General features: G+C 51.7%; 93 protein-coding genes (2 of these 93 cut by a window edge). 58 read left to right on the forward strand and 35 right to left on the reverse strand.

Features of this window, described 5'->3' with window-relative positions; genetic code table 11:
- Positions 1-731 carry the 3' portion of a DNA polymerase III subunit beta gene (gene dnaN, locus ACS5NO_RS08825; RefSeq protein ID WP_114405491.1) on the forward strand. Its footprint begins 406 nt before the window's first position, so only the last 731 of its 1,137 coding nucleotides appear in the window; its start codon lies off the left edge, out of view; its stop codon occupies positions 729-731.
- Between the two features lie 137 nt (positions 732-868).
- On the opposite strand, the gene ACS5NO_RS08830 is transcribed toward dnaN, so the two are convergent.
- Genes ACS5NO_RS08830 through ACS5NO_RS08850 form a run of 5 tightly spaced genes read right to left on the reverse strand, consistent with a single transcriptional unit; the run spans position 869 to position 8,808 of the window.
- On the reverse strand, positions 869-2,242 hold the full coding sequence (locus ACS5NO_RS08830) for an FAD-dependent oxidoreductase (protein WP_439414800.1): 1,374 nt from the start codon (positions 2,240-2,242) through the stop codon (positions 869-871).
- An 18-nt stretch (positions 2,243-2,260) separates the two neighbouring features.
- Positions 2,261-3,673: a RagB/SusD family nutrient uptake outer membrane protein gene (locus ACS5NO_RS08835; protein ID WP_439414801.1), complete on the reverse strand. Its 1,413-nt coding sequence runs from the start codon at positions 3,671-3,673 to the stop codon at positions 2,261-2,263.
- Positions 3,674-3,685: 12 nt separating this feature from the next.
- Complete coding sequence (locus ACS5NO_RS08840; protein WP_439414802.1) at positions 3,686-7,114, reverse strand: SusC/RagA family TonB-linked outer membrane protein; 3,429 nt, start codon at positions 7,112-7,114, stop codon at positions 3,686-3,688.
- Between the two features lie 5 nt (positions 7,115-7,119).
- The gene (locus ACS5NO_RS08845) at positions 7,120-8,121 is read right to left on the reverse strand and encodes a FecR family protein (protein ID WP_439414803.1); all 1,002 of its coding nucleotides are present in this window, start codon (positions 8,119-8,121) and stop codon (positions 7,120-7,122) included.
- 27 nt (positions 8,122-8,148) lie between these two features.
- Positions 8,149-8,808, reverse strand: a complete 660-nt coding sequence (locus ACS5NO_RS08850) for an RNA polymerase sigma-70 factor (protein ID WP_439414804.1) — start codon at positions 8,806-8,808, stop codon at positions 8,149-8,151.
- A gap of 405 nt (positions 8,809-9,213) precedes the next feature.
- Between ACS5NO_RS08850 and ACS5NO_RS08855 the strand changes: the two genes are divergently transcribed.
- Positions 9,214-12,219, forward strand: coding sequence for a DEAD/DEAH box helicase (locus ACS5NO_RS08855; RefSeq protein WP_439414805.1), 3,006 nt, complete (start codon positions 9,214-9,216; stop codon positions 12,217-12,219).
- Positions 12,220-12,224: 5 nt separating this feature from the next.
- Here the strand turns inward: ACS5NO_RS08855 and ACS5NO_RS08860 are convergent, their stop codons facing one another.
- Positions 12,225-12,716, reverse strand: a complete 492-nt coding sequence (locus ACS5NO_RS08860) for a GtrA family protein (protein WP_421828899.1) — start codon at positions 12,714-12,716, stop codon at positions 12,225-12,227.
- Positions 12,717-13,056: 340 nt separating this feature from the next.
- Here ACS5NO_RS08860 and ACS5NO_RS08865 point away from each other — a divergent pair, with 340 nt between their 5' ends.
- From ACS5NO_RS08865 to ACS5NO_RS08890, 6 genes are all read left to right on the forward strand, one after another.
- Positions 13,057-13,551, forward strand: a complete 495-nt coding sequence (locus tag ACS5NO_RS08865; RefSeq protein WP_439414806.1) for an Xre family toxin-antitoxin system antitoxin — start codon at positions 13,057-13,059, stop codon at positions 13,549-13,551.
- Positions 13,552-13,554: 3 nt separating this feature from the next.
- Positions 13,555-14,085: an RES family NAD+ phosphorylase gene (locus ACS5NO_RS08870; protein ID WP_439414807.1), complete on the forward strand. Its 531-nt coding sequence runs from the start codon at positions 13,555-13,557 to the stop codon at positions 14,083-14,085.
- Positions 14,086-14,161: 76 nt separating this feature from the next.
- Entirely contained in the window at positions 14,162-15,313 is a 1,152-nt protein-coding gene (locus ACS5NO_RS08875; RefSeq protein WP_439414808.1) for a 5-(carboxyamino)imidazole ribonucleotide synthase, read from the forward strand.
- A 104-nt stretch (positions 15,314-15,417) separates the two neighbouring features.
- Positions 15,418-15,900 (forward strand): 5-(carboxyamino)imidazole ribonucleotide mutase, encoded by a 483-nt coding sequence (purE, locus tag ACS5NO_RS08880; protein ID WP_439414809.1) that lies wholly within the window; start codon positions 15,418-15,420, stop codon positions 15,898-15,900.
- Positions 15,901-15,981: 81 nt separating this feature from the next.
- A complete protein-coding gene (locus ACS5NO_RS08885) occupies positions 15,982-16,764 on the forward strand; it encodes a LysM peptidoglycan-binding domain-containing protein (protein ID WP_439414810.1) in 783 nt (260 codons plus the stop codon).
- Positions 16,765-16,839: 75 nt separating this feature from the next.
- The gene (locus tag ACS5NO_RS08890; protein WP_439414811.1) at positions 16,840-17,226 is read left to right on the forward strand and encodes a Dabb family protein; all 387 of its coding nucleotides are present in this window, start codon (positions 16,840-16,842) and stop codon (positions 17,224-17,226) included.
- Positions 17,227-17,293: 67 nt separating this feature from the next.
- Here ACS5NO_RS08890 and ACS5NO_RS08895 read toward each other — a convergent pair whose 3' ends face one another.
- Positions 17,294-17,872 (reverse strand): YcxB family protein, encoded by a 579-nt coding sequence (locus tag ACS5NO_RS08895; RefSeq protein WP_439414812.1) that lies wholly within the window; start codon positions 17,870-17,872, stop codon positions 17,294-17,296.
- A 197-nt stretch (positions 17,873-18,069) separates the two neighbouring features.
- Here ACS5NO_RS08895 and ACS5NO_RS08900 point away from each other — a divergent pair, with 197 nt between their 5' ends.
- Positions 18,070-18,579, forward strand: coding sequence for a phosphoribosyltransferase family protein (locus ACS5NO_RS08900; RefSeq protein ID WP_439414813.1), 510 nt, complete (start codon positions 18,070-18,072; stop codon positions 18,577-18,579).
- 15 nt (positions 18,580-18,594) lie between these two features.
- Here ACS5NO_RS08900 and ACS5NO_RS08905 read toward each other — a convergent pair whose 3' ends face one another.
- The 3 genes from ACS5NO_RS08905 to ACS5NO_RS08915 all read right to left on the reverse strand — a co-directional run bounded on the left by ACS5NO_RS08905 (position 18,595) and on the right by ACS5NO_RS08915 (position 23,077).
- Positions 18,595-19,407, reverse strand: a complete 813-nt coding sequence (locus tag ACS5NO_RS08905) for a class I SAM-dependent methyltransferase (RefSeq protein ID WP_439414814.1) — start codon at positions 19,405-19,407, stop codon at positions 18,595-18,597.
- A 155-nt stretch (positions 19,408-19,562) separates the two neighbouring features.
- Positions 19,563-21,314, reverse strand: a complete 1,752-nt coding sequence (locus tag ACS5NO_RS08910; RefSeq protein ID WP_439414815.1) for a M14 family metallopeptidase — start codon at positions 21,312-21,314, stop codon at positions 19,563-19,565.
- 86 nt (positions 21,315-21,400) lie between these two features.
- Positions 21,401-23,077, reverse strand: a complete 1,677-nt coding sequence (locus ACS5NO_RS08915) for a M14 family metallopeptidase (protein WP_439414816.1) — start codon at positions 23,075-23,077, stop codon at positions 21,401-21,403.
- 106 nt (positions 23,078-23,183) lie between these two features.
- Here ACS5NO_RS08915 and ACS5NO_RS08920 point away from each other — a divergent pair, with 106 nt between their 5' ends.
- Positions 23,184-24,116, forward strand: a complete 933-nt coding sequence (locus ACS5NO_RS08920; protein ID WP_439414817.1) for a sugar phosphate isomerase/epimerase family protein — start codon at positions 23,184-23,186, stop codon at positions 24,114-24,116.
- Positions 24,117-24,273: 157 nt separating this feature from the next.
- Here ACS5NO_RS08920 and ACS5NO_RS08925 read toward each other — a convergent pair whose 3' ends face one another.
- Together ACS5NO_RS08925 and ACS5NO_RS08930 are read right to left on the reverse strand one after the other, a co-directional pair.
- Positions 24,274-25,506: an ABC transporter permease gene (locus tag ACS5NO_RS08925; RefSeq protein WP_439414818.1), complete on the reverse strand. Its 1,233-nt coding sequence runs from the start codon at positions 25,504-25,506 to the stop codon at positions 24,274-24,276.
- Between the two features lie 6 nt (positions 25,507-25,512).
- The gene (locus ACS5NO_RS08930; protein WP_439414819.1) at positions 25,513-26,139 is read right to left on the reverse strand and encodes an ABC transporter ATP-binding protein; all 627 of its coding nucleotides are present in this window, start codon (positions 26,137-26,139) and stop codon (positions 25,513-25,515) included.
- Between the two features lie 74 nt (positions 26,140-26,213).
- Here ACS5NO_RS08930 and purN point away from each other — a divergent pair, with 74 nt between their 5' ends.
- A complete protein-coding gene (gene purN / locus ACS5NO_RS08935) occupies positions 26,214-26,810 on the forward strand; it encodes a phosphoribosylglycinamide formyltransferase (protein WP_439414820.1) in 597 nt (198 codons plus the stop codon).
- Positions 26,807-27,241, forward strand: a complete 435-nt coding sequence (locus ACS5NO_RS08940; protein WP_439414821.1) for a hypothetical protein — start codon at positions 26,807-26,809, stop codon at positions 27,239-27,241. The genes purN and ACS5NO_RS08940 overlap by 4 nt, the downstream gene beginning before the upstream one ends.
- A 2-nt stretch (positions 27,242-27,243) precedes the next feature.
- Here ACS5NO_RS08940 and ACS5NO_RS08945 read toward each other — a convergent pair whose 3' ends face one another.
- The 5 genes from ACS5NO_RS08945 to ACS5NO_RS08965 all read right to left on the reverse strand — a co-directional run bounded on the left by ACS5NO_RS08945 (position 27,244) and on the right by ACS5NO_RS08965 (position 32,423).
- Positions 27,244-27,480 carry a DUF4834 domain-containing protein gene (locus ACS5NO_RS08945; protein WP_114405469.1) on the reverse strand — a complete coding sequence of 79 codons (237 nt, stop codon included), beginning with the start codon at positions 27,478-27,480 and terminating at the stop codon, positions 27,244-27,246.
- A 66-nt stretch (positions 27,481-27,546) separates the two neighbouring features.
- The gene (locus ACS5NO_RS08950) at positions 27,547-27,981 is read right to left on the reverse strand and encodes a putative toxin-antitoxin system toxin component, PIN family (RefSeq protein WP_439414822.1); all 435 of its coding nucleotides are present in this window, start codon (positions 27,979-27,981) and stop codon (positions 27,547-27,549) included.
- A gap of 85 nt (positions 27,982-28,066) precedes the next feature.
- On the reverse strand, positions 28,067-28,282 hold the full coding sequence (locus ACS5NO_RS08955; RefSeq protein ID WP_439414823.1) for a hypothetical protein: 216 nt from the start codon (positions 28,280-28,282) through the stop codon (positions 28,067-28,069).
- Between the two features lie 104 nt (positions 28,283-28,386).
- Complete coding sequence (gene carB, locus ACS5NO_RS08960) at positions 28,387-31,281, reverse strand: carbamoyl-phosphate synthase large subunit (RefSeq protein ID WP_439414824.1); 2,895 nt, start codon at positions 31,279-31,281, stop codon at positions 28,387-28,389.
- 308 nt (positions 31,282-31,589) lie between these two features.
- On the reverse strand, positions 31,590-32,423 hold the full coding sequence (locus ACS5NO_RS08965) for a class I SAM-dependent methyltransferase (RefSeq protein WP_439414825.1): 834 nt from the start codon (positions 32,421-32,423) through the stop codon (positions 31,590-31,592).
- Between the two features lie 140 nt (positions 32,424-32,563).
- On the opposite strand from ACS5NO_RS08965, the gene ACS5NO_RS08970 reads away from it, so the two are divergent.
- Together ACS5NO_RS08970 and blaOXA are read left to right on the forward strand one after the other, a co-directional pair.
- Positions 32,564-34,042: a hypothetical protein gene (locus ACS5NO_RS08970; protein WP_439414826.1), complete on the forward strand. Its 1,479-nt coding sequence runs from the start codon at positions 32,564-32,566 to the stop codon at positions 34,040-34,042.
- 14 nt (positions 34,043-34,056) lie between these two features.
- Positions 34,057-34,848: a class D beta-lactamase gene (gene blaOXA, locus ACS5NO_RS08975; RefSeq protein WP_439414827.1), complete on the forward strand. Its 792-nt coding sequence runs from the start codon at positions 34,057-34,059 to the stop codon at positions 34,846-34,848.
- 62 nt (positions 34,849-34,910) lie between these two features.
- Here the strand turns inward: blaOXA and ggt are convergent, their stop codons facing one another.
- Positions 34,911-36,656, reverse strand: a complete 1,746-nt coding sequence (gene ggt / locus ACS5NO_RS08980; RefSeq protein WP_439414828.1) for a gamma-glutamyltransferase — start codon at positions 36,654-36,656, stop codon at positions 34,911-34,913.
- 173 nt (positions 36,657-36,829) lie between these two features.
- Here ggt and ACS5NO_RS08985 point away from each other — a divergent pair, with 173 nt between their 5' ends.
- The gene (locus ACS5NO_RS08985; protein ID WP_439414829.1) at positions 36,830-37,135 is read left to right on the forward strand and encodes a GNAT family N-acetyltransferase; all 306 of its coding nucleotides are present in this window, start codon (positions 36,830-36,832) and stop codon (positions 37,133-37,135) included.
- Between the two features lie 114 nt (positions 37,136-37,249).
- Here the strand turns inward: ACS5NO_RS08985 and ACS5NO_RS08990 are convergent, their stop codons facing one another.
- The gene (locus ACS5NO_RS08990) at positions 37,250-38,602 is read right to left on the reverse strand and encodes a DUF418 domain-containing protein (RefSeq protein ID WP_439414830.1); all 1,353 of its coding nucleotides are present in this window, start codon (positions 38,600-38,602) and stop codon (positions 37,250-37,252) included.
- A gap of 197 nt (positions 38,603-38,799) precedes the next feature.
- On the opposite strand from ACS5NO_RS08990, the gene ACS5NO_RS08995 reads away from it, so the two are divergent.
- Together ACS5NO_RS08995 and ACS5NO_RS09000 are read left to right on the forward strand one after the other, a co-directional pair.
- On the forward strand, positions 38,800-39,471 hold the full coding sequence (locus tag ACS5NO_RS08995; protein ID WP_439414831.1) for a DUF4369 domain-containing protein: 672 nt from the start codon (positions 38,800-38,802) through the stop codon (positions 39,469-39,471).
- A 94-nt stretch (positions 39,472-39,565) separates the two neighbouring features.
- A complete protein-coding gene (locus ACS5NO_RS09000) occupies positions 39,566-40,489 on the forward strand; it encodes a phosphate/phosphite/phosphonate ABC transporter substrate-binding protein (RefSeq protein ID WP_439414832.1) in 924 nt (307 codons plus the stop codon).
- A 12-nt stretch (positions 40,490-40,501) separates the two neighbouring features.
- Here the strand turns inward: ACS5NO_RS09000 and ACS5NO_RS09005 are convergent, their stop codons facing one another.
- On the reverse strand, positions 40,502-41,434 hold the full coding sequence (locus ACS5NO_RS09005) for a sugar phosphate isomerase/epimerase family protein (protein ID WP_439414833.1): 933 nt from the start codon (positions 41,432-41,434) through the stop codon (positions 40,502-40,504).
- Positions 41,435-41,725: 291 nt separating this feature from the next.
- Between ACS5NO_RS09005 and ACS5NO_RS09010 the strand changes: the two genes are divergently transcribed.
- Complete coding sequence (locus ACS5NO_RS09010) at positions 41,726-43,753, forward strand: caspase family protein (protein ID WP_439414834.1); 2,028 nt, start codon at positions 41,726-41,728, stop codon at positions 43,751-43,753.
- A gap of 31 nt (positions 43,754-43,784) precedes the next feature.
- On the opposite strand, the gene recG is transcribed toward ACS5NO_RS09010, so the two are convergent.
- Positions 43,785-45,887 carry an ATP-dependent DNA helicase RecG gene (recG, locus tag ACS5NO_RS09015; protein WP_439414835.1) on the reverse strand — a complete coding sequence of 701 codons (2,103 nt, stop codon included), beginning with the start codon at positions 45,885-45,887 and terminating at the stop codon, positions 43,785-43,787.
- 226 nt (positions 45,888-46,113) lie between these two features.
- Between recG and ACS5NO_RS09020 the strand changes: the two genes are divergently transcribed.
- Together ACS5NO_RS09020 and ACS5NO_RS09025 are read left to right on the forward strand one after the other, a co-directional pair.
- Positions 46,114-48,522 (forward strand): T9SS type B sorting domain-containing protein, encoded by a 2,409-nt coding sequence (locus tag ACS5NO_RS09020; protein ID WP_439414836.1) that lies wholly within the window; start codon positions 46,114-46,116, stop codon positions 48,520-48,522.
- A gap of 176 nt (positions 48,523-48,698) precedes the next feature.
- Positions 48,699-49,169: a response regulator gene (locus ACS5NO_RS09025; protein WP_439414837.1), complete on the forward strand. Its 471-nt coding sequence runs from the start codon at positions 48,699-48,701 to the stop codon at positions 49,167-49,169.
- Here the strand turns inward: ACS5NO_RS09025 and ACS5NO_RS09030 are convergent.
- From ACS5NO_RS09030 to rplU, 5 genes are all read right to left on the reverse strand, one after another.
- A complete protein-coding gene (locus tag ACS5NO_RS09030; protein ID WP_439414838.1) occupies positions 49,155-50,339 on the reverse strand; it encodes an OmpA family protein in 1,185 nt (394 codons plus the stop codon). The genes ACS5NO_RS09025 and ACS5NO_RS09030 overlap by 15 nt on opposite strands.
- Positions 50,340-50,351: 12 nt before the next feature.
- On the reverse strand, positions 50,352-51,794 hold the full coding sequence (locus tag ACS5NO_RS09035; protein WP_439414839.1) for a DUF5723 family protein: 1,443 nt from the start codon (positions 51,792-51,794) through the stop codon (positions 50,352-50,354).
- Between the two features lie 110 nt (positions 51,795-51,904).
- A complete protein-coding gene (locus tag ACS5NO_RS09040; RefSeq protein WP_439414840.1) occupies positions 51,905-52,507 on the reverse strand; it encodes a NifU family protein in 603 nt (200 codons plus the stop codon).
- A 153-nt stretch (positions 52,508-52,660) separates the two neighbouring features.
- The gene (gene rpmA / locus ACS5NO_RS09045; RefSeq protein ID WP_439414841.1) at positions 52,661-52,972 is read right to left on the reverse strand and encodes a 50S ribosomal protein L27; all 312 of its coding nucleotides are present in this window, start codon (positions 52,970-52,972) and stop codon (positions 52,661-52,663) included.
- Positions 52,973-53,087: 115 nt separating this feature from the next.
- Positions 53,088-53,399, reverse strand: a complete 312-nt coding sequence (rplU, locus tag ACS5NO_RS09050; RefSeq protein ID WP_138990084.1) for a 50S ribosomal protein L21 — start codon at positions 53,397-53,399, stop codon at positions 53,088-53,090.
- A 279-nt stretch (positions 53,400-53,678) separates the two neighbouring features.
- Between rplU and ACS5NO_RS09055 the strand changes: the two genes are divergently transcribed.
- The 3 genes from ACS5NO_RS09055 to ACS5NO_RS09065 all read left to right on the forward strand — a co-directional run bounded on the left by ACS5NO_RS09055 (position 53,679) and on the right by ACS5NO_RS09065 (position 55,890).
- Positions 53,679-54,308 (forward strand): thioredoxin family protein, encoded by a 630-nt coding sequence (locus ACS5NO_RS09055; RefSeq protein ID WP_439414842.1) that lies wholly within the window; start codon positions 53,679-53,681, stop codon positions 54,306-54,308.
- Between the two features lie 145 nt (positions 54,309-54,453).
- Complete coding sequence (locus tag ACS5NO_RS09060) at positions 54,454-54,969, forward strand: sll1863 family stress response protein (protein ID WP_439414843.1); 516 nt, start codon at positions 54,454-54,456, stop codon at positions 54,967-54,969.
- Positions 54,970-55,194: 225 nt separating this feature from the next.
- A complete protein-coding gene (locus tag ACS5NO_RS09065; protein WP_439414844.1) occupies positions 55,195-55,890 on the forward strand; it encodes a DUF3291 domain-containing protein in 696 nt (231 codons plus the stop codon).
- Here ACS5NO_RS09065 and ACS5NO_RS09070 read toward each other — a convergent pair.
- Together ACS5NO_RS09070 and ACS5NO_RS09075 are read right to left on the reverse strand one after the other, a co-directional pair.
- Positions 55,885-56,577 carry a YjjG family noncanonical pyrimidine nucleotidase gene (locus ACS5NO_RS09070; protein ID WP_439414845.1) on the reverse strand — a complete coding sequence of 231 codons (693 nt, stop codon included), beginning with the start codon at positions 56,575-56,577 and terminating at the stop codon, positions 55,885-55,887. The two genes, ACS5NO_RS09065 and ACS5NO_RS09070, sit on opposite strands and share 6 nt — an antisense overlap.
- Positions 56,578-56,641: 64 nt before the next feature.
- On the reverse strand, positions 56,642-56,947 hold the full coding sequence (locus tag ACS5NO_RS09075) for a (2Fe-2S) ferredoxin domain-containing protein (RefSeq protein ID WP_138990079.1): 306 nt from the start codon (positions 56,945-56,947) through the stop codon (positions 56,642-56,644).
- A gap of 406 nt (positions 56,948-57,353) precedes the next feature.
- Here ACS5NO_RS09075 and ACS5NO_RS09080 point away from each other — a divergent pair, with 406 nt between their 5' ends.
- From ACS5NO_RS09080 to nth, 3 genes are all read left to right on the forward strand, one after another.
- Positions 57,354-57,953, forward strand: coding sequence for an RNA polymerase sigma factor (locus tag ACS5NO_RS09080; RefSeq protein WP_114405445.1), 600 nt, complete (start codon positions 57,354-57,356; stop codon positions 57,951-57,953).
- Positions 57,928-58,164 carry a hypothetical protein gene (locus ACS5NO_RS09085; RefSeq protein ID WP_150876519.1) on the forward strand — a complete coding sequence of 79 codons (237 nt, stop codon included), beginning with the start codon at positions 57,928-57,930 and terminating at the stop codon, positions 58,162-58,164. Before ACS5NO_RS09080 ends, ACS5NO_RS09085 begins: the two co-directional genes overlap by 26 nt.
- A 140-nt stretch (positions 58,165-58,304) precedes the next feature.
- Positions 58,305-58,958: an endonuclease III gene (gene nth / locus ACS5NO_RS09090; protein ID WP_439414846.1), complete on the forward strand. Its 654-nt coding sequence runs from the start codon at positions 58,305-58,307 to the stop codon at positions 58,956-58,958.
- 75 nt (positions 58,959-59,033) lie between these two features.
- Here nth and ACS5NO_RS09095 read toward each other — a convergent pair whose 3' ends face one another.
- Complete coding sequence (locus ACS5NO_RS09095; protein ID WP_114405442.1) at positions 59,034-59,453, reverse strand: nucleoside-diphosphate kinase; 420 nt, start codon at positions 59,451-59,453, stop codon at positions 59,034-59,036.
- Positions 59,454-59,562: 109 nt separating this feature from the next.
- Between ACS5NO_RS09095 and ACS5NO_RS09100 the strand changes: the two genes are divergently transcribed.
- The 4 genes from ACS5NO_RS09100 (at position 59,563) to rdgB (ending at position 63,339) form a co-directional block, all read left to right on the forward strand.
- Positions 59,563-60,579 carry a DHH family phosphoesterase gene (locus ACS5NO_RS09100; RefSeq protein ID WP_439414847.1) on the forward strand — a complete coding sequence of 339 codons (1,017 nt, stop codon included), beginning with the start codon at positions 59,563-59,565 and terminating at the stop codon, positions 60,577-60,579.
- 192 nt (positions 60,580-60,771) lie between these two features.
- Positions 60,772-61,686, forward strand: coding sequence for an FKBP-type peptidyl-prolyl cis-trans isomerase (locus tag ACS5NO_RS09105; RefSeq protein ID WP_439414848.1), 915 nt, complete (start codon positions 60,772-60,774; stop codon positions 61,684-61,686).
- Positions 61,687-61,797: 111 nt separating this feature from the next.
- Positions 61,798-62,688: an FKBP-type peptidyl-prolyl cis-trans isomerase gene (locus ACS5NO_RS09110; protein WP_439414849.1), complete on the forward strand. Its 891-nt coding sequence runs from the start codon at positions 61,798-61,800 to the stop codon at positions 62,686-62,688.
- A gap of 63 nt (positions 62,689-62,751) precedes the next feature.
- Positions 62,752-63,339: an RdgB/HAM1 family non-canonical purine NTP pyrophosphatase gene (rdgB, locus tag ACS5NO_RS09115; RefSeq protein ID WP_439414850.1), complete on the forward strand. Its 588-nt coding sequence runs from the start codon at positions 62,752-62,754 to the stop codon at positions 63,337-63,339.
- 157 nt (positions 63,340-63,496) lie between these two features.
- Here rdgB and ACS5NO_RS09120 read toward each other — a convergent pair whose 3' ends face one another.
- From ACS5NO_RS09120 to ACS5NO_RS09130, 3 genes are all read right to left on the reverse strand, one after another.
- Entirely contained in the window at positions 63,497-65,605 is a 2,109-nt protein-coding gene (locus tag ACS5NO_RS09120) for a peptidylprolyl isomerase (RefSeq protein WP_439414851.1), read from the reverse strand.
- An 850-nt stretch (positions 65,606-66,455) separates the two neighbouring features.
- Positions 66,456-67,322: an alpha/beta hydrolase gene (locus ACS5NO_RS09125; RefSeq protein WP_439414852.1), complete on the reverse strand. Its 867-nt coding sequence runs from the start codon at positions 67,320-67,322 to the stop codon at positions 66,456-66,458.
- A gap of 169 nt (positions 67,323-67,491) precedes the next feature.
- Entirely contained in the window at positions 67,492-68,043 is a 552-nt protein-coding gene (locus ACS5NO_RS09130) for a DUF4142 domain-containing protein (RefSeq protein ID WP_138990069.1), read from the reverse strand.
- Between the two features lie 556 nt (positions 68,044-68,599).
- Between ACS5NO_RS09130 and ACS5NO_RS09135 the strand changes: the two genes are divergently transcribed.
- From ACS5NO_RS09135 to ACS5NO_RS09150, 4 genes are all read left to right on the forward strand, one after another.
- Complete coding sequence (locus ACS5NO_RS09135) at positions 68,600-69,052, forward strand: hypothetical protein (RefSeq protein ID WP_138990068.1); 453 nt, start codon at positions 68,600-68,602, stop codon at positions 69,050-69,052.
- 79 nt (positions 69,053-69,131) lie between these two features.
- Positions 69,132-69,653, forward strand: a complete 522-nt coding sequence (locus tag ACS5NO_RS09140) for a DUF1684 domain-containing protein (RefSeq protein ID WP_439414853.1) — start codon at positions 69,132-69,134, stop codon at positions 69,651-69,653.
- Positions 69,654-69,839: 186 nt separating this feature from the next.
- A complete protein-coding gene (locus tag ACS5NO_RS09145; protein ID WP_439414854.1) occupies positions 69,840-71,690 on the forward strand; it encodes a DUF3857 domain-containing protein in 1,851 nt (616 codons plus the stop codon).
- A gap of 37 nt (positions 71,691-71,727) precedes the next feature.
- Positions 71,728-73,584, forward strand: a complete 1,857-nt coding sequence (locus ACS5NO_RS09150) for a DUF3857 domain-containing transglutaminase family protein (protein ID WP_439414855.1) — start codon at positions 71,728-71,730, stop codon at positions 73,582-73,584.
- Positions 73,585-73,665: 81 nt separating this feature from the next.
- Here ACS5NO_RS09150 and ACS5NO_RS09155 read toward each other — a convergent pair whose 3' ends face one another.
- On the reverse strand, positions 73,666-75,138 hold the full coding sequence (locus tag ACS5NO_RS09155; RefSeq protein ID WP_439414856.1) for a mandelate racemase/muconate lactonizing enzyme family protein: 1,473 nt from the start codon (positions 75,136-75,138) through the stop codon (positions 73,666-73,668).
- A gap of 276 nt (positions 75,139-75,414) precedes the next feature.
- On the opposite strand from ACS5NO_RS09155, the gene ACS5NO_RS09160 reads away from it, so the two are divergent.
- The 6 genes from ACS5NO_RS09160 (at position 75,415) to ACS5NO_RS09185 (ending at position 80,489) form a co-directional block, all read left to right on the forward strand.
- Positions 75,415-76,347, forward strand: coding sequence for an RraA family protein (locus ACS5NO_RS09160; RefSeq protein ID WP_439414857.1), 933 nt, complete (start codon positions 75,415-75,417; stop codon positions 76,345-76,347).
- A 266-nt stretch (positions 76,348-76,613) separates the two neighbouring features.
- Entirely contained in the window at positions 76,614-77,546 is a 933-nt protein-coding gene (locus ACS5NO_RS09165; protein ID WP_439414858.1) for an RraA family protein, read from the forward strand.
- Positions 77,547-77,735: 189 nt separating this feature from the next.
- Entirely contained in the window at positions 77,736-78,581 is an 846-nt protein-coding gene (locus tag ACS5NO_RS09170) for a DUF6597 domain-containing transcriptional factor (protein WP_439414859.1), read from the forward strand.
- 128 nt (positions 78,582-78,709) lie between these two features.
- Complete coding sequence (locus ACS5NO_RS09175; RefSeq protein ID WP_439414860.1) at positions 78,710-79,303, forward strand: c-type cytochrome; 594 nt, start codon at positions 78,710-78,712, stop codon at positions 79,301-79,303.
- 55 nt (positions 79,304-79,358) lie between these two features.
- Positions 79,359-79,979, forward strand: coding sequence for a YceI family protein (locus tag ACS5NO_RS09180; protein ID WP_439414861.1), 621 nt, complete (start codon positions 79,359-79,361; stop codon positions 79,977-79,979).
- A 48-nt stretch (positions 79,980-80,027) separates the two neighbouring features.
- Positions 80,028-80,489, forward strand: a complete 462-nt coding sequence (locus ACS5NO_RS09185) for a regulatory protein RecX (RefSeq protein WP_439414862.1) — start codon at positions 80,028-80,030, stop codon at positions 80,487-80,489.
- A gap of 191 nt (positions 80,490-80,680) precedes the next feature.
- Here ACS5NO_RS09185 and ACS5NO_RS09190 read toward each other — a convergent pair whose 3' ends face one another.
- A complete protein-coding gene (locus tag ACS5NO_RS09190) occupies positions 80,681-81,670 on the reverse strand; it encodes a ribonucleotide-diphosphate reductase subunit beta (protein ID WP_439414863.1) in 990 nt (329 codons plus the stop codon).
- Between the two features lie 300 nt (positions 81,671-81,970).
- Between ACS5NO_RS09190 and ACS5NO_RS09195 the strand changes: the two genes are divergently transcribed.
- From ACS5NO_RS09195 to ACS5NO_RS09265, 15 genes are all read left to right on the forward strand, one after another.
- Positions 81,971-82,735, forward strand: coding sequence for a glycosyltransferase family 2 protein (locus ACS5NO_RS09195; protein WP_439414864.1), 765 nt, complete (start codon positions 81,971-81,973; stop codon positions 82,733-82,735).
- Positions 82,736-83,244: 509 nt separating this feature from the next.
- The gene (locus tag ACS5NO_RS09200) at positions 83,245-90,459 is read left to right on the forward strand and encodes an RHS repeat domain-containing protein (protein ID WP_439414865.1); all 7,215 of its coding nucleotides are present in this window, start codon (positions 83,245-83,247) and stop codon (positions 90,457-90,459) included.
- The gene (locus tag ACS5NO_RS09205; protein WP_439414866.1) at positions 90,449-90,868 is read left to right on the forward strand and encodes a DUF6960 family protein; all 420 of its coding nucleotides are present in this window, start codon (positions 90,449-90,451) and stop codon (positions 90,866-90,868) included. Before ACS5NO_RS09200 ends, ACS5NO_RS09205 begins: the two co-directional genes overlap by 11 nt.
- Before the next feature lie 436 nt (positions 90,869-91,304).
- The gene (locus ACS5NO_RS09210) at positions 91,305-91,550 is read left to right on the forward strand and encodes a hypothetical protein (RefSeq protein ID WP_439414867.1); all 246 of its coding nucleotides are present in this window, start codon (positions 91,305-91,307) and stop codon (positions 91,548-91,550) included.
- Entirely contained in the window at positions 91,547-93,934 is a 2,388-nt protein-coding gene (locus tag ACS5NO_RS09215) for a hypothetical protein (protein ID WP_439414868.1), read from the forward strand. The genes ACS5NO_RS09210 and ACS5NO_RS09215 overlap by 4 nt, the downstream gene beginning before the upstream one ends.
- The gene (locus ACS5NO_RS09220) at positions 93,931-94,614 is read left to right on the forward strand and encodes a hypothetical protein (RefSeq protein WP_439414869.1); all 684 of its coding nucleotides are present in this window, start codon (positions 93,931-93,933) and stop codon (positions 94,612-94,614) included. Before ACS5NO_RS09215 ends, ACS5NO_RS09220 begins: the two co-directional genes overlap by 4 nt.
- Positions 94,615-94,811: 197 nt before the next feature.
- Positions 94,812-96,629, forward strand: a complete 1,818-nt coding sequence (locus tag ACS5NO_RS09225; protein ID WP_439414870.1) for a hypothetical protein — start codon at positions 94,812-94,814, stop codon at positions 96,627-96,629.
- Positions 96,626-97,318 (forward strand): hypothetical protein, encoded by a 693-nt coding sequence (locus ACS5NO_RS09230; protein ID WP_439414871.1) that lies wholly within the window; start codon positions 96,626-96,628, stop codon positions 97,316-97,318. Before ACS5NO_RS09225 ends, ACS5NO_RS09230 begins: the two co-directional genes overlap by 4 nt.
- 89 nt (positions 97,319-97,407) lie before the next feature.
- On the forward strand, positions 97,408-97,869 hold the full coding sequence (locus tag ACS5NO_RS09235; RefSeq protein WP_439414872.1) for a hypothetical protein: 462 nt from the start codon (positions 97,408-97,410) through the stop codon (positions 97,867-97,869).
- Between the two features lie 37 nt (positions 97,870-97,906).
- The gene (locus ACS5NO_RS09240; protein ID WP_439414873.1) at positions 97,907-98,356 is read left to right on the forward strand and encodes a hypothetical protein; all 450 of its coding nucleotides are present in this window, start codon (positions 97,907-97,909) and stop codon (positions 98,354-98,356) included.
- Between the two features lie 52 nt (positions 98,357-98,408).
- Positions 98,409-101,696 carry a hypothetical protein gene (locus tag ACS5NO_RS09245; RefSeq protein WP_439414874.1) on the forward strand — a complete coding sequence of 1,096 codons (3,288 nt, stop codon included), beginning with the start codon at positions 98,409-98,411 and terminating at the stop codon, positions 101,694-101,696.
- An 18-nt stretch (positions 101,697-101,714) separates the two neighbouring features.
- Entirely contained in the window at positions 101,715-106,622 is a 4,908-nt protein-coding gene (locus ACS5NO_RS09250; protein WP_439414875.1) for a putative Ig domain-containing protein, read from the forward strand.
- 233 nt (positions 106,623-106,855) lie between these two features.
- Positions 106,856-109,498: an XrtN-dependent VIT domain-containing protein gene (locus ACS5NO_RS09255; protein ID WP_439414876.1), complete on the forward strand. Its 2,643-nt coding sequence runs from the start codon at positions 106,856-106,858 to the stop codon at positions 109,496-109,498.
- The gene (xrtN, locus tag ACS5NO_RS09260; RefSeq protein ID WP_439414877.1) at positions 109,485-110,546 is read left to right on the forward strand and encodes an exosortase N; all 1,062 of its coding nucleotides are present in this window, start codon (positions 109,485-109,487) and stop codon (positions 110,544-110,546) included. The genes ACS5NO_RS09255 and xrtN overlap by 14 nt, the downstream gene beginning before the upstream one ends.
- 278 nt (positions 110,547-110,824) lie before the next feature.
- The gene (locus ACS5NO_RS09265) at positions 110,825-111,880 is read left to right on the forward strand and encodes a zinc-binding metallopeptidase family protein (RefSeq protein WP_439414878.1); all 1,056 of its coding nucleotides are present in this window, start codon (positions 110,825-110,827) and stop codon (positions 111,878-111,880) included.
- 88 nt (positions 111,881-111,968) lie between these two features.
- Here the strand turns inward: ACS5NO_RS09265 and ACS5NO_RS09270 are convergent, their stop codons facing one another.
- Entirely contained in the window at positions 111,969-113,795 is a 1,827-nt protein-coding gene (locus ACS5NO_RS09270) for an ABC transporter ATP-binding protein (RefSeq protein WP_439414879.1), read from the reverse strand.
- Positions 113,796-113,922: 127 nt separating this feature from the next.
- Between ACS5NO_RS09270 and ACS5NO_RS09275 the strand changes: the two genes are divergently transcribed.
- The 3 genes in view from ACS5NO_RS09275 to ACS5NO_RS09285 are tightly spaced (at most 2 nt apart) and all read left to right on the forward strand, a layout consistent with a single transcriptional unit that may run on beyond the window.
- On the forward strand, positions 113,923-114,261 hold the full coding sequence (locus tag ACS5NO_RS09275; RefSeq protein ID WP_114405403.1) for a PadR family transcriptional regulator: 339 nt from the start codon (positions 113,923-113,925) through the stop codon (positions 114,259-114,261).
- A 1-nt stretch (position 114,262) separates the two neighbouring features.
- Positions 114,263-114,904: a hypothetical protein gene (locus ACS5NO_RS09280; RefSeq protein ID WP_439414880.1), complete on the forward strand. Its 642-nt coding sequence runs from the start codon at positions 114,263-114,265 to the stop codon at positions 114,902-114,904.
- A 2-nt stretch (positions 114,905-114,906) separates the two neighbouring features.
- Positions 114,907-115,343, forward strand: the 5' portion of a protein-coding gene (locus tag ACS5NO_RS09285) for a hypothetical protein (protein ID WP_439414881.1). It continues 229 nt past the right edge of the window; only the first 437 of its 666 coding nucleotides appear in the window; it begins with the start codon at positions 114,907-114,909; the stop codon falls past the right edge of the window.

Here is a 115,343-nt window from a genome sequence, read left to right on the forward strand (position 1 = left end):
TAAGCGCCATCAACAATACGGTTTTTGCCACCAGCACCGACGACCTGCGCCCGGCCATGACGGGGGTGTATCTGCAACTGACCGCTGAGAGCGCGACGTTTGTGGCTACCGACGGACACCGGCTGATTCGCTACCGCCGGACGGACATCAGTTCGCCCAGCGATTCGTCGATGATCATTCCGCGCAAAGCCCTGACGCTGTTGAAGGCCTCTTTGCCCGAAGCCGCGCCGGTGAAAGCCGAGTTCAGCCAGTCGAACGCGTCGTTTACTTTTGCCGGATCGCCCGCCGGATCGACGCAGATGATCTGCCGGTTGATCGACGAGCGGTTTCCGGACTTCGAAAACGCCATTCCGACCAACAACCCGAACATCATGACCATTGGCCGGACGGACATTCTGAATTCGCTGAAACGGATCATGATTTACGCCAACCGCACGACGCACCAGATTCGACTTTCGCTCAAAACCAACTCCCTCACGATCTCCGCCGAAGATCTGGATTACAGCAACGAAGCCAACGAAAAGCTGCTCTGCGACTACGACGGCGATCCGCTGGAAATCGGCTTCAACGCCAAATTCCTGACCGAAATGCTCAATAACCTGAGCGCCAAAATGCTCTCGTTCGAGATGTCGGCCCCCAACCGCGCCGGTCTGATCATTCCGGCCGACAAGGAAGAAGACGAAGATATTCTGATGCTGGTGATGCCGGTGATGCTGAATACATACGCGTAATTGGTGATCCGACAGACAGGCTTAAGGGTTTTAATTATAAATGTAAAATGGTAAATATCAAATGTAAAAGTGCTGGCACTGAGCGACTTTTACATTTGATATTTACCATTTTACATTTATAATTATTTTATTATTTTCTACTCCACGCTCCACTTCACATCCGCCCATTTGACGTCCTGCGGTAGCCGGTTGGACTGAACGGCCAGCGCGGCCACGCGACCGGCGGCTTGCCCCATAATGGCCGCATTGCCGGTAACGCGGTAGCTGGAGTGGGCGATAAAATCACCACTGATGCACCGTCCGGCCATCATCAATCCCTGTACATCTTTGGCAATCAGCGCCCGAACCGGGATGTCATACGGTTTGCTGGGCGTTCCCCGCTTGTAATTGGTGGTCGCTTCGTCGTCTTTTTTGACGGAGTGGACATCCACGCCAAACGTAACGCGGCAAACCGCATCCGGGTGGCGGATTCCGGTCATCAGATCCTGGCGGGAAACCGTGTACAGCCCGTGAATCCGGCGGCTTTCCCGAACGCCAATCTGCTCGCCCGTGGCCACCAGCCGCAGGTTGCTCCAGACGCCCTTGAGCGACTGCAGACTCCCGATGATTTTGTGTACTTCGGCCCGGCCTTTCAACGTAGCCTGCGAAACCTGATTGGCGTCGGTGCCTTTAAAACCGTATTCGTGATTAGCCATCAGCATGTGCAAATCCTCGCGGATGGGGTGGATGCTGGGGTGCGTATACGAGGGCGAATGACCCCCGCGACGGATGGCTTCTTCCAGTCGTTTTTTGGAAGGCGAACCACCTTTGCTGTCGGCTGCGTCGCGAACATATTCTTTGATGTCCGCGTAGTTGACGCCGGTTATCAGACAGAGTAAGCTCATCGGCTGGCCCTGCCCGGAACTGTCGCCGTAGTCGAAACCGCAACCGGCCTGAGCCGCCAGATCGCCGTCGCCCGAGCAGTCGATGAATATTTTTCCCGACCAGGCTTCCCGCCCCGATTTCGATTCGGTGACCACGTGTGTGAGTCGTCCGGCTTTCTGGGCCGTCGCCACCACCCGCGTGAACAACCGCACGGTGACGTTCGCTTTCAGGCAATATTCTTCCAGCAACAGTTTCATGCCTTCGGCGTCGAAAGAAAACGTACCACCCGTCGGAACGGTCGCGCTGTCTCCGCGTTTTTGCAGTTCGGTTTTGATTTCCTGGACCAAACCGGCTTTGTTGGTGTTGTCGAGAATCCACGTCAGGCAGCCCGACGTCCAGACGCCCCCCAGACAACCGTGGACTTCAAGCAGGAGCGTTTTGGCCCCGCTACGCCCGGCTTCGATGGCGGCTGCGACCCCGGCGGGGCCGGAACCGCAGACAATGACGTCGTAGTCGCCGACCACCGGCACGTCGCGGGCGGCTTCAGCCAGGGTGTTGGCATCGGGGCGAATGGTGGAGTAGGCCGTGGCCGACTGGGAGACGGCGGCTCCTACTAAGGCGGTGGTTAAAAAATCTCGGCGTTGCATGGGTTGATTGTCAGGGGGTTAATAACCGGTATTTTGTTGAAGCTCCCGGTTGGTGTCTAGTTCGCGTTGCGGAATCGGGTACAGATTGTGCTTGGGTACGGTGGTCGTAATCGCTACTTTTTGCATCGCTTCCCGAAGTTTATTCATTCGAATCAGGTCGTATCGGCGGTGGCCTTCGAAGCACAATTCCCAGCCGCGTTCCTGCAAAACCGCATCCCGAAACTGCTCTTTGGTCAGTCCGGTGGGCAGGGCTTTGAGTTTGGAGCGGCTGCGAACCTGATTGATCGGCGCATAGGCATCAGGTGTGGGGCCAGCCACTTCGTTCCGGGCTTCGGCCAGAATCAGCAGCAGGTCGGCATACCGGATGACGGGCCAGTTGGTGTCCGTATTGCTGGGTGTGGTGCCGTTGGGATTGAAGTATTTCCAGACGTGGGGCTGAAACGTGGCTTTGCTGCCGTCCGAAAACGTGTAGGAATCCTTGATGCTGACGTCTTTGCGAAGGTCGCCCGTTTCGAAACTGCTGATGAAACTCTTCTTGACAAAAGCGCCACTACCGCCCGTAATGGGTGTTTTTCCGCCCCGAACGCCAAACGTTTCGTTAAAACCGCTGCCGACGACCCCGGCTTTGTATTGGACCGAGAAAATATGCTCCGGTCCGTTTTCTTTCTCGGCTGGCCACAGATCGGCGTAGTTGGGAACCAGACTGTACGTATTGGACTGAACCACTTCCTGCGCTTTTTGGGCCGCAGCCGCGAAATCCCGGTTGAACAGGTACACTTTAGCGAGTATAGACTGGGCTGCTCCTTTCGTGACCCGGCCCTGATCGGCAGCCGCGTAGCTAACCGGCAAACCTTTCTCGGCTTCCTGCAAATCCTGAATAATCTGGGTGTAAATTTCGGCGGCTGGCCGGCGAACCACCGACAACGCATTCAGGCTCGTGGTTTCTTCCACAACCAGCGGCACATCGCCGAACGCTTTCACCAGATCGAAGTAAAACAACGCCCGCAAAAACCGCACTTCAGCCACCAGCCGCGCTTTCCGGGTGGCATCCATCGTCGTTCCCGGTACACGCCCAATGGCCGCATTGGCCTGATTGACCGCCACATACAATCGCTGCCAGAAATCAGCGAGAACGGCGTTCGTCGAGGCAACCGTGTACGTATTCAATTCCAGCGTTTCGGTGCGCGACACCGCGCCGTCATCCAGCAGGTCGGACGCCAGATCGCCCATCCGCCAGGCTCCCCCGCCGTAATACGCCCCCGTCGACAGGTGGCTGTAAACCGCATTGACGGCGGCTATGGCATCGGCTTCGGTTTTGTAAAAATTGGCCGGTGCCAGAAAATCCTGCGGGTTTTCGTCCAGAAACTGGCAACTGCTGCCGAGCCATACGCTCAGGAAAAGGATAGGTAGGGTAGATAGTTTCTTTTTCATGGAAGTCGGGTGTTAAAGGCCCAGGTTGACACCGATCATAACCGTTTTGGCGCGGGGATACGCTCCGTAATCAATGCCCTGATTGATCGGGTTTTGCCCGTGCGAATTGACCTCCGGATCGTAGCCGGTGTACTTGGTCCAGGTCAGGATGTTCTGGCCGCTCACGTAAATTTTGGCGGAACGCGCCCATTTGACCAGCTTGCCCGGCAAGTTATAGGACAGCACCACATTCCGCACCCGCAGGTAGGAACCGTCTTCCAGCGCCCGGGTGCTGATGAATTGCTCCTGTCCGCGGTAATCGGCTTTGGGCATGTAGGCATTCGGATTCTGGGGTGTCCAGCGGTTCAGCGCCCGGATGTGGTTGTTGTGGGTGCCGCGCATGGATTCGAGTTCGTAGACCCGCAGCAGGTTCAGGATGTTGTTGCCGTAAACGCCCTGCATCAAAACCGTCAGGTCGAAGTTGCCATAGGTGAAGGTGTTGTTCAGGCCGTAAATGAACTTGGGTTGGGCGTTGCCGATGATGGTTCGGTCGGCGGGGGAGAGCGTACCGTTGCCATCCACGTCCTTAAACCGCAGGTCGCCCGGTTCCATGTAGCGGTGAACCGGGCCGCTGGCGACCTCTTCCTGCGTGCGGAACAAACCGTCGCCGATATACCCAAAGAAGGAGTTGACCGGCTGGCCTTTCCGGATGATCATGGCCGGGCCGGGAGAATAGAAACTGGAACCCGATTCGGGGCCAAAAAACTCGTTTACACCGCCCAGACTCAGCACTTTGTTGCGGTTTTGGGAGTAATTGGCGTCAATGTTCCACTTGAATTTGCCGTTGATCGGCGTGGCACTGACCGAAAACTCAAACCCTTTGTTCTCGGTGCTGCCTACGTTCTGGAGCGACGTATTGTAGCCCGACGTCCAGGGAACACTCACTTCCAGCAGCAGGTCTTTGGTGCGTTTGTAGTAATAATCAGCCGTGAACCGCACCCGGTTATTCAGAACGCCGAAATCAATGCCGACGTCAAATTGCGCCGTTCGTTCCCATTTCAGGTTCGGGTTGGCAACCCGCGACGGCGCAATCCCGATGGCTAGGTTGTTGCCAAGAATGGAGGACGTATTGCTCAGTGAACTCTGGGAGCGATAGAGTGGTATTTCCTGAAAACCAGTGACGCCGTAGCTGGTACGAAATTTCAAATCGGAAACGACCCGCTGGGCCTGCATGAACGGTTCTTCCGATACCCGCCAGGCCAGCGCCCCGGAAGGAAAATAGCCCCATTTGTTGCTGGCCCCAAACCGCGACGACCCATCGGCCCGCAGCGAAACCGTCAGCAGATACCGTTCCCGAAACCCGTAATTGATCCGGCCCAGGTACGACATCAGCGACCATTGATTGGCCCCCGAAGCGGCTGGCTGCACGAGCCCGGCGGCCTCCAGGTTGTTGTACGTCAGAATGTCGTTGACAAAATTCTGCCCTTTTGCTTCTACTTCTTCACTGATTTCCCGCTGGACCGTAAAACCGCCTAATACATTGATGTGGTGAACGCCTACGGTTTTGTCGTAGGTCAAAGTGTTTTCATTCAGCCAGTTATACGATTGTTGGTCACTGATGTTGGCAATGCCGTTCTGAAAATAGGCGCGGTAGGTGGTTCGGGGAATGTAGAGGTTGTTTTTCGAAAACGTGGCGTCGGCCCCCAAACTGACGCGGGCGGTCAGCCCTTTCACGACTTCGTATTGCAGAAACATGTTGCCCAGAATGCGGGCTGTGCGCGTCAGGTTGGTGGTTTCATTGGCCAGCGAAACCGCGTTGTCCCGCCGGACGGAAGGCCCGATTTGCTGCCAGTCGACAAAATAATTGCCGTCCTGATCGTAGATCGGCAAGTTCGGGCCGCTCGTCAAAGCCGTGTGAACCACGCCATTGCTGCCGGTGCCACCGCTGTTGACCAGAACCGCATGGTTGTTGACGTAGCTCAGTTGCAGGTTGTTGCCAAACTTCAGTTTCGCGTTGATTTTGGTTTCCATGTTGAACCGCAGCGACAACCGTTTGAAATTGGAGTTGCTGATAATCCCGTCCTGATCGAAATAATTGCCACTGACCATAAACCGGGTTTTTTCCAGTCCCTGCGAAAACGTAAGCTGGTAGTTTCGGATGGGTGCGGTTCGGTAAATGGCGTCCTGCCAGTCGGTGCCTTCGCCCAGCGCCTTCGGATCGGCAAACGGCAATGCCCGGTTTCGGAAGGCAGCGGCTTCGTTGGCGAGTTCGGCAAACTGCGTTCCGTTCAGCAGCGGAATTTTGTAGATCAGCTTCTGAAAACCGGTGTAATATTCGGCGTCGAAGCGCGACTGACCCGCCTTGGCCTGTTTGGTCGTAATCAGCACGACGCCGTTGGAACCCCGCGAACCGTAGATGGCCGTTGCCGAGGCATCTTTCAGAATTTCAATCGATTCGATGTCCGACGGATTCAGGCTTTTGAGGGCCGTCACCGGAAAACCGTCCACGACGTACAAAGGCTCGTTGTTGTTGGTGATCGAATTGCCGCCCCGAATCCGGATGGAAACCGTGCCGCCGGGAGCCGCGTCGGTTTGGGTCACCTGCACCCCGGCAGCCCGGCCCTGCAATCCCTGATCGAGCGTTGCCATCGGCAATTTGTGAAATTCACTGCCCGAAACCGACGAAACGGAACCCGTCAAATCGCTCTTTTTAACGGTTCCATACCCCACGACCACCACTTCTTCCAGCGAACGCTCACTCGGTTTCAGGATCACGCTCAGCGTTTGCCGCCTGCCCACCGTCACTTCCTGGGCTTCGTAGCCGATGGACGAAAACACGAGCACCGCCTGTTCGTCGCGCACCCGGAGCGTAAACGAGCCATTGGCGTCGGTGGTGGTACCGGTGGTCGTTCCTTTCACCTGCACATTCACGCCCGGAAGCCCTTCGTCCGACCCGCTGGCGGTCACGCGCCCCTGAACGGCCACGTCGGTGGGCTGCGTTGCGGTTTCAGTCGGCCCGGTTCGGGTGGCAGCGTTGTCGTTGGCCCCGGAATGTTCGGGCTGCGTCATCGAGGTGGGTGCTTCGGACCGGTTGGGCGATGCGGTTCGCGCCGGTCGCATCCGGGCCGCGTTCGACACGATCAGGTAGGTTCCGTTGGACAGTCGTTTCACCTGAAAATCCGTGGTCCGCAGCAAGCCTTCCAGGTTTTTCTCCAGCGACCATTTGGGGTGGAACCAGCCGGTGGGAACGCTGACGCCCTGAAGCTGCTGTTCTTCAAAGGCCAGATCGACCTTGTAGCGACTGCGAAGTTCCAGCAGGGCGTCGCGCAGTTGAACCATCGAACCGGGCGACGACTGGATGACCGACCGGGTCGGCTGGACCGACGCCAGGGTTTGCGCCTGAACGGCCACCGAGAGCAGACAACCCGCCGTCGGCAGCAGGATTCTTAGAAATGGCACCATACGTTTTAAGGGTTTAGGGGGGAAAGAGGAATCATCACGTTGCCCGAATCGGTTTCGACAACCTGCGTGCGGGTCAGGGTGGTCAGCAAATCGAGCAGAACCGGGGCGGTTTCGGCCCGAAACGTACCGGTAATCTGCCGGTGAACCAGTTCGGAGTCAGCCAGTTGTACGGTTTCGCCAAAATGTTCTTCCAGCGTCGCCAGCACCTGCGATAAGGGCGTCCGGTCGAACAAAAACCGGTGTTCTTTCCAGACCCGATAGCGTTCGACCGACTGGTGGGATTGCATCTGAACCTGACCGCCCGGCTTAACGGTGGCCACGTCACCCGGTTTCATCACCACCGGCGCGGGCGACGAACCTTGCAACGACCGGAAAGCCACTTTCCCGCTGTTCAGCACAATGCGCGAACCTTGTCGGCGGCTCGAAACGACGAATTCCGTACCCAATACGACCACTTCCAGCTCATCGGGCGTCCGGACAATAAACCGCTGGTGGGTGGGCAGATGCCGCACCGAAAACTCGGCTTCGCCGGTGAGCCAGACCTCCCGGCTGTTGCGGCCAAATGTCCAGCGCGACAACCGCAGGCTGGAATGGGCATTCAGCGTCACCCGGCTGCCGTCGGGCAAACCAACGGTTTTCAGTTCGCCGTACTGCGTTGAATAGGTGCGGTAGAGCCAGCGGTCGCGCTGCCAGACGGCCAGCAGGGTGAGCAGGGCGATTGAAGCGGCAATGAGCCACGCCCGGCGGACGGAAGGTGTTGCTAGCGGCAAAACCGGTGTTTCGGGGATTGATTCGAGTTGCTGAATCCGTTCCCTGAACTGGTGGAAGGCGGTTTCCGGGTCGGCTTCGTATTGCAGCCGCTGATTTTCCCATTCTTCCAGACAGGCGAAAAACCGCTCCCGGTTTTCGGGTTTCTGTCGCCATCGCTGAATCCGCTGGGTCTGGATCGGCGTGGTAGTCCCTTCAAAATAGGCAAAGAGCAGTGCCTTGGATAGTTCCGATTGCATGTTGTCGTCGAAAATGAGGAGAGATACTTACCAGGTCAGCAGCAGGAGTAACACCAGCCAATAGTCGTGGAGGGCCTGTCGTAACCGGCTCAGGGCTTTGGTGAGGTGACCTTCTACGGTTTTGACCGAAATGTGCAGATCAGCCCCGATTTCGCTGTTTTTCCGACCTTCAAACCGGCTCAGCACAAACACGTTGCGGCACTGGGGCGGCAAGGCGTCCAGCGCCCGGTGGATGCGGGTTGTGAGTTCTTCAAAAGCCAGATCCGCGTCGGATTCGGTGCTGTCTGCCGGGTCTGTCAACTCGTTGTCTTCGGTGGGTTCGGTCCGGTTAAATTCCCGGCGGAGGTAGTTGATGGCGCGGTTGCGGGCGGCCGAAAACAGGTAGGCCCGGAACGAGCCGGTGATCTGGGTGTATTGATTCGTTTGCCACAGGTGAAAAAACAGATCGCCGACCAGGTCTTCGCCAATTTCGCGGGAATACACCAGCCGGGTAACGTGGCTGCACAAGGGGCGGTAATACCGCTGGTAGAGCAACTCGAACCCTTTTACCGGGTCCGATTGCAGCATTCGCCGGATCATCCACTCCGGGTCAGCAGCGCGGTTTGGGTCCATCGATACCACCAGGCTTATTCGTGCGTCCGGGCGTCGTTCGTCCGAAAAATCCGGTTGCAGGGTCGATTCATTCATACAGTTCAGGGTCTACTACAAAGACAAGAAAAATAGGCACAACCCTCGCTCGGTTTCTGAATGAATTGCAATTTTTTCTCACTTAGGTACTAAGTGGTTTTGTTTTCGGGGTCGTTTTATCGCTCCGGCCGGGCAAACCGGCTTTTAAAATTTACCGCGTAAAAATGCCGCTGATCCCATTCTCAGGCCGTAAAATCAGTTCGCGCGGGCTTCCGTATTTTTCGATTTGCCTTTGTTGTAGCTCTTCGTATATTTGAGTTTGTTGCGTATTCTAACCGGACGGCAAATCAGCCTTTTTGCTTGCTTTTTTAAAGCTCATCCATTCCGTCCGGAAGCGCGATTTTTTTTACGACCAACCCGGTATTTCCGGGCCTGGTGCAGTCAGGCAGTAATCATTACGGTGTTATGAAAGTCTCTCCCGCGGAACCGTTTCAACTGGTCTATTCACTCCTGGAACACGAGTTCCTGGGGTATCTGTTTGAAGCCTTCGTCGTGCAACTCAATGCGCGCGGTGAGCTGACGCTACAGAACCAGACGCTGTCGGCCAAAAACGCCGGGGAGTTTGCCAGTGAACTGGACGATGCTGATTTTGAGCTGATTCGGATCATCGACGAAATCCAGCAGGACGTCATTCTGAAAAAATTCAATCCCAAAAAATTACCGGCGGTCGATTTCTTTCTGAAAATTTACGACGCCCAGAAGGGTGATAAAGAACTGCGGGAACGGATTTGCGAATACCTTGAAACCCGCCGGGCGATGATTCTGGAGCGGCTGGCCGAAAAACCGTTGTATGTCATGGGCAACGACGGCAACCCGGCCTGGATGTCCGTTGAGCGGATGCCGGACAAGGCCCGCGTCTTTTTCAATTTTGTGCGGACCGAAACCGCCACGGAATACTTTCCCATTATTAAATACGCCGGTGAGCGGGTCGAATTTCAGTTTAAGGATGCGCTGTTGATTTGTGACGATCCGGCCTGGATGATGGTGGGGAAGCGGTTGTTTCATTTCGACAAAAATGTCGATGGCAAAAAACTGCGCCCGTTTCTGCAAAAAAGAAATATCGTTATTCCGAAAAACATTGAGGATCAGTACTATCACCGCTTCGTGGCACCCTTGATTGCGTCCTACGACGTATACGCCAGAGGGTTTGAGATCCGGAACGAAGTGCTGCCCCCCGCGCCCGTGCTGACGGTTTCGGAACATGCAGTAGCGCACCGGACCACGCCCGCGCTCTTCGATCAGGCGGTTTCGAACGGCCACCGGAATGGAAACGGCGCGTCGGAACGGATGAACAACGTGCTGACTGAAATGGCCCATGCCGCGCCCGTCGACGACTCGCAGGTGGTTTTCGACCTGCTGTTTCAATACGGCCAGTTCACGTTTCGCTACGACGGTTTCACGGATTCGTCCAACGTCAGCATCGAAAAGAAGGGTGACGACTACGTTTTTCACAAGATTCGGCGGGATGTTCGGAAGGAGAAATCGACGCTTTTCTGGCTCAAGGAAAACGGCCTGGAACTGAAAGACAACGGGCATTCCAAACTCGGAAAAGCGACCGCTTTCGAGTGGCTCCAGCAAAACCACAACCGGCTGGTGGAAGCCGGTTTTCAGATTTCACAACACGCTGATGATACGAAACGCTACTTTTTAGGCTATTCGTCCATCGTGGTTTCGATCAACGAAACCCGCGACTGGTTCGACATATATGCCAAGGTGCAATTCGGCGAATTCGAGATTCCGTTTATCAAGCTCCGTTCGCTGATTTTAAACAAGAAGCGGGAGTTTACGCTGCCCAATGGCGAGGTGGCCGTCATTCCCGAAACTTGGTTTACGAAATATTCGGAACTCTTCGCGTTCATGGAACACGAGGTGGACAGCGACCGGCTGGTGCTGCACAAACATCACATTGCGCTGGTGCAGGAATTGCAGGAGGAGAGCCTGGCGTCGGCGGTAATCAGCCGGAAGCTGGAAAAACTGCGGAGTTTTGAAGAAATCAATGCGCATCCGCTGCCCGCCGGTTTCAAGGGCGAACTGCGGCCTTACCAGAAAGCCGGGTACGACTGGCTGCAATTCCTGAACCAATACCGGTTTGGCGGTTGCCTGGCTGATGATATGGGGTTGGGCAAAACCGTCATGACGCTGGCGATGTTGCAGTCGCAGAAGGAAGCCGGTTTTACGGAACCGACGCTGCTCGTGATGCCCACTTCGCTGCTGTATAACTGGGAGCTGGAAGCCAAACGGTTTACGCCCGGCCTGCGCGTCATGGCGTATACCGGCACCTACCGCGACAAAAATACCGCCCAGTTCGATGGGTATGACGTCATTCTGACCTCGTACGGCATTGTCCGGATCGACATCGATTTGCTGAAGATGTACCGGTTTCATTACATCATTCTGGACGAATCGCAGGCCATTAAAAATCCGTCGTCGCACATCACGCGGGCAGTCATGCAACTGGACTCCGCCCACCGGCTTATTCTGACCGGTACGCCGTTGGAAAACAGTACGATGGATCTGTGGACCCAGATGACGTTTATCAACCCCGGTTTGTTGGGGAGTCAGACGTTTTTTCGTAACGAGTTTCAGATTCCAATCGAGAAAAAGAACGACGAGCAGAAAACGCAGCGGCTTTACGGCATCATCAAACCGTTTATGCTTCGCCGGCACAAGTCGCAGGTGGCGCGTGACCTGCCCGAAAAAGTGGAGAATATTCACTACAGCGACATGTCGCCGGAACAGGAGAAGCAGTACGAAGAAGCCAAGTCGTATTACCGGAACCTGATTCTGGAACGCATTGAAGAAGACGGCATGGCCAAATCGCAGATGGTGGTCTTACAGGGATTGACCAAACTCCGCCAGATTGCGAACCACCCGCGCATGATCGACGAAACCTACGAAGGCAATTCCGGCAAACTGGACGACATGGTAATGCGGCTGGAAGGTGCGATGGCTGACAATCACAAGATTCTGGTATTCAGTCAGTTCATCAAACACCTGGACGTTGTTCAGCAGTATTTGCAGGAACGCGGAATTCAATATGCCTACCTGGACGGTTCGACGCAGGACCGGCGGGGGCAGGTGGATCTGTTTCAGAACAACGACTCGATCAAGCTGTTTCTGATTTCGCTGAAAGCGGGCGGGCTGGGTCACAACCTGACGGCAGCGGATTACGTGTTCATTCTCGATCCGTGGTGGAACCCGGCCATCGAGGCCCAGGCCATCGACCGCGCCCACCGGATTGGGCAGAAACGGACGGTTTTTACCTACAAATTCATTTCCCGAAACACGGTGGAGGAGAAGATTCTGGCCCTGCAACGTTCCAAGCAAAAGCTCGCCAGCGATCTGATTACAACCGAGGAAAACTTCATGAAATCGCTGACGAAAGAAGACATTCTGGCGTTGCTGGATTGACCGGATCAGTTCAGATTCAGCAGTGATTTCAGCCGTTCATAGAAACCGGTATTTTTGAACGTGAAGGTTTTGTGCAGAATGTAATTGGAGATAAAGCTCAGGCCCATCCCGAACGTGTGAGAAAACAACTTGTTGACGTTCACGGTCTTGACCGATCCTGGCAGCGTAAACACGTAAATCCCGTTCTGACTGACCGAGAAGTTGTACAGGGCCGACGCGCCGTAGACCGTGATCAGGCAGGAAATCACCGAAACCATCGCAAATTTAACCATCTCCCGGCGGGTTTTAGTCGAGTTTTTGGCGTTGAATGCCAGCAGTTTGGTGAGAAAAAAGCCGATGAAAAACGAGCTGATGTAACCCAGCAAGACGCCATTTTCGTAGGAAACCTTAAACCACTCCTGAAGCAACGAACTCACAACAATTTGCAGGGAGGCACCAATGGCCGCAACAATGAAATACGCAATTAGGTCTTTTTGATTGAATAGTTTGTCCTTCATAGGTTAAATAGAGATGAAAGAGGTTAGACGTGAGAAATGAGACAGATGGCTGATAGTCAAATGGTTGATTTGTCTCTTGTCTTTCATCTCTTGTCTTGTACGCTACTTTTGGTACTTCCCGCTTCAGGTATGAACGTGCAAATTAACAGGAAGAGTTGGAATTGTTGAGAACCAGGCGGGTGTGGGAAAACGGATTATTTATTTAATGAACAAAAAAAGGCTAAAACGCGCGAAAATTGGCTATTCAAAGCGGTTTACCAGCAAGGCAAACCTTTTTTATGGACTCCGCGTTACGAATACGTAAAATGTCAGTACTATTACTGACAAATTGTAGATAGCCATGAAAGGAGCAGCGAACAAAACCGTCGAAACCGGAGGGAATAGGAGGAACAAGGAATCAAAAAAGGCTCAGGGGAAACTTCTTCTGTCCGCTCCCTCAACCGTTCGCGTGTTGCCGGAGCGGACCAGTCCTTTTGAACTGATTGCGCAGTCCCGCTCGGGTATAATCCATACCGAAGTCCGGAAAGCGGCTGATTTGCTGGAGTTAACCATTCGGGAATTGGCAACGCTTTTATCAACGAACGAACGGACGATGGCCCGACGGCTGGTTGCCGGTTCTCTAAATAAAGTTGAATCCGAACGGCTCCTTTTGCTGAGCGCACTGGCAGCGCATGGTTTACGGGTTTTTGAAGACCAGGGAAAGTTCAATCGATGGTTGCGCCGGCCGCTGGAGATTTTAGAAAACCAGTCGCCCCTGCAAATGCTGGACACCGCGACGGGTTTTCAAGTGGTGGATCAGGTTTTAGGGCGTATCGAATATGGTGTCTATAGTTAACGTATGGCTTTAGTCTACCGTATTCAGAAAAGACAATTTGTCGATTCAGTATTGACCGGAGAAGGTGCTCGTCTCAATGGCGGACGCTGGAATCCCTTGGGCACTCCGCTGGTTTATGTGTCGACAACGCCGGAACTCGCCTTCCTGGAAACCCTGGTTCACTTGGATGGTACGCCGGTTCGTGATCTTCCTCCGTTCGTTCGGTTAACGATTGAGCTGCCTGATTCCATCGAAGAATTAGACCCTGAAACGCTGCCTACCGGCTGGGATCAAATCAAGTTTCCTGAGAATCTTCCTTTCTTTTTGTTGCCGAAACTTAGGCCAACGTATCCTATTTTAGCTTTTTCAGTCCCTTCCGTCATTCTCAAAAGCTCGCCCTCCCGCAACCTGCTGATCAATCCACTTCATCCGTTAATGAGTCAGGTGAAGATTTTGGAAGTGATTCCCCATGAGTTTGATGAACGGCTGCGTAAACCGGTTCAGCCGCCGGATGCTGCTTCTGTTAAAGGAAGAAAGAAGTCAACAGGACGCTAAGTAGATCGAATATAGTGTCTTAAAAAGTACGATAAAGTCCGAATTGGGGCTACTTTTGCGGAGGATTGTTACAAGTATGCATACATTCAACCCCACTACCCGCATTGGAATCCTCGGAGGAGGTCAACTGGGCCTGATGCTGATTCAGGCCGGGATCGACTGGAACCTGATCGTTCATATTCTGGACCCTGATGCCGAAGCGCCCTGCCGCCACCTGGCAACGTCATTTACGCAAGGGTCACTCACCGACTTCGATACGGTTTATCAGTTTGGCCAGCAGGTTGATGTGCTGACGATTGAAATCGAGCGCGTCAATGTCGATGCCCTGGAAGCTCTGGAGCGCGAAGGAAAGCGGGTTTTTCCGCAGCCGTCGGTGATCCGGATTATTCAGGACAAGCGGGCGCAGAAACAATTTTACCGCGATCACAACCTGCCAACCGCCGATTTCATTTTGACCGAAAACCGGGACGACGTGGCGCAGGCTTTAACCGCTAGTCCGGAGTTCCTGCCCGCTTTCCATAAACTGGGGCGCGATGGCTACGACGGTCGCGGGGTTCAGCGCGTTGCTTCGGTCGACGATGGGGAGAAGGCGTTCGATGCGCCGGGCGTATTGGAAAAAGCCGTCGATTTTGAAAAGGAACTGGCGGTGATTGTCGCCCGCAATGAGCAGGGCCAAACGGCGACCTTCCCGACGGTCGAAATGGTCTTTCACCCCGAACAGAATCTGGTGGAATACCTGTTTGCCCCCGCAGCGATTTCTGAAACCGTCGATCAACAGGCGCAGGAAATTGCCCGAAAAACCGCCGAAGCCTTCGGGATTGTCGGTTTGCTGGCGGTGGAGTTGTTTCTGACGAAAGACCAGCAAATCATCGTCAACGAAGTGGCGCCACGTCCGCACAACAGCGGTCACCACACGATTCGGGCGAATGTTACGTCGCAGTTTGAACAACACTGGCGGGCCATCCTGAACCTGCCTTTGGGTGACACAGCCATCCTTTCGCCAGCCGCGATGATCAACTTGCTGGGCGAACCCGGCCACAGTGGACCCGCGCGGTATGAAGGCATGGAAGCCCTGCTGGCAATGCCGGGCGTGTTTCCTTTTCTATACGGTAAAAAAATCACCCGCCCGTTTCGAAAAATGGGACACATTACCGTTATTAGTTCAGATTTAAATACACTGAAAGCGAAAGCCGATTCGGTGAAGGAAACTATAAAAGTGAAGAGTTAAGAATGAAGAGTTAAGAGTTAAGAGTTAAGAGTTGGCTGACGCATTTGTTTTCAGCTTGCGTCAGCCAACTCTTAACTCTTAACTCTTAACTCTTAACTAAAAATATGGTTGGAATCATCATGGGCAGCAGCTCGGACCTGAAGGTCATGCAGGAAGCGGCCGATATATTGACTGAGTTGGGGGTTTCGTACGAAATCGATGTGGTTTCGGCCCACCGGACGCCGGAGAAAATGGTGGAATACGGAAAAACCGCCCGCCAGCGGGGTTTGAAAGTGGTGATTGCCGGTGCGGGTGGTGCCGCCCATTTGCCGGGGATGGTCGCTTCGCTGACGACCTTGCCGGTGATCGGGGTGCCGGTGAAATCCAGCAATTCGATTGATGGCTGGGATTCCGTTTTGTCGATTCTGCAAATGCCTTCGGGCGTGCCGGTGGCGACAGTGGCCCTCAACGGCGCCCGCAACGCCGGAATTCTGGCGGCTCAGATTGTGGGGACGTTCGACGAAACCGTGGCCCAACGGTTGCAGGACTACAAGGAAGACATGAAAGTGAAAGTGGAGAAAATGAGTCAGGAGGTAAGAAAAAATTAATTGGTTTAAGGTTTAATGTCCAACGTTTGAAGGGAAGCCGCACAACGTTAAACGTTAAACCTCAGACGTTAAACCCCAATTATGGAAACCGAAAATGCGAAGCGTAACCCCCGGCAGACGGAGGGTTCAAGTTTGCCCACCATTACGCTGGCCGTCCTGATTCTGACGATTCTGGCCCTGTTGTACGTGGGCTACGAGTATGTGGCCGATGACACGAAAGGGTCGGAAGAGCTAACCAGCGTTGCGTTGGATACGACGGTGCAAAAACCGGTGGAACTACCGCTGGAACCGGAACTGGTGGCACCCATCGAAATCGATACGTCCAGCCGGAATGCGCCCATCGACTTGTCGCAGACGGCCCCAACGCCCATCGATGAGGAAAAGGAGGTTCCTAAAAAACCGGCTTTGGATTCCGAAGAACGCCCGGCAGTGGGCAAACCGGCGGAAAAACCGGTAGCCGAAGTCAAAGAAGAAAAACCGGTAGAGGAAAAGCCGAAAGAAGAAAAGCCCAAAGAAGAGAAAAAAGAAACGCCCAAAGTGAACGTTCCGGCGGGTGGGGTGTCGATTACGCATACTGTAAAGCCGGGTGAAACGATCTACAGTGTGGCCACCAAGTATAATCTGAGTATCAGTACGTTAAAGGCACTTAATCCGGATTTGAAAGACAACGCGGTGAAGGCCGACGTGACAAAACTGAAGGTGAAAGCGCGGGCGTATCATACCGTTGGCGCCGGCGATATTCTCCGCGTCGTGGCTGAAAAATACGGGGTTACGGTCGATGCGCTGATGAAAGCCAATGGGAAAACCAAGAATTATGCCGCCCGGGGTGAGAAACTGGTCATTCCGTATGCCGAGAAGCAGTAGGCAGTAGTTTCTGGAGTAGATTGACTTATTTGAAACATTCTGCAGTCGCAGCGTTAAAACTTACGAACCAATTTCATGAAAACCGTTTTTGCCACCCTTCTTTTTTTTGGTCTCGCCCTGACCGGCGCTTCCGCTCAAAACAAAATGACTCAATCCGATCTCACCCACGTCGTCCTGTTCAAATTCAAACCTGAAGCCACGCCCGCGAAGGTGAAAGAAATTGTAGCCGCTTTTGAAGCGTTACCCTCAAAAATTAAAGAGATCAAAGGCTTTAAGTGGGGAACGAACAACAGCCCGGAGAAACTCGACAAGGGCCTGACGCACGCCTTTGTACTGACGTTTGCGAGCGAAAAAGACCGGGATACTTATCTGCCGCACCCGGCTCACAAAGAATTTGGTAAACTCGTTGGCGGCTGGCTGGCCGACGTAACGGTGGTCGATTTCACCAACCAGGCGAAATAATCAAAAAAAAGGCAACGGGAAGAAACGGCTAAAACCGGTACTTCCCGTTGGCTTTTTTTCTGGTTTGCTACGCTTTTATCTTTTCGGGTTCCGCCAAAAAGCCCTTCCGTTTCAGGAGCGTATCCATAAACTTCAGTTCGTTTTCGGTGGTGAAGATCGAATACGGCAGGTAGAGGAACTGAGCATTTTTCATGCCTTTGGCCACGATTTTGGCCAGCCAGTTTACTTTCATGCCGTTCATCGCCTGGTCGTTGGAAACCACCATGACATAAGCGGTTTTGTCTTTGGTCACGCTCCGGATCTGATCCCATTTCAGGATACCGCCTTCGCGGGCGTTCAGTTTCAGCATAATCTGGCGGCTGTCAATCTCATAGACATACTTCTGAAACAGCGATTTGGTCTGTTCCATTTGCGTGATGCCCGTAAATTGGACGGCCCAGAACAGCACATACAGGATGGTGAGGAGCACAATGACGAGGTAAATCCACCAGTTTGGGTAGACGCCCGTCACGTTCAGGATGGCATTGGCAAAAATGAGACCCAGTGGGACGAAACCCCAGTACCAGTTGCTTTTTACCCAGCTACGCATCGCCAGACTGATGTAGGTTTTCTGGTCGAGGGCGTATTTTTTGGTTTTGATAATCATTGAAATAAATAAACATTTAGACAATAGAGATTAGACAAGAGAGGTGAGAAAGGTCTTTTATCTCTTGTCTCAACGGTCCGCCGTCGCGGCTCTTTTCTCTAACAAAGGTACAAAACTACGAAAAGGCTTCGTTTATTTTGAGCATTCGGCGTTTTCGGGTAATTTTCATTTTTTACCATCGACTTCCCTGATCGGTTATGACTTCCGAGACCACCCAGATTCTGACACGCGTACAAGTAGAGCAAAAAATACGCCGGATTGCCTTTGAGATTTACGAGAACAACTTTGAAGAATCCGAAGTGATTCTGGCCGGCGTATCGGGCGAAGGGCACGTGCTGGCGGAACGACTGGCGGAGGTCTTGCGGCAGATTTCTCCCCTGGAAGTCATGGTGATGAAAATTACGCTTGACAAAACCACGCTTGAACAACCGCCGGTTCATCTGGATGGCGAGAAGTCGGTTTTTACCGGCAAATCAGTCATTGTGATCGACGATGTCCTGAACTCGGGCCGAACCCTGGCGTTTGCCCTGCAACCGTTTCTGAATGTGCCCGTGACCAAGCTGAAGGTGGCCGTGGTGGTCGATCGTGACCACAAACGCTACCCCGTTGCTGCCGATTACATTGGCTACAAACTCTCCACCACCCTGACCGAACACGTGCTGGTGGTGCTGAGTGACGAAGACCGGATTGGCGTCTACATGCAGTAGAAATTGTACTACCGTTTACCGAATAACCGTAACGCGCAGGAACGTGGCATCTACCGAGGTGAGATTCGGATCGGTGCTTTTGTTCTGACTGGTAAACAGGTCTTCTAATTCGCGCAGTAGCTCCAACGCTTTCCCATTTTTTTCGGCGGCTTCAAACGCATTCATGGTCGGGCCGTAATAGTTTTTGAACGCCTTAACGAATTCGGAAGGGGAATACGGGGCATTGAAGGTAAAAGTATCTTTCAGAAAGGTTATGTTGTCTTTGGACACACCGGCTTTCTCAAAGCGCTCGGTAACGTGGCTTTCTACTCCCCACAACATGGGGCTGATGAACCCTTCCGGCGGTGGGGGCGTATAGGCCGAGCTGATTTTTAGTATTTGGGCAACCAGCGTAGGATCGCCCGGTATCCAGTTTCCCATGACGATCCGGCCCCCGGGACGGGTCACTCGAACCATTTCTTTGGCGACATCAAAGGGCTTCGGCGCAAACATGGCACCAAAGATGCTGACGACGAGATCAAAATGCTCATCTTCCAGTTCCTGCAAATCCGTCGCATCCCCTTCCTGAAAGGTGCAGTTGGTCAGCCCTTCCGCTTTGGCCCGACGGTTGCCGGCTTCAACCAGATTCCGGGCGATGTCAACGCCTAAAACCGTAGCCCCCCGTTTGGCTTCCGGGATGGCCGTGGTACCGTCGCCACAACCCAGGTCGAGAATGTGCAGGTCTCTGGTGATGTTCAGGTCGGCAACCAGTTGCTCACCGCTTTCCCGCATGGTGGCGGCAATTTGGGTGAAGTCCCCTTTTTCCCATAACGCTTTGTTTGGATTCATGTTTCTACCGTTAAAAGTGACGTGTCGTTGACCAGTTTTTCCACCCGATCTCCGATAAGCAGCAGGTTGAAAACTAACTGGTTAGATCGCCTGAAAGGTAGGAAAACTTGGTGAGTAGAATGGGATAGTATTGAGTTAACGGAACGCCAACACCATTACAGCGTCTTCTCCACTACACCTCCTTTCCGGCTGTCGACCGAAACCGTGTATTTGCCCCCACTGCCTTTCACGATCCAGCGAACTTTCACGTACCCCATGCCCGGAATGTTCGGCACCTCGATCGTTGTGGGATTGGTTTTCTGCTCTTTTGTGATATTCAGATCGGCATTTTCGACAATCATGGCCGCCAGTGGCGTGGCTCCTTTCAGTGTGATGTAATCGGGCCGTTCAATTTTAAACCGGATGTCGTGCGAGGAGTGCGTAGGAATCACGCGCTGGTTCACGACGGTGGCCGTCACTTCCGTCAGACCGTTGCCGAGCGGTTTCGTCGTGATGGCCTGAACGTCCAGCTTCGGCGTCTGGTGGGCGTGGAAAAGCGTGAACGACATGTTCCGGTGGGCGTCTTCTTCCAGCATAAAACCGGGGTGATTCCGGATATAATTCTTCTTGGGGCCGCCAATTTCGATGTCGCCATACTGCGGGTGTTTGAACGGTTTCCAGGCCACATACGCGTCATCGAACAGTAGATATTTCCCAAACTGATTGAACTCATCGTTCTGGAACCGGTTGCTTTCCCCCGGTTTTTGCCGGAACAGCAGATACGACGACATCAGCTCGTTGGAGAAGGTAAAAACGCCCCGGCCCAACGCCAGCCAGTCGATTTCGCCACCGTAAACCGTATACAAATCCTTGTAAATCACGTAGTAATTGTAGCCGGGAATGATTTTCTCGCCCGTACGCCCGATGACGTCATACACCGCAATGTCGCTCGGATTGTAATATTGCTGATCTTCTTCGGCACCCGGCCCGCGCAGCATCATCCCGCCGTAGTTGTGATAGCTCTGTGCCCCGGCGATGTTCGGATGGCCGATGATGTATTTCTTGATGGCCTGCGTCTCGGGTAACGTACCGGGATAAAACAGCGCCCCACCCTGAATGTAATCGGGTTGCCAGCCCCAGCCCCAGTCGCGGTTGGGATCATAGCGTCCGGCCACGTCTTCGTTTACCTGTCCGTCGCCGTCGTTGTCGATGCCTTCGTAGCCCAACAGTTCGTATTCACCCGGTTCGTCAGCTTTGGCCGGAATCATGCGCGTCGGATCGTTCGGGTCCTGTTTCATACGGCCCAGCGGGGTTTTCCGGCGCATTAGCACGATGTTGCCGTCGCCGTCGAGGTCATCGTATTTGTCTTCATCAATTTCGCCGTCCCCATCGTCGTCGAACGGCATCAGGCCCGAGCGGGGCGAATTGGGGTTGTTGGGATTTTTAATGAAATCTTCCCGCGCGTCGAGGTTGATGCTGGGCGCGATGTAAAATACTTTGTCTTTCAATAACTGGGTCGTAAACTCGATGGTGCCAAAATTTTCCGCCAGATACCAGGCCGTATACATCGCGATTTCCGAACCCTGCAACTCGTTGGAGTGGATGTTGCCGTCGATGTAAAAACCGGGTTTGCGATCGGCATTACCGGTTTTGAAATCACTCACCACCAGCACCCACAAATCGCGGCCCTGAAACGTTTTGCCCATCGATTCGAGCTTCACCAGATTCGGGTGAGCCTTCACCATATCCTGGCAAAACTTCGTAATCCCGGCGTAGTCGTTGTAATGATTCCAGCGCATCGGCACTTTCGGATTGGCCGGTGAACCCACGGCCCGCAACCCGGTCAGATCGTCGTTCTGAGCTGGTTTTTGCTGCGCGGAAAGAGCGAGAGGAATTCCTGTTAGTAAAAGAAAGAATATCTTTTTCATAAAAGTTTTCTCTGATTCCCTCTGATGTTCTCTGGTCAACTCTGTGAAACAACTATTAATCAGAGTTGATCAGAGAACATCAGGGTTTATTTGAGGGTGATGTCGATTGATTTAAGGCCGGTCATGGCGTTCCCGGCTTCGAGGGTGGCGCGGCCCGTGCCGGAGACGAGGAACGTGACTTCCATCGACTCGCCAGCCGCCATCGGACTGCGCAGAATCCGCTTCCGGCCCGATACCACGGTTTGGCCGTTGCCGGTTCGCAGCTCAACTTTCATTTTCGGGACAAACCGCACCCGGTCGCCGATTTCGGAACCCGTCGGCAGCAAGCCCCGGTTGATGACCTGCGCCGTGACCCGCGTCAGTCCGCCCGAAAGCGATTCCGTCCGCAGGTTCACGACCTCGATCACCGGCATTTGACGGACAAAAGCCGTCATAAATTTTAGGTGTTTGTCGGCAATCTCGTTCAGAAACGAAACCGGCGGATTCAGTTTGGCAAATGGAGCGATACCGCCCACTTCCGCTTTACGGCCCGGAAAATCGGGGTGTTCGATGGGTTGCCAGTTGACGAACACCTCGCGCACATTGTTGGCATCGGCCCATTTCAGAAACTTCACGTCGTCATTGTCCGACGGTTTCGCAGCGGCTTTTCCTTTCGTGGTGTCTGCCGAAGCGGTGGCTTTGGGCGTCCACCAGCCCGGTGTCGAGAAACTGAACCGACCGTAGTGGTAATAGGCGGTTTGGGCAAAATTACCTTTGGTGGGTGGCATCGGTGGCGCATCTTTCAGCGCCGTCTGGCTGTTGTAGAGTTTTGAAACCTGATCGCCCACGGGGGCGTCTTTTTCCAGAATACCGGTAACAATCCGCCGGGCGGTTTTGGTCCGGTCGAATTTCGGCGCTTCCGAGAGGTTGTTGTACGGCCCGAAGGTGAAAACCGCGTAGACGTTGGGGGCTTTGTACAGGAAGTCGAGCAAGGCCCGGTTTTCGGGTTCCGACACCGGCATTTCGCCCGAACCCGGCGTGAAGAACGGATAATCGAAAGTGAAATTCTTGTCCAGTGCCACCCCACCCGCGCCGTCTTCGTTGAAAGCACCGTCTTTATCGTTGTCTGTTCCTTCCGAAATCACCAAATAACGCCCGGTTTCAGACTTTGCCGGATCGGCTTTAACCAGCACGCGCGGGTCGTCTTTGCTGGCGATGAAGGTGCCGGTCGGATCTTCTACGCGGATTTGCGTGATCAAACCGTCTTTGTTCAGGTCTTCAAAAGGGTCTTCGTTTAACCGGCCATCGCGGTCGTCGTCGGTATCGGCACCGTTGCCCGTCCGTTCGTAGCGTGGTTTGGCCACAAATTGTTCCTGCGCATCGGGGTTGACGCTGGGGAAAATATAAAACGTCTTGGTGTCGAGCAACCGGGCCACGCTATCCTGACCGGAAGCCGCCAGCAGTTTTTCGGCGAGTTGAACGGCCAGTTCCGTTCCGGCCAGATGAGCACCGTGCACACCGGCCACAATCGCAATGGCTGGTTTTTGGGCTGCCGTTCCGCGACCCACCGTCAGCAGCCACACGTCTTTTCCTTCGCGTGATTTGCCGATGGACTGAAGGTTGGTCAATGCGCCGTAGCGGCTGGTCAGGGTTTTTAATCGGGTTGAAAGTAGAGCAGAAGAGGAGTATTGTCCGGCGGGTGGCGTTTGCGCAACGGCCTGGAAGAAGACCGCAAAGCAACTCAGAACGCCAGCCAGCCCGGCTGGTAAGAAACGGTGTTTCATGAAAAACGGGTAAGCAACGTTTGAAAGATGGAGCGAAGCGTTAAATTTAGATAATTTGCGGTAAAGTTTTTACCCTGGCGCTGGCCGGGTTTTAGATCCTAAACTCATGAATACCGATCGTCGTACTTTTTTACAGTCTATCGCCGGTTTGGCCGCGCTGCTTCCAGTGACCAAAACCGCTTTGGCCGAAGCAAAAACCGTTGCCGCAGGGCGACCGCAAATTGCCTGCAACCAATATACCTGGCACACCTTTTATCAACGGCAGGGTCGCAACTGGTCGGCGGATTTGGATGCGTCGCTGGCCGATTTTGCGAAGTCGGGTATTGTCGGGTATGAGCCATCGATCACGTCGGCGGATGAAATCCGGAAACTGGCACCGCTGCTGAAAAAACACAAGCTGGAGATGCATTCGCTGTATGTCAACAGCACCTTGCACAAGGCCGATGAAGCCGACAAAACGCTGGCGACGGTGACGGCCATTGCGGATGCGGCCCGTCCGCTGGGGGCGCGGCTGGTGGTGACCAATCCCAGCCCGATCAAGTGGGGGAGTGGGGAGGACAAAACCGATGTGGACTTAGCCACCCAAGCCGCCAACCTGGACCGGCTCGGAGCCGAACTCCGGAAGCGGGGCATGACGCTGTCGTACCATACGCACGACGTCGAAATGCGCAACGCTGCCCGCGAATTTCACCACATGATGCTGGGAACCGATCCCAAAAATGTGTCGCTTTGTCTGGATGTACACTGGATTTACCGGGGTTCGGGCAATTCGCAGATCGCTTTATTCGACATCGTGAAACTCTACGGAAAACGCATCACGGAACTGCACCTCCGCCAGTCGAAAAACGGCGTTTGGGCGGAAACCTTCGGCGAAGGTGATATTGATTATCCGCGATTGGCCAAAGAACTAAAAACCCTCGGAATTCGCCCGCATCTGGTGCTGGAGCAATGCATCGAAAAGCAATCGCCCAACACCATGGACGCCCTGACGGCCCACCGGCAAGATTTAAAAGAGGTGAAGGCGATTTTTGGAAATTAAAAGTTAAGAATTAAAAGTTAAGAGTTAAAAAACCAATATAAGATGCTGAAATACAGTATATTGTGGCTTGGCCTGAGTTTCAACTCATAACTCATAACTCATAACTCATAACTCATAACTCATAACTCATAACTCATAACTCATAACTCATAACTCATCATTCCTCCGCCAGCGTTTGCGAAATATTCATGCGGTAGACACCCAGCGCCGGGAGTGCCGCAGCGACGATGCCGATCAGGACGGCGACGCCCAGCACCAGCCATTCTTCAGGCAGGATGCTCATATTATTTAGGCTGTAATGAAAATTGCGTTCGGCGCGCATCGAGAACAGCAGCAAACCGATTCGGCTGAGAACCAGTCCTAATAGGAAACCGATCAGAGAAAGCGTCAGCCCTTCCAGGAGCAACATGCCGAAGAGTTGTGTTCGTCCGGCACCCATCGACAGCATCAGGGCCATTTCGTACTTGCGTTCTTTCAGCGAATTGTAGAGCGAGACAAATACGCTGATCCCGGCGATGAGCATGATGGCTACCGCCAGTCCGCGCAACGTATCGACGCCAATGCCGAGCAAATCAAACAGGCGGTTGATTTCGATGGCGGGCAGAGCCGCCAGCAGTTTAGAGTTGTCGTTGATGCCACGGGCCACCATCATGCCCATTGGATTCCGGAACTTCACCAACATGCTGGTAATTTCGCGGGGCGCTTCGGCTTCGTGGTCATGGTCTTCGTCGGCGTGTGCTTCACCCTCGTGTTCCTCCCCTTCGTGTTCTTCGTGGTGTTCGTGAATCGCCCAGACGCTCGATAAAGGCGTCAGAATCAACTGGTCGATGACGCTGCTGCTCGGATTGAAAATGCCGACCACCTTGTATTTTGTCTCGCCATGTTCTTCGCCATTGCCATCTAAACCGTGCGAACCGGCGAAGGTATCACCCAGTTTCAGACCAGTCGTTTCGGCCACGCGGGCACCAATGGTCACTTCCAGGTCTTTACTGAATAAAGCACCCTGGCCGACAGTGGCTTCAAAGTGATCGACGTATTTTTTGTTCGTACCGACGATCCGGAAGGTTTTGTAACTATCGCCCATCGACAGCGGAATGGCGGTTTTGATCATCGGGTTGCGGGTCAGCCGTTCGGCATCTTCCAGCGGAATGTTGCCCGTCGGCGAATCGATCTGGTAAATGCTCGACAGAATCAGTTGCAGCGGGCTGCCTTTCGCGCCCAACACCATATCGATGCCTTTGACGTTGCGGGAAAACTGCTCGTCCAACTGCTTGTTCAACAGCAGCAACAGCGAAATGATCGTGATGCCCAGCGTCATTAACAAGCCACTCAGGAAACTGCTGAGCGGTTTATCTTTCAGATTGGCCCAGCTTATTTTAAAAAGATTCATACGTTTCTAGAGAATCACCTGATTCGAAAATTCGTCTTTCAACCGCTGGTCGTGCGTCACCACGATCAGACTGGCCCCGATTTGCTCGGATTGTTCGCGCAGCAACGCCACCACCCGGGCGCAGTTGACATCGTCGAGACTGGAGGTGGGTTCGTCGGCCAAAATGACACCCGGTTTGTTCATGACGGCCCGCGCAATGCTTACCCGCTGCTGTTCGCCCTGACTCATCTGGTGGGTTTTCTTGTGCAGGTGATCGGCAAAGCCCAGATGCGCGGCCAGTTCACGAGCGCGGTTTTTATCCTGCGGATTTTTGGCCAGGTAGTTGGCCAGCAGGAGGTTGTCCATGACTGAAAGCGCACTGACAAAATGCGGTTTCTGGTAAATGATACCCACATGAGCGGCCCGGAAGGTAGCGGTTTTGGCTGGTGGCAATTGGGTCAGATCGGTCTGATCGATGGTCACCGAGCCATTCTCCGGCCGAAGGAGTAACGCCAGCAGATGCAGCAGCGTGGTTTTGCCCGTACCGGATTTTCCCAGAATCAAAACCGCTTCGCGGTCGTTGCAGCGGATGTCCGGGAAGGCGAATCGTTTGGTCGGTGCGTACGAAAAGGTAAGTTGATGCGATTGAAGCATACGGCTAATATCATCAATTTTTTTCGAAAGATACGTAGGTTTGTAGCGTTATTGCGTTCCATTTTGATCAATCCATGAAGCGAATTGCCATTTTTGCCTCCGGCTCCGGGACCAATGCGGAGAAAATTGCCGGGTATTTGACGGATCATCCCGACATTGAGGTCACGTTGATCCTGTCCAACAACCCGAAAGCCGGGATCATCGAGCGCGCGCGCCGGGGGTTCGGTCCCGACCAGAAACTCCATGTTCCGGTTTTGGTGTTCGACCGGAAGACGTTTTACGAAACCAATCGTATCGTGGAACTCCTTCAGAAACAGGAGGTTGATCTGATTGTGCTGGCGGGTTTCATGTGGCTTATACCGGAAACCCTGGTTCAGGCGTTTCCTCAACGGATGATCAACATTCACCCGGCCCTGTTGCCAAAATTCGGCGGCAAAGGCATGTACGGCCATTTCGTACACGAAGCGGTGGTCGAAGCGGGAGAACTCAAATCGGGCATCACGATTCATTACGTCAATGAGCATTATGACGAAGGAAACATCATTTTTCAGGCTTCCTGTGCGCTCGAACCGTTTGATACGCCGGAGGATGTGGCCCGCAAAGTGCAGGTTTTAGAACACCGGTATTATCCGGAAGTGGTGGAAAAGGTGTTAATGAATAGCGAATTATGAATACTGAATATCGAATACTGAAGTTTAGACCGGGCGGTTTTTTTGGGTGGATTTTCCTGATGGTCAGTCTGGCGGGGTGCTTTCGGCCGGCGATTCCGATTTCGATGTCGCCCAATTATCCGGTGGATGTGTTCTACGAAAACCAGCAGCCTGACCGGCCGTTTACAGAAATGGAATGGCTGGAATACAAGGAAGAAGTGCCGCTGACCCAACAACAGCAAGAGCCGATTAAGGGGCGCATGGTGAAACGGGGCAATAACATCGAGCAGAAAGAACTGCTGCTGGCGCGCTTAACGATGCAGGCGAAAAAACTGGGAGCCGACGCGTTGATTGCCGTTCGGTACCAATACTACAGTTCGGCAACCGTCAATGGATATTCCATGCGGGGAATGGCCGTGAAGTACCAGAAGGAACGGGAAGTGGGGCAGTAAAGCTACTTTACCTCGTCGTAATCCACGTATTCACCACCTTTCAGCTTGGAGTCCGTGGCACCGGGCGTAGTCGTATAAACGCGGGTTTCGCCTTCGCGACCGCCCTGATTGAAACGCTCATTGGCTTTACGCTGTTCTTTGGCAAGTTGGCGGCCGACCAGCAGCCAAAAGAAAAACCGTCGTACCGGCGGTACAAAGGCGATAAGGAGCAGAAGAACGAATAAGAATTTAAAAATCATGCTGAACGACCGGGTGTTCGGGTTATGAGATAAAGATATAACGCAAAAGCGGATTAAACAGTTGCTCTACTGTTGAATATATCGATTATAAAACTCGCGTGGCGACAAAATCTCGGTCTTCTCAAAGGTAATCAGGTCCAGCAGATCACGATCGCCGGTGATAATAAAATCCGCACTAACAAATTTAGCTATTTGCAGGATGTGGTTATCGTCGGCATCACGGCAAACTGTAGGTAACTCGGAGTCAGGAAAAACCACTTGATGTCGTATCCGTATTATTTCATTAATGGCAGAACGGCGTTCGATAGAACAGCGGAATTTGGGAAGGCCTAATTTCTCATCTAACTCGTTGAGAATCCATTCGGAAGTGAATAGTTGAAAATTTACCGCGCAAAAATCGTGGACTTTGGCAGAGAAACCGGGAAAGGCAAAGGTAGAGATAAAGACGTTTGTATCGAATACAATAACTGTAGAAGTGGATAGGGCTGGACTCGTTTCCATAATAAGAATGAATTAAGAAATGGAAACCGACAGTCCGGTAGTCGATTGATGCAAAAACAGGCAAAATTGTTTCGCAAATGGCAAATCAAGATATTTCTCTGAAGATATCTTCTTCCGATTGAAATCCTGCTTCTTCGGCAAAACCTTTCATTTCCTGGCGAATCCTATTGATTCTTTCCAGGTATAGGTAATCCGCAATAATCTTCTGAACCAATTTTTCTGACGATAAATTGAGTTGCTTAGACTTTGCCTGCAAGTCATTGAATGCATTTTCTTCAAGAGATAAAGTCAGGACTGTCATAATTCTCTTTTTAATAAATATCCGACTTCATAACGTAAAAAACAAAAAAACAGTTGAGTCAACCCATTATGGGCTGACTCAACTGTTTTGCAATTAGTATTCGACTACCGGCTCAAATACAAATTCCGCTCGGAGTAGACTTTCTGGAAAAACTCGTCTTCCAGGTCGTCGATGAAGTAAATGCCTTCACCGGTCGATTTCATTTCCGGGCCGAGTTCCTTGTTCACATTCGGGAATTTGTTGAACGAGAAGACCGGTATTTTGATCGCATAGCCTTTTTTCACCGGTTTGAAGTCAAAATCCTTCACTTTTTTCTCGCCCAGCATCACCTTCGTCGCGTAATTGACATACGGTTCCTGGTAGGCTTTGCAGATGAAAGGCACCGTCCGTGACGCCCGGGGATTGGCTTCGATGATGTACACCATTTCGTCTTTCACCGCAAACTGAATGTTGATCAGCCCGACGGTTTTCAACGCTTTGGCAATTGTCCGGGTGTGCGCTTCAATTTGCTGGATGACGGCGTCGCTCAGGTCGAAAGTCGGCAGCACGGCGTAGGAGTCGCCCGAGTGAATACCGGCCGGTTCGATGTGTTCCATCACCCCGATGATGTAGACGTCTTCACCATCGCAGATGGCGTCGGCTTCGGCTTCAATGGCGTTTTCGAGGAAATGATCGAGCAGGATGTTATTGTCAGGAATGTCGTGCAGAATTTTGACGACATGCTGTTCGAGTTCCTTTTCGTTGAGCACAATCTTCATGCTCTGACCCCCGAGAACGTAGCTAGGCCGCACCAGAAGCGGGAAACCCAGTTCGCGTGACAGCTCGACGGCTTCGTCGGAACCGCGCACCGTTCCGAATTTCGGATACGGAATGTTGTAATCCCGCAGCAGTGCCGAGAAGCGTCCGCGATCTTCCGCCAAATCCAGTGATTCGTAATCCGTACCAATGATTTTAATGCCGTAACGCGTCAGTTTTTCGGCCATTTTCAAGGCCGTTTGTCCGCCCAACTGCACAATGACCCCCACCGGATTTTCGTGCATGATGATGGCATGAACGTGCTCCCAGAAAACCGGCTCAAAGTACAGCTTGTCGGCAATGTCGGGGTCGGTCGAGACGGTTTCGGGATTGCAGTTGATCATGATCGTCTCATAACCACACTCCTTGGCGGCCAGAACGCCGTGTACGCACGAGTAATCGAACTCGATGCCTTGCCCGATGCGGTTCGGGCCTGAACCCAGAATGACGACTTTCTTGCGATCGCTTGTGATCGACTCATTTCCGGCTAGCAAACCAACGGGTAGAGCGCCTGTTTCGGGAAACTCACCACCGGCACTGGGCAGTTGCGGGCTGTTGAACGTCGAATAATAATAGGGCGTCCGGGCTTCAAATTCAGCCGCGCAGGTGTCTACGCATTTGAAAACGCGCCGGATGTTGTGCTCCTGACGGAAATCGTAAATCTTGCTTTCCTTCACACCCAGCAAATGCGCCAACTGGCGGTCGGCATAGCCTTTCTGCTTGGCTTTCAGAATCAAAGCGGCCGGTACATCGTCCAGATCATACTTTCCGATTTCTCTTTCCAGTTCCACCAGTTCCTCAATCTGGTACAAAAACCACTTGTCGATTTTGGTCAGGTTCTGGATGGTTTTGAACGACATGCCAATTTTGAAGGCGTCGTAAATGTGGAACAGGCGGTTCCAGCTTGGGTGCGCCAGACTATGGGTGAGGGCGGCCTGGTCGGTCAGTTCACGGCCGTCGGCACCCAGGCCGTTGCGCCGGATTTCGAGCGACTGGCAGGCTTTCTGCAAGGCTTCCTGGAAATTGCGGCCAATGCCCATGGCTTCGCCTACGGATTTCATTTGCAGACCCAGCGAGCGGTCGGCACCCGGAAATTTGTCGAAATTCCAGCGCGGGACTTTCACAATCACGTAGTCGATGGCGGGTTCGAAGAATGCCGAGGTCGAGCCGGTGATCGGGTTGATCAGTTCATCCAGGTTGTAGCCAATCGCCATTTTGGCCGCGATTTTCGCAATCGGATACCCGGTTGCTTTCGACGCCAGGGCCGAAGACCGGCTCACGCGCGGGTTGATTTCAATGGCGATGATGGAATCGTCGGCCGGATTGACCGAGAATTGAACGTTACAGCCACCGGCGAATTTACCGATGCCGTCCATCATTTTAATGGCCAGATCGCGCATCTGCTGGTAGAGTGTATCGGGCAGGGTCATTGCCGGAGCCACCGTGATGCTGTCGCCGGTGTGAATCCCCATTGGGTCGAAGTTCTCGATGGAGCAGATGATGATGAAATTCCCGGCCCCGTCGCGGAGGAGTTCCAGCTCATATTCTTTCCAGCCCATCACGCTTTGTTCAACCAGTACTTCATGCACCGGCGACGCGTGTAGTCCGTTGTTGAGCGCCTGATCGAAGTCTTCCGGCAGGTCGACAAAACCGCCCCCGGTTCCGCCGAGGGTATAGGAAGGCCGGATAACGAGCGGAAAACCGATTTCCTGGGCAATTTCTTTTCCTTCGAGAAACGAACGGGCCGTGCGTCCTTTGCAAACGCCAACCCCCAGCTCGATCATTTTCAGCCGGAATTTCTCGCGGTCTTCGGTGGTCTCGATGGCTTTGATATCCACACCGATGATGCGGACGCCGTACTTTTTCCAGACACCGGCTTTATCGCATTCAATGGCCAGGTTCAGGGCCGTTTGGCCACCCATGGTCGGTAAAACCGCATCGATGGGATGACCTTCTTCCTGATGCTTTTTGAGAATTTCGACGATGGATTTTTTCTCAAGCGGTTTCAGATAGACGTAGTCGGCATTGATCGGATCGGTCATGATCGTGGCCGGATTCGAGTTAATCAGCGATACCTCGATGCCTTCTTCGCGCAGCGAACGGGCGGCCTGTGAACCGGCATAGTCGAATTCGCAGGCCTGACCGATGACAATAGGGCCGGAGCCGATAATGAGAATCGAACGGATGGAGGAGTCTTTGGGCATTACAGTGAGACGAATGAATAATGAATCTGGCGACCGTTGCCACGGCAAACCGATGAAAAATGTGTGTCAATCCTTAACACACAATCACTATTCCTGACCCCCTGAAACGTACTGGCCCGAAGCGAAAACAGGTTGGCACAGCGACCGGAACGCAGACACAGGGCGAACCGTTTAGTTGCTTCCGAAGCCAATCTGTTTCGGTATGGTCAAAAATCCCACAAAATTAGTGGATGGAGACGAATTAGGAAGAAAAACTTTTAAATGTTTTTGTCGTTGCAACCGGAAACCGCAGTGCAACGACAAAAACGCTATTTTTTAGTCACAAAGATCAAATCCTGGTAATCAACGGTATTGAGTCGACCACACCAGTTGCCAAACTTAATATCGCGAATGGTCAACCCCGCTTTTTCAAACGCTTTCCGGGCGTAGGTCTCATCGAACGCAATCATACTTTCGGGCAGATCCTGCAAATACACCATCGTGTTGTCCGTAAAAGGCGTCAGGTGTCGATCGTACTTATTTTTTCCTTCGGCATTCAACCGGCGGGATTCCTCGTTCAGTAAAAACATGGTGATGTAGCCCCGCGCGCCCTTCTTCAACGTCCGCGAGATTTCGGCCAGATACCGCTCAAAATCCGGTTCGAGCATGTGGGTGAACACCGAGTTCAGAATGACATAATCGAAGGTTGCAGAATCAAACGGAAACCGCAGCTCGTGGCCCTGCATGGTTCCGTTCGGGTTATACATCTTGTTGTAGACGTTCAGGTGGTGAAAGTTGAAGTTCGGGAAGCGTTTGTGTACTTCCTTGTTACACCAGTCTACGCCGTCTTTGACAATCTCGATGCCGTCATATCCACCGGGCGTTTTCAAGTATTCGGTCAGGGGAATGGCCAGCCGGCCAATACCGCTGCCGACGTCCAGAACGCGGTCGGTGGATTTGAGGGAACCAATTTCTTTCATCCGGTCAATCGTGAGTTTTCCTACTTTCCTGAAGTCGCCGTCACCGATAAAAATCATCCTGGACGGAGGAGTGAGTGCATCCCGTTCACCGGTGATAATTTCCAGTTGATCGATGACGGAAACCGGAATGACATTCTTTAGTGCGGTTTTTATCGAGTTGGGAATCAAGCTTTTCAGGCCCATTATTGAATTGCTTTTGGTTTAAATAGCGGCCAAGTTAAACATTAAAGCCATTATTTTGTAAACTTATCCCCAAGTTTACGTTCTGAAAGAAATAGATATTTATTGATCGGAAAATTAACGGGTTAGTCTCCTTTACAACTATGATGGTACGTCGACGTGCATGGGTCCTGATAGCGGTGGTTGGTCTGACGTTTGCAGGCTGTTACAAATACGAAGAGCGGGTCTGGCGGACGCCTTCCAACCAGGGTGGTACGCCCGGAACGCCGGGTACGCCGGGAACGCCGGGGGGAAATACGGGTGGGAGCGGCCCCGGAACTTCGCCCATTACCGGTTTGCCCAATCCACCGGCCCGGCCTTCTTACATCGATAACGGGTCGCTTCGCCTGAGCGTCGATCTGAACATGGGGGGGGCCATCACCTACCTGGCCACGTCGGCCAACGGGCAGAACCTGGTGAACAACTGGGATTCGGGTCGTCAGATTCAGGCGTCGTTTTATGCCGGGCCAACACCCTTTGCGCCGGGCGGCAAACAACCCCATCCGCAATGGCAGGAGTTGGGCTGGAACCCGATTATGTCGGGCGACGTTTTTGGCAACCGTTCGAAAGTGCTTGAGTCGCGGAATGATGGGCGGGAAATTTACGTCAAAACCGTGCCGATGATCTGGCCCAACGATAACGTGGTTGGCGAATGCACCATTGAAACCTGGATCACGCTCGATAAAAATACCGTTAAAGTGCGTCACCGGCTGAACAACAACCGAAGTGATACGAAACAATATTCGGCGAAACCGCAGGAGTTGCCGGCCGTCTTTCTGAATGCGCCGTTCCGGAATGTCGTTGCCTACACGGGTGGGCGCCCTTTTACCAATGATGTGCTCACCAAAACGAGTAGCCAGACCGTCAACGAAATTTTTGGCGGACAGCCGCTGATTTCCCCGGAAAACTGGATGGCGATGGTCAACGATGCCAATTGGGGGGTAGCAGTCTATAAACCGAACCACCACTATTTTATCGGCGGTATTTTCGGAACCTCACCCATTGGGGGCGAATACGACTTCACGACGGCTTACATTACGCCTTCGGCGTACGAAATCCTCGACTACAACATTCAGTATCAGTACGATTATACGCTGGTCGTCGGCACGCTCGACGACATCCGGAAGTATGTCTACGCGCAACCCCGCCCCAAACTGGCGCCGGATTATCGCTTTGTGGCCGACCGGCAATCGTGGTGGTATTATCAGGGAACCGATCGGGGCTGGCCCATTAAAAACGAACTGGATCTGCCGCTCGATAACGGGAGTTTCCTGATGATCGGCCCCAACGAAATGTATCAGGCCGCCGATGTGCCGAAGATGTACATCAAAGGGGCTTTCAAAACGGATGCAACGCAGGCCCGGCTTCGGTGGATGGTGCCGAAAGACCCCGAATTTGTGGCCGGGAACTTTGTCGATTTTCCAATTATTGGCGACGGTCAGTACCGGACGTATGAAATCGATATGACCAAAGTGCCCACCTGGAAAGGGTCCATTATTCAACTCGGTTTTGAGCCGGCCCTGGGTGAAAAAGGTGGAGCGGGTAAGTTTGCCAAAATTCAGTCCATCTCGTCCAAACCGTAACGGTTGCCCTTTCTATGAAGATACTGGTTGCCCTCGCTTCTCTTTTTCTGCTGAGCTACCGCCCCGCTTCCGTGACGGAACGCCCGGATTTCGAACGGTTTTTTACCGAACAGAAACTGAAAGGGTCTTTTCTGCTCTACGACCCGCAGCGTGACCATTACACGGCGTATCAGTTTGAACGCACCCGGCAGGGCTTTCTGCCCGCGTCCACGTTCAAGATTTTTAACACGCTGATCGGTCTGGAAACCGGTGTTCTGAAAGACGAGCGTTCCGTCATGAAATGGGACAGCGTCAAACGGGACATCGAAACCTGGAACCGTGATAATACACTCGAAACCGCCTTTAAAGTCTCCTGTGTGCCGTGTTACCAGGAAGTGGCCCGGAAAGTGGGCCTGAAACGGATGCGCGAGTGGGTTGCTAAAGTTGGTTACGGAAAACTGGACATCAACGCCGACAACCTGGATTCGTTCTGGCTGGAAGGCAAATCCACGATTACACAGGAGCAACAAATCGATCTGTTGCGCCGGATTCACGAGGGCAAGGTGCCGTTTGCACCCAAAAATCTGGCGGTTCTGAAAAAAATCATGCTGATCGACGAAAAACCGGGCATGAAACTTTACGGCAAAACGGGCTGGGCCGGAGGCAGTGCCAACCCCAACATCGGCTGGTTTGTAGGCTACGTCGAGAAAGGCGACAAGGTCTATTATTTTGCCACGAATATAGAAAGTCCAAAACCGGTTCCCGCTACGTTTGTCCCCGCCCGTCGCCAGATTACGGAAGCCATTTTGAAGGAGCTGGGAATTTGAGTTAAGAGTTAAGAGTTAAGAGTTATGGATGCGTCAGCCAACTCTTAACTCTTAACTCTTAATTAATACCCCACCGCTTGCCCATCCTTCCGCATTTCCGAGGCACCGTGATACACTTTTTGCGTGGTATCGGACAGGATGGCCTGATAGCCACCGAAGAAGTCCTTGGGAATCAGGTGGTGGCCCCGGCGCTCCAGCTCTTCGCGGACTTCGTTTGAAATACCGCTTTCCAGCGCCAGATGACCACCGTCCAGCATGAGGGTGCCAATGGGTTCGCTGCTGCCGGAGTGGCTGAACCGGGCCGCGTCGCCCGCTTCCTGCACGTTCATACCGAAATCCAGGAGATTACACAGAATCTGAACGTGGCCCTGCGGTTGCATGGCTCCGCCCATGACGCCAAAGCTCAGAAACGGTTTTCCGTTTTTCAGGACAAAAGCCGGGATGATGGTGTTGAAGGGACGTTTGCCCGGTTTGTATTCGTTGGCATGGCCGGTTTGCAGGCTGAAACTCGTTCCCCGGTTGTGAAAAACAAATCCCAGTCCGTCAGGCACCATTCCACTGCCAAATTCGAGCATGTTGCTTTGGATCAACGACACGATATTGCCTTCGTCGTCGGCCACGGTGAGGTAGGTCGTGTCGCCTTCCCTCAGCGGCAGCGCACCGGAATCGACGCGTTTGGCGGCTTGTTTCGGATCGATTAATTTCCGACGCCGGGCAGCATAGTCCTTCGATAACAACCAGGATAGCGGTATTTTGGCGAAGTCCGGATCTGCATAAAACCGGGCGCGGTCTTCGAAAGCCAGCTTTTTGGCTTCCGTCAATACGTGCAGATACTCCGCACTGTTATGTCCCATTTTCTTTAAATCATACGCTTCCAGCATGTTCAGCATCTGGAGCACGGCAACTCCCTGGCCGTTGGGGGGTAATTCAAAAACATCGAAACCCCGGTAGTTGACCGAAACCGGATCGACCCAGGTACTTTTGTGGCTAGCCAGATCTTCCTTGCGCAGGTATAGCCCGGTTTTTCGGGCATACCGATCGATGACTGATGCAATCGCCCCTTTGTAAAAAGCATCCCGACCGCCGTTGGCGATCTTTTCGTAGGTAGCCGCCAAATCCGCGTTTTTGAAGATTTGTCCTTCTTGGGGAGGTAACTGATTGATCAGAAAGGTTCGTCGGAAGTTATCGAACTCCTGAATCGTTGACCGGCTCGCTTCCAGCCGCCGAACGGCCTCCTGCCATGAATACGCAATGACCGATGGAACGGGAGCGCCTTCGCGGGCGTAGCGGATTCCGGGCGCCAGCAGGGTTTTCATGCCGAGTTTGCCAAACCGCCGGTGCAATTCGAACCAGCCGTCTACGGTTCCCGGCACCGAAACCGACAGGGGGCCATAGAGCGGAATCGTCTTGCTATCACCCAAAACCGCCTTTAGTTTTTCGGATGTCAGCCCCCGGGGAGAGCGACCGCTGGCGTTCAGGCCATACAGTTTCCGGTCTTTGGCCGACCAGACGATGGCGAATAAATCGCCACCGATGCCGCAGTTGTTGGGTTCCAGCACACCCAGGGCTGCGTTGGCTGCAATGGCCGCATCGACGGCGGTGCCGCCCTGTTTCAGAATGTCGAGGCCGATTTGCGACGCCAGGGGATGAGCCGTCGCTACCATGCCGTGGCTGGCCACAACCGGACTTCGGGTGGCGAAGTTCAAGCCGCTGATGCGATCTCCTCGGCCCGTTTGCGCCAGTCCCGGCGTGGAAAAGAGCAGAAACAGGGCATAGCCGGTAAAGAAAAGCGTCGTCAAACGTTCCATTTTTGATTTCATACCGTGATTGCGTAGGCTCGGCGGGTAAGTTATCAAATAATGAGAAACGGGGTGGAATTTCGCCCTAAAAAGCGGTCGCAATTCGATTTATTCCTATATTTCCGCAAACCGGCCGCCATTTTTTCAACGACCGGTGCAGCATTCGTTTACCGTACTATACGATGGCAGAAATCAAACTAGACCTGGACCAGAAAAGTCCCGGCGCTTTTTACCTCTACGAAGAGGGGACTAAAATTGGCGAAATGGTAGTTAATATCACCGGCGATAAACTGACGGTTTATCATACTGAAGTGGTGCCGGAAGCCGAAGGAAAGGGATACGCCAAACAGATGCTGGATGCGATGGTGGCGTATGCGCGGGAAAACCGCCTGAAAGTCATCCCGCTTTGTCCATACGTACACGCCCAGTTCAAGCGGCATCCGAAGGATTATGCGGATGTTTGGACGAAGGAAGAAGACGGATTGTGAAAAAAGGAATTTTAAATTTCAAATGAGAAATGATGAATGTTAAATGTAAAAGTGGTCGGATTTGAAACACTTTTACATTTAACATTCATCATTTCTCATTTGAAATTCCCTTCTTTACCCCTGCATGGGTTGCCGTTTCCAGTAGGTCAGCGATCGCCAGAGCCATTCGAAGGGGCCGAAGCGGAAGAACCGGAGCCAGAGGGCCGAGAAGATGAATTGAAACAACCACACGGCGGCTACGACGAAGTAAAGTTCATAATACGACAGCTTGCCGAAGTAGCCAAAACCGTATCCGTAGAAAAACAAGGTGCAGATGATGCTCTGCATCAGGTAGTTGGTGAACGCCATTTGTCCGACGTTGGCCAGGCCTTTCATCAGCCAGGGAACGATGCCCGTGCGGTAGATCAACAACAGCAAACTCGCATGACCGAGGGCAGAGGCTGCCCGGCGAATCTGGTAGAAAGCCTGGAACGGAAACGAATCAGCATCGATCACTTTGCCGGGGTTCGTGAACCAGGCGACGCCATCCCAAAAGGCCAACCAGCCCAGCGATAGGCCGATGCCATAACCGGCCAGCAAGGTCAGGACGTAGGTTCGGGTGGGCAATTGATTGGAAAAGAAGCCCCATTTAAACAGGGCCATTCCGAGAAACATCAGTGCCCAGGCGTCCCAGATGAAATTCTGGTAGAATTTAACCGACTCAAATTTGGTATTCAGCGGCAGATACGATTTGAAAATCGTGCCGTAATCGCCCTGCATGGTTTTGTTAATTTCGTCTTCTTTCTTCTGGTCGTATTTCGCGTTTTTTTCCACGGTGAGCCAGCCTTCTTTGGCTTTTTTAAGCTCGTCGGTCAGCGGTTTTTTCTGTTTCTCCAGTTGAATGGCTTTGAGGTAGCCTTCCCGATTCTCCTGGGTTTCCATCGCCTTGAAAAATCCTTTTACGCCCAAAACCGCCACGCAGAAAAACGCGATCAGGAGATACGTCCGGGGTTTCATGTTGCGAAACGGAAACAGAAACAAACCGCAAACGCCGTAGGTGTACAGGATGTCGCCGGGCCAGAGCAGCACAAACGCGTTGAACATGCCGAACACAATGAGCCAGAACAACCGCCGGTAGTAATAGTCCGGCATGCCGTAGCCATCGGTTTGGGTGTCTTTTTTGGCCATAAACAGCAACATCCCCGCGCCGAACAACATCGAAAACAAGGCCCGCATGGTTCCTTCAAAAATCACCGAAACCGTCAGGAAGGTCTTAAAATCCGGTGAATCGACCGGGGCCGTGAAAAACCGGGGGGTAGCCGTGTGCGACAGGCCAAAGTACGGGATGTTCATCATCAGAATGCCGAGCAGCGCAAAACCACGAATGACGTCGATGGTTTGAATGCGGTCGGCTTTGGCAACGGGCTGAACGGCGACGTAGCCGGGAGATTCGGAAGTCAACGAGACGGTGGGGGAAAGGGCATCCATGGAGCAGAAAGGTAGAGGTTGACGATACCGTTTTGATTTGAAAAGGCCAGAGGATAAGTTTACTGCCGGTTACGGACACCAAACGCAGACAGAAAGGGTATTTTTGTTGTTTATTCTCTGTAATATACCCGGTTACATGCTGGGTATCAAAACGTTTTATTTAACGGCAAATCTTAAAAGAGCCTCACCATCGTGTCATGAAAAAAAGTATTTATTGTCTCGTCCTTCTCCTCAGTCTTGGATTTTTTACGTCGGTTCAGGCCCAGAAAAACGTCAGGCTGCAGGGCAATGTCAACGGACTGGGTACGGTTATGGTTTACCTCAAAAAAACCGATAATGCCAACAGCAAGCCGTTGATCGTGGATTCGACCCGGGCGGTCGATGGCAAGTTTACGTTCAGCCGCACCATTCCTGAAATTGATTTCTACAACGTTGTGGCGGCCGGTTTGCCGGGGCAGGTGCAATTTATCTGGGACGGCGACCTGACCCTCGAAGGCACCCGCGACGCGTTTCGCGAAGCAGAGGTAAAAGGCTCACCACTGACCGACCGCTGGCTGAAATTTCAGAATGAAGTAGACCGCCCCTACCGCGAAGTGCTGATGGATTTGTACAACGACCGCCAGCGTTCGACCGGTGATACGGCCATTGCAAACCGGGTGGCGCGGGAAGAAAAGCGGCTGAAGGCCGAACAAAACCAGAAAGTGGCCGAGCAGATCAAGGCCAACCCTGATTCGCAACTGAGCCTGTATTTGCTGAACTGGTACTGGAACCAGTTTCCCAAAGCCGAAGCCCGCGCGATGTACGATAAGCTCAGCAGTTCGTTCAAGAGCCACACGCTGGCCAAACGGTTGCAGAATCAGTTGAAGTAGGAGCGGTTTTTCATTTCCGTTTGATAAATCGTTGTCAGCCCGTTTGGATTGATTGGACTACTTTCGCGGTTTCATTTCAACCCATCCACGCTGTATGAATCCTGTTTTGCTCCGAATCCGGCTGATCGTCCTGATTCAATGGTTTGTTTTTCCGGCGTTTTGCCAGACGCCGAAACTAACACTGGCCACATATACTTACGCCGACAACAACCGCCTGGGCAATATTCAGCCCCTGGCCGATATCCTGAGTCAGACACTGGGAATGCCGGTTCAGACCAGAAGTTATGAGAATGTGGCCGGGTTCATTGCCGGTATCGAGGCCGGTGAAGTCGATATTGCCCTCATCAGTACGTTTGGGTATTTGCTGCTCATTAACCGGGGGGCCAGCCCCTATACGCCGGTAGCGGCATTGCAGGTGCCGCCCGGTGTGCGCGACAACTACAAAACCGCCCTCATTGCCCACGCATCGTTGCCGATCAACCGAATGGCCGATCTGACGAAACAGGCTGCTCAGTATCGCATGACCTTTGTGAGCGAAACCTCCACCTCCGGCAACCTCATTCCGCGCGCCTATCTGTACGCCAACGGCCTACCGGAACCCGAGCGTCAGTTTAAGGCGGTCGCGTTCAGTAAAACCCACGCCAACGGATTGACGCAGGTGCTGGAGCGGAAAACCGATCTGGCGGCTTTTGGCAGTGAAGAGTACCACAAAGCCGTTCGGAAAGATTCGACATTGAAAAACCGGATTAAAATGGTCTGGGAGTCGGAGGAGATACCGCTGGGGCCAGTCTTGCTGAAAAACACGCTGGACATTTCGTTGCAGAAAAAGATCACGGACGTTCTGTTAGCGTTGCACACCGAAAACCACGCTGCGTTGGTGGCGCTGCGTTCGGGCTGGTCGGAAGCCCGGCAAGCCGAGAAATTTCGGCCCATCGACCGGGCTTTTTACCAATCGTATCAGCAACGAATCGGCGCTCCGAAGACGCTGATCGAGCAGTTTGCCAATTTAATCCGGTGACGGCTTTTTTCACTACGCCAGCGGAATCCCCGCTTCGGTCGCTTTGCGGATAACGAATTGCCGGGCTTCGTCGTATTCTTCCGGGGTGCGGAGGTGTTCGAGCATAAAGGGGACTTCCTGCGGTAAGGCGGTGACATTTCGGATGTAGGCAACGTAATCAAGCGTTCCGCGACCCGGCATGGTTTCGGCAAAATGGACATCCTTGCCGTGGACATCCTTGGCATGAACTGCCACAATCCAGCGCCCTAACGTGCGGAAAGTCTCGTTGATCAGGGCCGTGTTGTTGTAAAACCGTTCGGGCGTGTTGATGATGTTGGCGATGTCGACGTGTGCGCCAAAAGCCGGGCGGTCGATGGCTTTGATGAATCTCAGGTATGAATCCGGCCCGTCGGGCAAACTCCAGCCCATCATTTCCAGCGCAAATTTGGCGGTTTTCGGTTTTACGGCATCGATGACCTTCCGGCAGTTTTCTACCGTCGCATCGAAGTATTCTTTCGTTAGGTTGCGGGCATCCGGGCCATCCCACTGCTTCGGGTTGTAGGAACCGGCGATGTTGACGCAGGTCAGCGCCCCGATCTCTTCGGCCAACGCCAGGCGCTCGGTGACATAGGCCAGGTTTTTTCTCCGTTTTTCGGTATCCAGATCCAACATGTTAACCCAGGCTCCCACTTCGGCGATGAGAACGTTCTGCTCCGCAAAAACCTTCCGAATGGCGGCAATTTTGGCGGTTTCCGTCAGCTTGACCGCCGGAACATAGGCCGAGCTGTAGTGCAGCCGCCGGTGTTCGCGGGCCAGTTCCTCCGGGTCGTCGCTTTTCAGAAAGATGGGGCCGCCGAGCCGCAGCGGTTTTGGGGCTGTTTTCAAAACCGGTAGCGGTGGAACGAGCAGACTGCCCACCATCAGGGTGGAGGATTGTAGGAAGTGGCGACGGGAGAGGGGTTTCATTCGATTTTTTGGGGTAAATATATAAGGATTGGGGTAAATGTGATTTTGTTACCATTTATGCCTTTTTTTTCAATTCAGATGATAACTTATTGCCTGATTGGGCATTTTTAGCTGACGGTGTTTGATGGAGTTTGTTTCTGATCGGTTCTCTTTTCGCCGGTTTAGGTCTTTGTAACCATACTACCCATCTAACAGACGCCTGTTGTTTAAGTCGGAACTTTGAAGCGAAATGAAAGCATGTTGAAACTAGATAGAAAAACAATTGTCACCCTACTGTGGCTTTTTATCAGTGTGTTTGAATGCATACCACCTGCCCAGGCGCAGAAAAATGAAGCAAAAAGGTATACGGATTTGATGGAACTGGGCGTTGCCGCTTTTCAGAAAAAAGACTTCACGGCCGCTATCCGATACATGTCGGAAGCTGGTAGCCTCATGCCAAATGACACCATTGCCCCACTTTACACCGGAATTGCCGCTCAACAACTAAAAGATGAGCCAACCGCAAAAAAACAATTTGAAAAATACGTTGCGCTTGGAGGGCGGGATGCTGCAGTTTTTTACACCTTGTCATCGTTTTATAAAGCCGATCAGGACTATGAAAAGGCCCTTTCTACGCTCGACAAAGCCATTGCCATCCACCCCGCTAACCGGGATCTTGCCAACGAACGAATCAATATTTTTTTGACTTCCAATCGGATCGATGAGGCAATTGACGATTTAAAAAAGGCGGTTGAGCGAAATCCGAACGATGTACAAAGTCTCGTTAATCTTTCCATCATCTACACGAATAGGGCTACTAAAACGGACGAGGAAGTTGGCAAACTGGAAATTGAGACCAAGAAAGAAAGCGATCTGGGGAAACAACTGGCGGATACGAAAAAAACGCTGGACGTCTATCTGACTGAGCAGAAGCGACTCAATGCGCTTCTCAGGAAACAACCCCAAAATGCCGAATTGAAACGTCAACTAGGCACGGTAAAACAACGCATTACTGATAATCAAGCTACAATCGTTCAACTGGAAGCGAATGACCAATCGGCCATGCACGCTTCAGCCGCGTTGGAATCTGGCAGACGGCTGGCGGAGGTCAGGGAGAAATATGTCGGAGAAAAAAAACTGGAAAAAGCTTATCTGACCCGCGCGCTAGCCCTTGATCCTGGTAATTACGATGCCAATTTCAACATGGGCGTCTGGTATTTTAACCAGGCTGTTAAACTTAAAAAAGTAGTCGATGGTATGAATTTGGCGGAGTATGCCCAGTATGGCAAACGGATAGAAGGGCAGGTATGCGGCACATTCAAAAAGGTAGTGCCGTATTTTGAACGGGCCAGAGAGACCAAAAGTACAGAAGCTGATCTGAACGAGCATTTAACCAATCTGCAAAACATCCTGAAGCAGTTTGAGGAGAAAAAAGTGGCTTGTGTCATGCCCATCGGCGACGAACCATTTTTGACCGCAATACCCGCCGACCCCGTTGCACAGCGCCCTCCCGAGTCTAAACCAACTACCACGCCGGGCCCAAAACCGGGCCAGACCATCCCTACTACCACGACGGCTGCCCGGCAACCGGTCAATGCGAAACCCGATAGGCCGACTGAACCACCAACTAACCAAGCCGTTGTCGTAGCCTTTCCCCGACGCTTTGCGCTCGTGGTCGGCAACTCCGCTTACCAGAATGGGTCGTCGCTGGAAGGAATGCCCGTCAATGATGCCACTGATATCGCCGATCGGCTGCGCGCGCTGGGTTTTTTGGTGACGCTGGTGACGAATTCCACCAAATCCACGCTTGAAACAAGCATCGGTCAGTTCAATCAACAGCTTAAAAACGCCGATGTCGCGCTTTTTTTCTATGCCGGACACGGTATTGAATTCGATAATCACAACTACCTGATTCCGGTGGATGCAAAGCTGACGGATCCGGACGATGTGGATCTGCAGGGGGTCGATGTGCAGAAACTGATCGACCGGATGCGCCGGAATACCCATGCGGCTTTTAATGTGATTATCATGGATGCCTGCCGCGATAACCCGTTTAAATCCTTCAGCCGGGGCGGTTCCCGGGGGTTTAAACCCGTTGGTGATCTTTCCGGCGAAGGCAATATGTATCTGGCAATGGCAACCGGCTGGGGAAACGTTGCCGAAAATAGTTCCGGAAGAAATGGCGTATACACCCGTTCGCTGCTCAACCACCTTCGGTCGGGCGAAGTGCTGGATGATGTCTTATTACGCACACAGATTGAGGTGAAACGGCAAACCAAAAACCGGCAAAATCCGCAAGTTGTTACCGAAATGGCGCAGGAAATCAAGTTGAAATTCTGATAAAAACTGTGCAGATCTTGATCTGCGGACGCTAACTAATCCGGCTCCAGTTCGTTTCGTCTGCCCGCTGCATTTCTACCTGGTTTCGAATCGGGGCGTGCTGGGGTAAAATCAAATCCGGATCTTCGTCCAGAATCTGTTGCGCCGACTCCCGGGCCGCCATCAGAATGGCACCATCTTTGGCCAGGTCGGCCAGAATCAGGTCGGCAATGCCGCTTTGCTGCGTGCCGGAGAGATCGCCGGGACCACGAAGCTGGAGGTCCACGTCGGCAATTTCAAAACCGTTGTTGGTTTTCACCAGCGTCTCGATGCGGGTGCGGGTTTCCTTCGAGAGTTTATAATCCGTCATCAGAATGCAGTACGATTGCTCGGCACCCCGCCCGACGCGCCCCCGCAACTGGTGCAACTGCGCCAGTCCGAACCGCTCGGCACTTTCGACTACCATCACGCTGGCATTTGGTACATTCACCCCGACCTCGATCACGGTTGTAGCCACCATGATTTTGGTCTCGCCCTTCACAAACCGGTCCATTTCAAAATCCTTGTCGTAGCCAGTCATCCGACCGTGCAGTACGCCGATGGGATGATTCGGAAACGCCCGCGTGATGCTTTCGTGCCCATCCATGAGGTCCTTGAAGTCCAGTTTTTCCGATTCTTCGATCAATGGATACACGATGTAAATTTGCCGCCCCTGCTCAATTTGCTGCCGGATGAACCCGAACACTTCCAGCCGGTGGGTATCGTACCGATGAACAGTTTTGATCGGCTTCCGACCCGCCGGGAGTTCGTCGATCACCGACAGATCGAGGTTGCCGTAAAGTGTCATCGCCAGCGTCCGCGGAATGGGCGTGGCTGTCATGACCATCATGTGCGGGTAAATCTCCTGGTTTTTGTTCCAGAGCCGGGCGCGCTGGGCCACGCCAAAGCGGTGTTGCTCGTCGATGATGCACAACCCGAGGTTCTTGAACTGCACCACGTCTTCCAGCAGCGCGTGCGTGCCGACGATGATGTGCATCATACCGCTCTGCAACTGGTCATGGATGATCCGGCGGCCTTTGGTGCGGGTCGAGCCCGTCAGCCGCCCAATGGTCAGGCCCAGTTGGTCGGCAAACACTTTCAGTCCGTAGTAATGCTGGTCGGCCAGAATTTCGGTCGGGGCCATGATGCAGGCCTGTGCGCCGTTGTCGATGGCCATGAGCATGGCAATGAAGGCGACGATCGTTTTGCCGCTGCCGACGTCGCCCTGCAACAGCCGGTTCATCTGTTTTCCGCTGACCAGATCGCCGTGAATTTCGCGCAAAACCCGCTTCTGGGCATCGGTTAGTGAGAACGGCATGAACTCCTTATAAAACCGGTTCAGCAGCGTCATGTTCCGGAATACCTGGCCGGGGTATTCGGTTTTGTGAATCAGCTTGTTTTTGATCAGCCGCAACTGGTTGTAAAACAGTTCTTCGAACTTCAGCCGCCGTTCGGCCTGTTTGAGCCAGGCCTGGCTTTTGGGCAAATGGATGTTCTCAATCGCGTCGGCTTTCGAAATCATCCGGTATTTTTCCAGCAGCGAATTGGGCAACGTTTCGTGAATATGCGGATACGCTATTTCGAGCAACTGCTGCATCATGCGCGCAATCAGCTTGCTGTCGACCCGCATCCGGCGCAGCTTTTCGGTCAGGTTATAAATCGGATGAAACGTGCTGCCCTGCTCATTTTCAGCCGTCAAGGGATCGAGTTCCGGGTGGGTGATGCTGTATTTGCTGCCAAAAGCAATGGGTTTTCCGTAGGCGATGTATTCGGCACCGGGGCGCAGAAATTTCTCAAAATGTGAAATGCCCTGAAAAAAAACCAGATCCATCGAACCGGTATGGTCGGTAAACTCTGCCACCAGCCGTTTCTTGGGGCCTTCACCGATTATCGCCCAGTCGCGAATGCGGCCGATGACCTGAGCCGCCGGGAGGGCTTCCGAGAGTTCAATGATGGTGGTAAACCGGGTGCGGTCTTCGTGCCGGAATGGGTAATATTGAATCAGATCCCGGTACGTAAAAATGTTGAGTTCGGTATTGAGTAACGACGCCCGCTGAGGGCCTACACCCTTCAAATAGTCAATTTTTGTGTCGAAAAACGTTACGCGCTCAGTCATACCCTCAATTTGTTGAACAACTCCGCCAGGGCGGAATGGTTCGGGAGTTAGCCATGTGGTTAACCAAAACTACAAAATTTCGTAAAAGATACTGTTTTTCGGATGAGTTGATACCAATCTGTCGCTTGAAATCAGGGAATAAAGGGCTGAAAATGAAAATTTTTAGAACGATTCTTTTAACTTCTGCCATAATGGCTTACTTTTTGTAAGAATATACCGGGATAGCATGTGGTCTATGGCTCAACGGAATACGATTCTTTTATTTCTGGTGTTCATCGGCTTAAGTCGTTGGGCATCAGCTTCACACATTGTCGGCGGTAACGTCCGGCTTACTGCCGGGGCAGCCCCGAACCAATACACCCTGTCGCTGGATTTGTTCATCGACGAACAAAACAGCCGGGCGGGCGACATCAAACCAAGCCTCAAACTGGCCATTTACCGCCGACGGGACAATCTGAAAATGGGTGAGTTCGAACTCCCCCTACTCAGTGAGCAGGCGCTGGCCGTTTCCAATCAGGCCTGTGCGCAACTTCGGCCCCTGAAACTTCGCGAAATCATTTACAGCAAAGCCATTGAACTGTCTGGCGATCGTTTCGACGACCCGGACGGCTATTACGTCGTCCACGGTGTATGTTGCCGCAGCGGAGCCATCGATAACATCGTTCAGGCCGACGAGTCGGGCATGGTTTTTTACCTGGATTTTCCACCTATCAAAACCGTCCCGAATTCCTCACCGGTTTTTTCGGTCCCCACGGGCGAGTACGCCTGCAAGGGACAGCCGTTCACCTTCAGCTTCAAAGCCACTGACGCCGATGGCGATCAATTGAAATATTCGATTGTCACGCCCTACAAAGGTTTTACAAATCAAGGTGTTGCCTTTGACAACCAGCCCAGTTCGACCTATCCGACCGTCGGGTGGAAAGCCGGGTTCAGTGCGGCCAGTTCCGTACCCGGTACGCCGGGTCTTCAGGTCAACGCCGAAACCGGGGTGCTCACCGTAACGGCCAGTCAGGTTGGCCTGTTTGCTTTTGCGGTTTTGTGCGAAGAATACCGGGATGGAAAACGGATCGGTTCCGTTCGGCGGGATTTTCAACTGGCCGTTGTCGATTGCCCCAATAACACACCACCCGCACCAACGATTACGCTGGAAAAAGCCCCGGAAAATGCCGTGATCGGCAAGGCGGCAGATGGCACCATTTCGAGCATATCGGCCTGCCAGGGTCAAAGCGTAACCCTCAAAACCGACGTTTCCCCCACCTGGTCGTTTCAGTGGCAACGCGATGGTATCAATCTGCCGGGCGATACGCTGGCTACGCTGGTGGCCAGAGAATCCGGGAATTATACGGTGGTTAAACAATTCCGGAACACCTGCGGGAAGCCCAGCCCGGCGCAAACCAGCGTGAAAGTTGACCTGTCGGAAGCCGAAACCCTGAAGCTGACCGCGACGGGGCCGACAACCTTCTGCGACGGAAAATCCGTTATCCTGAAAGCGCCTGAAGGCCCGTATTCGTACGCATGGTTCAAAGATGACCGCGTGTTCCCGGGGGCCAGCGAGCCGGATTATCAGCCGCACGAAACCGGTGAATACAAGGTTCAGATCACGAGTGCCATTACCGGCTGCGTCGTCACCGACAGCGTCATGGTTCGGGTGAAGCCCAAACCGCAGGCGTCGATTGTGCCCCCGGCATTGACGACGGCCTGTTCCGGCGATACCATCCGGTTGAACGCCATCACCCGCCCGACCTATACCTACCAGTGGGCCAATACCGGAACCCTCATCGATCAGGAAGCCGGAGCGTCGCTGGCGGTCACACAAGCCGGTCATTATGTGTTAACCGTTACCGACACCAACCAGTGCCAGGCCACTTCCGAAGAGGTTCTGCTGCAATTTAAAACCGCGCCCACCGTCACAATGTCGGCTTTGCCCGCCATTTGCGAAAATGCCACCGCTCGCCTGACGCTGAGTGCCGAACCCGGTGGCGGAACGTTTGCCGGTGTAGGAAAGGCCGCTGCGGGTGTTTCGGGTCTGGAATTTGATCCGGCCAAAACCGGGCCGGGTCAGTTTGTAATTACCTACACGCTGTCGATGCCGGGCAATACTTGTCCGGGCCGGGCGCAACAGACGGTGGTCGTGCATCAGGCGCCGACCATAACCGTTGCCGACGCGACGGTTCGCCGGGGCAGCGAGGTTCAATTGAACAAAAACAGCATCGATTCGCTCCGGTATTACTGGACACCCTCTATCGGATTGAGCAGTCCGGTGGCTTCCCAGCCTTTTGCGAGCCCCGATACTACCACCACGTATCGGGTGAGAGCCACTACCCCTCAGGGCTGTGAATATACCACCCGGCTGACGGTGACGGTGGTGACGGCCCTTTTTATCCCGGATGCTTTTACGCCCAACAACGACGGAATGAATGACCATTGGGTGATCCGGGGAATCAGCGATTATCCTGATTGTCAGGTTGAAGTATACAACCGCTGGGGCAACCCGGTTTTTGTTTCCCAGGGCTATTCGCAGCCGTGGGATGGCAAGAGCGCAGGGCAGGATTTGCCCCCGGCGGTCTACCATTACGTGATTAAACCCGGTGATTCGCAGCCCCACCGGAGCGGCAGTTTGCTGATTACCCGGTAAAAGGCGAAACCATCATTGAATCGCTTCAGAACAGCCAGAATAGCCGCCTGCTGACCGGTTTCCGGGAGATTTTGTTTAGTTTTTCTTCCACATTTTTCGTTTTTTGATTGAATGGGCTTAACCATTGCCCATGATTGCCGATTTTTGGCGCTTCTTGTGAACGAAAATTGGATCGCATGGAAGCACAGTATACTAATTCTGAGAGTAGACCAACGGTTTTGTTGGTAGATGACGACGAAGAGGACCGGATGTTGATGCGAATGGCGCTTGAATCGATGGAAATGGCGACTCCGATTCGGGAGTTTGACAGTGGAGAGCGGCTGTTAAGTTTTATGGAGCAGGAAGGCGATTCGCCGGCTGCACTGCGTTCATGGATCATCATTCTGGATAAGTATATGCCGGGCCTGAGCGGATTCGACACGCTGCGGGAAATCAAGGGAAAACCGGTCTGGCAACGTATCCCGGTGGTCTTGTTTGTCAATACCCAGAACCAGGGCGAGATGGAACTGTGCGTCGACCTCGGCGCCACGGTTTGTATCAGTAAACCCCTTTATTTTGAAGAGATTAAAGAGCTGATGCGGCAGGTCTACCAGCATTGGCTGGCGTTGACGTCGGCATCATCGACCAACAATTTATCCGTCCAGTAACCGCACTTCGACCCGCCGGTTTTTCCGTTTATTCTCTTCCGTGTCGTTGGCCGCAATGGGTTTCGTCTGGCCGTATCCTTTGAAACGAAGGCGGTTTTCGGCAATACCGTTGGTCGTCAGGTAGGTTGTAATGACCCGGGCGCGGTTTTCGGAAAGCGCCAGATTCAGCCGGGGGTCGCCCACGTTGTCGGTATGGCCCGAAATCTCAATTCGCAAACCCGGCCGGCTTTTCAGCAGAGCCACCAACTGATTCAATTGGGTGTAGGATTCGGGGCGCAGCAAATAACTGCTCTGGTCGAAATAAACGTTGTTGAGCGTAACGGTTTTGCCCGTCGTCAGCGTTGCCAAATCCGTATTGACCGGGGCGGTTCCTGTCGCTGGTTTGGCTTCCGGCACCACCGGTTTGGTCTCGGCAACGACCGGGGGAGCCATTGGCTTTGTGCTGGGTGTCGACACCACCGGGGGCGAAGTCGTCGCGGGGGGCGTCACCACCGGCGGGGTGGTGGCTGGCATAACTGGCTCGGCTGTGGGCTGCGTTTCGGCAGCAACCGGATTTTTAGCCCGTTGCAACCGGATCGTAATATCGTGCTGGTCTTTCACATCGACCGTATACTCGTAGGGCTGATAGCCGTCGACCTCCACGGTAAACCGGATTTTTTGCCCGAATTCCGCCAGAAACGTAAAACGTCCTTCGCGCGGTGGACCGGTCATAATCACCCGTTTTCCGTTAAATTCCTGAATCTGAACATTCAGCTTCTGCCGGATGAGTTGCTTGGTATCGTAGTCGATCACGGTGACATTCACGGGCGATTCGGCTGAAACCTCGCGTTCCATTTCCAGCACGATGGTTTGCTGGGATTGTTCCGGGTCCGTTACGCGGTCGAGACGAAGAGTTTTCTGCGCCGGTCGGTAACCGGCATAATTGGCATCGAGCCGGTAGATGTTCCCGGCGGGTAGTGCTACCGTGTAGGAGCCCAATTGCAGCGTACCGCGTTGGACTTTCCTGGTTTTTTCGTTAGTAATGGTCAGGGTTGCCGGAAGCAGGCGGCCGCTGCGGTCTTTCGTTTCAATCCGAACAGTGTATTCTTCCACCGGATTGGTTTGTCCGGCACCAACTACGGCCTGTAGCGTCAGGAGCAGGGAAAGAATAAAAGCGTTAAAACCTTTCATTTCGCTTGAAGACTACGGTTTTCGGCGACGGCTGCCCAGGGCCAGCCCGGCATAGACATCGGCCCCGCGCGGACGCAATTTATTGGAATTACTGCCAATCATCCCAAACAAGTTATCGGTTCCCAGAAAAACCGGCCCCACGCGGACGGAAGCCCCCGCCATGAAGGCGTTATTGAGAAACACCAGCGGAATGGCCACGCCAACTGTCGAGGTTTCGAGCCGGGGCGTTATCGCAACCAGCGAGGGCTGGCGGATGGCAATTGCGTCTTTAGCCCGCAAATCCTGGAGTAAAGTCCCCGTCAGGTAGAAGCCCCGCCCGATGTTGATGTCTGCATTGAGAGAAAGTGCCGTTGGCAATCCGGACGTAAACCGCCCGGTGTTGTTGGCTTCGGTCAGATTCAGTTCATCCCGTACCACTTCGGCAATGCCTTCGCTGCCTTTGGCGTTGATGAAGTCGTCGGAGGTAAATTGCTGGTTGGTGGTGTTGATCGAATACCGTTGGACGTACCGGTTATCCTCGTACCGGATGGTGCCAATATCCATCAACGCTACCCCTAAACGGAGCGCATACTGGTCCGGGTCATCGGCCGATTTAAGCTGGTACGATAGGCCAATGTCGGCTCCCCAACCTCTGCCGGGATTGTTGCCGTCGAAAAACTGACGCAGGCTGACCGACCGCCCCTGATCCTGCAAATAGGTCGTGTAGCCCAGTTCGGCGTTGAGCTGATCGACCTGCATGTAATAGGAACCCGTGTTGGCGGTATCCGACAAAACGCGGTAAGACAGCCCCTTGTTATTCAGAAAACCGGCCGTGATGCCCTGCAGGCGTTTCACCGTGACGCCAATCGAAAGCTGTTGATACTCGTCCTGAATGAGGGCTGCCGCCAGGGTCAGCCCGACTTCGGCGTAGGTGTTGGTGTTGATACTGAACTGGTTATCCTTGTTCGGAATGTTGTAGAGTTGTTCATCCTGCAAACCCGCGCGCACCACCGACAGCAGCGATTCCGACGCGTTGCGGATCTGGGCCGTGGCCCGTAGCCGGGTTGTCAGCCCAATGGCCGCCCGACCGCCCAGTTGAAGCAGGAGAGACGGCCCGCGCAGATCGGTCCAGGCGGTGGCATTTTTGGGCTTTCCATTGGCAATTTCTTCCAGGTATTCGGGGCGGAATAAAACGGCTCCATCGGATAGTTTATATTGATCCGGCACCCGTTTCAGTGCAAGCGAAGAGAGCGAATAGGGAGCCTGGTAGCGAACGTAATTGTTGTCGATGTGGGCATTTCCGGCCCCCAGATTCAGGTAAAAACCGTATTTGGAGTCGGTCGCAAAAGCGGGATTCAGATAAAGGCTCTGGGTGCCACCGTAGGGACTGGGCGCGACACCCAGAAAATTTTGGGCCGCAACCGAAGAAGCAAACAGACAAATCAAGAATAAACAACGCAGCAGGCGCAACCCCATAAAAAGTGAAGAGTTAAAAGTTAAAAGTTATGAGTTAAGAATGAAGAGTTGGCTGACGCGAGCTGAATACACGTGCGTTAGCCAACTCTTCATTCTTAACTCATAACTCTTTAAACGCCTTCTGCTTCGACTTGTTTTACTTCGGGCACTAAACGCGTCAGGAGATTTTCGATACCGGCTTTCAAGGTCAGCGTGGAAGAGGGGCAACCGCTACAGGAACCTTGCAGCAATACCTTGACGGTACCGTCTTCGTCGTTGAAGGAGTGGAAGCTGATGGCGCCCCCGTCGGATTCAACGGCCGGGCGGATATACTGATCCAGAACGGACTTGATTTTTTGAATAGTCGGCGAATCCGCTTCCACTTTGGTGGTGTTGGTGTCGATGGTTTGCTGGGCAAAAACCGGTTTCTGGTCGTTGAAATACGCCCGGATGTATTGTTTAACCTCAATCAGAACATCTTCCCAGTCGGTTTGTTCGTCTTTCGTAACCGTGATAAAGTTGCTGGCAATAAACACCCGCTTCACGTAATCGAAGCCAAATAAGGCCACGACCAGGGGCGAATTTTTCCCGTTGATCAGGGCTTCCGACGCGTCGGCATAATCGAACGAAAGCCCTTCCGGTGCCAACGGAAAGTTTACCACGAACTTCATGGAGTTGGGGTTCGGGCTGCTTTCGGTATACAGCGATAAAGCAGGATATAACGTACTCGTCATTTTCGTAATCGTTTCAGTTGTGTATCAAAACCGCTACTGGGCAAACACCCGTCCGGATTGATTAGTTTACCAACAATAAAAAACCTGCCCGGTATTCCCAGACAGGTTTTTTAAATCGTTGTGAAACCGTCCGGAATCACAAAAGGTATTTGATTAAGCTACCGGAGCTTCGGCTACTTCCGCTGCCGGAGCGGCTTCTACCGCTGCCGGGGCTGACGTGACGATGCTCACGAATGAACGCCCACCTTTGCCTTTGCGGAAATGTACTGCGCCATCGACCAACGCAAACAGCGTGTGGTCACGGCCAATGCCGACGTTTTTGTCGGGGTGATGCTTGGTGCCGCGTTGACGAACGATGATGTTACCGGCAATGGCCGACTGACCACCGAACAGTTTCACACCCAAGCGTTTGCTCATCGAGTCGCGGCCGTTCCTTGAACTACCTACACCTTTCTTGTGCGCCATTTTTTTAGAAAGTTTACGGTTTACGGTTTATGGTTTACAGTTTCTGGTTAGCTAATACATCCGAGACAAGCACGGGTCAACCAACCGAAAACCGAAAACCGGGAACCGAAAACGATTATACAGTTATGTCTTCGATTAATACTTTGGTCAGATACTGACGGTGGCCATTTTTCTTCTTGTAGCCTTTCCGACGTTTCTTTTTAAAGACGATCACTTTTTCGCCTTTCAGGTGTTCCAGAATTTTGCCGGAAACCTGGGCGCCTTCGACGGTCGGGGCGCCTACCGAAATAGTCCCGTCATTATCGACAAGTAGTACCTTGTCGAACACAAGTGCAGCGTCCGTGTCGCCTTCTAACCGGTGGGTATAGACGTATCGGCCCTTTTCAACTTTAAATTGCTGCCCTGCGATCTCTACGATTGCATACATGATTGATACAGAAAATGTTGTTTCTCAGAAATGAGGTGCAAATATAGGAGTTTTTGTTTGAAAAAAGAAACCAGAACCTTCTATTCGCCAGAAATGTTAAATTAACAGGAAACGCACTGGTTATTTGTTGGTTAGCACGAATTTTGTGTAGCGTTTTCGGGTTAAACGGCTCGCGTAACGTAGGAGGGGCTGGCCGTCGGTTACCTGGCCGAAAGGGTGTATGGGTTCGGCATTGTATCGTCCTACGGAGAAGATTATTCCGACTTTAACTCGATTCGTATGAAAGCATGGATAAGCCTGCTTGCTGTGTTGATGATTGCGGCAGCAGCCACGTTTGCTCCGGCACCTCCTTTTGCCGGAGAGAAAGTATATGCCATTGGCGACGCCGTCGTGGATTTTAAGCTAAAAAATGTCGATGGTCGACTGGTTTCACTAAGCGATTATAAAAATGGGAGAGGGGTCATTCTGGTCTTTACGTCCAACCACTGCCCGTTTTCGAAAGCCTACGAAGAGCGCGTGATGGCGCTGGACCGAAAATACGCCGTGGCCGGTTTTCCGGTGATTGCCATTCAACCCAACGACCCGGGGGCCTACAGCGAGGATTCGTTTGAGAACATGAAAATCCGAGCGCAGGAAAAAAATTATTCATTCCCGTATTTGTCGGACGAAAGCCAGACCGTAGCCCACGCTTTTGGCGCCACCCGCACACCCGAAGCATTCATCCTGAAACGTGTTGGCGACCGGTTTACGGTCGAGTATACCGGCTCCATCGACGACAGTCCGCAGATTCCCTCGGGCGTGCGTCGGCGATATGTGGAGGACGCCGTCAATAACCTGCTGCTGGGCCGCCCCGTTGTTCTGACCACCACCAAAGCCATCGGCTGCGCCATCAAGTGGAAAAGCATTTGAGGAGTGGAGAATGAAGAGTTAAGAGTTAAGAGTTAAAAATTAAAAGTACTTTACGCGTCAGCCTACTTTTAACTCTTAACTCTTCATTCCTTTTGGCACTGCTTTTGACAAGGGCTGATTACAAACCAATCAATCAGTAAATCGTATGAAAAAGGTGATCATGACGTTCAAACAGATTCGTATGTTGGCCGGGGCTGCTTTCCTCGTGGCTTCGTTATCGCTGACGTCTTGTCAGAATGACGGGAAAAATGAATCCCGCACCGAAGATGCCATGGAAAAAACGGGTGAGGCCGTAGAGGCCGATGCCGAAGAAGCCGGTGATAAAATGGAAGCCAAAGGCGAAGAAGCGGCTGCCGATTTTCGGGAGGAACGCGACAAAGTAGTGGCTGATATTAAGGAAGAACAACGGGATCTGGATGCCCGTATCGATAAGTTAAAGGCTGATATGGAGCGCGAAGGGGCGGAAGCCAAGGCGAAATCCAAAGAAAAACTGGCCGAACTGGAAGAAGACCGGAAGGAACTGGGCCAGGATCTGGAAAACGCTCAGAACGCCACCGCAGCCGCCTGGAAAGATGTGAAAAAAGGGTTTAAGGAAGCGGGCAAAAGCATCGGCGATGCGTTTGACAAAGCCGGTGAAAAACTCGATAACGACAACAACTAATTTCAGTTAGGTAAGTAGAAAAGCCGCTCCAACCGCGCTGGTTGGGGCGGCTTTTTTGTGGAAAAATGTACACAGAGTGTTGGCGTAAATGAACAGTGTCCGGGAAAAAAGCGTTGGGGATTTGGTGGTTTTGGAAACCTGACAACTATTTTTTTTCAGGTCTTCAAAAAAAATACCTGGTGACAACCAGCGATCCGGTAGACGTATTTAACCCTCATAAGCCCTTTGATTGTAACGTTCACTTTGCTGCGGTATCCGGCGCGAAGCTGGTATCCGGCTTTTGCCAACATGGGCCGGTGGGTCATGCAGCCTTTTCGGGCGGAAGGGCTGCAGTTTCAGAAAATGATGGGTTGTGGACGAAACTTCGGCCTGATTCCGGACTTATCGGCCTACGTTTTTCTCGGCGTCTGGACGGACGAAAAAGCCGCCCGCTTGTTCTTTGAGTCAGACCGCTGGAAAACGCTCTGCAACAGTACGAAGGAGGTGGGAACCCTGTATATGAACCCGTTGCGGTCACACGGCGCGTGGGATGGACAAAATCCGTTTGAAGTGCCGGAGCCCTCGCGTTCGACCGGTTTTCCGGTGGCCGTGCTGACGCGTGCCACACTTCGGCTGGCGGCTTTACCCGATTTCTGGCGGCACATTCCGCAGGCCCGCCAACGCCTGAAAGCCCACACGAATGATCTGCTTCTGGCCATTGGCGTCGGTGAAAAACCGTTTACGCAACAATGCACGATCAGCGTCTGGAAGGACGAGAAAACCATCGATCAGTTTGCCTACCGGCAGAGCGGGCACAAAGAGGTGGTTCGGCTGACGCGCGAACGGCGGTGGTATTCGGAGGAACTGTTTGCCCGGTTTGCCGTCGTCGGAAGCGAAGGGACTTTTTCCGGGAAACCGCTCCTGCCGGAAACCGCTCTATAAGATCGTCATCAATTCTTTCAGGTGCTGGATTTCGTAAGTTGGTGCAACTCCTTCGATGGGCAGGCTGGCGGTGTTGTAATAGACCACGTCCATGCCCGCGTTCAGGGCTCCGCACACGTCGGCTTCGTAATTATCGCCAATCATCAGGCTTTCACCGAGCGAAGCGCCCGACACATTCAGCGCAAACTCGAAAATGCGTGGCTCCGGCTTTTTGGCTTCAGCTTTCTGAATGGTCACAATGTGCTGGAAGTAGTCGGTCAGGCCCGAACTGGCCATCTTCAAAGCCTGAATTTCGTCGAAACCGTTGGTGATGACGTGTAACTGATAGCGCTCTTTGAGGTAGTCCAGCACATCGACGGCCGATTCCATCAGGTGCGGTTTGCGGGGTAGCAGTTGCAGATAGGCCTCGTTCATCTGGTCACAAACGGAATGATCCGAAACGCCGACGGCATCCATAACCATCCGAAACCGGTATTTCCGAATGTCGGTATGCGTCAGCCGGTTGTTGTAAAAGTCGGACCAGAGCTGGTTGTTGATGGCAATAAAGTGGCGGTTAAACTCGTCGGCGGAGGCAATACCGGCCTCTGAGAGCCGGAATGTCTCATACAATTCAAAAATCGATTCCGTTGAGTTCCGGTCAAAATCCCAGAGGGTATGATCGAGGTCGAAAAAAAGATGTTTATACATGGCTGAGAAAGTCAGGGGTCAGAACGTACCACCGCCCGGCCGGTACGTTCTGACCCCTGAACTCTTAAAACGGGAGCACCAGTCGCTCCACCGGTTGATCATTGACGAGGTGGCTTTCTACAATTTCTTCGACGTCCGAAAGTTGTACATTGCCGTAATACGTTCCTTCCGGATACACCACCATCGACGGCCCCAGGGCGCAGGTGTCGAGGCAACCGGCGCGTTGGGCGCGGATATCAATTTGTAAACCGCGTTGTTTCAAGGCCTCCTTGAACGCATCGACGAGCGCCAGGCCGTGGGCTTCTCCGCAGCTTTTTTTGGGGGCTGGTTTTTGATTGGCACAAATAAAAACGTGTTTCTTAAATTTCATGAGAATGGATTCAATCGCACCGATGGCGAATTTCGTATATGAGTAAGAATTACAAAGTTCTGTTAAAAATCTCAGGAGTGCTACCCGAATTGTAAGGAAAGAATTTCGGCCGGTTTAAACCCTTTGGCATCATTTTGGGTCTATCCAGGTAGTTGGTTAAAAAAATACAAATGAATCATTGAATAAGGCAGAAATGTATAAATGATCAGGAATTAAAGTTTTTTTTACAATTCACACAATAAAGTGTTGTATTTTGACTGATTAGTATGAAAATAATTTTTCCGCCTATTGCAAAGTACAATGAAAATATTTTACTTTGAGACAACCAATCAGATCTTTCACTAAAAATCCCAACGCTCACACACTATCGATACAAAGCTCTACGTTACCTAACTGATTACTGAAAATGGACAAATTGCAGGTTAGCGACAGTGAGCTTATATCCCTGTACATCCGCGGTAGTGAAAAAGCCTTCGAAAAACTGGTTCAGCGCCACAAATCGAAAGTTTATACCACGATTTATCTGATTGTAAAGGACCAGTACGTTGCCGAAGACTTAATGCAGGACACCTTTATCAAGGCCGTTGAAACATTAAAATCCGGTAAGTACAACGAAGAGGGTAAATTTTTGCCCTGGATTATTCGGATCGCTCACAACCTGGCTATCGACTTTTTTAGGAAAGAAAAACGCTACCCCAATGTAGTGTTTGAAGATGGTAGTAATGTGTTTAATACGCTGGAATTTGCCGAAGACTCCATCGAGTCGGTGCAGATTCGGCAGGAAACACATGAACATCTGCGTGAGCTGATTCAACGGCTGCCCGAGCAGCAACGTCAGGTTCTGATTATGCGGCATTACGAGGAAATGAGTTTCCAGGAAATCGCCGATGCAACCGGAGTCAGTATCAATACGGCATTGGGGAGAATGCGTTATGCTTTAATTAATTTGCGTAAGCAGTTAAGCAAACGTTCCCCATACTATGATACAAATTTTTACCAACGATGACGTAATCCGGTATGTCTACGAAGAGACTTCCACCGAGGAAAACCTCTTGATCGAAGACGCCCTCATGGCAGAGCCGGAATTGATGAGCTTCTATTTAGATACGCTCGAAATCAAGTGTTTGATGAACAAAATCGAACGCAAGCCGGCCGAACGCACCGTTCAAAATATCCTGAATTATTCGAGAAATTACGCGGCAAACCCGTCAGCCTGATCCCGTTAGGCTGACGGGTTTCTGTTTTCTCTGATTACCCCTGATAATCTCTGATCCACTCTGTGTAATAATTTTTAAAGTTGTTACACAGAGGTGATCAGAGGAAATCAGAGTTGATCAGAGGGAGTTATCTTTGCTGTATGCTAAAGAAAGAACGGTTTCGCTATTTTCTCGATTACTTCATTACCCATTTCCCGGAACCGGAGACCGAATTGCATTACCGCAATCCGTATGAATTGCTGGTGGCGGTTATTTTGTCCGCCCAATGCACCGATAAACGGATCAATCAGGTGACACCGAAGCTGTTCGAACGGTTTCCTGAACCGGAATCGCTCGCGGCAGCGTCGGTCGATGAGGTGTTTGGTTACATTCGGAGTGTTTCCTATCCGAACAACAAGGCGAAGCACCTGGTGGGCATGGCAAAAGTGTTGACGGAGGAGTTTGGATCGGAAGTCCCGGCGAAAGTGGACGACCTGCAGAAAATGCCGGGGGTGGGTCGAAAAACCGCTCACGTCATTGCGTCCCTCATTTTTAATCAGCCGACGATGGCGGTCGATACCCACGTCTTCCGCGTGTCGCACCGGCTGGGATTGGTGCCTAAAACCGCTACGACGCCCCTGGCGGTTGAGCTGGCTTTGGTGAAATACATCCCGAAAGAATACGTCCCCAAGGCCCACCACTGGCTGATTTTGCACGGACGGTACGTGTGCGTCGCCCGATCACCGAAATGTTCGGAATGCGCCCTGACGCATTTTTGTCAATACTTCGAAAAATTGATGGGAACACGGATTTAGCGGATTGAACGGATAAAAAACAGATAAATCATTTTTAATCCGCTCCATCCGTTCAATCCACGTTCCCATTAGCAATTAGAACTGCTCGATACCTGCAAAGAAGAAATCGCCCTCGATTTTCGCGTTATCGTCGGAGTCCGAGCCATGAATGGCGTTGGCTTCGATCGACTTGGCAAACCGTTTCCGGATGGTTCCTTCTTCGGCCTGGGCCGGGTTGGTGGCACCAATCAGCTTGCGGAAATCAGCCACGGCATTGTCTTTTTCCAGAATCATCGGAATGATGGCTCCGGACGACATATAGGCGCACAGGTCGTTGTAAAAAGGGCGTTCGCTGTGAACGGCGTAAAACTGTCCGGCCCGCTCTTTCGTCAGCAGGGCTTTCTTTACGGCTACAATCCGAAATCCGGCTTCTTCGATCATTTGAATGATTGCACCGGAATTCCCCTCCGCCACGGCGTCGGGTTTAATCATCGTGAACGTACGGTTGGTCGTCATCAGGGAGTGAAACAAAATATTATTTGGCTCCAAAGGTATAAAGATTAGAGAACAATTCTTCGTAATTTTGCGAATTGATACCTGCCCGTTCACCCGGGGTAATTCATAAATGCAAGACTTCGACGCTATCCGTACGCTGATTGACCAGCCCCAGACGGTGCTGATTACCACCCACCTAAACCCCGATGCCGATGCCATGGGCTCGTCGCTGGGCCTGGCGGGTTATCTGAAAAAACGGAACCACCATGTTACGGTGATCACACCGACCGATTATCCCGAAAACCTGTACTGGTTGAGCGGTAACGACGACGTGCTGGTATTTGACGAAAAGAAACGGGTCGAAATCAGTCAACTGTTCGAACAGGCCGACGTTATTTTTTGCCTGGATTTCTCAGCGCTCAACCGCATTCGGGATCTGGAACCAATGGTGCGGCAGTCGCGCGCCAAAAAGGTGATGATCGATCATCACCTGGAACCGGAGTCATTTGCCGATTTTGCCTATTGGGATACCAAAGCCGCAGCAACCGCTCAGCTTGTGTTTCAACTGATCGACCGGTTTGGCGATAAAAAACTCGTCGATGTGGGGATGGCCGAATGCCTTTATGCCGGTATTATGACCGATACGGGCTCGTTCCGGCACGCCAGCACCACGGGTGACGTGCATCGGGTGGTTGCCGAATTAATCGATATCGGCATTGAAGTGAGTCCCATCCACCGCCGGATTTACGACAACGTTTCGCTCGACAAACTGCGGTTTACGGGTTATGCGTTATCAGAAAAGCTGGTGGTTTTGCCGGAATACCGGTTTGCCTACATCACCATTACCGATGCGGAACTGAAGCGGTTCCGGTCGAAAATGGGCGATACGGAAGGTCTGGTGAATCAGGCGCTGGCGGTCGAAGGCGTCATTATGGCGGCCATTCTGATCGATCGGGGAGACGAGGTGAAAATGTCGTTCCGGTCGGTGGGTGATTTTTCGGTGCGTGACCTGGCCAGCCAGCATTTCAGCGGGGGCGGACATAAAAATGCCGCCGGTGGCCGGACAACGCTGACGCTCAAGGAAACAGAACAAAAACTACTGAGTGTATTGCCCGCGTATCAGGAGCAATTGCTGGAGTCGGTTTGAGATAGGTTCACGGTTTTCCGTATTCGGTTTACGGTGGCTGGCGTGAGAATACGAATGCGTCAGCCACCGTAAACCGAATACGGAAAACCGTGAACCATATACTATTTTTGTCAACTAAACCAAGTTCCGTTTGTGGTGTGTAGTTAACCACAAATTCTAAAACCAAACTACGAACTACAAACACTAAATTTCATGACTATCAAAACCGTTAGTAAACTCTCTCTGCTGGTCGTGGTACTGGCTTCCTGCGACAACAACCGGGTGCAAGTAACCGAAACCGGCTTGAAGTACAAGTTTCACGAAGATGTTGAAGATACGCGTAAAGCGAAAGTCGGCGACGTGATGACCTTTAATTTAACGGTCAAAAACAGTAAGGATTCGACGCTGGGCAGCAGCTATCAGAACGGGGCGCCCGTGAAACAGCCGTTGCAGGCATCGACATTCAAAGGCAGCCTCGAAGAAGGGCTTGCTCTGTTGAGCAAAGGCGACAGTGCTACCATTTATGTCAGCGCCGATTCGATTGCCGGCCGGTCGCAGCAACCCCTGCCGCCGTTTATTCCCAAAGGCTCCGACATTGCCTATACCATCAAAGTGATTGATATCCAGTCGATGGAAGAATTCCAGAAAGCGCAAGTATCGCTTCGGGAAAAGCAGAAAGGCACCGACGACAAAACCATTGCCGATTACGTAGCCAAGAACAAACTGGCCGGGCAGAAAACCGCATCCGGTTTGTATGTCGTCATTACGCAACCGGGAACGGGCGCAAACCCGGGCTCGGGTGACGTCGTGAAAGTAAAATACACCGGGAAACTGATGAACGGAAAAGTGTTCGACAGCTCCGACAAAAATCCGCAGACGCAGGCCGGTATTGACTTTCCGCTGGGTCAGGGTGCCGTTATTCCGGGCTGGGATGAAGGGGTTCGTCAATTGAAAAAAGGAGGCAAAGGAACGTTGATTATTCCGTCGGGCCTGGCCTACGGCATAGAAGGCGCACCGGGTGCCATTCCGCCAAACTCCGTGATCATGTTCGATGTGGAACTGATCGATATTAAAAAAGGAGCCGCCCCGACCCCGCAGATGCCCCAAATGCCGCAGGGCGGACGGTAATCAATACCCGAAATCTGTGAACGAACCCGATACCAGATTCGTATCGGGTTCGTTGTTTATTAATAGAAGTTGAGTAAAAGCGTATTTAGATACACGAATGAGATGGCAGGAATGAAAAATTGGCTGAAATGGAGCGTTGCTGTTTCGCTGATTGGGCTATTGATCGCACAGGTGGGCTGTGCACCGGATCCGGGCGAAGCGCTGAACGATCGCAAACGACGCGAAAACGAGGAGGAAATTAAGGCTTATATTACTCAAGAAAACCTCCCGGCCGCTAAGGATGATGCAACCGGTTTGTACCTTGCTAAGACGAAATCCGTACCGACCGGCCAGACTCCGGTAGTGGGCGACGAAGTTCGTTTCTACTTTGTACAGCGCCGTCTGGATGGTGTTATTGTCGACAGTTCCGAAACCTTCGCCAAAAAGCCGAGTACGGTCACGATTGGAGCACCTTTGCAGGGAACGATTACGGCCCGGCTTTATAACGGCTTGCAGTTGCTGAAAGAAGGCGAAGAAGGCATCGTATTGGCACCCTACGACCCGACCGACAACAAGAGCGGTAATTTACTCCTCCCGGCTTATACGCCCGTCCGGTACGACATTACGGTGGTCAGCGTTCGGACCGAAGAAGAACAGATTCAGGATTATCTGGTTGCCAAAGGCTTGACGGCGGCCGAAAAAACCGCTTCCGGTCTCCGGTTTCTGCTGACAAAAGCCTATCCTGATTCGGCCCTCGTGAAAGTAGGGCAATCGGTAAAAATCAAATACAAAGGTACCCTGCTGAATGGCAATCAATTCGATGCCAATGCCGATGGGGCCGATTTCAACATCGGAACAGGTGCGGTTATTGCCGCCTGGGATGAAGCCCTGGTAAAAATGCGGGAAGGTGAAAAAGCGACGATCGTTCTGCCATCTACCATTGGGTATGGGCAGTTAGGCAAGGCTCCCATTCCTCCCTATGCTTCGCTCGCATTTGATATAGAAGTCGTTAGTGCTAAATAAACAATCTTTCCAGATCAATAGGCTGCCTTGCTAAAGGCAGCCTATTTTTTTAACCCATTTTCTATGACGCTTTGTTTCGCCACCAACAACGCCAACAAACTGGCCGAAATCGCGGCTCTGCTGGGCGACCAGTTTACATTGAAAACCTTGCAGGATATTGGCTGTTTTGAAGAAATTCCCGAAACGCAGGACACCATTCCCGGCAATTCCCGCCAGAAAGCCGAACACGTCTGGGACCATTACCACGTCAATTGCTTTGCCGATGATTCGGGCCTGGAAGTGGATGCGCTGGACGGCGCACCGGGCGTCCACTCGGCCTATTATGGCGGTCACCCGCGCAGCTACGAACGCAACCTGAACTTGCTGCTGACCAACCTGAAAGACCAGACCAATCGCCGGGCGCGGTTTCGGACGGTGATCACGCTGGTCATCGATGGGCAGTATCAGTCGTTCGAGGGCGTTGCCGAAGGGCAGATTCTGACTGAGCCACGCGGCACCGGCGGGTTTGGCTACGACCCCATTTTTCAACCCGACGGTCACGATCGCACCTTTGCCGAGATGAACATGGAGGAGAAAGGCGACATCAGCCACCGGGGAAAGGCCTTTGCCAAATTGGTGGCGTTTTTGAAAGAGTTACCCCCAAACTCCTGAAGGGCAGGGTTGTTAGGTTCTGCGCTTGTTTGCCCCCCACCCCCCTAAAGGGGGAGTTTTCTCGCACTCCAAGCTCCCCCTTTAGGGGGGTGGGGGGCAAACAACAAAAAAGGCTTCCCGAACAGGAAGCCTTTTTTGTTGCTTAAGATCGATCTAATCAATAGAACTTCGCCCGGCGGTCTTTCACCTTGGCGTTTTCACGAATGGCTTCGTTGATCATAAAACCGGTGCGGCTGCTGGCGTTTTGCTGAAGCTGGGTTTTATAAACCGTGTAATCGGCTACCGTTGGGGCGGGGGTAACGGAGGTGGTTTCCACGATCAGGACACCGGCATCGCCCGCAAAAGGCTTCGACCGTTTGCCGTTTTTCAAACCGAAGATTTTACCAACGGCCACCGGATCGACACCCGCGCTTTTCAGAAAACCGTTGGCCAGGTTCAGGTCGGGGACTTCCTCGACCAGCGCACCGGCACCGTATTTTTGGGCAATTGACTCGAGGGTTCCCGACGCACTGTTCAGTTTGGCAATGATCTGTTCCGCCTTCACCTGGTTGCGAACTTTCGCGGTCAGCTCCGGACGGAAGTTGTCGATCTTCACTTCATCTTCGGACGTTTCGCCGGTCAAAACCGCCACGACATATTGATCATCCACTTCAACCGCCGAGGATACGTCGTTGACATCCGTGTCGTCGTTGAACGCCCAGCGAACCAGTTCACGGGCGTTCCCCAGCGCATTGACGCTGGTTGAGTTTTCCGGAATCCGTTCGGCGGTGGCTACCACCAGTGTTTTGTCTTTCTTCACGTTTTCGTCAAACGCTTCCTTGGTTTGGCTTTCCGTGGCAAACTGCTCTGCTTTGCGATACACTTCATCGCGGGTTGCCTGGCTCGGGGTGATGGTTTTACCGATCGTCGAAATCCGATACAACGTATTCGTTTTCGGCTCGGTTACTTTGATGATGTGGTAGCCAAATTCGGTTTCAACCAGACGCGGAATCAAACCGGTGCCATTGAAGCCGAAAATCGCATCCTGGAACGGTTTCACCATCTGGTTGTTATTTTTGAAATATCCCAGGTCACCACCCTGCTGCGACGAACCGTCGGCGCTGTTGGCTTGGGCGAGGGCTTCAAAGCTGGCCCCTCCCTGAATTTGACGCAGAATACCTTCGGCCGTGATCCGCGCTGCGGCTTTGGCCGAATCGCTTCCGGCAGCCCGAATCAGAATGTGGCTGGCCCGAACGGTGAAGTTGGTGTCCTTTTTAACGCCACCATACTTGTAAATGAAATACGTGTTCCCTTCTTTGTAAGGACCGTATACACCACCCGGAGCAAACGTGCCGACCGTGGCTTTCAATTGCTCGGGCATTTCGCCAAGCGTCATGTACAACGGAGCCTGAATGTCGGAGTTCATACGGGCATACGATGAATCGTTCGTGGCCGTTGCCAGACCACGGGCCAGCGCTTTAATCTGATCGTATAAAGCCGTACTGTCTTCTTTCGACGGCGCCACCGGGAAGGTTACATACTGAATCGTCCGGCTATTGATGCTCTTGTATTCGTCCTTGTGCTTGTCCAGGTATTCCTGCAACTGGGCATCGGTTATTTTCACCGTCGTATCCGGAACGGAGTAATACGGAACCAGCAGGAACTTGGCGTTGGCACGGGTGTTCTGGGCCTGGTATTCTTTCTGGGCTTCGGCGGTTGTGACGAACGACGATAACCGCAGTAGGTTTTCGTACTTGGTCCGGGTGCGGTCGGCGCTAAGGTTTTTCTCAAAATTGGCCCAGGCCTGTTGTTGTTCGGCGGGCAGCGTTTTGAGGCTTTTCAGGTAATTGATAACGGTATTTTTGTCGAAAGAGCCGGTTTTGGGGTCCGTAAACGTTTGCCGGATGGCGGGGCTGATGTAGTTACCCTGCACCATATCGACCAGTTCCTCGGGCGTTACCGACAGACCGAGGGCATCGTATTCTTTCTGATAGGCAATGTCTAAAATGAACTGATTCCAGGCCTGGTCGCGGAGTTGAACCTGGTCCTGTTCGGTAGCGGGGCGACCGGTTTGTTGCTCATAAGCGGCCCGGGCTTCATCGACTTTCGCATTGAATTCCGGATACGAAATCTTTTGACCGGCAATCTCACCCACAGTCTGGTCCTGTCCGCCAAACAGGCTTCCCGGACCGAGCAGATCACCTCCTACAATAAATAAAATCAAGCTGACGGCAATCACACCCACCGCAACGCCTGATTTTTCTCTGATCTTGTTAATTAAAGCCATTGTTAGTTTTACGCAGAAATTTGACCCGCAAAATAACACTTATTCTCACAGAAATACAAGGAGAAAACGGGGGCGAATAGGCTGTGTTTCAAAATTAACACGGCTTAGGCCGGTGGGTTAGACACTTCTGATTAGAGTCCTTTTTTCGTAAATCTTTTGGAACGCGGGACATGAGGGTTTTGGCCGGTGTTTGCTGACGCCGACCCGGCCGGGAATTGTTGTTGGTGTTCCATCTGGCGAATGGCGAGCAGATTTGACGCGCGTCGGTCGCTTAGGGATTGATAGTCAGACGGAAAACGAAGTCTCTTTTTGCGCTACAAGGGTTGCAAGACGAAGTCTGGGAAAGCGACACCGCGGGCTGTTTTCGGAAGCAATGCCGGCGTCCTTAAAAAGAGAAAAAAAGTGAAGGTACAGCACAGGGGAAACGGGGAATTTAGCGGATTTTGGGCTGCCATCAGTTACTTTTTTACCCCGGCCTTGAGGGTATAAACGACGGTTTTATGCAGAGATTGCCGTCGTTTATACCCTGAAATCGTTTACCAAGAATGATTTTATTCCCTCCTGAACAATAAGAGCATCCCGCCGACGTTAAGCGCGGAATGATTTGGTCAGGATTTATAAGACAGGCAGGGTTTCTACAGTGCAGGAAAAATGAAAGTGTATGAATGTCATCAAGTTACTGATGTGACTTATTTGGCCACATAATTATTCACATTGATTGATCCGTTTTCCAGCATAATTCCAGATTATAAAGGACGGTTTAAGGAAACCAGTTGGTAGAATAACGGTTTTCTTTTGAGTATTTATTACCATATGATTTTGATAATAAAGTTTACTTTTTTGCCGCAACTCAAAACTGGTGAAAAGCGGCCGAAACAAATTCTAAAACCGTCGGCAAAGACGCACGCCAATAGGTCCAGGTGTGGCCGCCATCCCGAATCCGAAATTCGTGTGGAATTTCTTTTTTACGCATGGCAATATGAACCAATGAATTTCCTTCATACAGGAAGTCGTCGTCACCGCAATCGATGTACCAGCGAACCGCTTTTTTCTGATTGTCAGGTATAGTATTGACCAGATTCAACACACTTTGGCGGTTAAAATAAGCCTGCAATTCGTCGTCCGTTGCCGTCTGGTTGGTTCGGGCCAGCCGGGTTTTGGCATCTTCGGTTGAGACTGGCCCCGTGGCTGCACTGAGCGGGCAGGCCGACGAAAACAATTCGGGGTGGTGGAGCGCGTAGGTAAAAGTACCACCGCCCCCCATCGACAGGCCGGAAATGGCCCGAAACCGCTTTTCTGCTTTGATTCGGTAGTTTTTTTCAACAAAAGGCATTAGTTCCTCGAAGAAAAAATCTTCGTAACGCCATTCCCCTTTTACATCATTTTCATATCCACGCCGGCCGGTATTGGCGTCCGGCATCACGATAATCATGGGGGTTGCTTTGCCCTCCGCAATGGTTCGGTCGGCAATGTGAAGGACCTCGCCGAATTGTACCCAACCCGTGTGGTCGTCGCCGGCACCGTGCAGCAGATACAGCACCGGGTAGGTTCGTTGCGAAGTTTCGTAGTCGGGGGGTAAATAGATGGCAAACTTCCGGTCACTCTTCAGAATTTTACTTTTTAATGACTGGTTGTCCAGTACTTTTCCGGTTTGGGCAACCACCAAAGCAGGCAAAACCATCAGGAACAGCAGCACCTGAAACGTAGTTTTTTTCATATACAGCAAGGTGTTTAGGAGTAAGTTAAAACTGTTCGTCAAAGAGCCCTTCTACTCCCGTAAAATTGCCCGGGTAGGACAGCGCCGACGAATTTCCAAGATACAACAAAGAAATAAAAAAGGAACGCAAGTCGCCCTGCGTTCCTTTTTTAACCGACTTTTTGTGGCTTTACATCGCGTCCTGAATCGCTTTGATGGCGTCATAGTGTTTTTGCAGGGTTGGAAGGGTCTTTCCTGCGAACGCTTTTACATCCGGGTCTTTGGCGTTGAAAGAAGCATCTTTAAAAAGGTCAATATCTTCCTTGTGGTCATCGACCATCAGTTTAACGTATTCTTTGTCAAATTCTGCTCCCGAGAGTTTGCTTAAATCGTCCACATGTTTCTGATGATCTTCGCTCAGGGTTGCCGGTATGGTGATGTTCTTGGAGGTCGTCAGGGTTTTTAATTCCTCATTGGCTTTGGCATGATCGGAGGCCATCATGGCACCAAATTCCTTCACTTTGGGATTCACGGCTTTCTGTTCGGCGAGCTTTCCAAGTTCCACTTCCATCATGCCCCCGCTGGCTGCTTTCACTGCAAATTCGGAATCATCTTCGGGCATATCTTTCTCGTCATTGGCTTCTTCGGCCTGTTCCGCGCTGTCCTTGTTGCTGCTACTATTACAAGCCTGGAAGGTGTACGTCCCCAATACTAACAGCAGAAATAAACTTACTTTTTTCATGATCGTTGAGCTTTATTGCGTGAGATGTTTTGTTAGACTCTGACTGTAAAACTCACGATTCCGGGTAAAGTGTTTTCAATTATCCTGAATATTATCCAAAGGGCCGGAACGGGTGACCCGGAAATACGGCATCAGCGCATTCGCTTTTTGGTTTCCTATACGGAATATGAATCCTGATTTGCGGGATAATGGCCAAAATTAGTATGGTGGGAGGTTTCGCTAATTAATGAATGATCAAGTAGTGATGAAACGATAACATAATCCATGTTGAAAAAAAGCTGCGCTTTTTAAACCGTCTTTAGAGAAATTTATTCGGCCTTTTTTCGTATTTATCCTGAAACGATCGGGTGGAACCAGTGTATTACCAGACATATATTTTGCCGGAAGAGAGACCGTTTCGTTGGGCTAATTTATCATGTGAATCGTTGATCAGCTTCTAAATGAGATTAATTATTTATTAGAGAAGCCATTTTTAATGCCAATCGATTTAAATAAAAATGAAATAAATTAAACAGAATTGAATAGCTTTGTGGGCAAACATTTTTCAACACACCCAATGAAGGTAAAACCGAACAAAATCCGTTTCTTCTCACCGGAAGACAATACGGATGAAGCACCCAAAGTAACACCGAAAGAGACTTCGTTTTCGACGTCTGTGACCAAAACCGGTCGCCTGGCTTTCCCCCAAAAACTAATGGAGGGATTGAGTATCGATCCCTCGAAACCCCACTACAAAGTGGGAACGGTTAACCGTCGCAAAGGCGTAAAAGCGTTGTATTTGATTCCAACGGAAGCCGGTGATGGTGAAGCGTTTGAATTGTCCAAAACCGGTCGTGGTTATTCCATTCCCCTGAAAGGAGTCTTCCAGAAAATCGGGCTTAATTTTCAGGATCATGAATATACATTCACGATCAAACCGTATGAGTATGGTGATGGTGTATCCGGTTTCGAACTCGTTTCTGACCAGCAAACACCACGCACAGCGGCCTCTGATGAATCGGAGGAATAAGCTTCGGATGGCCGGATTGTTGTTCGCTCTTGTAGCGAACCTTTCCGGCTTTTCTCAGTCGACGTATACCCAACAGTTGTTGGCGCATCGGGAAAATTATAAAGCCGAATTCCTGAAAGCGCCGAAGAGTCCGTTAAAAAAGGAGGATTTAAAAAATCTCCGCTTCTACGACCCCGATTCTACCTATCGGGTTGAAGCCACGGTTCAGCGAACGCCCCAGGCCGAGCCGTTTGAATTGCCTACTTATGACGGTCAGAAAAAAAGCTACGTTCCATATGCCGTCCTGACGTTCCGTATTCAGGGAAAATCGCATCACCTGACGGTTTACCGCAGCCTGCAACTGGCGCGTTTGCCCCAATACCGCGACTATTTATTTCTGCCGTTTAAAGATGCCACCAATGGCCAAAAAACCTACGGTGGCGGGCGTTACATGGACCTGCGGATGGGGGATATCAAAGACGGGAAAGTGGTGATCGATTTTAATAAAGCCTACAATCCGTCCTGTGCCTACAGCGATGGCTATGCCTGTCCGATTCCACCCAAAGACAACCATTTAGCGGTAGCGGTGGAAGCGGGGGAGAAGACGTATAAAAAACAATAGCAATTGTTTGATAATAGGTTAATTCGTAGTTTGGCGGGGTTGTTTGAGTATAAATACCGTACTTGTATGATTTTTTTTCGCCGTATTAACTACGGGTTGGCTCTAGCTTACCTTCTGGTTTCTTATTGTTCATTCGCCCAGAATAGTAGTATCACTTTTGGGCAGGTGAATTTTGATGATTTGAAAATGACGGTTTATCCTGCCGATTCGTCGGCGGAAGCCGTTGTGCTGTCAGACCTTGGTAAAGCCTCTATTACGAAGAATGATTCCCGAGGCTATTACGTATATTACGAGCGTCATGTTCGAATTAAAATTCTAAAAAAAAGTGCCTTTGACCGAGCTACGGTGACGATTCCTTTTCACCGCGTCCGCGTCGATCTTCATGAGGAAATAAGCGACATTGAAGGCATGACCCATAATCAGTTGGCGGATGGCTCCATAAAAGTGGATAAACTGGCGAAAGATGCCATTTTTGAGGAGCGCCGAACGGAAGAAAGGTACATCAAGCGCTTCACACTACCGAACGTCCGCGTAGGTTCCGTGATTGAATTCCGGTATACGCTTTCCTCCGATTTTGTGTTTGAATTGCGTGAATGGAATTTTCAGCGCGATATTCCGGTCCGCTGGAGTCAGTATGATCTGAATCTGATACCGGGATTTGAATACCGTATTCTCTTTCAGGGATACGAATCGCTGGTAATTGACAAAAACCAGCAATCGGGTAGTGACATTCAGTACCGCTGGGCGATGAAAGACCTGGTGGCGTTGCAGGAGGAAGATTTTATGGCAACACCCGATAATTACCGCGCCAAAGTCTGGTTTGAACTGATCCGAACGACTTTACCTACTCAGGTAGGCCCCCAGAACTTTGCTAAAAAGTGGGAAGACCTCGATAAGTTTCTATTATCCTATGGCCAGTTTGGGCTGGCCCTGAACCGAACCAGCTTTCTGAAAGAAATCGCTTCCGCTCTGAAGAGCCAATCGGCCGACACCCTGAAACAGATAACGGCAGCGTATCAATATATTCACCAGGTGATGACGTGGAATGGACACCGCTCTATTCTTACTAGAAACAGTCTCAAAAATGCGTTTGATGCCAAAACCGGGAACACCGCAGAACTGAATCTGATGCTGGTCGGCTTGTTGCGGGAAATGGATCTGGAAGCTTATCCGGTTATTCTAAGTACGAAACAGAATGGTACACTAAGTAAAGACTATCCGTTGCTTTCCCGGTTCGACTACGTGGTTGCCGTGGTGACCCTGGCCGGAAAAGACCTTCTGCTGGATGTGTGTGAACCGGGCCTGAGAGCGGGTGTACTCCCCGTGCGCTGCCTGAACGGTGACGGACGGCTCATCCATACCCGACAGGCTCGCTGGATACCGCTTACGCCGGTTGAAAAACGTCGGGAAACGGGGCAGTTCCTGCTGAAAATGACGAGAGAAGGTCAACTCGATGGAACGATCAGCATCACCCACACGGGTTATGCGGCCGCCGATAGTCGCCAGCGCTTGCGGAAAATGAGTCTGGAAAAGTTTAGAGAGGAATTTAAAAGCCGTAACCCTGACTGGCAGTGGAGCAAGCTGGAAGTGCAACATGCGGACTCCAGCGATCTGCCGCTGACCATCAAAGGGAACGTCACGATGTCGGAGGGCGTGAGCCGAATCGGCAACTGTTTATTTCTGCGTCCGTTACCGATTACTGACTTGATGCAAAACCCTTTTAAATCGCCCGAACGCCGGTTTCCGGTCGACATGGGAGTGCCTATCGAAAAGTCATTTGTAGCGATCTACTCGCTGCCTGAAGGCTATAGTGTAGAGGAACTACCTAAAAATGTAGCGTTAGTATTACCGGGTAATGCCGGGCGTTTTACGTTCATGACTCAGAAAGAAGGAGGTAGTTTGCAGGTTGCCAGTCGATTGGTTTTTAATAAAGCCGTTTTTAGTCCGGAGGAATATCACTCACTGCGGGAGTTTTATAACCAGGTCATTGCCAAACACGCCGAGCAGGTTGTACTGAAAAAGACAGATGAAAAATAAGCAGTTAATCGGCTTGGTAGCTTGTTGGTTAATCAGTATGGCAGCCGGGGCCGGGGAGCCTTTTTCCGTTGCAACCATTCCCGCCGGTTTGCCGACGGGGGCCGCGGTGGTCATGCGGCTTTATGAACATACATTCGAGGTCAGGACGCGTTCTGAAGCGGTTGAAACCGTCCATTATGCTGTTACCATTCTGAACGAAGGAGGAAAATCGTACACCTCTATTGAAATTCCGTATACAAAACTTTCAAAAGTAGGCAGTATCGAGGGAATCTTATACAATGCAGAAGGGAAGGTCATTCGGCGGCTAAAACGAAGCGACATCGAGGACCTGAGCTGGGTCAGTAATTTTTCATTATTTGAAGACAGCCGGATGAAATCGGCCGGTTTTACGTATGCGGATTATCCGTTTACCGTCGAATTTCGTTACGAAACCACCACGCAGAATACGATGTTGTATCCGGCCTGGTTTCCACTGAGCGATGATAAACTGGCGCTGGAGTCGGCCCAGTTTCGGATGATTGTACCGGTCGGGCAGACGTTGCGCTACAAAACATTGAATCACTTACCGACTCCCGAAGTCGTTGAGACTTCAACGGGGCGGACCTACACCTGGAAGCTGAAGCAACAAAAAATACATGAACAGGAGGTCCAGGCTCCCTATTATACCAATCGGGGGCCGGGTGTACTGACCGCACCGGATGAGTTTGAACTGGAGACCCGTAAAGGCCGTATGACTACCTGGCAGGAACTGGGCCGGTTTCACTATGAGCTGAATGAGGGCCGTGATCAACTCCCCGAATCGCTGCGGCAGCAGGTATTGGAACTCGTTGCCAATGAAACCGATGTGAAGGAGAAGATTCAGAAAATATATGGGTTTGTACAGCAACACACGCGCTATATAAGTATCCAACTGGGCATTGGCGGATGGCAAACGTTTCCGGCTTCCGTAGTGGCCGAGAAGGGCTACGGCGACTGCAAAGCATTGACGAACTATACGTATGCGTTGCTAAAAACAGTGGGTATTCCGTCCTTTCGGGCATTGGTGTCGGCAGGCCAGCATTCGGCGGATGTGTTACCTGATTTTCCCGCGTCGCGGTTCAACCACATGTTTTTGTGCGTTCCCCTGGCGAAGGATACCCTTTGGCTGGAATGCACGGATCAACACGCCCCAGCCGGCTATGTTGGTAGTTTTACCGACAACCGGCATGCGTTGGTTTTGACGCCGGATGGTGGAAAACTGGTTCGGACTCCGGTTTACCTCCCGGTCCATAACCGACAAAACCGCTCGGCAACCATACGACTGGATGCGTTAGGAAAGGCGACTGCCGATGTCAGGACGATATATACCGGTATTCAGTCAGAGTCGGTCGAATCCGTCATGCGTGCTGCCAACCCGGACGATCAGCGGCAGTGGCTCTATCGGCAGTTTGGAATACCGAATTTTACGATTTTGTCTTTTTCGTTTCAGGAAGACAAAAGTGCATTGCCAACCTTTATTGAACGGATGGTTATTGAATTGCCTAATTGCGCTACGCGCAGTGGAAACCGTCTATTTTTTGTTCCTAACCAGTTACCATCGGCTCAAACTCTCCCCATTCAAACCGATCACCGAACGGCGGAGTTGCGGCTTGCTACCGGTTACATCGATACCGACACGGTAATTTGTCAGCTACCGGCCGGTCTTGGCGTTGAGTATGTGTTCGAGCCCATTCAGCTCACATCGCGTTTCGGGAGTTATCAGGCATCCGTGAAGGTGGAAGGAAATACCGTGAAATACATTCGCAGGCTGGTTGTTGAAGCCGGTCTGTATGCGCCGGAAACCTATTCCGACTATGTCGATTTTCGCCGGAAAATTGCAAAAGCCGACCGGATGCAGATTTTATTAAAGAATTAAGAGTGAAGAGTTAAGAATTAAGAGTGAAGAGTTAAGAGTTGTGTATGCGTCAGCCAACTCTTCACTCTTCACTCTTCACTCTTAACTCCAATCCCGGTCCGACGAATCGCGGGTGTTCCAGCTATCGGTGGGGGCAAACCAGGTTGCGCCTTTCCGGAGGAATTTCTTGGCAACTTCTTCGTTGAGCTCAACGCCCAGACCCGGTTTGTCGGGTACTTTCACGAAGCCTTTCTCAACGATTGGTTTAATCCCGGTTACAATGTCTTCCCAGCCGTCCACATCGACGCCGTGGTGTTCCAGCGCGACGAAGTTCTCGGTCGCAGCCGCGCAATGGATATTGGCCATCATGCAGATCGGCGAACCGGCAAAGTGCATGGCCATCGGAATCCCGGCTTCTTCGGCGTAATCTCCGATTTTTTTCGTCTCCAGCAAACCGCCCGATGAAGCCAGATCCGGGTGAATCATGTCGATGGCTTTGGCATCGATGAGCTTGATAAACTCTTCCTTGGCGAAAATATCTTCACCGGTCAATGTTGGCGTTTCGATGGCATCCGAGATTTGTTTCCACTGATCGGTATAGAACCAGGGCACCAGATCTTCGAGCCACGCCAGCCGGAACGGTTCCATGGCTTTGCCAATCTGAATGGCGGTGTTAACGTCAAAGTGTCCGAAATGGTCGGCGGAAAGTGGCGTGTCGTAGCCCACAATGTCCCGGACCTTGCTAACGTGCAGCGCCAGCGCGTCGATGCCTTTTTTCGTCACCTGAATGCGGGTAAACGGGTGTTTGGTCTGCGCATAATTGCCCATTAGCCCCGGTTTGGCATCATTCCATTGTTGCTTGACATTCCAGTTCTTCGTACCGACCAGCATACCCGGCGTATCGGCCAGCATTCCGATGCCGAAGTCCATCTTCAGAAACGTATAGCCCTGATCCCGGCGCCGGACCATATGTTTGGCAAATTCGTCGTAATCCTTGCCTTCGGGCGTATCGGCGTAGAGCCGGATGTAATCCCGGTATTTACCGCCCAGCAACTGATAGGCCGGCACGTTATAGGCTTTGCCTGCCAGATCCCACAGGGCCATTTCGACCCCGCAGACGCCCCCGGCTGCCCGGCCATGATTCCCAAATTGCTTGATTTGTTTGAAGATCTGCTCGACATTGCACGGGTTTTTTCCCAGAATGCGGCTTTTCAGCATGAGCGCGTAATTGGCACTGGCACCGTCGCGCACTTCACCCCAGCCCACCAGGCCCTGGTTGGTATCGATCCGGATGATGGGGCTCGAAAAAGGAACGCCCTGCAAAACCGCAATGCGCATGTCGGTGATCTTGAGATCCGACGGTTTCGATTCGCGCTTTACTTTCTGGGTGATAAACTCCAGTTCGCGCTCCGGTCTTCCGTCGAACAACATTCCCATCGACAGACCGCCCAGAGCCGAGTTGCGCAGAAAACCACGCCGGTCGACGCCGGAAGACGGACCTACCAGACGGGGTTCGGCGGCTGTCGGTGCCGGGTACTTCTTCAATAAATCAAGTAAGTGTTGAATTTTTTTCATGCGTTTAACTGGATTTAGGTAATACTATTTCATTCAATCGGTCTTCACATAGAAAAGCAAACTTCAGTCTGGATATAATTCAATTTATTGAGAAAGTTAATGAAAAACCTCATTTTTCCGTTTTGGTGGCCTATTTTTTTACACCAGCCGCCTGGGTCAGTATTTTACCCAACCTCCTGTCTTTATGAGTAGACCTTTTTGACTTTTCTAATTCCTTAATCTTTCCGGGTGCAGCATCTGCGTGCAGTTTTGCTGACCGGCAACCCTTAAAAAGCGATGATAAAGAGAACACTTGTAGTACTGGCAATGGCCCTTTCGGGAAGTCTGACGGCCCAGGCCCAGCGGGTTGGCTCATCGGTTGAGCAGGTTACCGCCTTAACGTCGAACTGGAAAGGAACCCGTCTGCCCGATGGCCGGCCCAATGTGCCGGATCTGGTTCTGGAGCGGCTGCAAAACTGTACGCTGGAGCAAATCTGGGGCTATCTGGGGAACAAAGGCTACCGTAATCAGGTCGAGAAAAACTGGGTCATTCTCAAACCCGGTGAAACCATGACCGGGCGGGTGGTTACGGCGCAGTTTATGCCAACCCGGCCCGACCTCGACAGCCTGGTGAGGAAGCAGGGCAAAGCCGAAGGGCGGTCGCAAAAAGGCGGTATCAACATCTGGCCGATCGATATTCTGACCAAAGGCGATGTGTATGTGGCCGACGGCTACGGAAAAATTAAAGATGGGACGCTGATTGGCTCTAGCCTCGGCAACGCGATCTACGGCAAAACCGGGAAGGGTGTCATTTTCTACGGGTCGGTTCGGGATATGCAGGAATTAAAAGACACCAAGGGGTTCAACGCCTGGGTGAAAGGGCACGATCCGTCATACATCAAAGACATGACCCCGACGTCCATTAATGCGCCGATTCGCGTCGGTGAGGTGACGGTTTTTCCGGGCGATGTCGTGTTTGCGAACGAATACGGCGTGGTGTTCATTCCGGCGCACCTGGTCGAAGGGCTGGTGTCGGCTTCGGAGATGACGGCCTTGCGGGATGAATTTGAACGTGTACTTTTGCAGCAGGGAAAATACCCCTCGGGCGAGATTCACGGCGACTGGTCGGCCAAGATCAAAGATGAATTCAGAGCCTGGGTGGGCAAATACCCTAAAAAACTGGCGATTACCCAGAAAGATATCGACGCCTATCTGGCGAAAGAACATTGAAAAGAAAGGAAATAATAAATGTTAAATGAGTAATATTAAATATTAGGACTTTCGCTTTCTGCCCCTAAATCCCCTAAAGGGGACTTGGACGCGGCTTAATCTGGATGTTAAAAGTCCCCTTTAGGGGATTTAGGGGCAGAAAGCGAAAGTGTGATTGAATTATCAGACGTAAGTCCTAAATGTAAAAGTAGTTTTCAATCCAGCACTTTTACATTTAATATTACTCATTTAACATTTGATATTGTTTATAGATTAATTGATCCCGTATGAAATCCAGAGTTACCGTTTTAGCTTCGTTGCTTGCCCTCGTATCTATCGCGCATTCGTTGGTTGCCCAAACCATTCCGAAGGAAGAATTGACGTTTTTGACGTCGGAGTGGAAGGGGGAACGGTTTCCCGACGGGCGTCCTAAAATTCCGGATGCGCTCGTGGAACGGGCTAAAAAAATCGGAATCGACGATGCCTGGACGGTTTTGAAAAACGAAGGCTACACGAACCAGTTTGAGGGTGGCTGGAAATTCATCCACGACGACGTGATTGTCGTGGGCCGGGCCGTAACGGCGATGTTTATGCCCAGCCGACCGGATGTGGAGAAAAACATCAAGGAGCGCGGAACCACCAAACAGGGTCGCAAGGGAAATACCAACACCTGGCCCATTGAAACGCTGACGAAGGGTGATGTGTACGTGGCCGACGGCTTTGGGAAAATCGGCGGAGGAACGCTCGTGGGAGCGACGTTGGGGAACGCCATTTTTAGTAAAACCGGCAACGGCGTCGTCTTCAACGGAGCCGCCCGCGATTTGCAGGAATTGCAGAACATCAAAGGATTTAATGCCTTTGTGCGGGATTTCCACCCTTCGTTTCTGGAAGAAATGGTTTTGATGGGACTCAACACACCGATTCGGATGGGTGGCACGATGGTGTTGCCGGGCGATCTGGTGATTGCCCAGCGCGAAGGCATTTTGTTCGTACCGGCGCACATGGCCGAGCAGGTGATTGTCACCTGCGAATTTGTGACCCGTAAAGATCAGTTTGGCTTCGAAATGGTGAAATCAAACCGCTACACCACCGGCCAGATCGACAGCCAGTGGACCGACGAGATTAAGACGGAATTCCTGAAATGGCTGGGGCAACATCCCGAGCTGGGCACCATGACCCGGCCGGAGCTGGACAAAGTCATGAGCAAACGAACCTGGTAAATTGTTATTTCAATCGATACGTACGATGGCCGGATATTTCTTCGGCCATTTTTTTGCCCGTCGGGCTCGAAAGAAAAATACAGTCAGGTGTGTGACCGGTTGCGAAAATGTCGCATTTTTTCAATACAGGAACCGATTGGGGCTTTACTTTTACGGCACAATTCGCAACAACACTACGATTGAACAGGAATGAATACATGGTATCAGGAATTTAAACCGTCGGCTGCGCTGCAACCTTTCGTTGAATGTTACTGGCTGCATCATTTTGAAACCAGCGGTAACGAAGAGTCGCCCCTGCAACGTTGCCTGCCTTTCGGAACGCTGGAATTGATCATGCACCTGGACGATAACCGCGCTTATGCGTTGTTTGATAACCAGTGGCACAAGCTCCCGCAGGCGTTTTTTGCGGGGCTTTATCAGGATGCCGTGCAGTGGAAGTCGGTGGGGACTACCCGTAAATTCGGTATTCAGCTCAAACCGGAGAGCCTGCCGCAACTGTTCAATGTACCGGGTGCATCGCTGTTCAATAATTTCACGGATCTGGAAAGTCTCTTCGGAAAACGCATGAACCGCCTGGTCGACAGCGTCTACGGTTTGCCGGATATCCAGGCGGTGGTCAGCGCAGCGGAGACGTTTCTGCTGGCGCAACTCCGGAATCTGAAAGCCGAACGCAACTACGTGTTCGAAGCCACCCGGCTGATCCGGAAAGCAAAAGGAAACCTCTCGATCGAGGACCTGAGCACGCATTTATACGTGAGCAAGCGGCAGTTGGAACGCAGTTTTAAAGACCAATACGGCACCACGCCCAAGACGTACCAGCGGATCATTCGCTTCCGGAATGCCTACGAGTCGTTCCAGCAGGAAACGACGCTCCCCAACTGGCTGGATGTTTCGCATACGTTTGGCTATTCGGACCAGGCCCATTTTATCCGGGAATTCAGACTGTTTACCAATGACGCCCCGACGATGGTGTTTAATGACCAGGGCCACTATTATCGGGTTCCGGGTCGGCAACTGATCCGGACCCATGCCTAAGGCATCTGATTCCGGTTTTTGATAAACGCTGCCGGTTTTATTCTTCCATTTTTTTACCGTTTCAATGACGGTCTGCCGGATTTCCGGCAGACTACTGGAATCTTTTTTTTACTACAATTAAACACACCATGAGATGGATTTATCTGGCGGCTACAGCCGCCATCGGGCTTGCCTGTGCCTTTACCCAACCGCATAACGCCCCCCAACCGGAATTCAGTCCGGTTCTGGTACCCAAAAAACCAACCCAGGGCGAGCTGGTCAAACGGGGCGAATACCTGGTGACGATTATGGGTTGTGCGGATTGCCACGCGCCCAAGAAAATGACACCCCGAGGCCCCGCACCCGATCCGGACCGCTTTCTGTCCGGTTACAACAGCGCTCAGCCGCTGGGTTCGTACGACAAAAATCTGGTTAAGTCGGGTCAATGGGTGCTGTTCAATGGGCAGAATACGGCTTTCATCGGCCCCTGGGGCGTGTCGTTTGCGGCCAACTTAACGCCGGATGCCACCGGGATCGGCAACTGGTCGGAGGAACAGTTCAACAAAGCCATGCGGCAGGGGAAATTTAAAGGGCTGGACAGCGGCCGACCCTTGCTGCCGCCAATGCCGTGGCCGAACTATGCCGGGATGACCGACGCGGACATGAAGGCGGTTTTTGCCTATCTGAAATCGCTGAAACCGGTTTCCAATGCCGTCCCTGCCCCGATTCCGCCCGCGCCCTGAGTTCGGCAACACGCCATTTTGCATCTATTTTTTTAGTCAAAACAACGAATACACCATGAAAAAAGTACGCTTATTTTGCGCCATTGCCTTGTCGTCTTTTCTGTTGAATTGCACAAAAGACCATTTAGATCCTTCGCAGGAGCAGTACCAGCTTGACGAAAAAACGTCCGTCGCCGTGTGGAAAGGCAGTCTGCGAACCGGTTATTTTGAAGAAGGCTCCATTGCCGTGACGAGCGATGCCCTGACGGTGAAAGACGGGAAAGTAACCGGCGGCTCGTTCACGATTCCGGTTTCGTCCATCGTCAGCACCAGTTTGCCGGACACGCTCAAGCCGGTGCTGGTCCATCACCTCCAGAGTACCGATTTCTTCAACATGGCGTTGCATCCGTCGATTACGTACACCATCACCAGTCTGGAACCTTATACGGGTGGAGAAGGCGTGGCCGGGGCAAACTACCGGGTGAATGGCAGTCTGACGATGCTGGGTAAGACCCATCCGGTGAACTTTCCTGCGAAAATTGCCTTGAAAGACAATCAGTTGGCCGTGGAAGCCACGTTCAAGGTGGACCGCACCCAGTGGGGCATGACGTATAGCGCGGACCCCGCTTTACCCGATGCGCAATACATTCTGCCCGAAATCGCTATCCACTTAAAACTCGCCGGGAACAAACACTAAGGGCCAGGATGTTCTTTTGTCTCTACGCTTACGTCTTTATTCCCAAAAATGACCGACCAAACAAAAGACATTCTGCGCCGGGCGGCCTCGTTTTGCGCCTATCAGGAACGAACCCAGCGGGAAGTTCGCGAACGACTTGGTGAGTGGGAGGTTTTCGGCGATGAGGCCGAGGAGATGATTGCGTGGCTGATCGAACAGAATTACCTGAACGAAGAGCGGTTTGCCAAAACGTTTGCGGGCAGTAAGTTCCGGGTGAAACGCTGGGGGCGGCACAAAATCCGGCAACACCTCAAGCAACGCGGCATTACCGGTTACAACCTCGAACAGGCTATGAAGGAAATTGAACCCGACGATTACCGCCAGACGCTGGTCGATTTACTCGAAAAAAAGAAGCGCAGTCTCCAAGGTGAAAGTCCGCTGGTGATGAAACAGAAACTGGTCCGCTACGCCATCAGCAAAGGCTACGAAAGTGAGATGGTGTGGGCGGTTATTGGGGAGAGTAAAGAGTAAAAAGAGAGTAAAGAGTAAAAAGAGAGTAAAGAGTAAAAAGAGAATAAAGAGTAAAGACAAGAGAATAAAGACGTTCTGAGCATTTCATTCGTCTTTACTCTCTTGTCTTTACTCTTTATTCTCTTGTCTTTAATCTTTATTCAGTTGAGTTGGCAACCCCGACACTACCGACAGGCCAATGACAGGTCGGTTTAAAAATCAGCGTCGAAGGTAATTTTCTGATCTTCTTTTTCTTTGGTAGACGACATGACACCGGCTTTCTGGTATTCGCCGACGCGTTTCTCAAAGAAGTTGGTTTTGCCCTGTAGCGAAATCATGTCCATGAAATCGAACGGATTCGTGGAGTTATACACCTTCTGTAAACCCAGCGACACCAGCAGGTGATCGGCCACAAATTCGATGTATTGCTTCATCAACTCGGCGTTCATCCCGATGAGCGAAACCGGCAGTGATTCACTGACGAACTCCTGCTCGATGCTGACCGCATCCTGAATCATGGCGTATACCTCCGATTCCGGCAGTTTATTCTTGATGTGTTCCGTATAGAGCATGCAGGCAAAGTCGCGGTGCAAGCCTTCATCGCGCGAAATCAACTCGTTCGAGAACGATAAACCGGGCATCAGACCCCGTTTTTTCAACCAGAAAATGGAACAGAACGAACCGGAGAAGAAGATGCCTTCCACGGCCGCAAACGCCAGCAGCCGCTCCACAAACGAACCGTTTTCGATCCAGCGCATGGCCCAGTCGGCTTTCCGTTTCACGCAGGGAATGGTATCGACCGCCCGTAGCATCTTGTCTTTTTCGACCGGGTTTTTGATGTACGTATCGATCAGCAGCGAATAGGTTTCCGAGTGGATGTTTTCCATCATAATCTGGAAACCGTAGAAGCATTTGGCTTCGGCATATTGCACCTGCGACAGAAAACCGACCGCCAGATTTTCGTTGACAATCCCGTCTGAAGCGGCAAAAAAGGCCAGGACGTTGGAGATAAAATGCCGCTCGCCGTCGTTCAGATTTTCCCAGTCGCGCTGGTCCTGCGAGAGGTCAATTTCCTCCGCCGTCCAGAACGATGCTTCGTGCTGCTTATACATTCTCCAGATGTCGTGGTGTCGGATCGGGAAAAGAACGAAGCGGAGTGGATCATCTTGCAAGATCGGTTCGAGTGCTTCAGGTTGAGCCATGATTCTTATAGACTTAGTGGTATGTGTAACGATTAATAAACTGAAAAGCGGGCTAACAAAGTTATCGCATTGGCGGAGGAATACAACTTAAAAGTTGATGGGTGAAAGTAGCCCGGTAGCCGCTTTCTGAATAACTCCATAGCTATCAAATAGTTGTTGGGTGGGCAAAAAAATAACTTCTTAGAAATCTGCTAAAATTTGATTTTTGCATTGAAAGCCAGTCATTTGTAGTCCCATCTCGATTCTAGTGTTTTTATGTCCGAGTTGCCATTGCCTGGCTCACCGCCGGTGAGTGCTGTTATGATTACTTTTAACTCCGCCCGCATTCTGCCGGCGGTTCTGCGTGCCTTAAGCTGGTGTGACGAGATTGTCGTGGTCGATTCGGGCAGCACCGATCAAACCCTTCCCCTGGCGCAGCAGTTCGGTTGCCGCGTTCTCCACCGGGATTTCGACGGTTTCGGTTTACAAAAAGGATTTGCCGTCAACCAGGCCCGTAATCCCTGGGTGCTGGTGGTCGATGCCGACGAAGTTGTGAGCGACGAACTCCGTTCCGAAATCCAGCTTCGGTTGGCGGAAGTAGCCTCCGGTCAACGCCATTTCCACGGTTTTGAAGTCCCGATTTCGCTGGTCTTTCTCGACCGGCTGATGCGGTTTGGCGGAGAATACAAAATGCCCCACCTGCGGCTTTTCGACAAACGGTTTGGCAACTACAACACCGCCCGGGTTCACGAAGACGTGATACTGACCGGGCCAGTCGGCAAACTGACGCACCACATGTTGCACGACAGCTACGGTAGCCTGCACGAATACTTCGAGAAATTTAACCGCTACACCACCGCCGGAGCCCGCGATTTGCTGAGTCGGGGCAAACGCGGTTCCATTGCCCAGATCATTTTCCGGCTCCCGATCACCTTCGTAAAAGCGTATGTGATTAAACGGAATTTCCTGAACGGCTATCCCGGTTTTATCTGGTCGTTGTTTTCGGCGATGTATCCGGTGGTGAAATATGCGAAGCTGCGGGAGTTACGGAGTAGAAAGAACCCCAAAGCAGAGCGACCGGCGTGAGGATCGTAAACGACATTTACGCCTTTTCGCTTCAAAAAGTCACTTGTTGTTTGTCCGTTAAATAGGTCGGTAACATAAAAAAGTGACATTTAGCAATTCTGTCGTTGCCAGACAAAAATAAGTTGGTTTCTGTGAAATGCTATCTCATCTTGCGTGCCATTCACCGGGCAATTCCGGGTGGAAGCCATTTTAAGTATCGCATTTTATACTGACTATACCTCCTCTATTTTCGTATGGGAAAACGCTATACTTCATTTTTACAGTTTATTGTATTTGTAATTGTTTGTACATATAATTGTTTTGGGGTATCTTTTAATAATCCGGAAGAATTGCCTGATGGTAGTAAGCGGACGCCAAAAACTAAAGTAGGTACGTATGGGCCAATAAACCGGTTCTCTAAGGCTGTATCGGCCCCGTCTGACAATCCAGCCTCATCAGGATTAAAACGGCCGGAATTGATTCCGGCGCGGCCTTTCCGGCTGAGCCCCGTACGATCCCTGAAAAACAGTGTGGATCCGGTTCGGTTTATCCTGACCGCCAATAAAACGACGATCACCGTTGGGGAAGAAATTGAGCTAACCATCCGGGCGGAGTTGCTCGATATTCCACCCAGTCTGCTATTCTTTTTTGAGGATCAGAAATCGTTTTCCCTCAAGATGCTGCTGCCCGACGGATTTGAAATAACGGGTGGAACCTATACCGACTTCATTGGTGCGACGCTTGATCTGCAATCCAAACCTGCTGTCGAGTATACGGTTAAAGGGAAGTTTGCCCGGTACTCACCGGAACCTTTTACGCTTCTGAGAGGGCCTAAAGAAGTAAGTACACAAAGCCTTTTTGAGAAAAAAGTGGAATTGGTGCTGGCTCTCCAGCCTGTCTGTACCCTTGAGGCCAGTCAGGTTCGGGTCTATGAGCCGGTGGCGGGGGTCTTAGTGATCGAGGTGCCGGAAAATCCGACCAGTTATGTATACAGCCTGGATAACATCACGTTTTATCCGACCAATTTCTTTCCCAGGCATTCTACCAAAAACGGCACAGTCTACATTCGGGAAAAACAGAATGCTGCTTGTGTGGTTGCCGTCAATTATTCTTTTGCCCCATCAAAACCCATCAAAGGCGCAACCCCACTGGGGGTTGGGGCGACACCACTATCCGATTCGCCTTGCGATGATCCAAGTGCCAAGCCCATCGTAACGGATGCAGGGGGCGTGTTGACTGTGTATAACTGTTTGGGAACACCCCTTTGGCTTCGGGAAGGAATTTACCTAAGTCCAACGCTGGGACAAAACACGATCATTGCCTGTAATAGTGGTGGGAATGGAACCTATACGGTTAGTTGCAATACCGGTTCTGGCGGGTGTGCAGATCAATCCAGCGATCCGGTTTATGTTTCGAGTTGTGTTACCGGTCCAGGCGGACCCGGAGGTCCGGGTGGACCTGGTGGACCCGGTACTTGTACGAATACCCAACCTCAGTGGGAGGATGTAGGAGCGACTGTATGTGTAGGAACGCGATTAGACAAATTACAAGAAGATAAAAATAGCTGTTCACCGACTTTTGGTCAGCAGCAATGGGTATTGGTTGATCCTTGCGGATGCAATAGTTCGGCTAGCTGGCAGGATACCGGAAATACACGTTGTAACCCTGATTGGCCAGAGTGGCTGGAAAAAGAGCAAGTAGATGTTAACGGCTGTTCAACTACAAGTGGGCAGATACAATGGGTAACTACAAATTTTTGCGGTTGCTATTCGGGACCACGTTGGATGCCAAATGGCCAAACTCGTTGTAATAATGGTATTGTTGAACGGGAAGAGCGGGACGAAAGTTTTTGCTCTCCATCGTCGAGTAATTTCCGTTGGACAGCAACAGGCCAATGTTGCGACAGCCAGCCAAGATGGGAAACAACGGGTGCCATTCGTTGTGATGCTTCAACAGGCTATCAGGAACAGCGGGAGGAACGGGATAATGCTGGTTGTTCGCCAACCTCGGGTCAGCTTCGCTGGATAACGACCGGCCAAACCTGTCCATCTCCGCCGGATTGGCAGAGAACGGGCGTATTCCGGTGCGACGCTTCCACGAATTATCAACAAGAGCACGAAGAACGGGACATTGCCCAAGGATCACCGACGTATGATCAAACCCGCTGGATTCCGACCGGGCAGAGTTGTATACCGGGAGCTAATTGGCAAAATACTGGAAATCTACGATGCGATGGCTCTACAAATTATCAACAGGAGCGGGAAGAGCGGGACGTTGCCCAGGGTTCTCCCTCATTTGATCAAACGCGCTGGATTCCAACCGGCCAGAGTTGCATACCCAATGCTAGCTGGCAAGGAACAGGCACATTCCGATGCGATGGCTCCACGAATTATCAACAGGAACAGGAGGAACGCGATGTGGCTCAAGGTTCTTCTACTTTTGACCAAACGCGCTGGGTTCCAACCGGTCAAACCTGTGTGCCCGGCGCGGACTGGCAAGGCACAGGTGTATTCCGTTGCGACGCTTCGACCAATTATCAACAGGAACGCGAGGAGCGGGATGTCGCCCAAGGCTCACCGACCTACGATCAAACCCGATGGATCGGGACGGGGCAAACTTGTACGCCCGGCGCGGATTGGCAGGGAACGGGCAATTTCCGTTGCGACGCTTCGACCAATTATCGACAGGAACGCGAGGAGCGGGATGTCGCCCAGGGCTCACCGACCTACGATCAAACCCGATGGATCGGGACGGGGCAAACTTGTACGCCCGGCGCGGATTGGCAGGGAACGGGGGCATTCCGGTGCAACGCTTCGACCAATTATCAGCAGGAGCGCGAAGAACGGGATGTCGCTCAGGGTTCGTCCACGTACGATCAAACGCGTTGGATTCAAACGGGTCAGACCTGTACACCCGGCGCGGACTGGCAGGGAACGGGTGTATTCCGTTGCGATGGCTCCACAAATTATCAGCAGGAGCGCGAGGAGCGGGACGTCGCCCAGGGTTCTCCCTCATTTGATCAAACGCGTTGGGTGCAGACCGGTCAGACCTGTACGCCCGGTTCTAACTGGCAAGGAACGGGCGCGTTCCGTTGCGACGCTTCGACCAATTATCAACAGGAACGCGAGGAGCGGGATGTCGCCCAGGGCTCACCGACCTACGATCAAACCCGATGGATCGGGACGGGCCAGACTTGTACGCCCGGCGCGGACTGGCAGGGAACGGGCAATTTCCGTTGCGACGCTTCGACCAATTATCGACAGGAACGCGAGGAACGGGATGTCGCCCAGGGCTCACCGACCTACGATCAAACCCGATGGATCGGGACGGGCCAGACTTGTACGCACGGCGCGGATTGGCAAGGAACGGGCGCATTCCGTTGTGACGCTTCGACCAATTATCAACAAGAACAAGAAGAACGGGACGTCGCCCAGGGTTCATCCACGTACGATCAAACGCGTTGGGTGCAGACCGGTCAGACCTGTACACCCGGCGCGGACTGGCAGGGAACGGGTGTATTCCGTTGCGATGGCTCCACAAATTATCAGCAGGAGCGCGAAGAACGGGATGTCGCTCAAGGTTCTTCTACTTTTGATCAAACGCGTTGGATTCCCACCGGTCAGACCTGTACGCCCGGTGCAGACTGGCAGGGAACGGGCAATTTTCGGTGTGACGGCTCCACGAATTACCAACAGGAACGCGAGGAACGAGACGTCGCTCAGGGTTCGTCCACGTACGATCATATCCGGTGGATTCAAACGGGGCAAACGTGTACGCCCGGCGCAGACTGGCAGGGAACGGGGGCTTTCCGCTGTGACGCTTTGACCAATTATCAGCAAGAACGCGAGGAACGGGATGTCGCCCAGGGATCACCGACTTATGACCAGACGCGTTGGGTGCAGACCGGTCAGACCTGCACACCCGGTTCCAACTGGCAAGAGACCGGGAATCTCCGTTGTGATGCTTCGACCAATTATCAGCAAGAGCGCGAGGAGCGCGACATCGCTCAAGGCTCGTCCACGTATGATCAAACGCGTTGGGTTCAAACTGGACAGACCTGTACGCCCGGCGCGGATTGGCAAGGCACGGGCGTATTCCGCTGTGACGCTTCGACCAATTATCAGCAAGAACGCGAGGAACGGGATGTTGCTCAGGGCTCTTCTACATATGATCAAACCCGGTGGATTCAAACGGGCCAGACCTGTACGCCTGGCGCGGATTGGCAGGGAACGGGGGCGTTCCGGTGCGATGGTTCAACGAATTATCAACAGGAGCGCGAAGAGCGGGATGTCGCTCAGGGCTCACCGACCTACGATCAAACCCGATGGATTCCTACCGGTCAGAGTTGTACACCGGGTGCAGACTGGCAGGGAACGGGCGCATTTCGTTGCGATGCGTCAACGAATTATCTCCAAGAACGCGAGGAGAAAGATATCGCTACTGGGTCATCGACGTATAATCAAACTCGTTGGACTCAGACCGGTCAGACCTGCACCCCTGGAGGCAACTGGCAAACAACCGGTAACGTCCGTTGTAACCCTACCGCCAACCGCCTGGAACGCGAGGAGAGGGACATGGCAACGGGTTCAGCGACGTATAACGAGACCCGGTGGATCCTCACCACCGATTGTTGTCCGATGAGTGCCCCGACAGTCAGTGCAATGCCTGCCGCAATCTCCGGCCCCCAGACCGTTACGCTGACGGCGTCAGGTTGTGCTTTTCAGGTGGAATGGTCCGGGCCGGGCGGCCCCTCAACGGGGGTTGTCTTGATGGTAACGCTATCCCAAACCACCACCTTCACGGCTCGCTGCATCGACAACAATTGCCAAAGCCCTGGTGCTTCGGTGACCGTGCAACGGATTACGGTTCCGGCCCCCATCATCCGCACCAACGGGACCGCCTTGTGTCAGGGCGATACATTGCAATTGGATGCGGACGGCTGTGAAGGACTGGTGCGGTGGTCGAACGGGATGACGGGCAACCGCATCCGGTTTGTGCCAACGGCCACAACGACCTACTCGGCGACCTGCGTGGTGAGCAATGTGGCCAGTGAGGCTTCCAATGCCATCGGGATTTTGGTACAAGCCGCGCCCACCGGTGCCAGTGCCACGACCGGCCAAACCCCCTACACCACGGGTCAAACCATCAGCCTGAGCGCGACGGCTGCGGGGGCCACCCGCTACGAATGGAGCGGTCCGGGCGATTTTACGGCTACGGGGCAGTCGGTGAACCGCCCGAATGCGAGCGTGGACATGGGTGGTTCGTACACGGTTCGAGCGTATAGCGGAGCCGCCTGTCCGGCCGTAGCTTCCGTTCCGGTGACGGTACAACCGTCGTTGACTTGCACACTGGCGTTCGATGGCGAACCGCTGGCGGATTGCGACTTTTCGGCGGCTGACACCACGCGCCGGGGCCGGATTACGGTGAAAACAAAGAACGCCAATGCCAGCGGGCAGCTACAGATTGCACTCTACCAGCCGGTGGTGAACGGTGGCCAAACGAGCTACCAACTGACGTCGATTTTGCCCAACAGCCCGGCGGTATTTACGGGTTTGAAAGAGGGGACGTACCGGATCGATGCCTACGAAGTAACGGGGATCGACACCTGCCGGGCGGGAAGCCGACTGGTGACGGTCGACTGTGACACGACGGTTTCGGGCTGCAACATCCGCATCAAGGCCGTCGATAGTCAGGGCAAGGAAACCGATGTGTTGCCGCGGGTAGGCGGGGTTTTGCAACCGCTGACGCTGTCGGTACAACACCTGGAAGGGGCTTTTTTGGCGGGGTATACCTACCAGTGGACGCGTACGGCGGGAACGGGTGCAGCCGTCAGCCTGGGCACCACGCCGACGCTCTCGGCGACGGCGATTGGGGAATATGCGGTGAAGCTGATGAGTGGGACGGACACCTGTACGGCCTACCTGACGGTTCGCAGCAAACCGTGTACGCCCCGCACGCACACGTATGCCTGTGGCACGACGCCCGCCATTCCGATGCCCGACAATGGCAGCCGATTGAGCAACCTGGCTCCGGGCGACACGATCCGGGCGGCTGATTTCGACATCATCGTGACGGAAATGTTGGGTGGCGGTTCGGCAGGCTGGAATGGGGTGGGGTATACGGAGATTCCGTATTTGCAGGGCTCGCGGATTGCCATTGAGTTGACCGGGGTGGTGGTTAATGACTGCTATGAGTTGGTGGGAGGGACGGCGGTGTCGGCTTATGATCCGAGTTGGGGTGGTATACAGGATGTAGATCAGGCATTTAGAGCCGCTGATGCATTTTATGCTTTACTTAAACAAAGGTTTGATACTTTTTCTGGCAAATTAGAAAGTGTCAATAAACTCTTAGACAATCCTTTGGCGAATTCAGCCGCTATTCGGGATACTCTGGTAGCAGCACAAGCAGAATTGGATTCTCTATTGGCGCAAGTATCCTGTTTAACCGAAGTAGAGAAGAATGATCTTTTGGCTAAGTACAATCAGTTGAAAGCCATTGGAACAACTCCTTCTGGTGGAAGATTATTGGCCAAAGCCCAGGAAGCAGACTGGAAAGCTGTGGGAAACCAGCTCTCGGCTGGATTCGATGCCGCTAAGAGCTGTACGGTTAATCAGATCGATATTGTACTCGCGGTCATCCAGCAACTTCGCCAAAATACGGAATTTGGTGCGGCCCGATCTCATGCCACTACTTTTAAGTTAAGTGGTGATGGACGATGTGCCCAGATGTTCACGGAAGGATTCCTGAATGAATTGTTAGCTCAGATTGATGTTAAATCATTAGCAGAGGAAATTCAGAAAGCGTTAACGGATAATATTCGTCAGATTATTTTAGGTGAACATAAATACCAGGATTTACTAGATTGTTTCTCTCCAAAATTTGCCGTCACAGGGGATTTATCTAATTTACAAAGTTGTTCAGATGCCATCAAATTAGTCTTAACAGACTTGGTAGGAGGTTCAGCAACCCTGTACAATCAAGCCAAAGACTTTGCGGCAAAAGTTTATGATTGCCAATGCCTTGGGAATAATTCACCTCCTAACAATGAAGCCGATGATTGTGCGTATAGTACCGGAAAACTAACGGCCTTTACACTTTTGGTTTTAGCTCCAGTAGCAAGTAAATTTACAAAAGCAGCCAACATTTTCTCAAAAAGGGGCATTAGCGTCACAAAGAGTTCCTTAAATGAAGTTGCTCCAAAAATACAAAATGGATCATCTGTATTACGGGCAGAAGCAGCCAAAGAAGTACTTCTATTTAAAGTAGATGAAACTTTCAGATTAGCAGATGAAGCGTCAGGAGTTTTGCAAGCGGGGGAATATAGAAAGAATCCTACTGCTACCAGAGTAGAGGAATTGGATATAACACCATCAGGAATCCTCAAAGCAAAAAACAGATTAGATCCTAATGCCACTACGACCTCAGCATTAAACGGTTCCGAATATATGTATGTAATCGATCCATCTGATAACTTGATTATAGGGACAAGAGCAAAAGGATTTGATTTCTCAGTACCGGATGGTCGAGCTCCTCATCCAACGTTACTAGGAGGAGCGAATCCTAAAGTTAGAACTGCTGGTATAATTGAGTTTAGAGGAGGGAAAATTTACAAAGTAAATAATATATCTGGACATTTTAAACCAACTAATAGTTCTTTAAAAATAGCAGAGGAGGTGTTTAGGAGAAAATTTCAGACTAATAGTTTTTCAAACGATTTTCAAGGATTTGTGCCATATGGACATTAAAGAATATATTGGTGAATGGGTTTCATGTAAAACTCTTTACTATAAAGATGTAAATATTCAAATTTCTAGATTGGACTTAGTACATTCTTTAGATGTAGAATTTGTAAGAACCAATAGAACTGCTACAATATTTAAATGCGTTGGAATTACAAAAGATGATTTTATAATACTCAAAGCAAAAAAAATCACAATTCGAGTGAAAATTGATGCAATTGATCGTGTTTTTCCTCGTAGTAAATTTGATTTTAAAGATAGAGTATTTGAAAAAGAAAGGCCAAGTATTGTAGGTGAGATTGATGATATTATATGGCACCAAAAAGATGGTGAATTTAAATATTTTATTAGTATTAATGGAAAATTAAAATCTAAACGATACGGACCGAATGAATTAGGAAGATTGGAAACATAAAGCCTTTATTGAGTGAGGAAAAATGATTATTGTGAGAGTTTATTAAATTTATTTATATTTTAATGAATTGTGTAAACTAGTTTTTATATTTTAAGGTTTTGTATTTTTACAAAACCTTAAAATATAAAAATATAAATTTCTAATTAAATTGCTTTTTAGTTTTTGGATATATTTATAAGGAGTATAGGTATAAAAAATTGTTATAGATGGAATAAAATTTAAGAAAAATAATTAAAATTTAAAACTATTTACAACGTTAATCATAATAATTTACCTATTTTTGATTTTAATTGTCGCATTTTGAAAAAAACCGGATTAGCAACGGCTAATCCACCCGTTCTTTGACATTCTGAACGACAAAATAAAAGCAGCAACTGGTCACAGTGCGGTTTTATAAAACCGCACCGTTTTCCTAAATCTGTTAACTAAACTGACCTTGGTTTTCACGGCCCGCTGCCTGTCCGGCAGTTGCCAAAGCCCCACCGCTTCGGTAACCGTGCAACGGATTACGGTTCCGGCCCCCATCATCCGCACCAACGGGACCGCCTTGTGTCAGGGTGACACCCTGCAACTGGATGCCGACGGCTGTGAAGGACTGGTGCGGTGGTCGAACGGGATGACGGGCAACCGCATCCGGTTTGTACCAATGGCCAAACGACCTACTCGGCGACCTGCGTGGTGAGCAACGTGGTCAGTGAGGCTTCCAATGCCATCGGGATTTTGGTGCAAACTGCGCCCACCGGTGCCAGTGCCACGACCGGCCAAACCCCCTACACCACGGGTCAAACCATCAGCCTGAGCGCGACGGCTACGGGAGCTACCCGTTACGAATGGAGCGGTCCTGGCGGTTTTATGGCTACGGGCCAGTCAGTGAACCGCCCGAATGCGACCGTGGGCATGGGTGGTTTGTACATGGTTCGGGCGTATAGCGGAGCCGCTTGTGCGGCCGTGGCTTCCGTTTCGGTGACGGTACAACCGTCGGTGAATTGTACCCTGGCGTTCGATGGCGAACCGCTGGCGGACTGTGACTTTTCGGCGGCTGACACCACGCGCCGGGGCCGGATTACGGTGAAGGTGAAGAACGCCAATGCCAGCGGGCAGCTACAGATTGCACTCTACCAGCCGGTGGTGAACGGTGGCCAAACGAGCTATCAACTGACGTCGATTTTGCCCAACAGTCCGGCGGTATTTACGGGTTTGAAAGAGGGGACGTACCGGATCGATGCCTACGAAGTAACGGGGATCGACACCTGCCGGGCGGGAAGCCGACTGGTGACGGTCGACTGTGACACGACGGTTTCGGGCTGCAACATCCGCATCAAGGCCGTCGACAGTCAGAATACCGAAACCGATGTGATGCCACGGGTGGGCGGTGCGTTGCAACCGTTGCTGCTGTCAGTGGAGCATCTGGAAGGGGCTTCGCTGGCGGGTTACCAGTATCAATGGAGTCGCACCAGTGGAACGAGTGCTGCTGTTAGCTTGGGCACCTCACCAACCTTGTCAGCGACGGCGATTGGGGAATATGCGGTGAAGCTGATGAGTGGGACGGACACCTGTACGGCCTATTTAACGGTTCGCAGCAAACCGTGTACACCCCGGACACACACGTACGCCTGTGGCACGACGCCCGCGGCGATTCCGCTGCCTGACAACGGGAGCCGGTTAAGCAACCTGGCTCCGGGCGACACGATCCGGGCGGCTGATTTCGACATCATCGTAACGGAGGTGAGGGGTGGCGGTTCGGAAGGCTGGAATGGGGTGGGGTACACGGAGATTCCGTATTTGCAGGGCTCGAAGATTGCCATCGAGTTGACCGGGGTGGTGGTTAATGACTGCTATGAGTTGGTGGGAGGGACAGCGGTGTCGGCGTATGATCCGGGGTGGACAGAGGTTAAACCTATTGACAAGTTGGTGACCAATGCCGTCACTACCATAAAAGATCTTTTAGCGGTTTATACACCCAATGATAAAGCCAAACTGAAAGAATATACGGATAAGCTGGACGAGGTAAAGCAAGCTTATCTGAAAGATGACGGCATTCCCCAGGAAGCCAAAGAGGCTATTGTTCATAACACAACCATTATTCAAGCAAAATTGAATGAATTAGTATCTTGCGATTCTTTATCAACTTCTCCCAATGGTAGAAGAGCCGCTACTACCTGTCCAAATCCTCAGGATCTTATTGCTATAATGAATGAAGGTCTTCCTGAACCAAGTATTGATCCGCAAAAAAGGACAATCGAATTTGGTTCATATCAATGGGAAAGAGAAGAGAACCGTGAGGAGATAGCAAATAAAACTCACACCCAAGAAGCCAGAGTATCAATGGAACAATTGATACGTAGTAAGGGATCACTAGATAATTGGAATACTTATATAAACTTTACCCCAGAGTTTATCCGAAAAATTTACGAAAATGGCCTTTTAATTGACGGAATTTTGGGATTAGGAGTGAGAAATATACTTTCGACAGCTTCGGAAAACAGAATTATTGGTAATTTTTATAGTGGAAAACAGGCAGAAGTTGCCTTTGAAATAGGTGATCCGGTTTCCAATAAATTAATAGAATACTATGAGCAGAACCTTAATCATGCTTATCACCCATATATTGATCAATTTATTGCTAGAATTACACCATATATTAAAGCTGGAAAATTTGACAAATTAACTGGAAAATTCGTCTTTGATAAAGAAAATATAGAAGGAGCTATTGGAAAGCCAGGTTTTAGTATACTTTCTGAAATTCCCTTCTATGATTTCTATGGCATTATGGGAGGTACTCAGAAAATAAGAGTAGAAATGGAATTGAAAACGATTACTTGCAATAGTAGCAGTTCTGGATTTAATTTAAAGCCCGTTAATTATACAACTCAAATACTAAATGCCACCTTCCAAATTATGGATTGGTACGGGGCTGATCTTGACGATATCGCTGGGACTTCTATTAAGAAAGATTTTAGTGAAAGCTTAAAAGCGCTTTTTATGCTACAGCATTATTGGGGTACTGGACATCCTTTCCCGACTAGAATTTCGGCTAAATTGATAAATGAATTTACTATACGATGAAGTCAATAATTATTGCTATTTTTATGCTCATTCTTGTGACATCATACACAGTTTACAAGCTAAATAAAGCTGATTGTAAACCTTGTGAAGACGAACATATGTATGTCATGGAAGCATGTGTGCCTATTACTAGTAATGTATACAGGCACCTTAATTGTTTTTGTGATGGCCTTCAAGATTGGAAACGGCTTAGTCAAATTATTCGTGGACTCAATTATTATAGAGGTATTTATGGCGAGAAATATCCGACAAGCATATTTGGAACGAAGGATATATCTTGTAGTGATGACGAATTGCAGGTTGATGTATTTGAAGATGAAGAGGTTTTTCTCTACATCATACAGGATACATCCAAAATTGTTCATGCTGGGGCGTTGAAAGCATTATTTATAAATGCTATTTTGCCTTCTGATCATTTCATAAATATCCTGGATGTTGGTAAAGAAAACAGGACAGTAACTCAAAACTTAAAAAAGACTACTGTTCAATATCACTTGAATTATGATGAAATAAATAGCAAATCTCTAATCAAATTCCAACAAGCCATTCATCATGATTCTTCCTATCAAAAGAGATTTAAAAATGTGGAATACCAATTAGTCAATAAGGAAACCCGCAGACATGATGCCAGTATTCGCTACGAAGATTTTGGTGAGCGGTTTTATCTGGATGTGTTTTAGAGAAAATAATGAGTATTGTTAAATTTTAGTTGCAGTTAAAATACAAACAGATTAATTTTAAGATTGTTTGTAAAAGCAAAAAACGAAATAATATTTTGCTGAAAACTCTAAATTGACGACAAATCCAATTCATATACCGTGGCAGGTATTGATCATAAAACCGCCCTAACAAGCCGGATTGGCAACGGCTGGTCCACTTGTTCTTTGACATTCTGAACGACAAAAATAAAAGCAGAAGGCTGGTGACGGTCGATTGCGATACGACGGTTTCGGGCTGCAACCTCCGCATCAAGGCCGTCGACAGTCAGGAGACGGAAACCGATGTGATGCCACGGGTAGGCGGGGTTTTGCAACCGCTGACGCTATCGGTGGAACACCTGGAAGGGGCATCGCTGGCGGGTTACCAGTATCAATGGACGCGCACCAGTGGAACGAGTGCGGCTGTTAGCTTGGGCACCTCACCAACCTTGTCGGCGACGGCGATTGGAGAATACGCCGTGAAGCTGATGAGTGGGACGGACACCTGTACGGCTTACCTGACGGTTCGCAGCAAACCGTGTAAGTCCCGCACGCACACGTACGCCTGTGGCACGACGCCCGCCATTCCGCTGCCCGACAATGGCAGCCGATTGAGCAACCTGGCGCCGGGCGACCCGATCCGGGCGGCCGATTTCGACATCATCGTGACGGAGGTGTCCGGTGGCGGTTCGGAAGGCTGGAATGGGGTGGAGTATACGGAGATTCCGTATTTGCAAGGCTCCCGGATTGCCATTGAGCTGACCGGGGTGGTGGTGAATGAGTGCTATGAGTTGATGGGGGGAACGGCCCAGTCGGCGTATGATCCGAAATGGACGGAAGTTAAGCCTATTGATGAAGTAGTGACAAATGTCGTCACGGCCATAAAAGATTTATTAGCAGTTTATACTCCTAATGACAAGACTAAATTGAAAGAATATACGAAAAAGCTTGATGAAGTGAAGCAGGCTTATCAGGAGGATGACGGAATTCCGCAGGAAGCTAAAGAGGCTATTATTCATAATACGAATATCATTCAAGCTAAATTGAATGAATTAGTATCTTGTGATTCTTTATCAAATTCTCCCAATGGTAGACGAGCCGCTACTACCTGTCCGAATCCTCAGGATCTCATTTCCTTAATTAACGCAGGGCTTCCCGAACCAACTGGGGATGGAGATACGCAAAAAAGGACAATCGAATTTGGTACATTTCAATGGGATGGAAATCCGAATGAGATATCAAATAAGACGCACACGCAATCGAATAAATTACAAATACAACAATTAATAGCCAGCACGGGAGAGTTAAATGATTGGAATAGATATTTGGTTTATCCTCAAGGCTTTACTCGCTCAATCTATGAAAACGGATTTATGATTGATGGTGCTTTGGGAGTTCGAGATGTACTTTCCACAGATTCGGAGAGCAGGATTATTGATAATTATTACAGTGGGAAGCAATCAGAAATTGCATTTGAAATAGGTGATCCAGTTTCCAATAAATTGATAGAATATTATGAAGATCCTTTTCATTCTTATATTGATCAATTTATTGCCAGGATTACATCAAAGATAAAAGAGGGGAAATTTAATCAATTGAACGGTGATTTCGTCTTTGATAATCGGGGAGGAGCTAGTGGTATTGGCCTTCCAGATTTTAGTAATATTTCTGAAATTCCTTTCTATGACTTCTATGGTATCATGGGAGGTACACAGAAAATTAAAGTAGAGATGGAATTGAGGACGATTAAATACGAAAATGCCAGTATTGATTTTAATATGAAAACATTTAATTATACGACTCAAAAATTAAATGCCACTTTCCATATTATGGACTGGTATGGTGCAGATGAAGCCGATATTAATGGGAATTCTGTGGTAAAATCGATGAGTGAAAGTTTAAAAGCTTTTTTTAGGTTGCAACATTATTGGGGTGTTGGACATCCTTTTCAAACAAGAATTTCAGCTAAATTGATAAGCGAGATCACAATTCGATGAAAATAAAGAGGATCGCCATATTTGTGCTTATCATTTCAGCATCTTATGGGCTATTTAGAATAAATCAAGTTGCTTGCAAGACTTGCGAAAATAACAATATACAAGTAATAAACTCATGCGCTCCCGTTAGGAGTGCCTATAAAGCAGTATACCGATGCTTGAATTGCTTTTGTGATATTCACCAAGATTGGAAAAAGATTAGTGAATTAATTCGCCGTATCGATTATTTTAGAGGAGGGGTTACAGGGGAAATATACCCGACTAGTATAGTAGGAATTAAAAAAATAGCTTGTAGCGACGATGAGCTACAATATGATGTATTTGATGATGATGAAGTTTTTCTTTATATAGACCAAGATACTTCTAAAAATATTTATGATGGGGCTTTAAAGGCAATGTCTATAAATAATATGATGGCTAACTATATTATTGGAGCATTAGATGTTGGTAAAGAAAACAGGACTTTAATACACAATTCAGAAAAAGCCACCGTTCGATACAACCTAGATTATAGTGAACTAAACAGTAAATCTCTAATCAAATTTCAACAAGCCATTCATTATGATTCTTCCTATCAAAAGAAATTTAAAAATGTGGAATACCAATTAGTCAATAAAGAAACCCGCAGATATGATGCCAGTATTCGCTACGAAGATTTTGGTGAGCGGTTTTATCTGGATGTGTTTTAAAGGCGTTATATCAACTCATAATTACAAGTAAACAGGAAGAATAATGAAAAATTTAACTCATTTAAAATGTTTGCACAAGCAATAATTGTATGAAATCCATCACCTTACGCTTTCAATTTCTACCGGTTCTGTTAATACTGCTGACCGTCGAGCTTGCCGGATGTAACAAGAACAGCGACGATCCCGAACCCATCACCACTTCCAGCATCGGCAAATACGCTGGTAAGATGGTTACGACGGGTGGCTTGACGAATCAGGGGTCTGCCATTGTCCAGACCATGGCCATCACCGTTGAAATGACGGCAGGGAGCAAAGAAAACGAAGTCAGGTGGAAAATTATCGGCCCTTTCGGTGATTACAATGATCCGCTGACGGCAACGATAGACGGCACCAAATTCACGACACAAAGCCAGAAACTTACGTATGGCCCGGGAGATGAGGTGGTTTTCGAAGGAACGGGCACCCTCATCGGACAGCAACTCACGGTTATGCTCCGGGAGGACGATGGTCAGGGACAATACACCCACGAAATTACAGCGACCCGAAAATAAGTCAATTTTATTCAATCCATACACCAATCAAATGCACATGAAAACGTCTGCACCATTTTTCCACTTCTGCCTGAAAACGATTGTACCGGTTTTGATTCTGCTCAGTTTTTCGGCTTGTAAAAACGACAGCGATGACCCACAGGTTCCGACAAGCGCCTTTGTCGGAACCTATACGGGCAAAATGGTGGCAACAGGCCAACTCATGGATTTTGAGTTAGACCCCATCGACGTCGAAATTCAGGCCGGCAGCAAATCCAATGAAGTAAAAATAAAATTTGACTTTGGTTTGGATGAGGCTGATTTTTTGCCGGCTACGGTGAGTGGAAACACCATTACCCTGGCGAAACACACCATCAAGGACGATTTTGGAACAATGACCTCCGAGGGAAGCGGTACTTTGTCGGGTAAGCTGCTAACGCTGAACGTAAAACAGACGGACGACACCGGTGCCAGCAGCAATATCCAGATTACTGCAACTAAAAAATGATGCTTCGTGGCCGGACAGTCCTACAGTCCGGTTTCTTTTAATCCGGTTTCTTATGAAAAGATCGTTAACGGTTGTTTGCCAGACCGTCCTGGGGCTGCTTTTGCCACTTGGAATGCTCCTGAGCTTCCGGTCGGCCTATGCTGACAACCGGGACCGACCATCGGATACCGATCCGGCCCGACCGGCAACGGCTTCAAGCCCGTTGCTTCCGGCTGGGACCACAACAGCCCTTGTCAAACTTAACACCAACAGCACCGCACTTTCGACCGCCACTACGGCGGGCTTGGAACATGCGCTACAGCGGGCACTGACCCACTCGCCGAAAAAAACGAGTAGCCGGGTTTTATCAAACCAGAATGCCTTGATAGAACCGAAATTGGCAGCCGCCACCTCGGCTGAGCGCGATTCAGCGGCTTCGCTGTTTCGCTATTTAGACAGCCGCAATGGCTACGTGGAGGAGTTGACAATGCAGGATTTAACGGTATTACCGGTCGGTCTCAAAAAGCAGATCGGCAACCGCACCGTCGAACTGGGTATTCTGAAAGTAAAGTTTTTTCCCCAACATGCGGAACTGACGGTTTTTGCCCGGATTAAGGCTTCGATGCCCGATCCGTATTCGGGTGTCAATGAGCGCGAATTGTTTTTCGGGGCCGATCAGGTGCATTTTACGCGCGACGGTGGATTGACGGGTGATTTTAAGCTGGTGCTGCTGGGTGATTACATTGTCCCGATGGGCAATATGACTTTGCGGCTGCGGGGTGGGTTGAACCGTCTCACGGGGGCAACGGAAGATTTGACATATGCAACGTTTAATTGTGGCGGTTTGGTCGGGTTAGGTGTAGTCGGTGAAGTGCTGTTTCCCCGGAGTATGCTGGTACCCATCGAACCGGTGACCGGCGGGGTTATTGGTTCCGGGCAGGTGATGGGCACCTTTCAGGTGAGTGCCCCGGATTTTAGCGACCTGATCGCGAAGGTCGACATCGCGCCCTTTGCCGTGACGGGCTACGAACAATTCGGCTTCCAGTTGACGCAGGCGGTTTTAGACCTCAGTGAAAAACGAAACGACAACGCCGTTTTGTTTCCGCCGGATTATTTCAACGATCCTCAAAACAGCTTGCCGGATGGCTCCGATCCCGGCACCTGGAAGGGCGTTTATATTCAGCAGTTTCGGCTCATTCTACCTCCCGAGTTTAAAACCCGGAGTGGGGGCTCGGAGCGCATTTCCATCGAAGCGACTAATCTGCTCTATGATCGGCAAGGTTTAACCGCCCGGGTAGCCGTCAATAACCCCCTGAACGGTGAGCCGCTATCCGCATCGGGTTGGGCCATGACGCTGGATCGGTTTGAACTGGCGTTTGAGAAACATAAACTCGTTGGCGGAGCTTTTCAAGGACAACTGACATTGCCCATTGCGCCTACCACACCCGTAGGCTACCGGGGTGAAATTACGAAGAATGCCAACTATGGGCTTGAAGTTTTTGCGGTCGAATCACTCAAATTTCCACTCTGGCGGGCCACGGCGACACTTCAGCCGTCATCACGGATTGAATTGAAAGTTGTCAACGGAACCTTTAAACCCCGGGCGACCCTCCACGGTAGCCTGGGGATTTATGCCATGAAGAATGGCTCCGAAGCCACGGAGGGCGCTGCAACGCTCCAATTCAAGGGGATTACGTTCGAGAATCTGGTGCTGCAAACCGATGCACCCCGGCTGACAGTCGGTGCTTTGGGTTATCAAAACGATCAGAAACTGGCCGGTTTTTCGATCACAGTCAGTGAATTGCGGGTGGCTGCGGCACCGGCCGACAGCGGAGACGCCACCCTCTATTTGCAAGTTCGGGTCAACCTGATGAAGGAAACCTTTGGCGCCACGGCGGGTGTGACGGCTTACGGCAAATTTGTGGAAAATAACGGCATCCACGAATGGAACAACAACGGAATTACCCTGTCGGACTTCTGCATCAAAGGGACGGTAAGCAACCTTACCCTGGCGGGTTGCGTCAGCCTTTTCGAAAATGATGCGGTATATGGCAAGGGGTTTCGGGGATCAGTTAGCCTGGGCGTAAGTAAACTCGCTCAGGATGGGAGTTCCAACAAAATGAAATTCACCGCCGAGGCCCTGTTTGGGGCCAAAGAAGCATACCGGTACTGGTATGCAATGGGGGGCACAACGTTCAGTCCCGCCATCCCGTTGGCGGGGCCACTGGAAATGAACGCCATTTATGCCGGAGCGTATCACCACATGCGTCCACAGGTGCTGGGGGCGATGGGTAGCGCACTCAGTTACGAACCAACTGAAAGCATTCAACTGGGTTTTAAAGCTGTGATGGGCCTGGTGGCGGCAAAAAAAGCCTTTACAGGTCAGGCTGGCGTGGAGATTATCTTCAATCAAAATTGGGGGCTTAACTCGGTTGGGTTCTTCGGAGAAGGGGTCTTTACCGGGACGGTATCCGTCAATATTCCGGGGGCAAACAAACTGAAAACGATGGTGCTCAATACCGGAAAGGTATTGACTGGCGAAGTATTTTCTCAGGAAATGCTGGAAAAGAAAGCCAAACAGGAATTCGGAGCCACCGAGGGGAACGCCTTGGGCAGTATTCAGGGCCGGGTCGCTTTGCTACTAGATTTTGAGCACCATACCTTCCACGGCGATGCGGAGGTTTTTGTCAACGCAGGTGGGCTATTGCGCGGAACCGGAGCGAATAACCGGGCCGGTTGGATGGTCATGCACTTTGATGAAAACGAATGGTATTGTCATCTGGGTCATCCGGATAAAAGCCGGCGAATTGGACTGCTAATGCACCTGGGGCCACAAATCCGCATCGATGGCTACCTGATGATCGGGCACCGGATTCCTGGTATGCCCCCTCCACCGGCGGAAGTGCTTCAGAAGCTCCGGAATGATCCAGCCCTCCAAACCGACCGGCCGGCTAGTGCGGAGGCCGATGCGGTGCTGGGGAAAGGGTTCGTCTTTGGAGCCAGTCTATCACTGGATTGGCGCATTCGCTTGTGGATACCGTATCTGAATCTAACTGCCCGAGCCGGATTTGATATGCTGTTGAAAGAGTTCAATGCGCCGTTCTGCGGGGGGCGAACCACCATCGGCAGTAACAACTGGTACGGTCGGGGACAGATCTACGCCTTTCTGCAGGGCGAAGCCGGAGTCTATATTTTCGGAAAACGACCTTTGATTACGGTTTCGGCAGCGGCTCTGCTGGAAGCTGGCTTGCCGAATCCGGCCTGGCTGGATGGGCGACTGGCACTGGGGTTAAAACTGGGCCGGAAATTTAACCAAACCGTACGCTTTAACCTGGAAATGGGCAGTCAATGCCGCCAATAAGTTTGCCATTGTAATCCTATGAAACGCATTCTAATCGGTCTTCTCATTGGGTATTGGGTGAGTTGTTTTTCAACGCTGGCCCAAGGCCAGGTAGTCAACGTGGTGGCACGGGCTAAACCGGCCGGACACATTCTGCTGCGGTGGGTGCCGGGCGATGAAACCGTCTGGCAGCAGGGGAATCAGTCGGGTTACCTCATCGAGCGGACGACGCTGAAACGCAATGGCGTTTTGCTGGCAACACCCGAGACGGTCAACCTGACGCCCCAACCGCTGAAACCGACGGTCACGGCCCAGTGGCAACCGTACCTGCAGCCCGATAGTCTCGCTCACCAGGCGTTGCACGAAGCCCTGTATGCCCCCGACCCAACGATTCCGGCGGATACGACCAATCAACTGACCGTCAGTCAGGACAGCACAACGGCCTCCGAACAGCGCTATTTCTTCGCGATGGTCGCGGCTGATCAGCGTTATTCGGCCGCCCGTCTGGCTGCGCTGGGTTTTACCGATCAAACCGCCCAGATGGGGGAGCAATACCGCTACCGGATTCGGGTGGCGGGTCAGTCGGGAATTACGCCGGGTGACGTGGTCATAGGGCTGTCGGATGCATTGCCCTTGCTGCCGATTGCCAGACCCGTCCTTCGGTTTGAACCGCAACAAGCAGTGTTGCAATGGCCTGCGGATACGACCGTACGGGGTTTTAACAGTTACTGGGTCGAACGGTCTACCGACGGTCAGACCTTTGCGGGGCGCAATGCCTTGCCGCTGTTGAGTGACGGAGCGGAACAGGACACCATCAGCTATCAGGATAGTTTGCCTAAAAAACGACAAGTTTTTTATTACCGGCTCCGCGGGAAAACCATCTTCGATGAGTGGGGCTATTCGCCGGTGGTTTTTGGGCAATCGAAGTCGCCGGTTTCGTACAGTCCTCGAATCACGCAGGCCACCATTCCGTCGGTGGGAACCCTGGAAGTCCACTGGCGGTTTCCGGCAGACACGCTACTGCCGCGAGTCGACACCCTGATTCAGAACTTTTGGATCGGAGCGTCCCCGACGGCAGATGGCGCCCCCGTACGGCTGAAAGTCAATATTGCCCCGACAGATACCAGCACAACCATCAGCCAGTACGGACAAAAAATAGCAGTCAATGGTCCTCAGTACATTACGGTGGTTGCGATGAGTCTGGATGGCGATACCTTGCGGTCGTATCCGGTTTTGGTCCAACCCGCCGATTCATTACCCCCCGCCATTCCGACCGGTTTGCGGGGGACCATCGATTTGCTGGGGCGGGTTCAAATCCAATGGAATCCCAATACCGAGCCTGATTTACTCGGCTATAAAATCTTCAGTACCGAACGGGAAGGTGACGAACCCGCGTCCCGTAACGGCGAACCGTTTCCGGCGGCAAGTTGGGCCGACACGGTCGCTCTGAATCAGTTAAACCGGGACTTGCTTTATTATGTGCAGGCCGTCGATCAGCAATTCAATCAGTCGGCCTTGTCACTTCCGCTCAAGCTGACTCGACCCGACACCTTACGACCGGCTTCTCCCTGGATAAAAAGCTACGAACGAACCGATGCCGGAGTCAATCTTCGCTGGGCCAATAGTGCCAGTTCCGACGTGGTTCGGCATACGCTGTACCGAAAGGCACTGACGGGTGCCGACACCACCTGGCAGGTCGTCCGTGTTTTCACGGCGGGTGATACCACTTACCGGGATGAACCATTGGTGGCTCCGGGCGATTACGCCTACAATATCGTAGCGGAGGATGCGGGGAAATTACAATCCCTTCCGCTGGAACCGCTGCTGGTGAGTCTGGCGGCCCGTAGCTCCGTTCACCCACCGATGACGGTCTTGAACGCAGCCGGAGAAGCGGGCCGGAACGCTGTTCGGCTTGACTGGCGTTATACCGATCCAACCGTGGTAAAATATGAACTTTATCGCGCCGAAGGAACATCCTCTTTGGCTCCCTGGCAATTTATCTCAGCACCCCAAACCACCACTTGGGACGAGCGGGTAAAAGCGGATTCAACCTATCAATATGCCATTCGGGCGATTTTTCGGGACGGCTCGGTCACTGGCTGGCAATCCCAAACCCTGGTTTACCATGCTACCGATACGCTGACCAATCAAGCCCCCATCGTGGCGTCGACGCTGCCGGATCAACGGGTGAATCAGGGCGAAGCGGTAAACTGGAGCATTCCGCCCGGCACCTTTACCGATCCGGACGGGACCATTACCCAGGTCGGGATCGTTGCCGCTGGATTGCCAACCGGATTGATCGCCAGCGGCACGACACTCAGCGGACAGCCGACCCAAACCGGAACGTATACCCTAACGGTTCGCGCCGAAGACAACGGGGGTCTGGCAACCTCGGCGACCTTTCAACTCCGGGTCAATGCCCGGCCTGTTCTGCGCCTGGATTCATTGGTTCAGGTGGTGACGGTAGGAAAACCGTTCTCCTATTCGTTAGCAACGGATGTAGTTACGGACACTGATGGTCAGGTCACTGAACTAGGCTGGGAATCGGGTGATTTTCCGGCCGGTGTGCAACTCAGCGGATTAACATTGACCGGCACGCTGGCAACCTCCGGCCGGTTTCCAATCCGAATCCGGGCGTTGGATAATGATGGCGCACTAACAATCGATACCCTGGTGTTGGTAGCCAATCAGCCCCCCCTTGTCATAACGACACCGGCCAGCCAAACGGCGCTTTGGAAAGAACCGTATCGATACGTCGTTTCCGGTTCAGTATTCCGGGATGACGATGGATCGATTGTATCGGTCGTTGTGCTCGCTGATAGCCTGCCTCCCGGACTAGCAGCCTCTGGGCCACGGCTGGAGGGCGTTCCTACACAACCAGGTCAGTACCCGATTCGTTTGGTGGCCACGGATAATCGGGGTGCCAGCACGGAAGTGCAGTGGACATTGACCATCGGTGACGCTCCGAATCAGCCTCCGGTGGTGGACACGCCACTGCAAGTTTTGTTGGTAACTGCTGGCGAAACCCTGAATTACACCATTCCGGCCACGACCTTCTACGATCCGGACGGCCCGATTACCTCCATCACGATCACCGGTACATTGCCGGCTGGTCTTTCGGCAGTGGGCGGTCAACTCAGCGGTATTCCAACCGTTTCCGGCAGTACGACACTGACCGTGACGGCTACGGACGCTGCGGGCAGTGCTGTTTCTACGAGTTGGGTCATTACGGTCATCAACACAACGCAAACGCCCATCATTACCGGCAGTACAACCCTTTGTTCAGGTCAATCCACGATTCTAACAGCCACGAATTGCGGAGGAACCATCAACTGGTCGACGGGAGCATCGGGTAATTCTATTACGGTTAGTCCCGCTGTTACCACTACCTATACGGCAACCTGCACGGCAGGTGGCGTGGCCGGATCGTCTTCTGGTCCGGTGGTGGTTACGGTACAGGCCGCGCTCACGATCACGGCGGCCAGCAACAGCCCGGTAACCGTCGGGCAACCGATCAGTTTATCCGCGATAGCCCCGGCCGGAACCCTTTTGCAATGGAGTGGCCCCAACGGCTTTGTGGCTACCGGCGCATCCGTAAGCATTCCGGTTGCCGGTACGATTCACGGGGGTAATTATAGCGTGACAGCCACCACCGGTGTTTGTTCGACTAGCGCGATGGCAACGGTTATCATTTCTGGCAGTACCTCATTCAGCGTATGCATTGAAGCAGAGGATGCTACTTTGACTACCGGTACTGGAACCATTACAACGGACGCAGCGGCATCGCAGAGCAAGTTTATCGGGAATTACAGCAACAGCAGCACCAACCGGCGGTTTACCTTTTCGAACCTTCCGCTGGCGGGCTCTTACCAGCTTCAAATCCGCTACCTGACACCGGAAGCCGCTCCACAAGCCACCTTATTGATTAACGAAGGAATCGGCACCATTACATTACCGCAAAGTAGTACAACCTGGTCCGGTGGTTTCCGTGTGCATAGTTCTCCGAGGACATTTAAATTGGGGGAAAACAGCATTCGTATTCAGGGGAATGGCACCGGCAGTTTTGCGCTGGATCAGGTCTGTCTGGTTCGCTGCAACACGCCGTCGGCACCAACGCTGACCAGTGCCACGGTTTGTGCGGGTCAATCCGCTACCCTGGTGGCGAGTGGTTGCGAGGGTTCGGTTGTCTGGAATACGGGCGCAACCACAACTTCTTTCGTGATCAGTCCCGCAGCTACGACTACCTACACCGCGACTTGTCAGGTTAGTGGCGGATGCGTTAGTTTACCCGCAATCACAACGGTTATTGTCAATCCATCGGTTACCCTTAATGCCGGAAGTAACAGTCCCGTTGTGACAGGGCAGCCGTTGTCACTGACCGCAACGGCTTCTGCGGGAGCTACGTATCGCTGGACTGGCCCCGGCGGTTTTACGTCGACTGCTCAGAATCCTACCATTCCGGGGGCTACTTCAGTCAATTCCGGTACGTATCAGGTGACGGCTTCCGTGGGGAGTTGTACGGCGGTAGCCAGTACATCCGTATTGATTTCGGCCAGCAGTTCCTACAGTGTGTGCATGGAAGCCGAAGACGCCACGTTGACGACCGGAACAGGCACCATCACGAATGATGCGGCTGCGTCGGGAGGTCAGCGAATAGGGAATTATAGTAATTCCAGTACGAACCGACGGTTTACACTCAATACCGTTCCTCTGGCCGGATCCTATCAGATTCAGATTCGGTATTACACAACGGCAACAGCAGCCCAGGCAGCCGTGCTGGTCAATGAACAGGGTGCCAGCATTACCACCCTAAGCAATTCGGGAGCGAACGGGTATTCTACGTATACCTTGACGAAGAATTTGAATCAAGGCACTAATTCGATCCGGATTCAGGGCAATGGAACCGGTTCATTTGCTTTGGATCGGGTATGTGTAGTCAAACCTTAACGTTTTCCGAATGACATCATTCCGGTCCTCTGTCTGGGGCGGGTGTTTGTAACCTATCCATTCATTCCTAAAGCGAAAAAGTCACGGCGCACACCGGCATCGTGACTTTTGCTTTAGATCTAATCTGTCTGTATGTGAGTCTTTTATGGTATGAGTTTAATTAAATTTCACTCAATAGTTGACAATTCTGTGCTTTTTACTTTGATTTACAAAGTACTTTTAAATATAGAAAAATGAGCACACCTGTAACACCCGTTACGAGCGAACCGGCCAAAACCGCTCCCGCTTTCCAGCCAACGGAACAACCCGGAGTGGTTCATCCGCTAACCGATCAAACGCCCTGGTGGTGGCTGGCTTTCCGGCAGCCGACCTTTCGCTGGGGACTCGGGTTTGTCGCGGTTTCGGCCACTCTCTTTGCCCTGTATGAGTATTACGTGGCCCGAAACGGATCACCCGCCCCGATGGCGGTATTTGTGTTTCATTACGGGCTTGCCATTGCCTACACCGCCTGGCTGCTGATGAAGAAGGAGTTGAGTGTGTATAAGCAGCCACCCCAGGGGCACCCGGCCCGTATGCTCATGCTGCTGTTGTGGCTGATCAGTGCCTACGCCCTGAACCGGGACATACCGGTGTTTCAGGAATCGGTTCCGTGGCTGAAAGTGATGTTGATTTTTGCAGGCTTTCTGATGATAGGTTCCACCTGGCTGGATGGTCTTTCGGTTCGGGGACAGCAGGCGTTGGTGTTTGGCCTGGCTTTGGTCTGGGGGCTATTCTTCTATCAAACGGTTTACGTCGCTCCGTATTACCACCTCGGACTTTTTGGAATCATCCTGCTGGGCATTGGCGGACATATTCTCGTTCCCCTGTTCATCACCATTGCGCTGGGCCGGCTTCTTCAACGAAGCTGGAATGAACACGAACACCGGCGTCCGGCCATCATCGCCGGTTTTTTCGTGCCACTCGTCGTTATCGCCTGGTTTTTATACCAATGGACGCAGATCGATACCCGAATTCGTTACGCATCGAACGCCATTACGGCCCGGAAAGACGACGAACTGCCGTCCTGGGTGTTGCTGGCGCAGCAACTTCCGAACGACTGGATTACGGAGCGGTATCTGAAAACCGGGTCGATCTACAGCCATCAGGGGAGCCGGATGAACAGTGTGTTTGGGCGGCAGGAAGAACTGAGACGGCACGACCCCCTGGTGTTTATCGCGTCGGCGTACCGAAAACCGGCCGAAGCCTGGAATCAGGATATGCAGAAACTCATCGGAACGCTGTATACCTCCCGGCACCAAACCGAAGAGCGGCTTCGGTCGGGCTCAAATCTGCGAACGACTAACGTGTTGACACAAGCCCGGATTTACCCCGAATACCGCCTGGCCTATGCCGAAAAAACGCTTCATATACAGAACGGTGGATCGTTATCGCAGGAAGCCTTGTACACGTTTCACCTGCCGCAGGGGGCGGTCGTTACCTCCTTGTCATTGTGGATCAATGGGCGGGAAGAAAAAGGAATTCTGACCACCAAAGCGAAAGCCGATACGGCCTACCGCACTATTGTTGGCGTTGAAAACCGCGACCCTGAGCGCGATCCGTCGGTGGTTCACTGGCGAGAAGGAAACCGCGTAACGGTGCGGGTGTTTCCGTGTCCGGTGGGCGACGCGCGGCAGGTTAAAATCGGCATCACCTCGCCCCTGCGGCTGGAAAACCGGCTGGTCGGGCCGCCCCAACTGGTGTATGAAAACGCCTGGTTTGAAGGCCCCGATGAACAGGGCGCCACCGAAACCGTAAAAATCGATTTTTCGCAGAAACCGCAAAATCCGTCGTGGCCGGACTTTCTGGAACCCGGCTTTTATGAAAAACCGGTCGAAAAACAACGGATCAGCGAGTCGAATTACCAGCGGTATTGGGAATTTCGCTTTGACGCGCCGAAGCTGGCAACGGGCGGTTTTCGGTTCGATGGGCATACATACCGCCTGCAACCCGCCCGGACAACCACCGAACGATTCAACCCGCAGGCCGTTTTTCTGGATCTGAATCAGGACTGGACGGAAACCGACATCGATGAAGTCCTGAAAATAGCCGAAAACCGCCCGGTCTGGGTGTATGACGAAGGCCTGGTTCAACTGACCAACGCCAACCGCGCCGAACTGACCGAACGACTTTTGCAACAGCGGTTTAGCGTGTTTCCGATCCATCAAATTCCCAATCCGGCTGCGGCCATGCTGGTGACGAAAGGCTCTGAAATTGGGCCACAACTGAGTGATCTGGCCGGAAGCCCCTACGCCGAAACGTTGAGGCAGCAGACCAGAAACCGCCCGGCCTTGCGAACGTTTTGTCTCTCCAAACCGTCGGATCTGGTGAAAACACTGAGCGAACTGGGTGTTCTTCAAACGGATTACGGTACGGTTTCGGAGCTACAAACGCTGGTGAAACAGAATCAGTTTATCCGGCAAACGGCGTCTGATCAATCGGTTTCGTTGCCGCAGTCAGGTGTCCGGATTACGCGAACGTCAGAGATAAATACAGAACCGTCAGCCGCTCAGGCACCCGATCATTTGTTTCGTTTGTATGCTTATAATCACTTGCTACACCAGTTGGGGACGCGGTATTTCGAGCCGGATTATGCGACGGACTCGCTCGTTGCCGAAGCGCAGCAAGCCAACATCGTTTCCCCGGTTTCGAGCCTGATTGTGTTGGAAACGCAGCAGGACTACGACCGGTTTGGAATCAAAAAATCAAAAGAGGGGCTGGACAATGCGACCCTGAAAAATACCGGCGCGGTTCCCGAACCGCACGAATGGGTTTTGCTGATCCTGGCCGTGGTGTGGGTTTTCTACCTCTGGCAAAAAGGCAGTTATGTGGGTCTTTGATCTGACTTTCCTCATCGGGCTGGCGTTGGCGGTTTATGTGCTGCTGACGCCAGCCCGACGCCGGTGGATGGCCGTGCTAGGCGGTCTGGCGATGGCATCGCCTGGTCTGCGCTGGCTGACGACGGTTTTCGGTTTTCCGATTCGTCTGCAACTGAGTGCGTGGGTCGTCGCGATTTTACAGATGCTGGGTGCCGATGCCACCGTGAGCGGCAATCTGATCCGGCTGAACGGCGTCGATTTTGCCGTCGATCCGGCCTGCATGGGGCTACAGATGACGGGTTTGTCGATGCTGGCGGGCTTATTTCTGGTCGTTCATTTGGAAAACCGCACGCGCACGCGGCTTTCGTTCGGCTGGCTGGTGCTGGTGGCAGTTGGAACGGGTGCACTCTTGGTTTTGACTAACCTGCTGCGGATTCTGGCCTTGGTCATCTTCCGGATTGCGCCCGAAGACCCGTTGCACGATCTGGTTGGTCTGGCGTGTCTATCCCTGTACCTGCTCGTTCCGTTGACCTGGGGCTTGCAGCGGCTTTATGAGCGGGCCGGAAAACCGTTGCCTGCGCATTCAGATCGGGTCTGGGTGCGGCTGGCAGCGATGTACGGCGTCGTGGGACTGGCCGGTTTTGGGATCATTCACCGGAGTCAGCCGGTTACACCGGTGGCGGTTGATGTTCCGTCCGGCTATGTTTCTCGCCAACTCGATCATGGGTTTACCCAATACAGCAAGACCGGGTCACTGGTGTACGTCAAACCGGTTCGGACGGCGTACAGTGCTGAACACAGCCCGCTGGTGTGCTGGAAAGGAAGCGGATATGTGTTCGGGGCCGTCGCGGAAAAAGTGATCGACGGCCACCGGATTTACGTCGGGTCGTTGCAGCGGGGGCGCGAACGGCTGTATACTGCCTGGTGGTTCACAAACGGCGTTCAGCAAACCATCGGCCAGTTCGATTTTCGCTGGCGGATGCTCCGGGGCGAACCGGCTTTTGCACTGGTGAACGTCACCGTAGCCCGGCCCGGCGACCTGGCGAAAACCGTCCGTGAGTGGTATTGAACGGTCTTTATCAGGAGTAGAATCTGATTCAAAGAAGAATGATACGAAAATAAGGGTAATAGGCGTATAATTGAATGTTTCTATGTTATAATTATTAGTAACTTTCTGATTGTAAGATAAAAAGCTGTAATAGAATTTTTAATTTTTTGCATTATTACACCAAATAATAAGGACGTTTATCGAACCATTTTTCCGCAAAGACGTTAAAGAGAAAGTAATTTAGAGTAGGTTAGGGTTTAGAAGATGGGGAGTTTTGAGATTCCTGAGTCTGTTATCGTATGAAACTTTTTAAATGTACACACTGCGGAGAACCGATTTATTTTGAAAACAGTCGATGTACAAAGTGTGAATATCCGCTTGGCTTTGTCGCCGGGCAACTGGAGCTGCTGCCGTTGGAGGCAGCAGGCACCGATACATTCCGGATTTATAACCAGGGCGAAACCCTTTACCGCTATTGTGCCAACCACCAGTACGGCGTTTGCAACTGGTTGGTGGAAGATGGACAATCGCGCTATTGTGAAGCCTGCACGCTGAACCGGACCATTCCAAACTTGAGTAAACCGGAATATCTGCAACGCTGGAAAGTGATCGAAACCGCCAAGCACCGGCTGATTTATTCGCTCCGGCGCATGAAACTTCCCGTGATTGGCCGGTCGGCTGATCCGGAACGGGGGCTCTCCTTCGATTTTCTGGCCGACGGAACCCAGAAACGCATCCGAACGGGACACATGCGGGGCCTGATTACCATTAACATCGTGGAAGCCGATGACATTGAACGGGAGATGACCCGCCAGAAAATGGACGAACCGTACCGCACGGTTTTGGGCCATTTCCGGCACGAAATCGGGCATTATTACTGGGACCGCCTGATCCGAAACACCGACCGGATCGATCAGTTCCGGGAGCTGTTTGGCGATGAGCGGGAGCTATACAAAGATGCTTTGCGGAATCATTACCAGCAGGGTCCTCCGGCGGGCTGGAATCTGAACTACATCAGCGCCTACGCCAGCGCCCACCCTTGGGAAGACTGGGCCGAAACCTGGGCGCATTACCTGCACATTCTGGATACGCTCGAAACCGCTTATGCCTTTGGGCTAAGCGTTCAATTCCAGCCGGTTATGGACTCGATGAGTATGGCGCAGGAAGAGAAAATCGATCCCTATGATCCAGAAGATTTCAAGACGCTGATGGATCTTTGGGGGCCGCTGTCGTTTGCCATGAACAATCTGAACCGCAGCATGGGTCATCAGGATCTTTATCCGTTTATCATCCCGCCGGGTGTTTTGGAAAAGCTGAGTTTTATCCATCAGATTTGTTACCAGGCCCGCCAGTAAGATGACCCCCAACCCCCTAAAGGCCGGGCGGCCGGTGCCGGGCTTTCTCACGCCAAAGTCCCCTTTAGGGGGTTGGAGGTAGAAAACCCTACACCGTGAGTCGCCGGTAGAATCCTTCTTCCAGTTCCAGCAAATCCTGGTGCGTGCCGCGCTCGACAATCTCCCCGTTCTGCACCACCAGAATCTCATCTGCGTGCTGAATCGTGCTGAGCCGGTGGGCAATCACGAGCGTCGTGCGGTTGGCCATCAGGCGCGTGAGGGCCTCCTGAACCAGTTTCTCCGATTCGGTATCCAGGGCCGAGGTCGCTTCATCCAGAATCAGAATTGGCGGATTTTTCAAAACCGCCCGGGCAATGCTGATGCGCTGCCGCTGTCCGCCCGACAACCGCCCACCCCGGTCGCCGATAACGGTTTGGTAACCATCAGGTTGGGCCAGGATGAAGTCGTGGGCATTGGCAATTTCGGCCGCCCGCATCACGTCGGTTTCCGTGGCCTCGCTGCCGAACGCAATGTTGTTAAAAATAGTATCGTTGAACAAAATGCTCTCCTGAGTCACAATTCCCATCAGGTTGCGGAGGGAATGCATCGTACAATCGCGCAGGTCCACGCCGTCGATCAGAATCCGCCCGGCAGTGGGGTCGTAGAAACGCGGAATGAGGTCGGCGATGGTCGATTTTCCGCCCCCCGACGACCCGACGAGGGCAATGGTTTTGCCTTTTTCCAACGTAAAGCTAATTCCCTTCAAAACCGGCCGGTCGGGCTGGTAGGCAAAGGACACGTTCTGGACTTCGATGTTCTGTCGAAAACCGGGGAGCGTAACTGCGTTGGGTTTGTCCTGAATAAGCGGCACGGTATCAATCAGTTCCAGCACCCGTTCGCCCGACGCAATCCCGCGTTGCGAACCACTGAAAGCATTGGAAATCTCCTTGGCCGGGCGCGTTACCTGCGAAAAAATCAGAATGAACGTGATAAAATCCGAAGCCGACAATTCCGACTGCTGGGTCAGAATCAGCGAACCGCCGTAGAGCAGAATGATGGCGACAACCAGAATGCCCATAAATTCGGAGAACGGCGACGCCAGCTCGCGCCGGTTGGCCAGCGAGCGGACGGCCCGGCGGTAACCATCGTTTTCGGTTTGAAATTTCTCGGTCACGAAGCCCTCGGCGTTGAACCCTTTCACGACGCGCATCCCGCCGAAGGTTTCATCGAGCAGACTCAGAATACCGCTCAACCGCTGTTGTCCGGCCTGGGCGTCCTGCTTCATTCGCCGGACGAGCATGGCGATAAAACCGCCCGAAACCGGGATGACCAGCAGCGCAAAAAACGTCAGATTGGCTGAAATGTTGAACAGGGCGATGATGTAGGCGATGAGCAGAAAAAGCTCTTTGGAAGCCGCCGAGAGGCTGTTGGCGATGGAATTTTCGACTTCCTGAACGTCGGTGATGGTGCGGGCGATGAGGTTACCCTTGCGTTCATTGGAGAAGAAACCCAAGTGCAACTGAATGGCTTTGGTAAAAACCGTCTCGCGCAGCCGCGCCACCATCCGGGCTTTGAAGCTCTCCAATTGCCGGACCGACAAATACTTGAATAAATTGTTGAGCAAGACCGTTGTCACCACAATGCCGCAGACGAACTGCAAGGCCCCGAGTTTGCCGTATTGCCGGAAAAAAAGCGCGAAATAATACTGGAAAACCTCGGTCGGCGAGGTTTCGAACGACAGCCTCGGAGCGGGTTGGCTCAGCAGGGCCTGCAACTTGGCCGGGTCAACTTTATCGAAAAGAACATCCAGCAACGGAATCAGCAGCGTAAAGTTCAGCACACCAAATACACTGGCCAACATGGAGGTTAGCAAAAAGGGCGTCAGAAAACGACCCAGCGGTCTGGCGTACGAAAGTAAGCGAAAATAGGTTTTCATTGCCTGCAAAGATACAGTCTGAACCAGTATTCCGATGCTTATTCCGATGAACGATGATTATTCTCTGACGAAGCACCGTATACATAAGATTTGTAGGTATGTCGAAATTTTTTGTATACTTGCCGTTATGAACAGCAATCAGCAGTTACTTAAAGGCAGTTTGTCCGTCATAATCCTGAAACTACTCGAAGAACAGGAGCGCATGTACGGCTATGAAATTACGCAGAAGGTGAAAGCGTTGACGGCGGGGCAAATGGCGATTACGGAGGGGGCTCTTTACCCGGCTCTGCACAAACTCGAAGCCGAGGGCTTGCTGACGACCGAAACGCAGGTGGTGGAAGGGCGCGCGCGGAAATACTATTCTCTGACGAAAGACGGCCACACCGAAGCCGTCAGCCGGATTTCGGAACTGGGTATCATGCTGGAGAACCTGCAACGGCTTTTGACCTTAAAACCGGCAATTTGATATGGCACTGACACCCGACCAACTCACCGCGATCGATCGCCACCTGCGCAAAGAAAACTGGCTCCTCAACGAAGACCTGGTTGCCGAACTGACCGATCACTACGCCAACGGCATTGCTGAGCAACTGGCCAACGGTGTTCCTTTTGAACTGGCCCTGATCGACATTCACAAAGGATTTGGAGGGCGGAAGGGGTTGTTGAAGATGGAGGAGGAGTACCTGGCAGAAATGTTTCGTGCACCGGCTCTGGCGTTCAGGAAACGCTTAAAAACATATACACGTTGGCCAAAGATTGTAGTACCCGCAGCAATCATTGGTCTCTTATTTCAGATCAGAGGAAATCCCCTGATAGTAAACAATATGATCATTTCATTTTGTATTTTCTATACGGTTCGAGCCGTTGTCACGTTTTATTTTCTTTTTCGATTAAATGGATGGGGAAAAACAAGTCAGCATCCTGTTATGAAAAGAATAATAAGAATTCTTGGTTTTCAAAGTGCGAATATTTTGCTTTTTGATGCTATCAATTCCGCTAGTGTTGAATTTCAATGCCTTCTATTAGGTATCTGGGTGATGGAGTTGATCTGTACGATAGATAGTCTCCTTTCAGATCAGCATTTTCGCAAACTATTTCATATCGGCTGACCATGCTAACCCTACACCACCTCACCCTTCTTCGTCAGGATCTTCGCACCCTGGCTCATATCGAGTACGAAGAGGTCGAAAACGAGCTTCTGGATCACTATGCGACACTGACGGAGCAGAAAATAGAGGCAGGGCAATTCTTCGAGTATGCCAGTGCGAATGCCTGGGCAGAGTTGGGGGCCGGACCCGGTTTACAGCAGATTCAGGAAGAATTCGTCAAAAATATCAATAAACAGGTTTCAAATCGGCATAGGGAGATTGTGTTGAGTTATTTCCGCTGGCCGACTTTGGTAGGCACCTTATTGTTGTGTGGTTTAGTGTATCAACTGGCTGATATACTTTCAACCAAAAGTATTTATTTATTGATGCAAGGTCTGTTCCTTATGTCAGGATTGATTTTACTGTATGCTGTCATAAGAAAGCAAAACCGCTATGTCGA

It is taken from the genome of Larkinella fluvii, assembly GCF_051857545.1.
Classification (GTDB): domain Bacteria; phylum Bacteroidota; class Bacteroidia; order Cytophagales; family Spirosomataceae; genus Larkinella.

Bases quoted from the DNA above. Each gene is read 5' to 3' on its own strand.
- ACS5NO_RS08885 (WP_439414810.1), top strand. From the start codon at position 15,982: ATGGAAACCGAAAATGCGAAGCGTAACCCCCGGCAGACGGAGGGTTCA.
- ACS5NO_RS08895 (WP_439414812.1), bottom strand. From the start codon at position 17,872: ATGATTATCAAAACCAAAAAATACGCCCTCGACCAGAAAACCTACATC.
- recG (WP_439414835.1), bottom strand. From the start codon at position 45,887: ATGACTGAGCGCGTAACGTTTTTCGACACAAAAATTGACTATTTGAAG.
- ACS5NO_RS08860 (WP_421828899.1), bottom strand. From the start codon at position 12,716: ATGAAGGACAAACTATTCAATCAAAAAGACCTAATTGCGTATTTCATT.
- ACS5NO_RS09170 (WP_439414859.1), top strand. From the start codon at position 77,736: ATGAATACATGGTATCAGGAATTTAAACCGTCGGCTGCGCTGCAACCT.
- ACS5NO_RS09005 (WP_439414833.1), bottom strand. From the start codon at position 41,434: ATGAAACCCCTCTCCCGTCGCCACTTCCTACAATCCTCCACCCTGATG.
- ACS5NO_RS09040 (WP_439414840.1), bottom strand. From the start codon at position 52,507: ATGACGAGTACGTTATATCCTGCTTTATCGCTGTATACCGAAAGCAGC.
- ACS5NO_RS08905 (WP_439414814.1), bottom strand. From the start codon at position 19,407: ATGAATCCAAACAAAGCGTTATGGGAAAAAGGGGACTTCACCCAAATT.
- ACS5NO_RS09155 (WP_439414856.1), bottom strand. From the start codon at position 75,138: ATGAAAAAAATTCAACACTTACTTGATTTATTGAAGAAGTACCCGGCA.
- ACS5NO_RS08995 (WP_439414831.1), top strand. From the start codon at position 38,800: ATGAAAAAAAGTATTTATTGTCTCGTCCTTCTCCTCAGTCTTGGATTT.
- ACS5NO_RS08940 (WP_439414821.1), top strand. From the start codon at position 26,807: ATGAATACTGAATATCGAATACTGAAGTTTAGACCGGGCGGTTTTTTT.
- ACS5NO_RS08845 (WP_439414803.1), bottom strand. From the start codon at position 8,121: ATGCAATCGGAACTATCCAAGGCACTGCTCTTTGCCTATTTTGAAGGG.
- blaOXA (WP_439414827.1), top strand. From the start codon at position 34,057: ATGAAGATACTGGTTGCCCTCGCTTCTCTTTTTCTGCTGAGCTACCGC.
- ACS5NO_RS09000 (WP_439414832.1), top strand. From the start codon at position 39,566: ATGAATCCTGTTTTGCTCCGAATCCGGCTGATCGTCCTGATTCAATGG.
- ACS5NO_RS09280 (WP_439414880.1), top strand. From the start codon at position 114,263: ATGGCACTGACACCCGACCAACTCACCGCGATCGATCGCCACCTGCGC.
- ACS5NO_RS09250 (WP_439414875.1), top strand. From the start codon at position 101,715: ATGAAACGCATTCTAATCGGTCTTCTCATTGGGTATTGGGTGAGTTGT.
- ACS5NO_RS08990 (WP_439414830.1), bottom strand. From the start codon at position 38,602: ATGGATGCCCTTTCCCCCACCGTCTCGTTGACTTCCGAATCTCCCGGC.
- ACS5NO_RS09220 (WP_439414869.1), top strand. From the start codon at position 93,931: ATGAAGTCAATAATTATTGCTATTTTTATGCTCATTCTTGTGACATCA.
- ACS5NO_RS09145 (WP_439414854.1), top strand. From the start codon at position 69,840: ATGACGGTTTATCCTGCCGATTCGTCGGCGGAAGCCGTTGTGCTGTCA.
- ACS5NO_RS08875 (WP_439414808.1), top strand. From the start codon at position 14,162: ATGCATACATTCAACCCCACTACCCGCATTGGAATCCTCGGAGGAGGT.
- ACS5NO_RS09265 (WP_439414878.1), top strand. From the start codon at position 110,825: ATGAAACTTTTTAAATGTACACACTGCGGAGAACCGATTTATTTTGAA.
- ACS5NO_RS09075 (WP_138990079.1), bottom strand. From the start codon at position 56,947: ATGAAATTTAAGAAACACGTTTTTATTTGTGCCAATCAAAAACCAGCC.
- ACS5NO_RS09030 (WP_439414838.1), bottom strand. From the start codon at position 50,339: ATGAAAGGTTTTAACGCTTTTATTCTTTCCCTGCTCCTGACGCTACAG.
- ACS5NO_RS08900 (WP_439414813.1), top strand. From the start codon at position 18,070: ATGACTTCCGAGACCACCCAGATTCTGACACGCGTACAAGTAGAGCAA.
- ACS5NO_RS08910 (WP_439414815.1), bottom strand. From the start codon at position 21,314: ATGAAAAAGATATTCTTTCTTTTACTAACAGGAATTCCTCTCGCTCTT.
- ACS5NO_RS09120 (WP_439414851.1), bottom strand. From the start codon at position 65,605: ATGGCTTTAATTAACAAGATCAGAGAAAAATCAGGCGTTGCGGTGGGT.
- purN (WP_439414820.1), top strand. From the start codon at position 26,214: ATGAAGCGAATTGCCATTTTTGCCTCCGGCTCCGGGACCAATGCGGAG.
- ACS5NO_RS08950 (WP_439414822.1), bottom strand. From the start codon at position 27,981: ATGGAAACGAGTCCAGCCCTATCCACTTCTACAGTTATTGTATTCGAT.
- ACS5NO_RS09205 (WP_439414866.1), top strand. From the start codon at position 90,449: ATGGACATTAAAGAATATATTGGTGAATGGGTTTCATGTAAAACTCTT.
- ACS5NO_RS09110 (WP_439414849.1), top strand. From the start codon at position 61,798: ATGAAAAATTGGCTGAAATGGAGCGTTGCTGTTTCGCTGATTGGGCTA.
- ACS5NO_RS08855 (WP_439414805.1), top strand. From the start codon at position 9,214: ATGAAAGTCTCTCCCGCGGAACCGTTTCAACTGGTCTATTCACTCCTG.
- ACS5NO_RS09130 (WP_138990069.1), bottom strand. From the start codon at position 68,043: ATGAAAAAAGTAAGTTTATTTCTGCTGTTAGTATTGGGGACGTACACC.
- ACS5NO_RS08830 (WP_439414800.1), bottom strand. From the start codon at position 2,242: ATGCAACGCCGAGATTTTTTAACCACCGCCTTAGTAGGAGCCGCCGTC.
- purE (WP_439414809.1), top strand. From the start codon at position 15,418: ATGGTTGGAATCATCATGGGCAGCAGCTCGGACCTGAAGGTCATGCAG.
- ACS5NO_RS09080 (WP_114405445.1), top strand. From the start codon at position 57,354: ATGGACAAATTGCAGGTTAGCGACAGTGAGCTTATATCCCTGTACATC.
- ACS5NO_RS08945 (WP_114405469.1), bottom strand. From the start codon at position 27,480: ATGATTTTTAAATTCTTATTCGTTCTTCTGCTCCTTATCGCCTTTGTA.
- ACS5NO_RS09165 (WP_439414858.1), top strand. From the start codon at position 76,614: ATGAAATCCAGAGTTACCGTTTTAGCTTCGTTGCTTGCCCTCGTATCT.
- nth (WP_439414846.1), top strand. From the start codon at position 58,305: ATGCTAAAGAAAGAACGGTTTCGCTATTTTCTCGATTACTTCATTACC.
- ACS5NO_RS09160 (WP_439414857.1), top strand. From the start codon at position 75,415: ATGATAAAGAGAACACTTGTAGTACTGGCAATGGCCCTTTCGGGAAGT.
- rpmA (WP_439414841.1), bottom strand. From the start codon at position 52,972: ATGGCGCACAAGAAAGGTGTAGGTAGTTCAAGGAACGGCCGCGACTCG.
- ACS5NO_RS09245 (WP_439414874.1), top strand. From the start codon at position 98,409: ATGAAAAGATCGTTAACGGTTGTTTGCCAGACCGTCCTGGGGCTGCTT.
- ACS5NO_RS09020 (WP_439414836.1), top strand. From the start codon at position 46,114: ATGTGGTCTATGGCTCAACGGAATACGATTCTTTTATTTCTGGTGTTC.
- rplU (WP_138990084.1), bottom strand. From the start codon at position 53,399: ATGTATGCAATCGTAGAGATCGCAGGGCAGCAATTTAAAGTTGAAAAG.
- ACS5NO_RS09105 (WP_439414848.1), top strand. From the start codon at position 60,772: ATGACTATCAAAACCGTTAGTAAACTCTCTCTGCTGGTCGTGGTACTG.
- ACS5NO_RS09175 (WP_439414860.1), top strand. From the start codon at position 78,710: ATGAGATGGATTTATCTGGCGGCTACAGCCGCCATCGGGCTTGCCTGT.
- ACS5NO_RS08915 (WP_439414816.1), bottom strand. From the start codon at position 23,077: ATGAAACACCGTTTCTTACCAGCCGGGCTGGCTGGCGTTCTGAGTTGC.
- ACS5NO_RS08890 (WP_439414811.1), top strand. From the start codon at position 16,840: ATGAAAACCGTTTTTGCCACCCTTCTTTTTTTTGGTCTCGCCCTGACC.
- ACS5NO_RS09240 (WP_439414873.1), top strand. From the start codon at position 97,907: ATGAAAACGTCTGCACCATTTTTCCACTTCTGCCTGAAAACGATTGTA.
- ACS5NO_RS09255 (WP_439414876.1), top strand. From the start codon at position 106,856: ATGAGCACACCTGTAACACCCGTTACGAGCGAACCGGCCAAAACCGCT.
- xrtN (WP_439414877.1), top strand. From the start codon at position 109,485: ATGTGGGTCTTTGATCTGACTTTCCTCATCGGGCTGGCGTTGGCGGTT.
- ACS5NO_RS09095 (WP_114405442.1), bottom strand. From the start codon at position 59,453: ATGACGACCAACCGTACGTTCACGATGATTAAACCCGACGCCGTGGCG.
- ACS5NO_RS08840 (WP_439414802.1), bottom strand. From the start codon at position 7,114: ATGGTGCCATTTCTAAGAATCCTGCTGCCGACGGCGGGTTGTCTGCTC.
- ACS5NO_RS09235 (WP_439414872.1), top strand. From the start codon at position 97,408: ATGAAATCCATCACCTTACGCTTTCAATTTCTACCGGTTCTGTTAATA.
- ACS5NO_RS09150 (WP_439414855.1), top strand. From the start codon at position 71,728: ATGGCAGCCGGGGCCGGGGAGCCTTTTTCCGTTGCAACCATTCCCGCC.
- carB (WP_439414824.1), bottom strand. From the start codon at position 31,281: ATGCCCAAAGACTCCTCCATCCGTTCGATTCTCATTATCGGCTCCGGC.
- ACS5NO_RS09035 (WP_439414839.1), bottom strand. From the start codon at position 51,794: ATGGGGTTGCGCCTGCTGCGTTGTTTATTCTTGATTTGTCTGTTTGCT.
- ACS5NO_RS09100 (WP_439414847.1), top strand. From the start codon at position 59,563: ATGCAAGACTTCGACGCTATCCGTACGCTGATTGACCAGCCCCAGACG.
- ACS5NO_RS09190 (WP_439414863.1), bottom strand. From the start codon at position 81,670: ATGGCTCAACCTGAAGCACTCGAACCGATCTTGCAAGATGATCCACTC.
- ACS5NO_RS09230 (WP_439414871.1), top strand. From the start codon at position 96,626: ATGAAAATAAAGAGGATCGCCATATTTGTGCTTATCATTTCAGCATCT.
- ACS5NO_RS08850 (WP_439414804.1), bottom strand. From the start codon at position 8,808: ATGAATGAATCGACCCTGCAACCGGATTTTTCGGACGAACGACGCCCG.
- ACS5NO_RS08925 (WP_439414818.1), bottom strand. From the start codon at position 25,506: ATGAATCTTTTTAAAATAAGCTGGGCCAATCTGAAAGATAAACCGCTC.
- ACS5NO_RS09125 (WP_439414852.1), bottom strand. From the start codon at position 67,322: ATGAAAAAAACTACGTTTCAGGTGCTGCTGTTCCTGATGGTTTTGCCT.
- ACS5NO_RS08970 (WP_439414826.1), top strand. From the start codon at position 32,564: ATGATGGTACGTCGACGTGCATGGGTCCTGATAGCGGTGGTTGGTCTG.
- ACS5NO_RS08985 (WP_439414829.1), top strand. From the start codon at position 36,830: ATGGCAGAAATCAAACTAGACCTGGACCAGAAAAGTCCCGGCGCTTTT.
- ACS5NO_RS09055 (WP_439414842.1), top strand. From the start codon at position 53,679: ATGAAAGCATGGATAAGCCTGCTTGCTGTGTTGATGATTGCGGCAGCA.
- ACS5NO_RS09135 (WP_138990068.1), top strand. From the start codon at position 68,600: ATGAAGGTAAAACCGAACAAAATCCGTTTCTTCTCACCGGAAGACAAT.
- ACS5NO_RS09275 (WP_114405403.1), top strand. From the start codon at position 113,923: ATGAACAGCAATCAGCAGTTACTTAAAGGCAGTTTGTCCGTCATAATC.
- ACS5NO_RS09060 (WP_439414843.1), top strand. From the start codon at position 54,454: ATGAAAAAGGTGATCATGACGTTCAAACAGATTCGTATGTTGGCCGGG.
- ggt (WP_439414828.1), bottom strand. From the start codon at position 36,656: ATGGAACGTTTGACGACGCTTTTCTTTACCGGCTATGCCCTGTTTCTG.
- rdgB (WP_439414850.1), top strand. From the start codon at position 62,752: ATGACGCTTTGTTTCGCCACCAACAACGCCAACAAACTGGCCGAAATC.
- ACS5NO_RS09185 (WP_439414862.1), top strand. From the start codon at position 80,028: ATGACCGACCAAACAAAAGACATTCTGCGCCGGGCGGCCTCGTTTTGC.
- ACS5NO_RS08955 (WP_439414823.1), bottom strand. From the start codon at position 28,282: ATGACAGTCCTGACTTTATCTCTTGAAGAAAATGCATTCAATGACTTG.
- ACS5NO_RS09270 (WP_439414879.1), bottom strand. From the start codon at position 113,795: ATGAAAACCTATTTTCGCTTACTTTCGTACGCCAGACCGCTGGGTCGT.
- ACS5NO_RS08865 (WP_439414806.1), top strand. From the start codon at position 13,057: ATGAAAGGAGCAGCGAACAAAACCGTCGAAACCGGAGGGAATAGGAGG.
- ACS5NO_RS08870 (WP_439414807.1), top strand. From the start codon at position 13,555: ATGGCTTTAGTCTACCGTATTCAGAAAAGACAATTTGTCGATTCAGTA.
- ACS5NO_RS08835 (WP_439414801.1), bottom strand. From the start codon at position 3,673: ATGAAAAAGAAACTATCTACCCTACCTATCCTTTTCCTGAGCGTATGG.
- ACS5NO_RS08920 (WP_439414817.1), top strand. From the start codon at position 23,184: ATGAATACCGATCGTCGTACTTTTTTACAGTCTATCGCCGGTTTGGCC.
- ACS5NO_RS08930 (WP_439414819.1), bottom strand. From the start codon at position 26,139: ATGCTTCAATCGCATCAACTTACCTTTTCGTACGCACCGACCAAACGA.
- ACS5NO_RS09085 (WP_150876519.1), top strand. From the start codon at position 57,928: ATGATACAAATTTTTACCAACGATGACGTAATCCGGTATGTCTACGAA.
- ACS5NO_RS09070 (WP_439414845.1), bottom strand. From the start codon at position 56,577: ATGTATAAACATCTTTTTTTCGACCTCGATCATACCCTCTGGGATTTT.
- ACS5NO_RS08965 (WP_439414825.1), bottom strand. From the start codon at position 32,423: ATGGGCCTGAAAAGCTTGATTCCCAACTCGATAAAAACCGCACTAAAG.
- ACS5NO_RS09195 (WP_439414864.1), top strand. From the start codon at position 81,971: ATGATTACTTTTAACTCCGCCCGCATTCTGCCGGCGGTTCTGCGTGCC.
- ACS5NO_RS09180 (WP_439414861.1), top strand. From the start codon at position 79,359: ATGAAAAAAGTACGCTTATTTTGCGCCATTGCCTTGTCGTCTTTTCTG.
- ACS5NO_RS09025 (WP_439414837.1), top strand. From the start codon at position 48,699: ATGGAAGCACAGTATACTAATTCTGAGAGTAGACCAACGGTTTTGTTG.